We start from the raw sequence: 111476 nt of genomic DNA on the forward strand, positions 1-111476 counted from the left end.
GGCCCTCCACCGCCGGACTCTTGGCCGCCGTTTGTGGTTCCGGGGGGCGCCCCCCCCCCCCCCGGGGGGCGCCGGGGGGGGGCCCCCCCCCCCCCCCCCCCGGCACAGCTCCGCTTGGCCGCTGTTCACTGCCGTCACGTGGGAGAGGATGTGGATATGGCACTGGTCAAAAAGGGATCGCGGCTCATCAAGGTGGACGGCACCACCTACCGGTGGCGACTGCGCGGCCGACCGACCTATGACCAGGGCCTGGTCATGTCACCGCTTGCCTACGCGGTCGAGCACGCCGATTCACCCGGCACCACGCTGGTGGTCACCACCAACCAGCCGCACCCGAGCAACTGGTTGGGAACACCCGGCAGCCCGGTCCTGCCGGCCCAGGTGGCTGACGGCATCCGCACCGCTCTCTCCGACGGGTGGACGCCCGAGACCCCTGGCTCACCGTTCCACCTCGACCAGTCAACGGGCTTCGCCTCGTCCCACTGACCTGCTCATGCTCAAGGACTCACAGGATTCACCGCGTCAGGCGTCGGTCAGTCCTTTTGCTTACGGCTTCCCACATTCCCCCTGCTGCTCGGCACCTCCCGTGTAGGTGGTACGGCGGGCCGCTGCCGGCTAGCGGAGGGGGAGGGTGGGGTAGGAGGCAAGGGCCTTGGGGGGTTCGTCGGCTCCTTGGGTGAGGGTTCCCCAGGCGAAGCCCACGATGCCGGCCTGGAGGCGTGACTCCACGTCCAGCTTGGCGAGGATCTGTGCCACGTGGGCCTTGGCCGTGCGTTCGGTGATGGCCAGGCGGAGCGCTATGGTCCGGTTCGATGCCCCCTTGGCCAGGAGCCGGAAGACGTCGAGCTCGCGCTCCGACAGCCGCGGCACCCGGGCCAGCACTGCGTCCCAGGCACCGTCGTGAGGTGCGGAGCTCCGGTCGGTGACGAGGTAGGAGCCCCAGGCGTGCGGGCTCCGGGTCTGTGCGATGTTCATGGTGTTGACGGACTCCTGAGTTCTGGACCGGGGGGTGGGCCGTCGGTGGTGCCGACGGGTCGCCGCAGGCCGTGCGGGGCCTGGGCGTGGTCGTGTGACGCTCATTCAGGGAGTGGGGGCGTGTCGCCGACGGGCACGGCGCATAAGTGGTGGCACGTGCGGGACGCGTGGAGTTCCGGTCCGGGGACGGGCTGGGGCATCCGGGCCCGGACGTGATGGGGCATGCACTGCGGGCGCGCAGGGGGCGGCTGGCCGGGCCGGAGGCAGGCGGGCGGGCGGGCAGAGCGCTGGACGCCGGTTCGAGGGGGATGCCGGCGGGTTCCGCGCAGAGGGGACCGGCCCGTCAGCGCCGTGCGAGCGGCGGGGGGTTCTGGGAGGCGGCGCGGGCGTTTGCCCGTTCCCGTCGTCCGAACATGCCGGGGGGCGGTACACCGCAGGGGGTGGTGCGCGGGCGGCCGGTGTGAGTGCGGTGTCGCCGCCTGGGCGCCCTGGGGAATCGGGTTTCTTCGGGTATGGCGGCGAGCTGATGCCGGATATCGGCGGTGATCGACGCGGCTAACTCATACGCCTGGGCTCCGGTCTTCCCTTTGGCTTTATCAGCCATCAGGCAGGCTACTATTAGCCACCAAATTTCCAGCCATGAGTGGATATAATTCAAGCCTCTGTCGAGAAATGGCGATAAGCGAGCCGCAGAGACGTATCCGCAGGCACGAAGGGGCGGTGTCGCCACGGCACCATCATGCTGAAGGCCCGTCAGGGTACAGGGTGCATACCCCTCGCCCATGAAAACTCCCTCGGCTGTCTTGAAGGAATGGGTGGCCCGGACGCAAGTGGTCGGCGCGCTCGCAGCAGCCAAAGTGGTTACTCGCTGGTCACCGCGCATGCCACGCTACTTGACGCATTCCTGTGCAGGCAACGAGTGATCCAATATCTGAGACACCATCCGGCTGAAATGTACCCTGCACCGGTCCGGATTTCTCTCTTCTTGTCTCGTTGAGAAATCAACCAGGAATAGGGGCGGTACGCCGATGCGCCCGCCGGGGTGTCGGCGGGCGCATCGGGTCCGTGCGAGGGGAGGGGTGTGGGGGCGGGTGTTTACGGGACTCCGGCCAGGCGTAGGAGTGCCGCCGTGCCCGCAGCGGCGAGGACCACCAGGAGGAACGGCGCCTTGCGCCAGGCCAGGACGCCGCCGACGAGGACGCCGGCAGGTCGGGCCACGCCGGCGAAGTCGGCGCCCTCGGTGAGTGCCGACGTGGCGGCGAGGGCGGCGAGCAGGACGACCGCGGAGACCTCCAGCAGCTTCTCGGCACGCTGCGGGAAGGTGACCCTGGCGCGCAGCGCCGGGCCGGAGAGGCGGAGCAGGAAGGTGCCGCCCGCGAGGGCGAGCATCGCGGCCAGGGCCGGCGCCACGGGTACGGAGTTGCTCATCGGGCGGCCTCCTTCGATGACTTCGATGACTTCGATGACGCTGATGGCTCCGGGCCCTGGTTCGGGTCGGGTTCGGTGGGCGCGGGCGAAGCGTCCTGCCGCTTCGAGATGAGGACGAACAGCGGCAGGGCGGCGAGGGCGGCCAGGACGGGGAGGCCTGCGGGGAGGAAGGCGACTGCCGACAGGGCCAGGGCGCAGCCCGTCAGTGCGGTTCGGCGCAGGGCGCGTTCCTTGAGGGCGGGGAGGACCAGTGCCACGATCACCGCGGGGAACATGGCGTCCAGGCCCAGGGCTCCCGTGTCCTCGACCACGCTTCCGAGCAGGGCCCCGAGGGCGGCGCCGATCGGCCAGCAGACCAGGATGCCGAGGCCGCAGGCCCAGTAGGCGGCGCGTTTGCGCGGGAGGCCGTCCTGGGCGAGGGCGAAGACGACCGTCTCGTCGTTCATCAGGTGGGTGCCGAGCAGGCGGCGCCAGCCGCGGCCGAGCACGTCGGGGACCGCCAGGCCGAACGGCAGGTGGCGGGCGTTGACCAGGAGGGCGGCCAGCAGGGCGGCGATCGGGCTGCCGCCGGCCGCGATGATCCCGACGAACAGGAACTCCGACGAGGCGGCGAGGACGAGCGCGCCCATCAGCACGGGGAACCACCAGGCGAAGCCGGCGGTGACCGAGGCGGCGCCGTACGAGACGCCGATGACGCCGACGGCCAGACAGACGAGGGCGATGTCGCGTAAGGGCCCGCGGTCCAATGTTCTCCATATCGAACGCATGGCGTTTATAGTGAACATCTCAGCCTTGTTCGTCAAGGCGAACAGTCGACCACTGGAGCGAACGCCATGTCCGATGCCGATCCCGCCCTCAAGCCCCCGCTCGAAGTGATCGCCGCCTCCCTGCGGACGGAGCGCGTACGGGCGGGGCTCTCCCTCACCGAGGTGGCCCGCCGGGCCGGCCTCGCCAAGTCCACGCTCTCGCAGCTGGAATCCGGCGCGGGAAATCCCAGCCTGGAGACGCTGTGGGCCCTGTGCACGGCCCTGGACATCCCGTTCTCCCGGCTGCTCGCCGTCCCCCGGCCGCAGGTCCAGCTGATCCGGGCGGGCGAGGGGCCGGCGGTGCACTCCGCGCAGAGCGCCTACGGTGCGACCCTGCTCTCCGCCAGCCCGCCGGGTGCCCGGCGCGACGTGTACAGCATCACGGCCGAGCCCGGGCCCCAGCGGTCCTCCGCCGCGCACCTGCCCGGCGTGATGGAGCACGTGATCATCAGCTACGGGCGGGCCCTGGTGGGCACCGCCGACGAACCGGTGGAACTCAACCCCGGCGACTACATCTGCTACCCGGCCGACGTGCCGCACCTCTTCCAGGCACTGGAGCCCGGCACCCGGGCCGTGCTCATCTCCGAGCACCCGTGAACGCCGGGCCGGACCCGCGGTGGGCCGGCCCGGCGTGGGTGGAGCGGTGGGGGTTCAGTGGCCCATGCCCAGGCCGCCGTCGATCGGCAGGACGGCTCCGGTGACGTACGCGGCGCCCTCGGAGGCCAGGAAGTGGACGGCCGCGGCCACCTCGTCCGCGTGGGCCGCGCGGGCCAGCGGCACCCGGTCCAGCATGGCGGCGCGCTGCTTCTCGGTCAGGGCGCGGGTCATGTCGGTCTCGACGAAGCCCGGTGCCACCACGTTGCAGGTGACGCCTCGCGAGCCGAGCTCGCGCGCCACGGACCGGGCGAAGCCGACCAGGCCGGCCTTGGACGCCGCGTAGTTGGCCTGCCCGGCCGCGCCGAGGAGGCCCACCACCGAGGAGACCAGCACGATCCGGCCCCTGCGGGCGAGCAGCATCTGCCTCGCGGCCTGCCGCACCACCCGGAAGACACCGGTCAGGTTGGTGTCGAGGACTGCGGTGAAGTCCTCCTCGGACATCCGCATCAGCAGTTGGTCGCGTGTGATGCCGGCGTTCGCTACCAGGACCTCCACCGGTCCGTGGGCCTCCTCGACTTCCCCGAACGCCCGCTCCACCGCGGCCGCGTCCGTGACGTCGCACCTGACCGCGAGGCAGCCCGGTTCCTTCAGCTCCGCGGGCGGTTCACCCGTGCGGTAGGTCACCGCGACCCTGTCGCCCGCCTCGGCGAAGGTGCGTGCCACCGCGAGGCCGATGCCCCTGTTCCCGCCGGTGACCAGGACCGAACGGCTCATGCCTTTCCCACTTCCTTTTTGCTGCGTGCTGCTGTGGCGTTTCGTGGGCCGCGGGCGCGGCCCCGGCTCATGCGATCTTGTGGACCCAGCCGAACGGGTCCGGGCGCAGGCCGGTCTGGATGCCCGTCAGTTCGGTGTGCAGGCGGGTGGTGACGGGGCCGGGCGTTCCGCCGCCGATCGTCCAGTCGCCGTCTGTGCTGCGTACGAAGCCGACGGGGGTGACCATGGAGGACGTTCCGCAGGAGAACACCTCGGTCAGTGCCCCGGACTCGGCGTCGGTCCGCCACTGCTCCACGCTGATCCGGCCTTCCTCGGCCTCGTAGCCGAGTTCGGCCGCCAGGGCGAGCACCGAGTCCCGTGTGACACCCGCGAGCAGTGTTCCCGACAGCTCGGGGGTGACCAGGCGCTCGCCGTAGACGAAGAAGAGGTTGCTGGTGCCCATCTCGTCCACCCAGCGGCGCTCCGCCGAGTCAAGCCAGACGACCTGGTCGCAGCCCTGTTCGCGGGCCTGGGCCTGGGCGACGAGCGTGCCGGCGTAGTTGCCGCCGCACTTGGCCTCGCCGGTCCCGCCGGGTGCGGCGCGCGTGTAGTCCTGGGACAGCCAGACGGTCAGCGGCTTGGCTCCGGCCGTGAAGTACGAGGCCGCAGGCGAGGCGATCACCATGAAGCGGTAGGCGGCGGAGGGCCCGTAGAAGCCGATGGTGTGCTGCGTCGCGATCATGAAGGGGCGCAGGTAGAGGCTGTGCCCCTGCTGTTCGGGGACCCAGTCGCGGTCGGTGGCCACCAGCAGTTCCAGCGCCTCCACGAAGGTGTCTTCCGGGAGGGCGGGCATCGCCATGCGTGCGCAGGAGCGGTTGAACCGTGCGGCGTTGGCGTAGGGGCGGAAGGTGGCCACGGTGCCGTCGGGGCGCCGGTAGGCCTTCATGCCCTCGAAGACCTCCTGGCCGTAGTGGAAGACCTGGGCGGAGGGGTCGAGCACGAGCGGGCCGTAGGGGTGCAGGCGGGCGTCGTGCCAGCCGTGCTCCCCGTCCCAGTCGATGCTGATCATGTGGTCGGTGAACACCTCGCCGAAGGCGGGTGCCCGAAGGAGCTCGGCCCGTTCGGCCGCGGGCAGCGGGGTGGCCGGCTCGGTGGTGAAGGTGATGGTCATGGCTCGCTCCGAGGCGTCGCAGGGTTGGCCGTTGGGGTGTGTCGGGTCACAGCGGGGTGTTGGCGTGCTTGCGGTCGGGCTGCTCCGCGTGCTTGGTCCGCAGCATCCGGAAGGCGCTGATCAGTACCGACCGGGTCTCGGCGGGGTCGATCACGTCGTCGACGAGGCCGCGCTCGGCCGCGTAGTAGGGGTGCATCAGCTCGGTGCGGTAGTCCTTGACCATCTGCTCCCGCATCGCCTGCGGGTCGTCGGCGGCGGCGATCTCCTTGCGGAAGATGACGTTGGCGGCGCCTTCGGCGCCCATCACCGCGATCTCGTTCGTCGGCCAGGCGTAGGCGAGGTCGGCGCCGATGGAACGGGAGTCCATCACGATGTACGCGCCGCCGTACGCCTTGCGCAGCACCAGGGAGATGCGCGGGACGGTGGCCTCGCAGTACGCGTACAGCAGCTTCGCGCCGTGGCGGATGACCCCGCCGTGCTCCTGGTCGACGCCGGGCAGGAAGCCGGGGACGTCGACGAGGGAAAGCAGCGGGATGTTGAAGGCGTCGCACATCCGCACGAAGCGGGCGGCCTTCTCGCTGGCGCGGATGTCCAGGACTCCCGCCAGTGCCACCGGCTGGTTGGCGACGATGCCGACGGTTTCGCCGCCGAGCCGGGCCAGCCCGCACAGGATGTTGGGGGCCCAGCGCTCGTGGACCTCCATGAAGTCGCCGTGGTCGACGATCTCCTCGATGACCTTGCGCATGTCGTACGGGAGCTTGCCTTCGGCCGGCACCAGGCCGAGCAGGGCGTCGCAGTAGCGGTCGTCCGGGTCGGTGGCGGCGGGGGCGGGCGGGGCCTGCCGGTTGTTCGACGGCAGCAGGGACAGCAGGTAGCGCACCTCGGCGAGGCAGGTCCACTCGTCCTCGTAGGCGAAGTGGCACACCCCGGACTGCTCCGCGTGCACGTCGGCGCCGCCGAGCCGTTCCTGGGTGACGTCCTCGCCGGTCACGGCCCGGACCACGTCGGGGCCGGTGATGAACATCTGCGAGGTGCCGCGCACCATGAACACGAAGTCGGTCAGGGCGGGAGAGTAGGCGGACCCGCCGGCGCACGGTCCGAGGATCACGGAGATCTGCGGGATCACTCCGGAGGCCCGTACGTTGCGGCGGAAGATGCCTCCGTATCCGGCGAGGGCGGAGACGCCCTCCTGGATGCGGGCGCCGGCCCCGTCGTTGAGGGAGACGAGCGGGGCGCCAGCCGCGATGGCCATGTCCATGATCTTGTGGATCTTCTCCGCGTGCGCCTCGCCGAGGGCGCCGCCGAAGATCCGGAAGTCGTGGGCGTAGACGAACACGGTCCGGCCCTCGACCGTGCCCCAGCCGGTGACCACACCGTCGGTGTGGGGCCGTCGCCCCTCGATGCCGAATCCGACGGCCCGGTGCCGGCGCAGCTGCTCGACCTCGCGGAACGATCCGGGGTCCAGGAGCAGTTCGATGCGTTCGCGGGCGGTCAGCTTGCCCTTGGCGTGCTGGGCTTCGGTCGCCCGGTCGCTCGGGCCGCGCAGGGCCGCCTCCCGGGTGGCGTGCAGCTCGGCCACCCGCGCGCGGGTGTCGGTGCGCGGCTGCGGCGTCCGGCCGGGGGTTTCCTGCTGGACGGTCATCTACTCTCGCTCTCCTTCCGGGGACGCCGGCGCGGCGGGTGCGGCGGCGGGGGTGGTCTCGGCTTCGGTGGGCTGCACGGCGACGGCGGTGACGACTACCCCGTCCGAGACCTGCCAGCGGCCGGTGAGCCGGGTGGGCAGCGGCGTGCCGCCGGGGGGCCGCGCGCCGGCCCGTACGGCGCCGGGCACGTCGGCGCGGAACGTCCCCGCCGACGGGTCGAAGCGGACACGGGCCTGGAGGAAGCCCAGGAAGAGCCCGGTGGCGGGGAACCAGGCCTTGTAGACGCTCTCCTTCGCGCTGAACAGCAGCCGGTCCCAGCGCACTGCGGGCCGACGGGCGAGCAGCTCCGCGACGAGCGTGCGCTCTTCGGGGCCGGCGACGAACTCCAGGACGTCGGCGTCCAGCGGCAGGTGCGGCTCGGCGTCGATGCCGAGCGCGAGGACCTCGCCGCGCCGGGCCACCGCGGCGGCGGTGTAGCCGCGGCAGTGCGTGATGCTGCCGACCACCGAAGGGGGCCAGCCGGGCGCGCCGCGCTCCCCCGCCGGTATCGGGGCGGCGGGCGTGCCGAGGCGCTGCAGGGCGCGGTGCGCGCAGTACCGGCCGTTGGCGAACTGCCGGCGCCGCCCGGGAGCGGAGCTGCGCAGGGAGAGGGCCTCGGCCGGGTGGGGCACGAACTCCGGGTGGTCCCGGAAGGACTCCCAGGCGGCCACCGGCGGGGGCAGCAGGTCTGCGATCAGCATCGTGCCCCCGCCGGTATGACCGCCGCGGCCGGCACCTCGGCGGGGCGGCAGCGCTGGCGGTGTGCGCCCAGGCCCGCGACCTCTGCCTCGACCAGGTCCCCGGGCCGCAGGTACGGCCGGTCCGGCCGGCCGAGGGCGACGCCGCCGGGCGTGCCGGTCAGGATCACGTCGCCGGGGTGCAGCACCATGAAGCGGCTCAGGTACCAGACGAGGTGGGCCACGTCGAAGACCATGTCCTCGGTGGAGCCGTCCTGCATGAGACGGCCGTTGACCTTGCAGGTCAGCCGCAGCGCCTGGGGGTCACCGGCCTCGTCGGGGGTCACCAGGTACGGCCCGAGCGGGCCGAAGGTCTCGAAGGACTTGCCCTTCACCCACTGCCCGCCGCGCTCCAGCAGCCAGCTGCGCTCGGAGAGGTCGTTGGCGGTGGCGAATCCCGCGATGTGCGCGGCGGCGGCCGCGGGCTCCGGCAGGTAGCGGGCGACCCGCCCGATCACCACCGCGAGTTCGACCTCCCAGTCGGTCTTCTCGCCGCCCGGGGGCAGCAGCAGGTCGTCGTGGGGGCCGACCACGGCGGAGGGTGCCTTGCTGGCGACGATCGGCTCGTCGGGCAGGGGCAGTCCTGCCTCGGCGGCGTGCGCCCGGTAGTTGAGCCCGATCGACAGCAGGTGCCCTCCGGGCCGCACGGGCGGCCCGATGCGCTCGGCGGCCGGATCGACCTCCGGCAGCCTCCCGCCCTCCTGCTCCAGCCGGGCCGCCAGGTCGCGCAGCACGTCCGGGTCCAGGTGGGCGCCCGTCCAGTCCGGCACCCACGAGGACAGGTCCCGGACGGCGCCGCCCGGGCCGACGGCGCAGGGCCGCTCCTGCCCCGGCGGGCCGATCCGCAGCAGCCGCATGTCAGCGGGCCGCCGGGCTCTGCTCGAGGTACTTCTCGAAGAAGGCGGTCTCCTCGTCGGTCAGCCGCCGGGGGCGTCCGGCCCGGTAGTCGAACGGCGCCATCACCGTCGAGGCGGTGGCGTAGACGGTGTCCCCGTCCCGGACCACGTAGTCGATGGCGACGGTCGCCGACTGGAGGTCGGAGACCCACATCTCGATCTCCACCGGGGCGTGCCGGTGGACCAGCTGCCTGCGGTAGCGGATGGAGTGCTCCACCACCACCGAGCCGTCCCGGAAGAAGGCGTCGCCGTCGGTCGGTGCCATCCGGAAGACGAAGTCGACCCGGGCCTCCTCCAGGTAGCGCAGGTAGGAGACGTTGTTGACGATGCCGTAGACGTCCATGTCCGACCAGCGGATCGGGCAGGGGTAGGTGTGCCGTGCCATCAGGACCGGTCTCCTTCCGCGGCGGTGCGGGCGGCGGCGGCCGGGCCGTGTGCGCCGGTGCGGGCCTGGAAGGCCGTCACGTAGTCGTCGGCGGCGATCGGCGCCCGCAGCAGCTGCGGGGTCAGGCCGAACCCGTCGGTGAGGACCTGCACGTACGGCAGGAGCTCCGCGCACAGCGCGTCCTGCTGCTCGGCGAGCTCCTCGGCCTGGGCGGCGGTGAGCACGCCGCGCGCCAGGTACCAGCCCGCGTCCCGGCCGAGCTCGGTCAGCCCGTACAGCGCGGTCAGCAGGCCCAGTGCGGTCCGGGACTCCTCGGTCTGCGCGGCGGCGGCCGCCTCGGCCATGGACTCCAGCGCGGTGCGCACGCCGCGCGCCCGGGCCATCTCCAGGGCGGTGTTGATGGTGGCGTTCCACGCCTCGAAGTAGCTGCGGTCCGCGGAGTCGTCGGCCATGGCGGTGCGGGCGCGGCGCAGGAGTTCCTGCTCGCGGTGGCGGACGGCTGCGACCAGGAAGCCCGGGTCGCGCAGGTCGCGGCCCTGCGGGTCGGGCGCGTCGGACGGTACGTCGTCCGCGTCGCCGGCGGCGATGATCTGTCCGGCGGTGGTGGCCAGCAGCACCTGGTTGTCGCCCTCGGCGGTGACCAGGCCCTGGAGCAGGGAGCCGTAGTCCGCGATCCGGTTGACGCTGAAGATGCCCTGGGCGCCGCAGCGTTCCCGGCAGACGGCGATGACGTCGGTCATCTCCCAGGTGGACAGGGCCTTGGTGATCGACACCAGGTGGTTGAGCTCGGCCGGCACGGCGCTCTGGGGGGCCGCGGTGAACTCCCGCTTGGCGTGGTTGAGCAGCAGCGTCATCGCGTACGTCCGGGCCAGCGCGGTGAACAGCGCCAGCTGGTGGCTGCGGTACTCGATGACGGGCAGGTCGTTGCGGCCGGGGGCGTTGGTGAGCCGCTGCACCGCGTAGCGCAGGGCGATGTAGACGCTCGCGCGGCCGGCGCCGGTCGCCGCGCTGGAGACGCACAGCCGTCCGGGCAGGATGCGGCTCATGGCCCGCAGGAAGCGCTTGCGCTGGTTGCCGGAGGCGGGGCGGAAGACGCCGTCCTCGCCGAAGGCGCCCATGTCGCCGTGGAGCAGGTTGCGGCGGGGGACGCGTACGTGGTCGAACCAGGTGAGGCCGTTGTCCAGGCCCTGGACCGGCTTCTCCGGGCAGGGGGCCGCGTGCACGCCCTCGCACAGCTTCGTCCCGTCGCTGATGCGCACCAGGAACGGGAACACGCCGTGGTCCTTGCCGTCCGCCTTCAGGCGCGCCATCACCACGGCCAGCTTGGGGACGTCCCGGAACCCGCTGTAGGACATGTACTTCTGCGCGAGCGCGTCCGGGGTGTTCAGGACGAACGTCTCGGTGGCGGGGTCGTAGACGGCCTCGGTGCGCAGCGCGGCCACGTTGTTGCCGTAGCCGAGCTCGGTGGCCATGTACGGGCTGAAGGAGTCCAGCCGGTCCAGCTCGTCGAGCAGGTCCTTCAGGTCCTCGCGATCGCCGTGCTCCAGGGCGGTGCCGAAGGCCAGGTTGTAGTGGACCATCAGCAGGGAGAACGTGGAGACGTCCACCAGGGAGGGCCACTCGGCCAGGGCGAAGAGCCGCCACGGGTCCGCCAGGATCTCCCGGGGGCTCTCCAGGGCGGCGTGCACGGCGCGCGAGCGCTCGTAGGCCAGCTTGCCGGCCCCGGTCATGTCCAGACCTTCGCGCGGGTCGAACACGGGGTCGAGCAGGAGGTCGTGGAGGTCCTTGTGGGTCTGCTCGTACCTGCCGTCGAAGAGCAGCCGGGTGAGGTCGGCGGAGGCCGACGAGGTCATGGGAGGTCCTTTCCAGCGGTTCGGATCGTGCGGCCGGCCGGCCGTCGGCGAGGTCGGGGCGGGGCGGGGGCGGGCGGGGGGCCGGGGCGGGGGGGTGCGCCGGCCCACCGCCCCCGCGCCGCCTGCCGGTCGGGCGGTGCCGTCGGCGTGGGCGGGGCCGTCGGCGTGGGCGGGGCCGTCAGGCGGACGCGATCAGCAGGGCGGCGTTCTGGCCGCCGAAGCCGAAGGAGTTGCTGAGGGCCACGTCCACCCGGCGGTGGCGGGCGGCGCCGTGGACGACGTCCACCTCCACCCTCGGGTCGATCTCGGTGGTTCCCGCCGACGGCGGGATGACGCCGTGGTGCACCGTGAGCGCCGCGAACGCGGCCTCGATGGAGCCTGCGGCGCCCAGCGGGTGCCCGGTGACCCCCTTGGTGGAGCTGACCTGGACGTCCGCCCCGGCCATCCGGCGGATGACGCCCGCCTCGATCACGTCGCCCACGGGGGTGGAGGTGCCGTGGGCGTTGACGTAGCCGATGTCGCTCCCGCTCAGCCCGGCGTCGGCGAGGGCCGCCCGGACCGCCAGTTCGGCCCCCTTGCCCTCGGGGTGCGGGGACGTGACGTGATGCGCGTCCGCGGAAGCCCCGTACCCGATCACCCGGGCCACGGGCTGCACGCCGCGCGCCCGCGCGTGTTCCTCGGACTCCAGTACGACCACGCCGGCGCCCTCGCCGAGGACGAAGCCGTCGCGGCCCGCGTCGAAGGGGCGCGACGCGGTCCGGGGGTCGTCCAGGCGCCTGGACAGGGCCCGCATCCGGGCGAAGGAGGAGACGTACAGCGGGGTGATGGGGGCTTCGGCGCCGCCCGCCACCACGATGTCGGCGAGTCCGGAGCGGATCAGCTCGCGGCCGAGGCCGATCGCGCTGGCGCCCGCGGCGCAGGCCGTGCACGGGGCCATGCAGGGGCCGTTGGCGCCGATGTCGATGGCGACCTGCCCTGCGGCCATGTTCAGCAGGCCCATGGGCAGGGTCAGGGGGGAGACCTCGCAGGGGCCCTCCTCGATCAGCACCCGGTGCTGTTCCTCCAGCGTCGCGGTGCCGCCGGCCCCGGAACCGATGATGACGGCCACGCGGGAGCTGTCCGCCCACTCGCCGGGCGTGAGCCCGGCCTGTGCCAGGGCCTCGCGAACGGCGACCACGGCGAACTGCGAGTAGCGGTCCCACTGCCAGGCACCGCGCAGGCCCTGCGCGGCCGGGTCGAAGTCGGGCACCCGGCACGCCATCGTCACCGGCAGGCCGGCCAGGTCGGCGTGGTGCGCGGCCGTCGGCCGGCCGTCGACGACGCGGTCCCAGCTCTCCTTGACGCCGACGCCGGCGGGCGTGACGAGCCCGATGCCGGTGATGGCGGCGGCGAAACCGGTCATCAGACCGCGGCGCCCTTCTGCTCGACGAGGGCGACGATGTCGGCGACGACGGACACCTCGGACAGCTCCTCGTCGGTGATGGCGACGCCGAGGCGCTTCTTCAGGGCGGTGGCCAGCTCGATCTGGGAGAGCGAGTCGAGGTCGAGGTCGTCGAAGGTCGCGTCGGGGACGACCTTCTCGCGGTCGAGGTCGAAGCGGGAGACGAAGACCTCGACGACGGCGTCGTGAACGGAGCTCATGGTGTTTCCTCCTGGAAGGGGATGGGATGCCCGGCCGGCGGGTCGGCCGGGAGTCGGTTGGGAGTCGGTTGGGGCGAGGGGTCAGGCGACCGGCTCGGCGTGGACGTCGGGCCAGACCAGGACGGTCGAGCCCCACGAGAGGCCGGCGCCGAAGGCGGAGAGCAGCACGCGCTGGCCCGCCTTGAGTTCGCCGCGGGCGGCGTAGTCGTTGAGGAGGAGCGGCACGGACGCCGCCAGGGTGTTGCCGACCCGGTCGATGTTGACGGCGACCCGCTCGTCGGGGAGCTCCAGCTCCTCCGCGACCGCTGCCACGATGCGGATGTTGGCCTGGTGGCCGACGAACCAGTCGACGTCGTCGACGGACCAGTCGGCCCGCTTGAGGGCGCTGCGCGCGGACTGCGTCATCCGTTCGACGGCCTGGGTGTAGAGCGCCCGGCCCTCCATCCGCAGGTACCAGTCCTCCGTGGGGACGGAGGCGTGGCCGAGGCCGCCGTCGGCGGAGCGCTGGCGGGAGCCGCCGGCCGGGATGGCCAGCAGGTCCGCGAGGGCGCCGTCGCTGCCGAGGTCGAACGGGCCGAGCGCGCCGGGCTCGTCGGGTTCCCCGCGGCGCAGGACGACCGCGCCCGCCCCGTCGCCGAAGATCGGCGCGGTGGCCCGGTCGGCGGGGTTCACCAGGGTGGTGAACGCCTCGGATCCGATGAACAGCACGGTGTCGGCGGTGCCCGACTCGATCAGGCCGGCCGCGGTGGCGAGCCCGTAGAGGAATCCGCTGCACGCCGACGTCAGGTCGAACGCGGCGATCGTGCCGAGTCCGAGCCGGGAGGCGACCTCCGGCGCGACCGCCGGGCAGAGCCGCTCGGGCGAGGTGGTCGCCACGACGAGCGCGTCGACGCCGCTCAGCCCGGCCGAGCTCAGGGCCCGGGCACCGGCCCGTACCGCGAGTTCGCCCGTCGACAGGCCTTCGGAGACGACCCGGCGCTGCCGGATGCCGGTCCTGGTGCGGATCCACTCGTCCGTCGTGTCGAGCGTCCGCGAAAGGTCGTCGTTCGTGACCGTCCTGGGCGGGAGGTACCCCCCGATCCCGGTGACCACTGCCGCCATTGACCCACCCCTCGTAGAGCCCCGTCGTAGAGGCCGCAACCCGCGGCCTGACCTGGCGTCAACAGACTTGCCGACAGGGCTGTGACCAGGCAATTGGCCCTTGGTACACGTGCTTTCGGGCGTGTACCAAGGGCCAATTGACCCTTCCGTCGGGCCGGTGCGAGCCTCCCGGCTATGAGCACGACAACCACGACAGCCTGTGATCTCGCCGGGCTCCTCCCCGCCGGACGGGTGGTCACCGACGCCGTGCGGCTGGCGTCGTTCGCACACGACGAGGCCGCCGGCGCCCCGTACGTCCTGCCCGCGGCGGCAGTGGAGCCGCGCAGCACCGCGGAGGTCGCCACCGTGGTCGCGTACTGCGCCGAGCGCGGCGTGCCCGTTGTCGCCCGCGGCGCCGGGACCGGGCTGTCCGGCGGGGCCAACGCGGTGGAGGGCTGCGTCGTGGTCTCCTTCGCGGCCATGGACCGGATCCTGCGGATCGACGCGGACGAGCGGCTGGCGGTCGTGCAGCCGGGTGTCGTCAACGACGACCTGCGGGCCGCCTGCGCCGCCGAGGGGCTGTGGTACCCGCCGGACCCGGCGAGCGCGCCCTGGTCGACCATCGGCGGGAACGTCGCCACCAACGCGGGCGGGCTGTGCTGCGTGAAATACGGCGTGACCCGGGACTACGTGCTCGGGCTGGAGGCGGTCACCGGCCGCGGCGAGGTGGTACGGCTCGGCCGTCGGACGGCGAAGAGCAGTGCGGGCTTCGAACTGGCCGGCCTGCTGGTCGGTTCGGAGGGCACGCTCGGCCTGGTCACCGAGGTCACCGTGCGGCTGCGCGGAGAGCGGGCGCCCGAGCAGACGGTGGTCGGCTCCTTCGAGGACCTGCCCGCCGCGGGCCGGGCGGTGGCCCGGGTGGTGGCCTCCGGGGTCGTCCCCAGTGCGCTGGAGCTCGTCGACCGGTACTGCCTGCGCGCCGTGGACGAGTGGAAGAACACCGGCCTCGGCGATACCGGCAACGTGCTGCTGCTGGCGCGCTGTGATGCGCCCGGGGAGGCCGGGGCTCAGGAGGCCGACACGGTGCTGGCCTGCTTCCGGGCCGCAGGCGCCACCTGGAGCGCCCGCTCGGAGGACGAGACCGAGGCCGACGCCCTGTTCGCGGCACGGCGCCTGGTCTATCCGGCGCTGGAACGCCAGGGCATGGTGCTCAGCGAGGACATCTGCGTCCCGCGCACCCTCGTCCCCGAGATGCTGGCCCGGCTGGAGGCCACGGGACGCGAGCAGGGTGTACGGATCGCGAGCCTGGCGCACGCCGGCGACGGCAACCTGCACCCGATGATCGTGGTGCCGCGCGGCGACGACCGTGAGCTGGCGCGGGGGCGGGAGGTCTTCGAGCAGATCGTCGAGGAGGCGGTCGCGCTCGGCGGCACGGTCACCGGCGAGCACGGGGTGGGGCTGCTGAAGATGCGCGGGCTGGTGTCCGAGCTCGGCCCGGCCGTGCTGGACCTGCACCGCGGCATCAAGCGCGTCTGGGACCCGGCGGGGATCCTCAATCCGGGGAAGGTGTTCACCGCCGTTCCGTGACGGGGGCGGCGAGGGCCTCGACCTCGAACAGCACATCGGGCGTGGCCAGGCTCGCTGCACCGGTGAGGGTTTGTGTGGGCGGTTTCGTACCCCGGCGCTCCTGCTCGGCCGCGGTGATCGGCGCGAGCGCGGCCGGCGCCGCCGACGACGTCGGCAAGGGTTCTTCAACGCTTGCTCGACCTATCGAAACTCGATAGATTCCCATCGTAACTCGATGGAGGATGGGTCATGGGGAATCTGGCAGTGCGTGCGTTGCGCGCCGTGCTCGGGGTGGTGCTCGTCGGCACCGTGTTCGTACAGGTCATGATGGTGTGGGCGTTCTTCACCGACCCGGAGGACGGGTCGCTCCCGCTGACCCCGATGCGCGTGATCGTGTTCCTGGGCATGGCGGCGGCCCAGGTCGCCCTGGTCTGCGTAGGGCGGCTGGTGGCGATGGTGCGGCGGGGAACCGTGTTCTCCCATGCCGCCTTCCGGTACGTGAACGGCGTGATCCGGGCGATCGTGGCGGCCGCCCTGCTGTGGTTCGCGGTCACGGCCGTCAATGCGCCGGGCCAGCGGGACGACCCGGGCGTCACCGTCATCATGGGCGGTATCGGGCTGGCCATCCTGGGGGTCGCGCTCATCGTGCTCGTGCTGCGGATGCTGCTCGCCCAGGCCGTGGCACGCGACGCCGAAGCGACGCAGATGCAGGCCGAGTTGGACGAGGTGATCTGATGCCGATCGCCGTCGACATCGACGTGATGCTGGCCCGGCGGAAGATGTCCGTGGGCGAGCTCGCGGACCGCGTGGGCATCACGCCCGCCAACCTGGCGGTGCTGAAGAACGGCCGCGCCAAGGCGGTGCGCTTCGCGACGCTCGCCGCGCTCTGCGAGGTGCTCGACTGCCAGCCGGGGGACCTGCTGCGCTGGGAGGCCGAGCACGCCGAGGAGGCCGTGGACGCCGTGGACGCCGTGGGCGGGTGACATGACGTCCTGTCGGCCCTTCAGCCGGTCGGCCCGTCGGCGTCCTGCTGCCCCCGCGCGCGTTTGGCAACGACCACGGCTGCCGCGACCGCGCTCGCGGTGAAGGCCAGGGCGAGCATCCACCGCTGGTCGAAGGTGTGGCCGGTGGCGTGGTCGAGGGAGTAGCGGCCCGCGCCGGCGAGGCCGATAGTGGCCGCGGTGAACCCGAGGAACGCCGGGTACTCGAACCCGCCGGCCTGGGCGAAGAAACCGGCCGGAGCATGGACGGACACCGCGCCCGCCATGGCACCCGCCGCAGCGGCGCCCGCGGCCGGGGTGGCCAGACCCAGGACGAGCAACGCCCCGCCGCCGGTCTCGCCCAGACCGGCGGCCAGGGCGCTGCGCCGGCCCGGGGTGAAGCCCATGTGCTCCATCGCCGCCGCGGTCCCGTCCAGGCCGCCGCCCCCGAACCAGCCGAACAGCTTCTGCGTACCGTGCGCCATGAGCACGGCTCCCGTTCCGGCGCGCAGGGCCAGCAGGGCGAGGTCGCGTCGGCTGATGCAGGTCATCGGAGTCTCCCGGGACGACGAGGGGGCGGGTGCGGAACATCTGTATCCGCTCCGGGCGGCGACTCCCCGCGCCCCGGGTTATGTCCGCCGAACGGGCGAGCCGCCGGGGCCGGAGCAGATTCGGGCGAGGGCGGCCGGCCGAGGCCGATGCTGATGCCGATGCCGATGCCGATGCCGATGCCTGAAATCACCAAAGCCCGGGTGATTGCATGGCAATCACCCGGGCAGGTGGGAAGTGCAGCAGAAATCCGTCGGCCACGCCGGTTTCAGAGAACCGGAGTCACGGATATTCCGCGCGTTTCCCGACTGCCGGCTCCGCCTTCGACAGTACGGGATATTCGGATTACTCGTCCTTCAGGTAACCGCCCACGAAGCCGCGGTAGTCACCCCAGACGCGCTCCCTCTTGTCCCACGAGCTGCCCCAGCACGATGCCGTCCAGGTGGTCTCGCTCTGGGCGTTGTCGGCCGGCGGCGAGGAGATCCATTCCTTCACCGGGCTGTGGGAGAAGTCGCATCCCGGCACGTAGAGGTAGTGGTACGCGCTACCCGGGTACACCTTCGTGGTGTCCTTGCCCTTGACCTGGTAGTTGGTCCTCACCGAGACCCGCGCGACCTTGACGCCCAGGAACTTGTCGGTGACCGCGTACGAGGCCCACATGTCGTGGTAGCCGGCGGCCCGCAGCGCCGAGGTGCTGTTGGGGGAAGCGTCGTCGACGGCGCCGGCGGACTCGCGCTCCACCACGACGTCGCCGCCCGCCATCACCGCCAGCGTGGTGCCCGCGACGGCCGGGGCGGACTCGGCCGTCTCGAAGAACTTGGTCATCAGGGAGCGGTCTTCGAGGAGGTCGAGGAAACGGGACTTCTGAGTGGTCGAAAGGGCCGAGAACCCCTCGGCGGTCTCCTTGGCCTGCTCGTCCCCCTGCGCCGACTTCATTGCGAGGTAGGCCTGGTACTTGGCGATCCGGGAAGCCTGCGAGACCAGGGAGTCGTCGGCCTGGGCCGATCCGGGCAGCATTGCAAGAGCGATTCCGGCAAGAGCGACGCCGGCGGTGGTGCTGATACCTCTTCTGATTGCAGAGCGCATGCTGACTTTTCTCTCCCCTTGGCTTTCCATGACTCGCTCGTGTATTACGCGCCCACCTCTTCGAACCCCGCGGGCCGCGCTCCAGAAGAGTGCACGAGATCGCCACAACGCGTCAATCGATCTTCGATTATTTGAGGTTCATCTGAGTTAAGGGGAACGGCCTCACAATATGCGGAATTACTGAATCCGCGCGAGGGCGATCTCCGGAGGAATTGCCGCGTAATCACGCATGTCCGGGGTGATTGCCGGAATCGCTCATCCATGATCGTTCTTGCCGAATCAGGCAAGAACGATCACGAACCTCACGAGAAGGCCATCCATGCGCGGATCAGGCGCTCCATGCGGTCCCGGGGGTACCGGGTGCCCGGGGGCCGTCATCAGCAGGTGGTGCAGAGTGGCGACCAGGGCCGGGGCGACCGGGTCGGGGTCGAGGATCCCCTCCGACGCGGTCCAGGCGCTGTTCGGCGCGCAGGTAGGCCTCGATCGAGGCCTGGATCGCGTCGAAGCCGGGCGCTCCCGCGGCCCATGGCCTCGCGCACGCGCAGCGCTGCCGCCGGGCGGGTCACCAACGACCCCGGGATCCAGGCTGAGCACCGCCGAGGCCGGCAGGTTGCCGGTGACGGTGTCGGTGCCGGCCTCGCGGGGAGGGTGGCGGCCCGGGCGGCGGTGCGGGTGACGCGGTCCAGCACCAGTTCGGCGACGAACTCGTCCAGCCCGGCGAAGTGCGCGAGCAGCACTCCCTTGGCGCAGCCGGCTTCCGCCGTGACCGCCCGGCTGGGTCAGGGCAGCGGCCCCGTCGCGGGCCAGGACCCGCTCGGCCGCGTCGAAGAGCCGTTCGCGCAGATCGGGGATGGCCACTCCGCGTGGTGACACCAAGTCCTCCTGGGGGGAAGGGGAGCACCCCATCGCCAACACCGCGCAGGCGGGGGCCTGGAACGGCTACAAGGGCGCCCACTGGGCGGAGCTCGAGGCCCGGTGGGATGCCGTCAACGCCGGCTTCGACCGGCCTCTGGTGGACGCCGTCGGCATCGGGGCGGGCGAGCGCGTCCTCGACGTCGGCTGCGGTGCGGGGGCGACGCCCAGGTGCACCCGTTCCCCCGCGGCTCCTTCGATCTGGCCATCAGCCGCTTCGGCATCATGTTCTTCGCCGATCCCGCCGCCGCGTTCGCCCATATCGCCGCTGCGCTGCGCCCGGGCGGCCGCGTCGCCCTGCCGGCTGCCGCCGAGCCACAGGGCAACCAGTGGCTGACCGCCCCGGCCGCCCTCGGCGACCTGCTGCCGCTGGAGGGCTTCGGCAAGGCCGGCGGGCCCGGCATGTTCTCCCTCGCGGGCCCCGGGGCGGCGGCCTCGCTGCTGAGGCGGGCCGGGTTGCACGAGGTGCGCGCCGGGCGCGTGGCGGCGTACGGGACCTGGGGGCGCGATGCGGAGCAGGCGGGCGGCTGCCTCCTGGACTGCGGACCCGGCCGCCATCTCCTCGCCGGTGCCCACGCCGGCACCGCCCCGGGCGTGCGCCGCTGAGCCGGGATCAATTGTCAGTGGTGGGTGAGAAGGTGGATCCATCGCTTCGGAAATGAGGGGGAGCCGATATGGCCGGGAAGCAGAATTACATCAATCACGTCGCCCTGGTGCTGGATGCCAGTTCTTCCATGTCGCACCTGAGCGGCAAGGTCGTCGATGTCGCCGATGAGCAGATCGCTTATCTCGCCCGCCGGTCCAGGGAACTGGACCAGGAGACCCGTGTCACGGTGTACGTCTTCTCCAATACCGTGGAATGCGTCATCTACGACAAGGACGTGCTGCGGATGCCGTCCCTGAAGCAGCTCTACCGGACCGGCGGGATGACGGCCCTGCTGGCGGCCGCGCTGAAGTCGCAGCGGGAGCTGGCGCAGACGGCCCAGCTGTACGGCGACCACAGCTTTCTGACGTTCGTGCTGACCGACGGCCAGGAGAACGCGAGCCACCACTGCCCCGACGCCCCGTCCCGCAAGCCCCGCGAGCTGGTACAGGCCGTGGCCACGATGATCGAGACGCAGGCGGACAACTGGACGCTGGCCGTGCTCGTGCCGGACCAGATGGGCAAGCGGGAGGCCATGCAGTACGGATTCCCGAAGGACAACATCGCCGTCTGGGACGCCACGAGCACGCAGGGGCTGCAGGAGGCCGGAGAGGTCATCAAGCAGGCCACCGAGAAATTCATGGTGGGCCGCAGCAAGGGAATCCGGGGAACGCGGGCGATGTTCTCCACGGGCGCGGAGACCGTCAACAAGGACACGATCGAGGCAGCCGGTCTCCGGCCCGCGGATCCGTCGGGATATCAGCTGCTTTCCGTGGACCGTGCAGCGGCGATCCGGGACTGGATCGTGGAAAGCGGGCACACCTACCGTACGGGCGGTGCCTTCTACCAGCTGAGCAAGTCGGAGAAGATCCAGGCGCGCAAGCAGATCGCGGTGCTGGAGAAGAAGACGGACCGGGTGTACACGGGGCCCGAGGCCCGGGCGCTGCTCGGCCTGCCGGATGCCGAGGTCCGCGTCAAGCCGGACCACAACGACGAGTTCACGATCTTCGTGCAGAGCACCAGCGTGAACCGGAAGCTCGTTCCGCAGACGCGGCTGCTGCTGATGGGCTGATCCGGCGGGCCGGTCGGCCGCGGACCGCGACGCCCGCTCTGCTACGTGGGGAGGCGGAAGCCGTTGAAGAGGTCGTCGAGGCCGCGCAGGGCCAGGGGGGTGGGGGTGGCCTGGACCGCTGCGTTGCGGGCGGCTGCCGCCACCGGGTTGCGCAGGGCTCCCAGGCGGCCGGCCCTGCGGGCGCGCAGGCGGATCGCGTCGGTGCGTGCGCGGCGGGCCGCGGTGTAGGCGGCCAGGGCTGCCGGGACGGCGTCCTGGGCGTCCGGGGCGTCGCCGGGCGGGAGGAGGTGGGCCAGGACCGCCGCGTCCTCGATGGCCTGGCAGCCGCCCTGGCCGAGGTTGGGGGCCATGGCGTGGGCGGCGTCGCCGAGCCAGGCGATGCGGCCGTGGTGGAGGGCGGGCAGCGGGGCGGCGAGGTCGTGCAGGTCGTTCTGGAGGACGGCGGCGGGGTCCAGGCGGCCCACGCGGTCCAGCAGGTCCGGGATCGGGTCGTGCCAGGCGCCGAAGCGGCGCACGAGTTCGGCCCGGGGATCGGACGGGCGGGTGCCGGCCGGGAGGACCGCGGTGGCGTAGAGGTACAGGCGGCCGTCCGAGAGCGGGGTGATCCCGAACCGCTCGCCCCGGCCCCAGGTCTCGCTCATCGCCGGTACCCGCAGGTCCGGGGCGTCCAGGAGGGTGCGCCACGCGGTTTCACCGGTGTAGTGCAGGCCCGGGTGGGACGGGAAGAACCCGCGGCGCAGGGGGCTGTGGATGCCGTCCGCGGCCACCACCAGCTCCGCGGGGAGGGCCGTGCCCTGCTCCGTACGGACCAAGGGGCCGGTGGTGGCGTGGTCGACGGTGGTCACCGTGGTGGCGAAACGGATGGTGTCGGGCGGCAGAGCGGCTGCCAGGGCTGCGGTGAAGGCCGGTCGGGCGACGGCGATCGGGGGGATCCCGTAGCGGGAGGCCAGGTCGGCGGTGGCGGTGTGCAGCAGCCAGCGGCCGTCCGGGCGGCGCACGCCCATGGCGGCGGGGACGGCGGTTCCGGCGGCTCGGGCCGCGTCGGTGCCGATGGCGGCCAGGGCGCGCAGGGCGTTGGGGGCGAGGCCGATTCCGGCGCCGGTGGTGGGGGCTTCGGGGGCGCGTTCGCAGAGCGTGACGTGCCAGCCCCGGCGGTGCAGGGCCAGGGCTGCGGTGAGGCCGCCAATTCCTGCCCCGACCACCACCGCGCGCATGCCGTTCTGCATGGAACACCTCTTCGATCGGCGCTGGCTTAGGTTAGCAACGGCGTTCGGGGAGGGGTGTTGTGGTGGGTGTGGGGGACGGTCTCGTGCTGCGGCGTACGCATTTCCTGCTCGGGCGGTGGCGGGTTCCGGGTGTGGGGATCGGGGTCGTGGCGGGGTGGGAAGGGGAGGGCCCGGGTGCGGTGCATCCGCTGGAGCGGGAGGCGGCCGAGGGGCTGACGCCCGAGCGGCGGGCCGATTTCCTGTTGGGGCGGCGGGCCGCGCGGCGGGCGGTGCAGGAGGCGGGGGTGCCGTTGCCGACCGGGCCGGTCGTGGTCGGGGCGGACGGCCGGCCGGTCTTTCCGGAGGGGGTGGTCGGGAGTCTCACCCATTCCTCGGGGCTGGCCGTTGCGCTCGCCGCGCCCGCCTCGCGGTACGTGGCGCTGGGGGTGGACCTGGAGTTCGGGGCGCTGGCGCCGGGGGCCGCCCGGCATGTGCTCGACGAGGAGGAGCGGCGCCTGCTCGGCTCCGGGGACGGGCGGTTGCTCGCGGCGTTCTCCGGCAAGGAGGCCGCGTTCAAGGCGCTCGTCCCGCTGACTTCTCTGACCAGGTTGCGGGACGTCGTTCTCGCTCCGTGCGGCTCCGGGTTCCTGGCCCGGGTACGGGGGTGCCCCGGGCCGGTGGTGCGGGTGGAGGTGCTGCCCGTGGAGGGCGGGGTCCTCACCTGGGTCGTGGAGCCGCGGGGTGGAGCGCCGGAATCCCGCGCTGCGGCCAGCCGTGCCTGACCTGGGCGGCCGTGCCTGACCCGGCCGGCTGTGCCGGACTAGCGCAACGGCCCCGCGTCCCCCTGCCGTTGACGGGCAAGGGGCGGCGCGGGGCCGGGTGGGCAGGGGCCGCAGGGGTGTTGGTTACGCCGCGGGCCGGCGGGAGCGGGCCGCCTGGACGCGGCCCTCGATGCGGCGCACCACCAGCTTGGCGAAGGCGTGGCCCGGGCGGTGCAGGGCGGGGCTGAGCGTCTTGATGCCGGGGAAGCGGAAGCCGCCGAGGAAGCCGAGACGGGTACCGCCGTCCTCGGCGACGGCCGCGAAGCCGCCGAGCAGGAAGCGGCTCTGCATCCAGCAGTAGCCCGGCTCCATGAGCACGTCGAAGCGGGCGCGCTGGCCCAGGTAGCCGGTCGCGAGCGCCTCGAAGCGCGGATCGATGATGCTGCCGCGGACCACGCGCATGGTGCGGACGTCCGGAAGGATGTGCGGGAGCTCTCCCTCGAGGTCGCCGACGACGCCCCAGACGGTCTCCGGCGGTGCGGACAGATGGGTCTCGATATGGGTCGTCCCCGCGACGGATGCCGCCATGACGCGAAGTCGACGCACCGGGTCGAGTTCGGCAACGGGCCAGGCTTGGTTGTTCAACCTCATGCCTCCGGGGAATGGGTGCGGCGTCCGATGCAGCCCGCGATCGTATCGTACCCATGGGTAGTACACCCGTGTCCCCCGACGACACTCGGCCTTCATCGCTGTCACAGGAGAAGAGAAGCCGCCACGCCGAATCGTTCCCGCGAAGGTTCAATCAACGGACCGGCCGGGCCAGGGCGGCCAGGCGGGCGTTCCAGGCGGCGAAGCGGTGCGCGGGGGCCGGGACGGCGGCCGCGCCGATCCGGCCGGTGACCGGGCGGATCCCGTGCAGCGCGCTGGTGATCCAGACCTCCGCGCCGTCCAGGTCGCCGAGGCGGGCGGGGGCCAGGCGGACCGTGCGGCCCTCGGCCCGCGCGAGGTCCAGCAGCAGCTGCCGGGTCACGCCCGGGAGCACCTGCGCCTCGGCCGGCGGCGCGCACAGCACACCGCCGTGCCACCACAGGACACTGCTGTACGCACCCTCGCGGAGCTCCCCGTCCGGGCCCAGCAGCAGCGCCTCGTCGCAGCCGGCCCGGACGGCCCCCTCGCGTACGGCGGCGAGCAGTTGCAGGTCCGGGCCCTTGATCCGCGGGTGGGCCCGCGGATCAGGGCCCTCGTACACCCACAGCCGGGCGGGGCCGCCGGGCGGCGGGGCGGGCCTCAGCCGCAGCGCGAGCTGCAGCTGCGCCCCGGCCCCGCCGGTGAGTTCGATCCGGGGGAACCACCGGCCGCGGGCCGGCAGGGCCTCGCGGACGGCGGTGAGGAACGCGGCCACCTCGGCCGGTGCGGCGCCCGCGTGCTGCGTGCAGGAGCGGGAGAACCGGTCGAAGTGGAGGTCGAGCGCGCGCACCCGGCCGTCCTCGACCAGCCACGAATCAGCGACGGCGAGTTCGGCGGCGGGCGCGGTGTCCTCGTGCGGGTGCAGGACGCGCTGCCTGCTGTTCCAGGCCAGCAGCCCGTGCGGGTTCGTCATGTCGTCAGATCGCCTGGGGCTGGCGCTGCGGGGCCTGCTCCAGGGCCCGCAGCGGAACGGAGGCCTTGAGGAGCATCTCGTCGAGCTCCGCGTGCGGGTCGGAGTCCAGGACGATGGCGCCGCCCGCTCCCACCGTCATCCGGTCGGGCAGGATCGTCGCCGTGCGGATCACGATGCTCAGGTCGGCGGCGCCGCCGAGGCCGAGGTAGCCGAGGGCGCCGGAGTACACGCCGCGGGCGGCGTCCTCGAGGCTGTCGATGATCTCCATCGTGCGCAGTTTAGGGGCTCCGGTCATCGAACCGCCGGGGAAGCAGGCGCGGACGCAGCCGATCGTGCCGGTGTCCTCGCGCAGCCGCCCGCGGATCGTGGAGACCAGCTGGTGCACGGTCGCGTACGACTCGGTCGCCATGAAGCGCGGCACGCTGACGCTGCCCACCTCGCACACGGTGCCGAGGTCGTTGCGGAGCAGGTCCACGATCATCAGGTTCTCGGCGCGGGTCTTGGGGCTGGCGGCGAGTTCGTCGCGCAGCTGCTCGTCCAGGACGGGGTCGCTGCTGCGCGGGGCCGTGCCCTTGATGGGCTTGCTCTCCACCCAGCCGTCGGCGTCGATGCGCAGGAAGCGCTCCGGTGAGGCGCTGGCGACGGTGAGGCCGGGGTGGCGCAGGAGGGCCGCGTACGGGGCGGGGTTGATGCGGCGCAGGCGCAGGTAGTAGGCGAGGTCGTCGGCGGGCGGGGAGATCTCGAGGGTGTCGGTGAGGCAGATCTCGTAGCTCTCGCCGGCCCGCAGCTGTTCCTGGCAGGTCTCGATGTCGCGTACGTACTGCACGGGGCCGCGGCCGAGGAAGTCCGCCGGGGAGGCCGCGACGGGCACGGCGGCGGCGGGCCGGTCGGGGGCGGCGGATGCGGTCGGGGCGCGGAGGGCGGCGTGGGTGTGCTGCAGCCAGGCCTCGGCCTCCTGCGCGTCCTCGGGGGTGTCCGGGGCGAGCGCGATGAGGTAGGTGCGGTCCTCCTGGTGGTCGACGACGATCAGCCGGTCGGCGAACTGCCAGACCGCGTCGGGGGTGGCGGCGGTGTGGCGGTTCGGCGCGCCGCAGTCGGCCTTCAGCTCGTACCCGAAGTAGCCGACGTAGCCGCCCGGGAGGTCGAACGGCAGGTCCGGGGCCTCCACCCGGCGGGCGGCGAGGCGGGCGTCCAGTACGTCGAAGACGGTGCCCGGCTCGCGGTACGGGGCGCCCTGCGCGGGCTCGACCAGGACCGAGCCGTCGCCGACGCGGTAGGTGAGGACCTCGCTGTGCGGGCCGGCGGCGTCGCCGAGGAAGGAGAAGCGGGACAGGCCGGGGGCGGTCATGCTGCTGTCGAGCCAGAAGGCGTGCGCGGAGTCCGCGTACAGGGCGGTGAAGGTCCGCTCGGTGTCCACGGCCGCCGGCAGGGTGCGTACGTGCACCCGCCAGCCGGTGTCGGCGCGGGCCGCGGACGGCGCGGCCGGGGACTGCGGCTGGGGCTGCGGCTGCGGCTGCGGCTGCGCTGGGGGGATGCGGCGGGAGCTGCGGTGGGCCCGGGCGAGGTCGCGGAAGTTGGCGAGGAGGGTGCGGCCGTGCTCGCTGGCGATGGACTCCGGGTGGAACTGGACGCCCCAGTGCGGCCGTTCGGTGGAGCGGATGGCCATCACGACCCCGTCCTCGGCCCAGGCGGTCGCCTCCAGCCCGGCCGGGAGCGGCTCGCTCAGGCGCAGCGAGTGGTAGCGCACGGCCGTGAAGTCCTGGGGCACGCCCGCGAACAGGCCGGTGCCGTCGTGCCGGATCCGGGCGAGGTGGCCGTGGCGGGGCTCGGGTGCGGGGGTGACGGGGGCGCCGGTGTGCAGGCCGATGCCCTGGTGGCCGAGGCAGACCCCGAGGACCGGGAGGTCGGGGTGGTACAGCGGCAGCACCGAGTGGCCGAAGTCGCGGCGGCGTCCGGGGTGTCCGGGGCCCGGGGAGACGACGGCGTTGTCGAAGGCGCCGAGGTCGAGGTCCTCCCAGCGCGGGTCGTCGTTGCGCAGCACCAGCGGTTCCCGGCCGTTGACCTCGGCGATCAGCTGGAACAGGTTGTAGGTGTAGGAGTCGTGGTTGTCGACCAACAGGGTGTACGTCACCGAGCGTCTCCGGCTGTGGTGGCGGCCTCGGCGAGCTCGCGCAGCACGCGCTTGAGCACCTTGCCGGAGGCCGTGGTGGGCAGTGTGTCGATGAAGCGGATGCCGCGGGGGCGCTTGTACGGGGCGAGTTCGGCCACCAGGAGCTCCAGCAGCTCCTGCTCGGTGCAGTCGGCGCCGGGCTGCCTGACCACGTAGGCCAGGGGGAGCTGGCCCCAGTCCGCGTCGGGGACGGCCACCACGGCCGCGTCGGCGACGGCCGGGTGTCCGCGCAGGACGCGCTCCAGTTCGGCGGGGTAGATGTTCTGGCCGCCGCGGATGATGACGTCCTTGATCCGGTCGGTGAGCCAGAGGTAGCCGCGGGCGTCGACGAGGCCGAGGTCGCCGGTGTGCAGCCAGCCGCCGCGGATCACCTTGGCGGTGCCGCCCGGGTCGGCCCAGTAGCCGCGCATCAGGTCGTCCCCGCGCACGCACACCTCGCCGATCTCGCCGGCCGGCAGCTCCCGCCCCGCGCGGTCCACGATCCGTACGGACATCCCGGGCACGGGCCGGCCGGTGGGCAGCGTCTCGACGGTGTCGTCCTGCGGGGAGGGGTGCTCGCCCGGCGCCAGCGTGGCCAGGCTGCCGCCGACCTCGGTCATGCCGTACACCTGGCGGAATCCGCAGCCGAGGGTGCGGGCGGCGTCCCGGTACAGCGGTACGGGCATGGGCGCCGCGCCGTACATGATCTCGCGCAGGCTGGAGAGGTCGGTGCGGGCGGTGGCGGCGGTGCGCAGCAGGAAGCCGAGCATCTCCGGGACGAGCCAGGCGTGGGTGGCCCGGTGCGTCTCGACGGCCCGCAGGAAGCGCTGTGGGGTGAAGCCGGGCATGAGCACGACGGTGGCGCCGGCCGCGAGGTAGGTCACCGACATGCCGAAGCTGCCGTGGAACAGCGGGCAGGCGTTGACCATCACCATGTCGTCGGTGGGTTCGGCGACGGCGAGCCAGCCCAGCGAGACGTTCATCAGGGAGCGGTGGCTGAGCACCACGGCCTTGGGGTGGCCGGTGGTGGCCGAGGTGTGGAAGAGGGCCAGGATGTCGTCGGGGTGGACGTCGGGCAGCGGCCCGTCGTACGCCGTCCGGGCGAGCGCGGCGTAGTGGTCGCTCTCGTAGGGCAGGGACAGCGGCAGGCCGAGCGCCTCGGCGCGGGCGATGAGTTCGGCCTCGCCGATGATCGCGCCGACCCGGGCCCGGTCGAGGATGCCGGTGAGCTCCCCGCGGGTGAGGCCGTGGTTGAGGGGGACGAAGGCGGCGCCGATCCGGGCCAGGGCGAAGTAGGTCTCCAGGACCTCGATGCGGTCCTTGGACAGGACCGCGACCCGGTCGCCGGGGCGGACGCCGAGGCCGAGCAGGCCGCCGGCCAGGTTCTCGACCCGGTTCTCGAGCTCGGCCCAGGTCACCGAGCGGCGTTCGTCGGCCAGGGCCGTCCTGTCCGGATGGAAGCTCCGGTTGCGTTCCAGGATGTGCGTCATCCACATGTCTGTCTCCAGGGCTGTGCCGCCCGTGCCGGGCGGTTCATGGCTCAGGGCCGGTGGGCGAGCGCGGCGACGTGCCGCGCGACCTCGCGGGTCTGGTCGCCGTTGAGCCGTGGGTCGCAGGCGGTCGCGTAGTGGTGCGGCAGGTCCTCCTCGGTGATCCCGCACGCGCCGCCCACGCATTCGGTGACGGCTTCCGCGGTGGACTCCAGGTGGATGCCGCCGGGCCAGCCGCCGGCGCCGCGCACCGCGGTGAAGAAGCCCTCCAGTTCGGCGAGGACGGCGGCCATGTGGCGGGTCTTGTGCCCGGTGGGCGCCTGCACCGTGTTGCCGTGCATCGGATCGCACATCCAGAGCACCGGGTGGCCGGCCCGGGCCACGGCCGCCACCAGCCCGGGCAGCCTGCGGGCCACCTCGTCGGCGCCCATCCGGGCGATCAGGGTCAGGCGGCCGGGCTGCCGGCCGGGGTCCAGGGCCGCGCACACCGCGAGCAGGTCCTCGGGCGTGGTGGCGGGGCCGACCTTGCAGCCGACCGGATTGACGATGCCGGACAGGAAGCGGACGTGGGCGCCGTCCGGCCGGCGGGTACGCTCCCCGATCCACGGCAGGTGGGTGGAGGTGAGCACCCAGTCGTCGCTGTCGCAGTCCCGGCGCACCAGGGGCTCCTCGTAGTCGAGCAGCAGGGCCTCGTGGCTGGTCCACACCGCGGGGGTGCCCGTGCCCCAGTGGCCGCGCATGGTGTTGCCGTACGCGGAGGAGGAGCGCAGCAGGCCGAGGGTGGCGGCCGCGTGCTCGTAGCCCCGGCGCATCCGGTCGGGGTCGGGTGCGCGCAGGGCGGCGACCGGTTCGGGGTCGTTGACCAAGTGGCCGCGGAAGGAGGGGAGTTCGACGCCGTCCACGAGCTCCACGGGTGAGGAGCGCGGCTTGGCGTACTGTCCGGCGATCCGGCCGACGGGGACGACGGGCATGCCGAGGGCGTCGCCGATGGTGCGGCAGACCGTCCGGAACAGGTCGATCCGCGCCTCCAGGCGGGCCGGGTCGGGGCCGTCGAAGGTCTCGGCGCAGTCGCCGGCCTGCACCACGAAGGCGCGGGCCTGCGCAGCCCTCGCGAGCTCCCGGCGCAGGGTGTACGTCTCGGATGCGGTGACCAGCCCGGGCAGCGCGGCCAGTTCCCGGCGGACGGCGGCGACGGCGGGCTCGTACGGCCAGGCGGGCTGCTGGGCGGCGGGAGCCCGGCGCCAGTCGCCGGGTGTCCAGGCGGGTGCGGCCGGGGTGGGGCGCGTGTGCAGGGAGGTGCTCACGCCGTGGCCTCCCCGTACGCCGCGGCCGCGCCGCCGGTGTGCAGCAGCCGCTCGAAGGCCGCGATGGTGGTGAGGCCGTCGAGTTCCTCGGCGGAGATCTCCGCTCCCCGCTCTTCCTCCAGGCGGACGACCAGGCGGATCAGGTCTCCGGAGTCGACCCCGGAGGTGATGAGGTCGGCCTCGGCGTCGAGCCGGTCGACGAGCGCGGTGAGCCCGGTGATCTCCCGCAGCAGTGCGCGCACGCTGCTCATACCGGCCTCCGGTCGGGCCGCGGTCGTATCAGCACAGGGGTGTTCCTTTTCTCACGGTCGGGTGGGGAGGGATACCAACAAGAGGCGGCCCGCCGCCGATTCGTTCCCACCCGATTTCCGGATGGATGAGTTCCAGGCAACTGCGGGGCGCAGGGAACGTGGCCGCTGTGCAGCCGCTCTTGATGGGACGGATCACTCAGCAGGGAACGGGGGCCGAGTTGCCCGTATCGCGATGCGTGCGCGGGCGGGAGGAGAATTGGACGGATACCGGCCCGAGGGCGCAGGGGTCTCCGCGGCGGCAGCCGGGAGCAATACGTGGGTGGCTGCGGCCGCCCGCCTCGCGCAGGAGGCTCAGCACGGTGACGGACGGGCGATGGAAGAGCTGCTGGACCTTCTCGCGCCGTACGTCGACAGGATTTGCGCTTCGGCGGCACCGGCGTGCCTGCCTGATGCCGCGCAGGAGGCGATGATCGCGATATTCCGCGGAATCGGGCAGCTCAGGGACCCGGGACTCGTCGTGGCCTGGGTGCGGACGGTGACGGTTCGGGAGGCCGTCCGGATGGTGCGGCGGACGGGGCGGGAGGTCGTTTCGGTGGTGGACGACTTTCCCATGGTGGAGCGCTATGAAATCAGGTGCGACGTCCACGACGTGTTGTCCAGGCTGTCACCCGAACATCGTGCCGTACTCGTATTACGGGATCTGGAGGATCTTGATGAACGGCAGGTGGCCGATCTGCTGGGCATATCGGTGGGGACCGTGAAATCCCGTCTGCACCGGGCCCGTTGCAGTTTTCGAAAAGAATGGCAGCTTATCTGACGGGGCATCCTACGGCATCCTACTGCCAGGCATGTCGGAATTTCCTTCTGGCGCGGTGCAGCCGCGATTTCACGGTGCCGACGGAGATGTGGAGCGTCGCGGCGACCGAGCGCTCGTCGAGGTCTTCGAGGTCGCGCAGGACGAGGACGGCCCGGTGCTCCGGCGAGAGCCGGGCCAGGACGTCCTGGACGTCGCAGACCAGCTCCGGTTCGTGCCGGGAGGGCACTTCGGTGAGCTCCGCGGTCCCGGGCCGCGAGGCCCGGGTGGCTATCTTGACCGCCTCGCGCACGGCGATGGCGCGGACCCAGCCGAACACCGCCGCCGGCTCCTTGAGCTGGTCGATGCGCCGGAACACGGCGATCATGGTTTCCTGCACGGCGTCCGGCCCGTCCTGGAGTGCGATGGGGCCGCACCACCGGCCCACGTACGGGGACAGGAACTCGAGCAGCTCGTGCATCGCGACGGAGTCCCCGCGCTGCACGCGGCGCACCAGCTCCGTCGCGATGTCCTTGCTGGTCGGGGCGGTCTCGAGGAGGTCTTCCACTGACGCATGTCCATTTCCGGGAAGGCCGGCGCGGCGCGGGGCGGGCCGGACGTGATCGTGACGAGGGGAAGGCCCGAAGGCCCCGGGGGCGGGGGCTTCCTGCGGGGCGGTCGGGGCTTCAGGGGGTGCGGGCGAAGAGTTCCCGGGCCGCGTCGGCCACCAGGGCCGGCTGCTCGTGGGGCAGGAAGTGGCCGGCCCCCGGAACGATGTGCAGCCGGAGGTCGTCGGCGTACCGCTCGCCGCCCGCCAGCAGGGACGGCGGGATGACCGGATCGGCCCGGCCGCCCAGCAGGACGGTGGGGACGGTCAGCCGCTCGCCGCGCTGGGCGCCGCGGAGCAGGGCCGGGATCTCCCGCAGCACGTACTGCCAGAAGAGCTGCTGGCCCGCGCGGTCCGAGGCCCGGGTGGCGGCCACGTACTCGGCGAGCTCGGCCTCGTCCCAGGCGGCGGCGTCGCGGCCGAGGCCGCGGCGCAGCAGGAAGCGGGTGAAGCCGGGCCGGTTGCGCAGCACCCAGGGGCCGATGACCGGGTACTCCAGGAAGGCGGTGAACCACATCCGCAGCATCGCGGGGACCACGGCGCGGTGCGGGGGCCAGGGGTGCGGGGCGTTGAGCCCGAGGAATCCGGCGACCCGCTGCGGTGCGCGCAGACAGAGCCGGAAGGCCACCTGGCCGCCCCAATCGTGGCCGATCAGGTGGACCCGGTCCAGGCCCAGTGCGTCCAGCAGGGCCAGGACGTCGGCAGTCAGGTTCTCCGCGTCGTAGCCGCGGCGGGTCTGCTCGGACCAGCCGAAGCCGCGCAGGTCCGCGCAGATCACCCGGTGGTCGGCCGCGAGGAGCCCGGCGACCTCGCGCCAGGCGTACCAGTGCTGCGGGAAGCCGTGCAGCAGGAGCACCGGATCGCCGGAGCCCCACTCGGCCACGTGCAGCAGCACCGCGCGGTCGGTGTCCTGCCGGACCGGTACGAGGCGGTGCTCCGCGCCCTCGACCTGCGGCATCGGCCGCTGGGGGGCGGGCTTCACGGGGTGGGGCGGACGCGACACCATCACTGTCTCCTTCGTCGGGACGGCGGCGCGGCGGCGCGGCCATCACTCGACAAGGAGGAGCGGGATCCCCGGCACACTCCCGGGACTTGAGGACATCTTGCGGAGCGGACGGGCGGGGGTCGCGGCGCGGACGGGCGGGGGTCACAGCGCGGACGAGCCGGGGTCACGGCGCCGACGAGCCGGGGTCACGGCGCCGACGGGCCGGGGTCGAGGCGCGGTCGGGCCGTGGCGGAAAGTCGGCGGGGAAATCTTCGGACCCGTGGGAACGTCCCGGCGCCGGGCGGTCTCTTGTGAGTGTGCCGACGGTGCTGCCCCCTGGGCGGACCCGGCCCCCTCCACCGGCGCTGGCAGCGCGTTCCGCCTGCCCACATCCCCGACGCCGCGACCCCCGTTCTGATCGTCCGTCCCTTCCTGCCGGTTCTGCTGCGAAAGGAATCGCGCCATGTCCACGCTCCCCGCCGAACTCCTCGGAGAGCTGCCCAAGCTCACCGCGCCCCTGGGTGTGCTGCCCGAACTCGCGGCCGAGCGCCACGGGAACACCCCGTTCCTCTCCGACACCCCGTGGGCGTCCTACGGCCGGGAGGTCAGCACGGTCGCGGAGTTCGCCGTCGCGGTGTTCGACTACGCCGACCGCTTCTGGGCCGCCGGCATCCGCCGCGACGAGACGGTGGTGGTGATCCAGCGCAACCACGTGGAGCTGCAGGCCGTCCTGTGCGGGCTGGGGCGCATCGGCGCCGTACCGGTCCTGCTCTCCCCGGGCATGGACGTCGGCGACCTCCTCGAATCCCTGGCCAAGCTCGGTCGGCCGACGGTCGTCCTCGACCGTGCGGGCCTGGCCCGGATCGGCCGGGCGCAGGGCGCCCTGCGGGCGCTCGCCGCCAAGGTGGTCGCCCTCGACGAGGCGGACGAGCCGTGGCTCGTGCCGACCGTCGAGCGCGCCGCGCACCAGGCCAACCCGCGCGCCGCGGAGGACTGGGTCGTCGTGACCCACTCGTCGGGCACGACGGGTGTGCCGAAGCTGGCGGCACACTCCTCGCTGTCGCTCTTCGGCCAGGTGGCCCCGCAGATCAGCGTCTGCCGGCTGTACGGCACCGACGGGATCGCGGCCAAGCACCTGTCCAACTTCCACGTGCGCACCTGCTCGGGCGTGCTGGCCTTCCTCGAGGTGGCCATGCCCAGCCTGTCGATCTCCGACCCGCGGCCGCACAAGGTCAAGCCGCTGCTCCTCGAGCACCGCCCGACCTCGCTGGAGACCCACCCCAACGTCTACATCCACTGGGAGCGCCTGGCCGCGGACCCGGACCGGCCGCTGTCCTCGGTCTCCCGCTTCATCAGCACCTTCGACGCGATCCACCCGCGGACGGTCCGTGCGCTGCTCGCCGGCTCCGACCGCCCGGACGTCCACTACCTCCAGGGCTACGGGCAGACCGAGTCCGGGCCGATCAGCCTGCACATCGTGACCCCGCAGACGGCTGCCGACTACCACGTGCGCAACGTGGGCTTCCCCGGCGGCGACACCGAGGTCCGCATCGTGGACGAGGACGGGAACCCGGTGGAGACCGGCGTCTCCGGTCACATCGAGACCCGTTCGCCGGGCCGGATGCGCGGCTACATCGGCGCCGGTCCCATGATCGCCGAGGACGACTGGTGGCCGATGGGCGACGTCGGCCGGCAGCTGGCCGACGGCTCCATCGAGCTCCTCGACCGCATCTTCGACCAGAACGCGGACACGGTCAGCCTGCTGGAGCAGGAGGACCAGCTCCTGGACGAGTTCCCCGAGCTCAACGAGGCGGTGCTCGTCAAGACCGACCCGGGCGACCGGGTGGTGGCCGTGGTCAGCCCGCGGGAGGGCCGGGAGTTCGACATCGACGCCTTCCGGCAGGCGGCGAAGCGGATCGGCCTGGAGGACCTGCCCGTCCACGTCTGGCCGTGGGAGGCGCTCCCGCTGACGGCGACGTACAAGGTGCGGCGCGCCGAGCTGCGGGCCCGGCTCGCCAACGACCTGGCCCGGATCGTCCCCGTCGAGGAGGAGGGAGCGCGATGACCCACCTGTGGAACGTCCTGACGGACGCGGCCCGCGAGGAGACCCGCCTCAACCTGCCCCTGGAGGGCACCGGGTTCCCCTTCCGCGAGCTGCTGGCCTCGGCGGAGCGGACCGCCGGGCAGATCGGCGCCGAGCTGGCGGCCCGGGGCCGCACCCCGCGCCGGATCGGCATCCTGATGAACAACGGCGAGCCGTGGGTGCGCGGGCTGCTGGCGGCCCTCCGGCTGGACGCGGCCGCCGTACCGCTGCCGCTTCCGGTCGCGTTCGCCGGCGCCAAGGCGTACGCGGACCACCTGCGCCGGATCGCCGAGAAGGCGGAGCTGGACGCGGTCCTGGTGGACGGGAGCCTCGGCCGGCTGGAGGGCGCGGTGGCCGCCGAGATCGGGGCGGTCGCCCTGATCGACATCGCCCGGGTGCCCGAGACGGGGGGCCCGGCCGCCCCGGTCGGGCCCGGCGGGGACGCGCTCGCGGTCATCCAGTTCACCTCGGGCAGCACCTCCGCGCCCAAGGGCGTCACCCTGACCCACTCCAATGTCCTGGCCGGGCTGGAGGCGATCCTCTCCGCCACCGACTGGCAGCGGGAGGACGCGCTGGGCCTGTGGCTGCCGCTCTTCCACGACATGGGCCTGTTCTCGATGCTGGCCAGTCTGTCGGTGGGCAGTACGGTGCACCTCTGGAAGCCGTCGGACTTCATCCGGCGGCCGCTGAAGTGGCTGCAGAGCTTCTCCGACGCGCGGGCCACCTCGCTGCCCGCGCCGAACTTCTTCTACGAGCTGCTGGCGAAGACCGCCGCCGAGCAGGGCGTGCCCGAGGGCATCGACCTGTCGTACTGGCGCACCGCCGGCAACGGCGCCGAGCCCGTACAGGCCCGCACGCTGGAGGAGTTCACCGCGACGTTCGCACCGTACGGCTTCCCCTCCTGGGCGCTGCTGCCCCTGTACGGGATGGCCGAGGCGACCCTGATCGTCACCGGAACCCCGCACGGCGGGCGCCGCTCGCTGACCGTGGACCGCGACCGGCTCGGCTCGGGCAACGGGGTCAGGTTCACGGACGCGGCGGACGCCCGGGCCCGTACGGTCGTCTCCTGCGGCACGCCGGTGGCCAACATCCGGCTGCGGATCGGCGACGGGACCGGTGCGGCCCTGCCCGACGGCACCGTCGGCGAGATCCAGATCACCGGACCCGCCGTGACCGGCGGCTACCTCGATCTGCCGGTGCGCGACCAGCCCTTCACCCCCGACGGCTGGCTGCGCACCGGCGACCTCGCCTTCCTCCACGAGGGAGAGGTCTACGTCATCGGCCGCGCGAAGGACCTGATCATCGTGCACGGCCAGAACTTCTACGCCGAGGACGTGGAGGAGATCGTCCGGACCGCGCCCGGCCTGGACAAGCAGCGCTGCGCGGCCTTCGCCTGGAACGGCGACGGTGCGGGCGGCGGCGAAGGCCCGGAGAGGATGGTCGTGCTGTACGAGACCTCGTACCCGTCCGAGCGCCTGGAGGCGCTTTCGGCGTCGATCCGCGAGCGCCTGGTGGACCACCTGGGCCTGGACCGCGTCGAGGTCCGCCCCGTCTCCCCGAGCAGCATCCCGTTCACCACCTCAGGCAAGGTCAAGCGCCACGACGCGCGCCGGCTGCTTGCCGCACCCACGTCGGACGAAGGGAATCCCTGATGGCCACCTCCACCCACGCCTCCCACGCCCTGAGCGCGGTGACCGGGGCGCTCGCCCTGCACACCGGTGCCGAGGAGCACCAGATCAAGACGGAGGAGCGGCTCGCGCTGATCCCCGGCATCGAGTCGGTGAAGCTGCTGCGCGCGGTCGCGGACATCGAGGACGGCTGCGGGGTCCTCATCCCGGACGACTTCGCCTTCGAGACCGCCACCGTGCAGGAGCTCGCCGACTGCGTGGCGCACCTGCTGGCGGGTGCCGGCTCATGAGCGAGGCGGCGATACGCGAGGGAGTGCTGGGCGCGGCGGTGGGCGCCTTCGTCACCGTGCCCGCCGCGGTGGCCCGGTACACCACGGGCGCGGACGCCGCCGCCCGGCTGCTGCGGATGACCGGGGCCCAGCTGGAGGAGCTCGCGGCGGCCGGCCTGCCGCACGTCGCGGGCAGCGGCGGTCCGCTGTTCGACTACGTGGACCTGGTCAACGCCAACACCTTCAGCGGCAGCGGACTCAGCGTTCCCGAGCTCGCCATGCGGTTCCTGATCCGCTTCGCGCGGGGCGCCGGGCCCAGCTGGTACGAGCCCAGGGACTGGCTGGTCACCGTGACCGAGCCGGCGCCCCCGGACGGCGACGGCGCTGCGGTGCGCTTCACCGTCCGGCGGCCGGACCTGACGGCGCCGGGGGTCGAGCGGCTGGACGCCCCTGGAACGGAGCCGTCCGGGGCCGGGGCGGGTGACGGCGGCGGCTACCGGCTGGCCGTGCGGCTGACCGGTGCCGCGCAGACCGTACGGGACCCGCGGGCCGTGAAGCACTGGGACGGGCTGCTGCACGAGCTGTACCGCGGGACCGTCACGTACCAGACCGTCCCCGAAGAGCTGCGGAGCGACCACGAGCGCGGCTGGAACCTCGGGATGGCCGACTGCATCGTGGCCTCCAAGGTGCTGGCCGACCGGCTGCGCGGCGAGGGCCTGCAGGCCCGGGCCCGGCGCGGCTACCTGCTGGGGCTGCTGGGCAGCGACCACGCCTGGTGCGAACTGTACGAGGACGGGGTCTGGAAGACCCTCGACCCGGTCTTCGCCTTCGGCGCCGGGGGCGGGCGCGGCGAGGAGCGCTTCGTCGACATCCCGGCGTTCGCAGCGGCCTGCCTGGGCAGCCGGTTCAACCGGCTGCTGCCCTGCGACACCGAGGACGCGGGCCCCTTGGTCCATGTGGACGACAGGCCGGCGCCCCCGTGGGCGATGGCCGGGGTCAGCGCCCGCCCGTACACGGCACCACCCATATCAGCGGTACAGAACGGGGGAGAACGATGAGGCAGGTCGACTACACCAGACCCGAGGCGCTGGCCGAGGCGGCCGGGGCGTGGTCGATGCCGGTGGGGGGCGAGGCCCTCTTCCACTGGGACTACGACCGGCAGGACGCGCAGATGCTGCGCCTGTACAACCAGGGCAAGCAGCGCCAGTGGGACGCCGACGACCGGCTGGACTGGGACCACGAGGCGGATCCCGGCAATCCGCTGGGCATGCCGGACGAGTTCGTCTCCATCGCGGGCTCGCCGCTGTGGGACCGGATCCCGGAGTCCGAGCGCGCCGTCATCCGCCGGCACACGGCGGGCTGGCTGTATTCGCAGTTCCTGCACTCGGAGCAGTTCGCGCTGCTCGGCGTCGGGAAGATCGCCGCTGCGACGCCCTCGCTCGAGGCCAAGATGTACGCCGCGACGCAGGTGATGGACGAGGCGCGGCACGCCGACGCGTTCAACCGGTACATCAAGACCAAGATCGGCGTCCGGTACCCGCTCTCCCCCACCCTGAGCGCCCTGTTCGAGCAGGTGCTCGCGGAGCCCCGGTGGGACCTGGGCGTGCTCTGCGCGCACGTACTCGTGGAGAACATGGGGCTGGCCGCGTTCAGCATGCACAAGGAGCGGATGGCCGATCCGCTCGCCAAGGCGTTCATGGGGTACGTGCTGCGCGACGAGGCCCGGCACGTGGCGTTCGGCCGGACGCTGCTGCGCCGTGAGTACCCGCACCTGAGCAGCAAGGAGATCGCGGAGCGCGAGGAGTTCGCCCTGGAGGGGTGCTGGGCGCTGCGCGACCGCTACGTCGACGACGACATGTGGCACCGGCTCGGCTACGGCGAGGAGGCCGTGAAGCTGTCGCGGACCTCGCCCTCGAAGCGGGAGTTCCGGCGGCAGGTGTTCATGCGGATCGTGCCCGCGCTGAAGGACATCGGGCTGTTCGGGCCCCGGGTCAAGGAGGGCCTGGCCAAGATGGGCGTGCTCGGCTTCGCCGACATCGACCGCATCGCGGGAGCCCGGTACGACGAGGCGGAGGCGGAGGCCACGGCGCAGGCGGAGCTGAACGCCCGGGCGGAGGAGGTCATCGGGATCGCGCGCCTGGGTGCGGCCGGGACCGACGAGGCGGACGACGTCCCGCCGCGGTCGCCGGTCGGGAGGGCCTGATGGTGCCCGCCGGTACGGCCGTGGCCGCCCCCGGGGCACCTGCGGCCGGGACCGGCTCCGCCATGGCGGGCGCCGTGCCGGCCGGGGTGCGGACCCGGGGGCGTGCGTACCTGGACGCGCTGCTGGACGGGACGGCGGACGAGCCGCGCTGCGTCGGCCGGCTGCACCTGGTCGGGCCCACGTCGTGGTGCCCGGGGCAGGTGGTGGCCGCCACCTCCTTCGGGCCGGAGGTGCTGCTCAACTTCGGTGCGGTGTTCGGCGGTTACATCGCGTCGCTGGTCGACCACTTCGCCGGGCTGGCCATGCTGACCGTGATCCCGGACGGGGCGGTCTTCGTCACGGCGGGGCTGTCGGTGGGCTACCGGGCGCCGCTGTTGGAGGGCCCGGCGACGATCGAGGCGGTGGTGCGCAGCATGGGCAACCGCCGCGCGGTGGTGGAGGTCTCCTTCCTCCAGGACGGCCGGGTCACGAGCTCCGGCACCGTCGAACAGATCATCAAGAACGGCGCGCCGCAAGTGGACTGGACCCCCGCACGGCGGGTGGAGGATCTCGTTTCCTGAGCCGTGCGTACGCGCGTTGAATTGCCTATGCGAATTATTGTTTGAGGGATGGTGAAGTTGCCGGGGCCGCAATGGAGCGGCCCCGGCAACCGTCGTTCCCCCGGTTACGCGGGGAGGGTGAAGCCGGGCAGCCAGCGGGCGGCTTCCGCCCGGAAGGGCACCGTGCAGTCCAGCTGGCACAGCACCGCGCTGCCGGCCATCACCACCCGGTTCACCAGGACGTAGGACGGCGGCAGGTTGAGCTGCCGCACCAGCCCCTTGCTGCGCGGGGACGCGGAGCGGGCGACCTCCTCGCGCAGCCAGCCCCGGTGGAAGTGGAAGGTCGGCTCCGCGGACGGCGCGGCGATCGGCGCGAGGAAGTCCTCGATCGCGGCGGGGTCCACCGGCGGGCCGGGCCGCAGGAACCCCTCGGCCCGCAGCAGGGCCGCGGCGGCGGTGTAGTCCCGGGCGTGGGCGTGCCGTTGCAGGGCGCCCAGCAGGGGCGGGAAGCCGTCGGGGAGGTGCTGGACCGCGCCGAAGTCGAGGACGCCGAGGCGGCCGTCGGCCAGGATGCGGTAGTTGCCGGGGTGCGGGTCCGCGTGGAGCATGCCCGCGCGGGCCGGGCCGGAGAGCAGGAAGCGCGCGTACCGCAGGCCGGCGGCGTCACGTTCCTCCTGCGTGCCCGCCGCGATCACCTCGGCGAGCGGCCGGCCGTCCGTCCACGCGGTGACCAGGACCCGGTCGGTGCCGGCGAGGACGTCCGGTACGTGGATGAGCTCGTCGCCGCGGAAGGCGTCGGCGAACTCCTGCTGGGCCGCGGCCTCGGCCCGGTAGTCCAGCTCCTCCGAGACGCGCAGGCGCAGTTCGTCGACCATCGGGCCGACCTCCAGGCCGGGCGCGAGGACCGAGAACATCCGGATGACCCGGCCGAACCGGGCGTAGTCGCCGAGCAGGGCCTCCCGGGCGTGCGGGTACTGGATCTTGACGGCGACGGTCCGCCCGTCGTGCCAGGTGGCCCGGTGCACCTGCCCGATCGAGGCCGCGGCCGCGGGGACCTCGTCGAACTCGGGCAGCTGCTTCCTCCAGTCCGCGCCGAGCCCGTCCTCCAGCACCCGGCGTACCGCTGCGGTGGGCAGCGGGGGCGCGGCCGCCTGGAGGCGGGTCAGGGCGGCCCGGTAGGGCTCCACGACGTGCGGCGGGAAGGCCGCCTCGAACACCGACAGCAGCTGTCCGATCTTCATCGCGCCGCCCTTGAGCCCGCCGAGGACGGAGAACAGGTGCTCGGCGGTGCGGCGTTCGAACTCCTCGGTCAGGACGTCGGCGGACTGCCCCAGCAGCCGCTTGCCCGCCTGGACGGCCGACCGTCCGGCGTACCCGGCCGGGAGTGCGGCCAGGCGGGCCGCGCGCGCGGCGGCGCTGCGCGGGATCGAGCCGTGGCTGCGGCGCCGTTCGTACCAGTCCCTCATGGATACCGTCCTCTGCGTGTGCGTGCTCGTTCCCGTGCTCGTACTCGTACTCGTACTCGCATTCGGGAAATGGCCTTCTCCGGGATGAGAGGCGCTGGACGGCGGTTGCAATCCCTCGGGTTACGGATCCGGCGCGAAAAACGAACGCAAATTATTTGTGCGGGGTCGGGGATTGCATCGGGGCCGGTGCTCCTCTCTTACGCCGAAGGACACCCCCGTCCTCCCCGATGCAGGAGGGTTCTGTGCATCCCCGTAAGAACATCGCCGCCACCGTGGGCCGGTGGAGTGCGCGGCACCGCTGGTCAGCAGTGCTGCTGTGGCTGCTCTTCACCGCCCTGGCCGTCACGGCCGGCAGCTCCACCGAACTCGTCGGCCTGTCCGCGGCCGAGCAGGTCAACGGCGAGGCCCAGCGCGCCCAGCAGATCCTCCAGCGGGCCGGGCTGGAGCTGCCCGCCCAGGAGTCCGTCTACGTCCACAGCGACACGCTGACCGCGGACTCCCCCGCCTTCGCCGCCGTCGTGGGCGAGGTGGCGCAGGCGCTCGGCGGGGCCGCCGACGTCAGCGGCGTCGCCCCGCCGCTCGGCCCGCAGGGCACCGGCGCGGTCTCCGCCGACCGGCACTCGGCGCTGGTCACCTTCCGGATCGGTGGCGATCCCACCACCGCCAAGGAGCGCGTACAGCCCTCCCTGGAGGCCACCGCCAAGGTGGCCGGGGCCCATCGCGACCTGACCGTGGAGCAGTTCGGCGAGGCCTCGTTCGCCAAGGCCTACACCGAGAAGCTGGAGAAGGACTACTCCTCGGCCGAGACCCTCTCCTTCCCGGTCACCCTGGCCATCCTCTTCGTCGCCTTCGGCGCGCTCGTGGCCGCCACCCTGCCGGTCCTGCTGGCGCTGACGGCGCTGGTCGCGGCGGGCGGCGCGGCGGCCCTGGCCAGCCACGTCGTGCACATCGACGCCAACGGCACGTCGGTCATGGGCCTGGTCGGCATCGCGGTCGGCGTCGACTACTCCCTCTTCTACGTGCGCCGGGTGCGCGAGGAGCGGGCGCGCGGCGTGGCGGCCCTGGACGCGGTCGAGATCGCCGCGGCCACCTCGGGCCGGGCGGTCGTGGTCTCGGGGCTCGCGGTCATCGCCTCGCTGGCGGGCATGTTCCTGACGAACAACGGCATCCAGTCGGGCATGGCGATGGCCACGATCATCGTCGTGTCGATCGCGGTGCTCGGCTCGGTCACCGTGCTGCCGGCCGTGCTGTCGCTGCTCGGCGACCGCGTCAACAAGGGCCGGATCCCGTTCCTTCAACGGCGCAAGGGCGGCGCCGGTGTCGGCGCCGGCGCCGGGGAGTCCGGCCGCGGGGTGGCCCGGGTCCTGAAGGCGGTCCTCGCCCGCCCGCTGGTGTCGGTGCTGGTCGTCGGCGGCGCGCTGGCGGCGCTGTGCGCGCCGGCGTTCGCCATCCGGCTGCTCGACCCGGGCCTGGCGGACCTGCCCGCGCAGAAGCTCCCGGTGCTGCGCACCTACGAGCGGATCCAGGCCTCGTTCCCCGGTGCGTCGGCTCCGGCCGGTGTCGTCGTCAAGGCGGCCGACGTGACCGACCCGAAGGTCACCGCGGCGATCGAGGAGCTGCGTACGGCGGCCTCCGCGGCCGGTGCCCCGCTGCGTGGGCCGGTCAGCGTGGAGAACAGCGCCGACCGCACGGTGGCCCGGGTCACCGTGGGCCTGCTCGGCAACGGCACCGACGAGGCGTCCGTCGACTCCCTGCGGGCCCTGCGTACGGAGGTGCTGCCGAGGACGCTCGGCACGGTGGCGGGCGTGGAGACGGCGGTCGGCGGAGCCACCGCGGCGTCGGTGGACACCGGGAACCACCTGTCGGATTCCACGCCGGGAGTCGTCGCGTTCGTCCTGGCGCTGACCTTCGTGCTGATGCTCGTCAGCTTCCGGTCGGTGACCATCGCCGCGCTGACCCTCGTACTGAACCTGCTGTCGGTGGGGGCGGCGTACGGGCTGGTCGTGGCGGTGTTCCAGTGGGGCTTCGCCAGTGACCTGCTGGACTTCACGAGCACGGACGGAATCACCTCGTGGGTGCCGCTGTTCCTCTTCGTGATCCTCTTCGGGCTGTCCATGGACTACCACGTGCTCGTCGTCAGCCGGATCCGCGAGCTGCGGGACGGCGGGGCGGCCACGGACCGGGCGATCTCGGACGGGGTGCGGCAGACGGCGGGCGCCGTGACCAGCGCGGCCGTTGTCATGGTCGCGGTGGCGGCGGTCTTCACGACCATGCCGGAGGTCTCGATGAAGGAGGCCGGGCTCGGCCTGTCCGCGGCCGTCCTGATCGACGCACTCGTCATCCGGACCGTCCTGCTGCCGGCCTCGCTGCGGCTGCTGGGCGACCGCAGCTGGTACCTGCCGGGTTGGCTGGGGTGGCTGCCGCAGCCCCGGCCGCACGGGGAGGCGGGCTCGTACGGGCCGCCGTCCGGCGCGGAGAGCGGCGGCGGCGATGACGGCGCCGTTGACGGGCGCGAGCGGGCCCCGCTGAGCGCGGTGTGACGCCTACGGCCCCTGCGCGAGCGGCGTACGGGGCCTGAGGGCGCCCCGGTCCGGCCCGGGAGGCCGGACCCAGGGCGCCCCTCACGCCTCCTGATGCCTCCTCACGTCCTCACGGCCTCATGTCCTCATGTCCTCATGTCCAGGCCCGGCGGAACATGGACCTGGCCCGGTAGAGCCGGGAGCGGACCGTGCCGACCGGCATGTCGAGCAGGCCGGCGACGGTCTGCTCGTCCAGCCCCTCGATGTGGCGCATCACCAGGACGGCCCGGTGCTCCGGGCTCAGTTTCGCGAGGGTGTCCTCGATGTCGGCCGCCAGCTCCGCGTCACGCGGATCGGGCTCCTCCACGAGCTCGGAGGGGACCGTGCGCTGGTTCTTCCTCGCCATCCGTACGGCCTCGCGGGCGGCGATCGCCCGGGCCCAGCCGAACAGCGCCTCGGGTGTCTTGAGCTGGTGTATCCCCTTGAAGATGGCGATCATGGCCTCCTGGGCCGCGTCCGCCCCGTCCTGCAGTGCGATCGGTCCGCACACGCGCCCCACGTACGGTGCGAGGATCTCCATCAGCTCCGACACGGCCATCGTGTCGCCCTTCTGGGCTCGCCGGACCAGCGAGCCGAGCTCCTCCGGCGTCCGTCTGACGGGACCTGATGCAGGCCCAACCTCCGTCACAGATTCCTCCCCCGTCGGCAATGGGTTCCGAGATCGCTCCTGCGGCCCATGGCCGTCGAAGCCTCCGCCGGCGCCCCCCTCGACCGCCTGCGGAGCCGTCTCATGACCTTGCGTGATCAGGGGCGAGATTACCCGAAGCCGCCGCGGCCCAGAGGGCCCGACTGCCTGGTGGGACGGGCCCGGACACGGCATCAGACGCCTTGTCGACACCGCGCGCCGAAGCGGGCGGTTGGGGCGGATTTGCGGCTACGCCCGAGCGCCGACGCCGGTAGGTTCGGACTCCGGACGGAAGGAACACCCTGTGGCCCCGGCACCTCAGCACGACACCGCGGACGAACTGATCCCTCGCCCGGAACGCACTGCGGGCGCGCTGCGCGCCGCCCTGGCCAAGGTCGCCCCGGCGCGGCCGGAGGAGATGCAGCGCACGACGGACGAAGCCTTCTCCCAGGCCATGGACGAGAAGTCGCTCACCCCGATCCAGACGTGGCTGCTGCTCTGGGCCCGGGACATCGAGATCGCCCGGCGCCTGGACCTGCGTACGCGCTACCAGCCGGCCCAGGACGTCCTGGCCCTGTACGACCGGCACGAGCACGACGACGAAGCCGCCGTGAACGAGGCCCTGGCCGAGATCAGCGCCGTACTCGACGAAGCCCTTCAGGCGGTGCAGGGTTGAGCTGGAGGTGGGAGCACCTTCGCGGGACGTCTGCACACTCGGGAACGCGCCGGGTGCGACGACGATCACGGCCCCGGGACCCGTATCACCCGGTCGCCACGGGCTGCAGGTCCGGCAGGGCTACCAGGTGCGGGCCGCCTGGAGGAGGTGGGTGCGGACGCGGGCCACGTGGGGGTTGGAGGCGGAGCCGGGGCGTTGGACCAGGTAACCGGTGTTGATCGGGGGGTCCTCGGGGGCGTGGAGGGCGATCAGGGCGCCGGAGGCGAGTTCCTGCTCGCACAGGTAGCGGGGCAGCACGCTGTAGCCGGCGCCCGCCGCGACGGCGGCCAGGACGGCGCGCAGGTCCGGGACGGTGACCGCGGCCCGGCCGGTCAGACGGCGGCCGAAGACGTGGCGCCAGTAGCGGCGGGCGATGGGCAGGTCCTCGGCGTAGCTGATCAGCGGGACGCCGTGCAGGGCGGCCGGGCCCTCCGCGGCGATCCGGGCCGGGCCGCCGATCCGGTCGGCCCAGGCCGGGGCGGCGACCAGGACGAACTCCTCGTCGGCCAGCGGTACGGCCGTCAGGGCGCGGCCGCGCGGGCGGTGGGTGGAGATCACCAGGTCGTGGCGGCCCGCGCGCAGCTCCTCCAGGAGCGGGTCGGTCAGGCCCGTGGCCACGCGCAGGCGCACCCCGGCCTCGATCAGGGGGGCGAGGGCGGGGAGGACCCGGGTGGAGAGGAGCTCCGTGGGGCCGGCGAGGTGGACCGGGTCGGGCTGGGTGTCGTGCTCGCCCCCGGCCGGTGCGGTGGCGACGGCCAGTTCGTCGAGGGGGGCGCCGACGCGGGCGGCGAGCTCGTCGGCGTACGGGGCGGGGGCGACCCCGCGGGGCAGCCGCTCGAACAGCTCGCGGCCCAGCTGCCGTTCCAGGGCGCGGATCTGGGTGGTGACGGTGGGCTGGGACAGGCCCAGCAGGCGTGCGGCGGCGGTGAAGGATCCCGAGCGGTGCACGGCGAGGAAGGTGCGCAGGAGGTTGAGGTCCGGCAGGCCCGGGGGTATGGCCGGGGCGGGGGACGCCGGGGCGGGCCCCGAGACCTCCTCTCCCCCATTGGAATTCCTATTCCTCATAGAGGTGAGCCTATTGGATGCCGATGGGTTGTCAGGCGTACGTTCGAGGTGATCGACGGCATCGAGCGTGAACGGAGATGTGGGGCATGGCGAAGATCCTTTTTGTGGTGACCGGTGTCGACCACTGGACCCTGGCCGACGGCAGCAAGCACCCGACGGGCTTCTGGGCCGAGGAGGCCGTGGCCCCGTACGAAGTGCTCACCGGCGCGGGCCACGAGGTCGTGGTGGCCACCCCGGGCGGCGTCGTGCCGACGGTGGACCGGGCCAGCCTGGCCCCCGAGTTCAACGGCGGCCAGGAGGGCGCGGACCGGATCGCCGCCGCCCTGGGCTCGATCGCCCCGCTGCAGCAGCCGGTGAAGCTGGAGGAGGTCGACCTCGGCGACTACGACGCGGTCTTCTACCCCGGCGGGCACGGCCCGATGGAGGACCTGGCCGTCGACGCCGTCTCGGGCCGGCTGCTGGCTGCGGCGCTCGCCTCCGGCAAGCCGCTCGGCGTGGTCTGCCACGCCCCGGCCGCGCTGCTGGCCGCGCGGAACGCCGACGGCAGCTCGCCGTTCGCCGGGCGCCGGCTGACCGGCTTCACCAACGCCGAGGAGACCCAGGCGGGCCTGGCCGACCGGGCGAAGTGGCTGCTGCAGGACCGGCTGGTGGAGCTCGGGGCGGACTTCCAGGAGGGCGAGCCGTGGGCGCCGCACGTGGTGGTCGACGGCAACCTGGTCACCGGCCAGAACCCGGCCTCCTCGGCCCCGCTCGCCCAGGAGCTCCTCACGAAGCTGGCCTGAGTCTGCTCGCACGGCGGACGTGCGTGCCCGCTCGGTGAAAACGTCCTTCCCCCGCCCCCCGTGACCTCTGGTCACGCGGGCGGGGGAAGCTGTGCGCGTACCCATGCGGGATCAGGGTTGGTGTGTGGCCGGCCGGCCACGATGACAGTGGGTACGGTCTCGTTGCCGTTGTTGGCTTCCCTTGCTGCGGAGGCTCCTGCCGGGTCGCGCCAGATGTTGACCCAGTGCAGTCGGTGGGCGCTGCGGCCCAGGCGGATGCGCAGCCGTATGCAGTACTTGCAGCCCGGCCGCCACAGGACGACCGGCCGGCCGTCGGCCGCGCTGCGGCGCTGTGCCTCCAGCACACCGATCGACTTCGGGAAGATCAAGGGCGAGTTCACGCCCGCGAGTGCCAGGAACATCAAGAGGAGCACTGCGGCTTTGCCGGGGCTTCCCTTGAAGGTCAGCCCTGCCAAGGCTGAGCCGCAGAGCACGAACAGCACGGACGGGATCCAGGCACGCGTCATGGTGACGCAGGCTATCGATGGGCCGCGTTGCTCCTCGCACCGGGTACGCGCTGAACTGCGGCCGTATCGACGGGCCGGGCTGCCACCGGCGGGCCCCGGGTGCGGCGGTGGTGTGCCGCGTGTCCCGGGGCCGGTCTTCGCTTCGTCAGTGGAGGGTCATCGGCGGCCCTCGGGTTCGGGCGGGTGGGCGGGCGGCTCCGGTGGCAGGGGGGCCGCCGGGGGGTAGCTCCACGGCAGGCCCGGGGGTGGGGGCTGGCTGGACGGGCCCGCAGTCAGCGGGGGGTCGAGGAAGTCGAGGTATCCGAGGGGCATGGCGTCCTTCCTGCGAGGTGGATGGTCAGGGCGCCGAGCAGGCCGGCCGCGGCGAAGGTGGCGAAGGCCCACTGGTGGGCGCCCCGGGCGACGACGGCGCCGCCCAGGGCCGGGCCCACGACCGCGCCGAGGCGGCCGATCCCGGTGGCCCAGCCCAGCCCCGCGGCGCGCTGCGGCGCCGGGTAGAGGGCGGGGACGGTGGCGTACACCATGACCTGGGCGCTGAAGAGCCAGACGCCGGTGATGGCGACGACCACGTACGTGACGGGGAGCGGCAACGGTACGGCGAGCAGTAGGGCGCCGGCTGCGGTCAGCAGGAACCAGACGGCCGAGACGCGGGCGGCGCCGAACCGGGTGGCGACCCGGCCCGCGAGGAGCATGCCGGCGATCCCGCCCGCGTTGATGACCAGCAGGAAGCTCACCGAGGACGCGGGGCCGTAGCCGGCGGCCCGCATCAGCTGGGGCAGCCAGGTGCTCACGCCGTAGACGAGCAGAAGTCCGCAGAAGGAGGCGGCCCACAGGAGCGGGGTGCTGCGGCGGCCCGGTCCGCGGAGCAGGGACACGGCGGTCTCCCAGCGGGCCCGGGCCCCGGCCGCCGGCGCGGTGGTGGCGTGCGGCGGGCGCAGTCCGTAGGCGCGGGCGAGCGCCTCGGCCTCGGCCGTACGGCCCTTCGCGAGCAGGACGGCCGGGGACTCGGGCAGCAGCCGCAGCAGCAGCGGTACGGCCACCAGCGCGGGCAGGGCCCCGGCCCAGAACACCAGGCGCCAGCCGCTGTCGGGGGCCAGGGTGAGGCCGAGGACCGTGGCGAGCATGCCGCCGACGTGGTACGAGGTCATCAGCGCGCCGGCGGTCAGTGCGGCGCGGGCGCCCGGCGCGAACTCCATGACCGTGCTCAGGCAGGTGGGCATGACCCCGCCGAGGCCGAGGCCGGCGATGAACCGGCCGAGGCCGAACGCCTCGATGCCCGGTGCGGCGGCGCACAGCGCCGAGCCGGCCGAGAACAGCAGGGTGCAGCCGGTGATCACCGGCCGGCGGCCGGTCCAGTCGGTGAGGTTGCCCGCGGCGAGGGCCCCGATGAGCATGCCGAAGGTGGTCCAGCTGCCGACGGTCCCGGCCGTGGCGGGGGTGAGGCCGAGGCCGGGGTCGGCGAGCATCCGGGGCATGACCGCGCCGTAGACGTTGACGTCCATGCCGTCGAAGAGGACGACGAGCCAGCACAGGGCGAGCACGACGAGCGGGTTGCGGCGGCGGGCAGGGCCGGGGGCCGCTGCCGGGGTGGCGGCGGCCCCCGGCCCGCTCAGGGCCGGGGCGGTGGTCATGCGGCGCCGGCCAGTTCCAGGACGTAGCGCCCGTAGCTGGTGGAGGAGGACAGTCCCTTGCCGAGGACGGCCAGCTGCTCGGCGTCGATGTAGCCCATGTGGTAGGCGACTTCCTCCACGCAGGAGATGCGGATGCCCTGGCGCTTCTCCAGCAGCTGCACGAAGAGGGAGGCCTCCAGCAGGCTGTCGTGGGTGCCGGTGTCGAACCAGGCGGAGCCGCGGCCGAGGTTGACCAGGCGGGCGCGGCCCTGCTCGACGTAGCGGTTGTTGAGGTCGGTGATCTCCAGTTCCCCGCGGGCGGAGGGGGCGAGGCGGGCGGCCTGGTCGAGGGCGTCGTTGTCGTAGAGGTAGAGGCCGGTGACGGCCATGTTGGAGCGGGGGGCCGCGGGCTTCTCCTCGAGGGTGAGGATGCTGCCGTCCTCGTCGACGGTGGCGACGCCGTAGCGCTCGGGGTCGCTGACGGGGTAGCCGAAGAGGGTGCAGCCGTCGAGGCGGGCGGCCTCGGCGCGCAGCATGTCGGGCAGCCGGTGCCCGTAGAAGATGTTGTCGCCGAGGATCAGGCAGACCTGCTCGTCGCCGACGAACTCCCGGCCGATCAGGAGGGCTTCGGCGAGGCCGCCCGGCCGGTCCTGGACGGCGTACTCCAGGCGGATGCCGAGCTGGCTGCCGTCGCCGAGGAGGGAGCGGTAGACGTCGAGGTGCTCGGGGGTGGAGATGATCAGGATCTCGCGGATGCCGGTCTGCATCAGCACCGAGAGCGGGTAGTAGATCATCGGCTTGTCGTAGACCGGCAGCAGCTGCTTGGAGTGCACGCTGGTCAGCGGGCGGAGCCGGGTGCCGGAGCCTCCGGCGAGGATGATGCCGCGCATGGGCGGGCGCCTTTCTGCGTGGGGGTGGAGGGTCAGACGGCCGCGGCCGCGGCGGTGAGCGGCTGCCACCACGCGGTGTTCTCGCGGTACCAGGCCACCGTCTGCGCCAGGCCCTCCTCGAAGGTGACCTGCGGCCGGTAGCCGAGGGCGCGGAGCTTGGAGTCGTCGAGGGAGTAGCGCCGGTCGTGGCCCTTGCGGTCGGCGACGTGGCGTACGGAGGACCAGTCGGCGCCGCAGCTGTCCAGCAGCAGTCCGGTGAGCTCGCGGTTGGTCAGCTCCCGGCCGCCGCCGATGTTGTAGACCTCGCCGGGGGCGCCCTGCTCCAGGACGAGCTGGATGCCGCGGCAGTGGTCGTCGACGTGCAGCCAGTCGCGGACGTTGAGGCCGTCGCCGTAGAGGGGGACGGTGCCGCCCTGGAGGAGGGTGGTGACGAACAGCGGGATGACCTTCTCGGGGAACTGGTAGGGCCCGTAGTTGTTGCTGCAGCGGGTGATGCTGACGTTCATGCCGTGGGTGCGGGCGTACGCGCGGACCAGCAGGTCGGCGCCGGCCTTGGCGGCGGCGTACGGGGAGTTGGGCTCCAGCGGCCACTCCTCGGTCCACGAGCCCGTCTCGATCGATCCGTACACCTCGTCGGTGGAGACGTGGACGAAGCGCGGGACGGAGGCGTCGAGGGCGGCCTGGAGCATGATCTGCGTACCGGCCACGTTGGTGGTGACGAACTCGGCCGCGCTGCCGATGGAGCGGTCGACGTGGCTCTCGGCGGCGAAGTTGACGACCGCGTCGACGCCGGGCAGGAGCGTGGCGAGCAGCCGGGCGTCGCCGATGTCGCCGTGGACGAAGCGCAGGCGCGGGTCGTCGGCGACCGGGTCGAGGTTGGCGAGGTTGCCGGCGTACGTGAGCTTGTCGAGCACCGTCACGGTGACGTCACCGGTGCCGTAGTGGCCTTGGAGGGTGCGGCGGACGTAGTTGCTGCCGATGAATCCGGCGCCACCGGTCACCAGGACATGCATGAAGGGTCTCCTGCTCGGTCGTTGTCGAAAGGGAGGGGCGGGCGGGGGTGGGCGCCGGTTCGGCCGCTCGGCCGGAGATGACTGAGGGTGAGGAACGGCGCGCGCGGGGGGACTCCCGGCCCGCGAAGGCTTGTGGGCCCAACGTAGAACTTCGACGGTGGCCGAACAACCGCGGTCACAGCGCCCGTACGAAGGGCGGGCCTTGGGGTGGCACCCGGCCAACTCCAGCCGCTGCATGCACAAAACAGCAGGTCACAGGGTTGCGGGTGGCGAATTCCGGAGGGGCGGGGAAAGGCTGCTCCGGTCCGCGGGGCCCCGGAGATGAGTCCGTCAAGTAGGCCGCCGAGCGCTTGCACGGCCCCTCGGACCTCGCCTACGGTCACCAACATTCGTAGAAGTTCGAAATACCGCTCCGTAGCGATCGGACTTCATTCGCTCCGCATCGCCAAGACCTTTGGGGGGAGTATGTCCGCAGCGCTGATCGAAGCCGGCGCGAAGACGGACCGGGACTCCGTGGTCGGGCCGGGCAGCTGGATCCGCACCGGCACCAGCGTCACGGCTTCCGTCCTGGGAGAGGGAACCTTCGCCGGCTTCCGGTGCCGGCTGCACGAGACCGACATCGGACCCGGCACGCTGATCGCCTCGGAGGCGCAGGTCGGCGGGGGCGGCGCGGCCCGCACCCGGATCGGCTCCGGTGCCTGGATCGGAGCGCGGGCCGTGGTCGAGCCGGGTGTCCGGGTCGGCGCGGGCGCCGTGGTCGCCGCCGGGGCCCGGGTCACGCAGGACGTGCCCGACGACGCCGTCGTGGTCGGCCGGCCCGCCCGGGTACTGCGCACCCGCACCCCGGTGGACGACGGGCTGCCGGACATCGCCCGCATCGTCGCGGCCGTACTGGCCCGCCCGGCCGCGCCCGGGCCGCGCCTGCCCGACGGGTGGAGCGCGGGTGCCGACTGCGTCCTGGAGGCCGATCTGGCCGGCGGGACGGACGTCGTCCTCGGCGACGGGGTCATCACCATGGGCCGGGCGGACGGGCCGTCACCCCGGGGCGGGGTCCGCCTCGGCGACCGGGTGTCCGTCGGCGACGCGTGCGTCCTCGAGGGATCCAGCGGCATCGACATCGGCGCCGGCACCGAGCTGGGCCGCGGCGTGCTGGTGGTCTCCAGCGGGCACGACATGGGCCGCCGCTCCCTGCCCTGGCAGGCGGGACCCGTATCGATCGGAGCGGACTGCAGCATCGGGAGCGGGGCGACGGTCGTCGGGCCCTGCACCATCGGCGACGGGGCGGTCATCGCCCCCGGCGCCCTGGTCGTGGGCGACGTGCCCGCCGGCCACACCACGTTCGGAGTCCTGGAAAGGGGCACGCGTTGAAGGTCGTCCTGGCACCCAACCCCACCGGTTCGGGACACAACATGCGGATGCTGTCCTTGGCCCGGCAGCTGCGCACGCAGCTTCCCGAGGCCGAACTCACCGTCCTGCTGGGCTCGCTGCAGCCCACGTTCACCCCCCTGTTCGAGTCGGCGGGGGTGCACGTGATCGACGTGGCCGGGACGCTCGTGGACACCTCCACCTCCAGCCACCTCACCACGCAGATGGACTGGTCCACGTACATCGGCGGCTACGTGGCGCCCGCGTTCGTCAACGGCGACCGGGTCCTCGGCCACCTGGCCCACTACCGGGACCTCGACCCGGACCTGGTGGTGAGCGACTACAACATCTCGGCCAGCATGGCCGCGGCGATCCTGGGCGTCCCGCACGCCCTGGTCACCGAGCGGTACGACTTCACCCTGCACCAGCTCGACGACGCCACCCTGGAGGCCGGCGGGTTCGAGGTGGACCGTGAGGACATGCGCCGCGGCCGGGAGGCCCTGCACGCGCTGTTCTCCTGGATCGTGGACACCGCCGAGGTGGTCCTGACCGACAAGCCGCCGGTGCCGGAGATGGACCGCGGCACGGCGGTGGCCCGCGCCCTGGACGAGGGCCGTGCGGTGTTCACCGGCCCCATGATCCGCGACTTCCCCGCCCCCGGGGACGGTCAGGAGCTGCGCCGCTCGCTCGGTCTCGGCGACGGGCCGGTGATCGTCGGTTCGGTCGGCGGCACCACCATGTTCCTGGAGAACAAGCAGCGGGTCATCGACAACTACCTCGCCGCGCACCGCGAGCTCCGGCGCACCCACCCGGACCTGCAACTGGTCCTGCTGGGCCGGGAGAAGATCGAGGCGCCCGAGGGCGTGGTGAGCCTGACGTACCTGCCCGACTGGATGCCGCTGCTCCAGGAGGCCGACCTGCTGCTGTCGGCGCCGGGCTGGATCACCGTCACCGAGGTGGCGGCCATGAACATCCCCACCCTGTTCGTCCTGGGCGGGCTGGGCGAGTACCACGAGGTGGAGGCGGCCCGCCGGCTCGACCTGCTGGGCTACCCGACACTGATCGAACCGGACGCCGAACAGCTGGCGCAGACCATCGCCCCGCTGCTCGCGGGCAGCGGCGCCGAGCGCATGGAGCGGGCCGCGCGCGCCGTGGCCCCCGAGGGCTCCGGCACGGCCAAGGCCGCCGGACTGCTGGCCGAGGCGGTCCGCAGGTCCGCCACCCGGCGCCAGGCCCCCGCCGCCCCGCGTTCCGCCCGACACCGCGACGCCGCATGACCGTGATGCGAGGAGAGCAGACCGTGCACAACACCCTTCCGACCGCCGGGGCCACCCGGATGCTGCTGTCCAGCGACGGCTCCACCACCACCCTGCTCGAAGCCCTGCTGGACGAGCGGCTGGCGGTCCGCGTGGACACGCAGGGGCCCGTACCAGCCGGGCAGTTGTATCCCCGGGCCGCGCAGGCACTGGGGCTCAAGCGGGGCGAGGAGGCCATCGAGCGGCGCTCGGCGCTGCTGGCCCCGGACGGCAGCGTGGTCAGCGTCAACGTCGTCGTCTTCGCCGCGCCCCCGGACGGCTGGTCCGGCTCCGCGGACGACGACGCACCCCTGGGGCGGCGGCTGCGCGAGGCCGGCACCCGCCAGCACCGCAGGATCCTGTCCTCGGGGCTGGCCGAGTGGCCGGGCGAGGTGGCCCATCAGACGTGCGCGTACAAGGAGTACGTCATCTCCTGCGGTGACGAGTCCCAGCTGTACGTCCACGAGAAGTTCAACCCGGCCTTCGTGGCTGCCCGGGCGCCCCTGCCGGCCGCCGCCGGCCTCGCGGCCTAGCCGTACCCGGGGCCCGTCCCACCCCCTCCCGCTCGCCCAACGGCTTGCGCAGCACCGCTCGTTGCTGTAGACAACACGAGTGAAGTTCGAAGTTCGTAGAACATCGAACTCTCCCTCGGACTTCGGACCCGAACTCCGGTCTCGAACCTCGGTCTCGAACTTCGAACTTCGATCTCGTCCGGGCCCCTCGGCTCGACCCCCACCCACCCCCTCTGGAGCAGTCCATGTCTGTTCAGACATCCGCCGCGGCCGCCGCTCCCGCCGTGGAGAACCGCCTGACGGCGAAGGACGTACTGGCCATCGCCGGCATGTTCCTCGGCGTCTTCAGCATCGGCGCCGACTCGTTCATCATTTCCCCGATCCTGCGGCCCATCAGCGAGGCGCTGGACTCCTCGCTGGCCACCGCCGGCCTCGGCGTCACGGCCTACGCGATCTGCTACGCGGTCGGCGCCCCGCTGCTCGGCCCGCTCGCGGACCGCATCTCCCGCAAGCGGATGCTGCTCACCGGCATGGCGCTGTTCGTCGTGGCGACGGTGCTCAGCGCCTTCGTCTGGGACGTCCTGACGTTCTGCATCACCCGCGGCCTGGCCGGTATCGGCGCCGCCATGGTCACCCCGAACGTGATGGCGCTGATCGCCACCACCTACCGGCCCCCGCTGCTGCCCAAGATCATCGGTATCGTGATGTCGGCGCTGTCGCTGGCCATCGTGGTCGGCGTCCCGATCGGCTCCTACCTCGCCGAGGCGGCCGGCTGGCGGTCCAGCTTCTACTTCATCGCCGGACTGGGTCTGCTCTCCGGGCTGGTGCTCTCCTCCGTCCTCGCCGACAACCCGCCCGCGGCCGGCGGCGCCAAGAAGTCCTACCTGGGCGCGTACGCCGAGGTGCTGCGCTCCCGGACCGCCGTCTTCGCCCTGCTGACCACGCTCACCTGGATGACCGGCTTCTACGGCGTCTACACCTACCTCGGCACCTACCTGGGCGACTCCCTCGCCATCTCCACCGCCACCGTCGGCTCCCTGCTGCTGGCCTACGGCGCCGGCAACTTCGCCGCCAGCTTCATGGCCGGCTGGGTGGTCGCCAAGCTCGGCCCGCGCAGCACCGTGATGGTCAACGGCCTGGTCTCGTCGGTCGTCGTGATCGCCCTGGCCTCCGCCGACCTCGACACCTGGGCCGTGCTGCTCCTGCTCATCGGCTGGGCCTTCACCCAGGGCTTCGCGATCACCGCGATGACCGCCGTCACCGCCGGCTCGGTCCCCGAGGCCCGCGCCACGGTCATGTCGATGAACAGCTCCTGCATCTACCTCGGCCTGACGCTCGGCTCCGCGATCTTCGGCGCCCTGTTCACCCGCACCTCCTTCACGTGGGTGGGTGTCGCGGCGGCCGCGGCCACGCTCCTCGCGATAGTCGCCAACGTCGTCGCCACCAAGCCCGCGAAGGCCGCGGCCGGGGCCTGACCCCCGACCGCCCCTTCCTTCCACTTCGTACGCAGTTCCTTCTTCTTTCCTACTTCCCGCCCAGCACCCTGGAGACAGCCTTGTCCACGAACGCCCGCTCGACCGCCACCTCCCCGCAGGCCCTCTGGGAGGCGTACGTCACCACCTTCGCCAACACCGAGTACGGCGGCTTCGTCTCCGCCATCGACTACGACGGCACCCGGGCCATCACCGCCGACCGCACGGTCGAGTCCTACGCCCTGGCCCGCTGGGCCGCGGCCGAGACCGGCTTCACCGCCGGGCAGGAGGAGTTCACCAGCGGTCTCGCCTCCTTCCAGGACGCCGCGCACGGCGGCTACCTGGAGTTCCTCGAGGTCTCGGGGATCCCGCACGAGCTCTCCAGCGTCAAGACCGCGCACCGCCAGTTCCTCGTCGCCGCCGCCCTGCTGGAGGCCGCCGTCCACGGCGCCGCCGACATCGCCGCCGGCCGCACGCAGCTCGAGTACGCCACCGGACTGTTCCTGCGCGAAGGCCGCCTCCTCGGCTCGGTCGCCCGCGACGCCAGCTCGGTCCTCGACGACCGCTCCCCCGCCGCCGGCGCCGCCGCCCGGGTGCTGGCGCTGGGCCGCCTGGCCCGCCTCACCGGCGACCCGGCCGACCGTGAGGCCGCGGCCGGCGCCGCGAAGGCCCTGGTCGCTCAGTTCGTCGAGGCCGACGGCTCGGTCCCGGACTGGCGCGGCCTGGACGGCGCCCCCGTCCCGACGGCCAAGGTGGACCTCACCGCGTCCTCGCTGACCGCGCTGGCCCTGCTGGAGACCGGCCGGGTGCTCGACGACGCCGAGCTCGTCGCGCAGGCCGTCGCGATCACCGAATACCACCACGACCACCTGTGGGACGGGCGCTTCGGCGGCCACTGGAACCACTGCGACCTCGACGGGCAGATCACCATCCACCGCGAGTTCATCACCCTGCTGAACTCCGCCATCCCGATCAAGACGGCGGCCGCCAACGCCTGGGCACTGCTGGCCTCCGGCCGGGTCCTGGCCGCGCTCGCCGAGACCGGCGGCGAGAACGACAAGATCGCCGCGTCCGTCGCCCGCACCCGCGGCTACCTGGAGTCCCTGGTGGACACCGTCCACGGCGGCGTCTTCATCGGCGAGGGCTACTTCTGGACCCCGCCGGGCACCCCGGTCGGCCCCTTCGTCCGCCAGATGCTGCCCCCGCGCGACACCCCGGGCGTCTTCCACTTCGGCTCCAGCAACTTCCTGCGCCTGTACAACAAGCAGGCCGTCCCGCAGATCCTGACCGCCCTCGCGCTGGCCGCCACCCAGGACAGCCCGACCGACGACCTGACCCAGACCGAGCCCACCAAGGCGGAGGCCGTGGCCGCCCTGTCGGCCTCGCTGCGGGGGGCGAGCGCCGAGATCGAGGACATCTACTCGATGGAGGGCGTCGACCTCTCCGGTGTGATGGACGTCGAGCGCCACCTCAACTACATCCGCTCCGCGTTCAACCCCGGCCAGGGCTACGGCTGGACCCCGCGGATCGCGCCGCTCGGATCCGGTGCCAACTCCGCCCCGTCCGTCTTCGGCACCCACCACTCGGTGGCCAACCTCCGGGTGCTCGGCGAGGACCCGCAGGAGCTGGAGCAGGTCACCACCTGGCTGACGTACGCGCAGGCCGCCAACGGTGCCTTCGCCGAGTTCCCGGGCGGCCCGGCGGACGTCCTCAACAGCTACCTGGCCGTCAACGCCTTCCAGCTGCTCGGCCACGACGCCGGCCCGCGCGATCGCGAGGGCGCCATCCGCTTCCTGCAGAGCTGCCAGAACGAGGACGGCGGCTTCGGTGTGGTCCCGGGCTTCGTCAGCGACCTGTTCCACACCAACCTCGCGGTGGTGGCGCTGGACTCGCTCGGCTCGGCGCCGGCCGACCCGGAGGCCTGCATCCGCTACGTCCTGGCCTCGCGCAACGAGGACGGCGGCTACGGCGAGCGCGTCGGCACCCCCTCCGACACGTACTCGGTGTACCGCGCGGTCGGCACCCTCGCCCTGCTCGGCAAGGATCTGCCGTTCCGCGAGGAGGCGGTCCGCTTCCTGCAGGACTGCCAGGGCCCCGGCGGCGGCTTCAGCCACGACCTGGTCAGCCGCGAGAGCCTGATCGCCACGTACCACGCGGTGGCGGCACTCTTCCTGCTCGGCTCCGAGCCGCTGCGTCCGCTGGAGTGCCAGGAATGGCTGAGCGGCTGCCAGACCCCCGACGGCGGCTTCTCCAACATCCCCGGCGTCACCTCCGGCACGATCGACGAAGGCTTCGCGGCCGTGCAGTCGCTGGCCATCCTGGCCAAGGGCCTGACCCCGTACTTCGCCATCGCGGTCTCCTGACCCTGCGCCGGCGCTCTCCCCGCGCCACGCGCCCCCGTCACGGCGCCCGCGGCTTCGGCCGCGGGCGCCGTGCCTTACCCAGCCCCCCAGCCCAGCCCAGTACCGCCCAGCCCGCCTGCACCGGCACGGCCTTGGCCGGACCTCCGCGATGTTCTAGAGTCGTAGAACTTCGAACGAAGGGGCAGCCGGAGCGGCTCTCGTCCGCAGCCACGGTCCACGAGGAGAACCCATGTCCCACCCCGGCACCCACGCCCCTGTGATGCTCACCGACCCGCTGATGCTCGCCCGCGCCGACCGCCACGACGACGTGGAGCGGTGGAAGTACCTGCCCACGGCCCAGCAGCCCAACTGGAGCCGCCCCGCCGAGCGCGACCTCGCCTGCCGGACCCTCTCCGACGCCCCCGCCCTGGTCAGCCCCCGGGAACTCACTGCCCTGAAGGAGCAGTTGGCTCGCGTCGCCCGCGGCGAGGCCCGGATCCTGCAGGCCGGGGACTGCGCGGAGAGCTTCGCGGAGTACACCCCCGCCCACATCACCGCCAAGGCCGAGGCCGTCGGCGCCCTGGCCGAGCGGATGGGGCGGGGCAGCGGCCTCGGCGTGGTCGCGATCGGCCGGACCGCGGGCCAGTTCGCCAAGCCCCGCTCGGACGGCTTCGAGGAGGTCGCCGGCCTGCGCCTGCCCGTCTTCCGCGGGCACCTGGTCAACGGCGAGGGGGCCACACCGGCGGAGCGCCGCAACGCCCCCGAGCGGATGCTGCGCGCCTACGAGCTCTCGGCCGGGGCGGCGGCGCAGCTCGCGGCCGCGGCGGCGGCCGACGGGCGCCGGATCTGGACCAGCCACGAGGCCCTGGTGATGGACTACGAGGTGCCGCTGGTGCGCTACCACGACGCCGAGGGGCAGTGGTTCCTGGGCTCCACGCACTTCCCGTGGATCGGCGAGCGCACCCGCGACGTCCGCGGCGCGCACGTCCGGCTGCTGTCCAGCCTCGCCAACCCGCTCGCCTGCAAGGTCGGCCCGACCGCCTCGCCCGAGGAGGTGCTGGAGCTGTGCCGGCTGCTGGACCCGGAGCGGGAGCCGGGCAGGCTGACCCTGATCGCACGTATGGGCCACCGGGCGGTGGAGGACCGGCTGCCGGCCCTGGTGCGGGCGGTGAAGGACGCCGGGCACCCGGTGGTGTGGATCAGCGACCCGATGCACGGCAACACCGTGAAGACGGCGGCCGGGGTCAAGACCCGGTACGTCGCCCAGGTCGCCGCCGAGGCGCAGGCGTTCGTACGGGTCCTGCGCGGCCAGGGGGTCGCGCCGGGCGGCCTGCACCTGGAGGCGGCCGCGGACGCGGTCACCGAGTGCGTAGGGGTCGACGTCGCCGACGAGCACGGGCTCGGCCGCTGCTACACCACCCTGTGCGACCCGCGGCTGAACCCGGTGCAGGCGAAGGAGGTCGTGGACCTCTTCAACGCCGCCTGACCGGGGCGGGAGACGACGGTGCCGGGCAGCGCGGCTGCCCGGCACCGTCGGCCCGTACCCGGGCGGGAGGAGAAGGAGGAAGAAGAGGCGACGGACACGTCGAAGGGAGGAAGGAGGCAGGCACGTACGACGGGGCACGGCCCGTGACGAACCGACACCAGTTGACGAGGAGCTCCAACATGCGTGGTGAACTCTTCCACCCGGAGCGGGGAGAGATCTCCCTGGACAAGGTCCTGCATGCGCTCAGCGATCCGATCCGCCGGGACATCGCCCGTACGATGCACCGCGACGGTCCGTGCATCTGCGGCCAGCTCAGCTATCCCATCGCGAAGTCGACGCTCTCGCACCACCTGAAGGTGCTGCGGGAGTCCGGTCTGATGCGGACCGAGATCCGGGGCACCTCCCGGGTGATCTCGCTGCGGCGCGAGGACATCGAGGCCCGCTTCCCCATGCTGCTCGACGCCGTGCAGGTGACGGCGCCGGCGCCCGAGGAAGCCGCCGCGGTCGGCTGAGCCGACCGGTCGGCCCGGCCGACCGGCAAAGGCCGGGGTGCGGCGGTGGATCCGTGGTGGATCCACTGCCGCACCCCGGCTGTGTTTTCGAGGTGTCGAGGTCAGTGCGGGAGCCGGGAGGCGGTGTACGCGGCCGAGGCGAGGGTCATGTGCCGGTGCCAGCCGACGAAGGAGCGGCCCACGAAGTCCCGCAGCCCCACCTGGTCCCCGGTGCGGGCGAAGTCCCGGGCCACCCGGCGGGTCAGCTTGGTCAGCCGGAGCAGGGCACTGGTGCGCACGCGTACCAGGTCGGTGATCCAGACCTGGCTGGGCGTGCGGTGCGGGGACTTCCACTCGCCGAGCAGCAGGAGGGTGCGCCCACGGGACGGGGAGCTCCCTGGCACGCGGACCCGGACCGCGGCGGCCAGCGAGGTGTTCGGCCGCGGGTCGCCGCCCGGGTCGGCCCATTCCACTTGCTGGCGCAGGGCCTTGGCCGATTCGAGGATCCCGGCGGCGGTGCGCTCCGCGGCTCCGAGCCCGACGAGGGCCGGGTCGGCGATGGTGAGGCGGGTGTCGGCGCTGATCCGGGCGAGGACGGGCAGTCCGGCGGCGGAGAGGCGGTCCATCACGCCCCAGTCGCGGGTGTCGCGCAGGTCGGCGAGGACGGGCCGGGGCTGTGCGCCCCAGCGCCGTACGGGTTCCAGGACGGTCTCGGCGGCGCAGTCCTGCAGGCTCTGCACGGCCGCGGAGACGGGGATGTCGGCCCGGGTGCGGCGGTTCTCGTCGCGCAGCCAGGCCGCGGGGAGGAACAGCCGCCAGTTGACGGGGGCGCTCATGTGCTCGGACACGTACCAGGCGCCGAAGGCCTGCTGCCCGTGGACGGTCTGGCCGAGCCTGGGTTCGAACCAGCGGTCCACGCCGACGGTGTTGTCGCCGGCCTTGAGGATCGGCATGGACTGCAGGACCACCGCCCGCGGCGGGGCCGCGGCCTCGACGAAGCCGGCGAGGGCGGCGCGCATGGCTGCGAAGTCCCAGGTGGAGGAGGCGATGAAGTGGTGCAGGCCCTGTTCCTCGTCGGGGACGCCCAGGCAGGTGGCCATGTTGCGGACGGACTTGCGGCCGCGGGCGGTGAGCAGGCCGCGCAGGTACAGCTCGCCCTTCTCGCGCTGGTCGCGGCGGCGGAGGGAGGAGAACAGGGCGGTGCGCAGCTCGTCCTGCCCGTCCGCCGGCCGGTGTGCCGCCGCGGCGGCCACCGTCCCGTTCGCCGCCGCTGTCTGCCGAAGGCTGATGGTGCTCACAGTTCGTTCCCCCTGATCGACTGGACTGACCCCAGAAAAACATTCCTTCGCAAAGGTTTCAATTGGCCATCGGAAGTTCCGATAACGGGGACGGGGTCGGGGCGGCGGATCAGGGGGCCTTCGGGCGTCCGGTCAGGCCCGATGCGTCACGGTCGCCGTCACGGTCACCGCCCCAGCACCGCGCGGGCGTATGCATCGGCCGCGGCAGCCGGCTGGAGGGCGGCGTGGGCGGCGACGGCGTGGACGTCGCGCCAGAAGCGCTGGAGTTCCCCGTCCTCGCCGAGCGCCTGGGCCCCTCCCTGGCGCAGCAGCCGCTCCACGGCCGTCACCAGCAGGTCGGCGGCGGTCGTGCAGTCGCGCAGGTTGGCCGCCACCAGGAGTTCGGTGACCGGCTCGGCGTCTGCGCGGCGGGCCGCCTGCGCCAGCAGCAGCCGGGCCGCCTCGATCTCGGCGGAACTGCGCGCGAGCACCTGCCGGACGGCCGGGTCCTCGGCCGCCGGCCGTCCTGCGGGGGTACGGCGGCGGCCGGTCAGCTCCGTCCAGGAGCGCAGCGCCCCCTGGGCCGCGCCCAGGGCGGGCGCACAGAAGATGAGGGCGGCCACCAGGGCGTAGGGGACCCGGTGGCAGCGCGCCGGGTCGGAATCGCCGTTGTCGCCGGTCAGGGCGTCGCGCAGGAACGAGCGGTGCCCGGGCACGAACAGGCCTTCGGTGGTGACGGAGTTGCTGCCGGTCGCGCGCAGCCCGGCACTGTTCCAGGTGTCCTCGATGCGCAGCTCCCGGCGCGGCACGGCGAAGATGCGGTAGCGCGGGCCCTCCATGGAGGCCAGCAGCACCCAGTCTGCGTGGTCCACGCCGCTGGCGTAGTTCCAGCGGCCGGAGAGCCGCCAGCCGTCGCCCTCCGCGGCGACCTCGCCGGCGGGCGGGACCACGGCTGCGGCGATCAGCGCGTCGGGGCCGGGCCCGTCCGACGCCCACAGCTCGTCCCGCCCCGCGGGCGGCAGGTAGGAGGCGAGCCGGCCGTGGGCTGCCGCCAGCGCCGCGCACCAGGCCGCGGAGGTGCAGTGGGCCCCCACGGCGGCGACCGCGTCGAGCAGTTCGGCGAAGGTTCCGGCGGCGCCGCCCCAGTGCTGCGGGACGAAGTGCCGGGCGAATCCGGCGTGCCGGATCGCCTCCGCCACCTCCGGTTGCAGGTTCCGCTTGCGCTCGGAGGCGGCGGCGTGGCGGGCCGCGGCCGCGGCCGCGCCGGCCGCGGCGGCGGAGAGGGAGGAGGTGGGGAGGGTGGCTGCGGTGCTCGTGGCGCTCATCGGGTGGCTCGGCTTTCGGAGTCGACGACTTGTCAGGACAGGGACGGAATGGAAAGAATTCATACAGGAATGTTTCTTACGAAAGGGGAGATGCCAATGGCGCAACAGGAACGGGCGTTGCGTACGTACGAGTCCGTACTGGACTCGGCTGCAGGGGAGTTCGCCCGGCGCGGTTACGCCGGCGCCAACCTGGACCGCATCGCAGCCGGCACCGGACTGACCAAAGGGGCCCTGTACGGGCACTTCTCCTCGAAGGGGGAACTGGCCACCGAGCTGTCACGGCAGTTCGAACACGGCTGGCACCGACTGCTGTCGGCGGCCGAGGACAGCCCGCAGTCCCCGCTGTGCACCCTGGACGCCCTGATGCTGCGCCTCGCCCAGCGCACGGAGCACGACGTCCGGTTCCGGGCCGGCATGCGGCTGGCCGTCGAGGAGGCGTGCGTCCGCGACGACCTGCCCGCCGCGCACCACCGGCTCGCGACGCTCGTGAGCCGCCTGGTGCGGGACGCCCAGCAGGCGGGCGAGCTCTGCCGGCAGCACTCCCCCGAGACCCTGAGCAGGCTGACCCTCGCCCTGCTCCACGGCCTGCACACGGGGACGGGCCGCAAGTCCGTGCCGCCCGACCACAGCCGCGCCCTGTGGGAGGCCTTGAGCGCGCCCTGGCGCACCCGCCCCGGCGTCCGGCGCTGCTCGGCGCAGCCCGTGGCTCACCGGGCCGTCGCCGGCGCCCCCGGCTGACGTTCCCGCACCCCGGGCAGCAGCTGCCAGCCCGCACGCCGGGCGTGCTCGTGCAGTACCGGGTCGTCGCCGACCACCACGGGCCGGCCCACCGCGCGCAGCAGCGGCAGATCGCTGGCGTGGTCCCCGTACGCATGGCAGTCCTGCGGGTCGGCGGCCAGCGACCGCATCAGCGCCCGGGCCCGTACGGCCTTCTCCTCACCGATCACCGGGGTGGACACCTCGCCGGTGAGGACGCCGTCCACCACCTCGGGGACCGTGCAGAGCACGCGGTCGACCGAGAGCGCGGCGGCCACCGGGCCCGCGCAGGGGGCGAAGGAGCCGGACACCAGCACGGTGGTGTCGCCGGCCAGGCGGTGCCGCCGCAGGGCGGCCACGGCCGGGGGGTGGAACAGCCCCCCGCGCGCCAGCTCCCGCCGGAACCAGGCCCGACCGGTCTCCTCCAGCCTCTGCGGCGAACAGCCCCGGAAGTGGCGGTAGTAGGCGCGGTTGAGCTCCTCCCTGGGCACTCCGGCCGCGGCGCGGCCCAGCAGTTCCTGCCGGGCCCGCCGGAAGCGCTCCGGCGGGGCCCCTTCCGCCGCCCAGTGGAAGTCCAGATAGCCGAGCATGCTCTTGGTGCGGATGAGCGTCTCGTCCAGGTCGAAGAAGGCCGCGGCCGCCGCCGGACGGCCCGCCCCGGCCCCGCCCGTCCCGCCCGTCACCCTGCCCGTCATCCCGCCTTCCTCGTCAGGGCCCGGGGGCGGGACGGCTCGGGCGCGGATGCGGACACGGGCGCCGACCTGGGCGTGCACGCGTGGCGCACCTCGTTGCGCACCGACTCCACCATGTGCAGGATGTGCTCCCCGCGGCGCTGGAGCAGCAGGCCGGCCTGGGTCAGCTCCAGGGGGTAGCGGCCCCGCCGGCGCAGGAGCACCACCCCCAACGAGGCCTCCAGGCTGCGGACCTGCTCGGTCACGGTCGACTGTGCGCAGTGCAGGACCGCCGCGGCCCGGGTGATGCTGCGCTCGCGGGCGACGACGCGGAAGGTGCGCAGGTGCTGGAGGTCCATTCAGGCCGCCGCACCTTCGCGGAGGGCGGCTCCGTGGAGGCCGGCCTCGCGGGCCTGGGCGCCGGTGCGGGCCGCCGGGCGGTGCCCCACCCTGGCCCGGGCGAGGGTGCGGCCGTCCTGGACGGCCGCGAGGAGCACCTCGGTCACACCGGCCGGGTACGGGGACTGCGGCTCCGCTTGCGGCTCTGCCTGCGGTTCCGCTTGCAGCTGCGGCCGACCCGTCGCGGTGATCCGGACCGGTGCGTGCAGCTCGCCGAACACGTCGAAGGTGACTTCGCAGGTGACCAGTCCGCCGGCCGGCCGGCGGCCGAGCAGCGCGTGCCCCGCCTGCCGGAACGCCTCGACGAGCAGCATGCCGGGAACGTGGTCGGAGGGGTGCTCGAAGAAGCCGACGTGGCCGGTGTCGACGTGCAGCCGCCAGGAGTCGCTCCCGGCGCCGTCGGCGTCCTCGGCCAGCACCACGTTCTCGGCGCCCCCGGACCGGCCCACGGCGTGCTGCGGAAGCCTCGGGCCGGGCGTCGGGGTGAGCTGCCGGGCCCCGGGCCCGGCCTCGGACGGTGCGCCGCCGCGGTGGCGGAGCTTGAGGTACAGCGCGTCGTCCACCGCCATGAACCCCAGGGAGGCACGGGCACAGCGGCGGCCCTCCACCTCGACCACGACGTCGAGGGTCCCGCCGAACCTCGTCTGCGTGCGCCGGCTGTGCTCGGTGAAGGCGATGTCCAGGACGACCCGCGGGGGCGCCGGACGCGTGACCAGCGCTTCCGGGTCCTCGATGCGGAACGCCAGGTCGCGGATGACGAAACGGTGGTCGAGCGGGACCCCGTAGTACGTGTGGCTCAGGTAGATGCCGGCCTGACGGATCGTCTCGGCGACCAGCACCGGGTCCTGGAGGCCCTCCGCGGTCGGCTGGTAGAGGCCGTGGCCGCGGGGCCACTGGGCGGCGACCCGGAAGACTCCGGGGCTCACGCGGCGGGCGTCGGTGAGGAACACCTCCGCCACCGAGGCCCGGTGGACCAGGCTGCGCGGCACCGTCTGGTCGAACCTGAGCCCCTCCTCCGTTCGCACCCCCCGTCCGGACATGTCCGAAACGACACCCTCGCGGCCCATCGACTTTGGGGCCGCCTCCCGTTCGAGCAGCGACGTCGACTGCATGATCATCCCCCGTCCATACGGCCTCCGACATGCGGAAACCATGATCGATCACTCGGCGCTGTAATATACCTTTCCGAAGGTTTCTATCAAGGGAACGACGGGAAACGAGGGTGAGGGGGCTCCCGTGGGGAGCGCACTGGCGGCCGAGAGCGATCGGTGCCGATGTCAGGAGCACGACGAGGGAACGCATGTGAAAGAGCTTCAGTACGAGGACGGTCTGCTGGAGGGCGTCGGCGGCAGGCCGGAGGGCAGCAGGCAGGAACCCAGGCAGGAGCCCAAGCAGGAGCGCGCCCGCCGCACCCGGGACCGGATCCTCCAGGCCGCCGCGGAGATCTTCGCCGTGCGCAGCTACCCCACCGTGACGCTCCAGGACGTCGCCGACCGGATGGGGATGACCAAGGGGGCGGTGTACTTCCACTACAAGAACAAGGAGGCCCTGGCGGTCGCGGTCGTCGAGGCCCACTACGTCCACTGGGGAGCCCTGGTCACCGAGACCGTCGCGGAGACCACCGCCCGCGAGCTCTCCCCGCTCCAGCGGATCCTCGCCGTCCTCGACCGCGTGGTGGACGCCTTCCGGCACGACGTGCTGATCCAGGCGGGCGCCCGGCTCCAGCTGGAACGCGCCCTGATCCAGGCCGAGCTGCCGCGCCCGTACCGGGGCTGGATCGCCATGCTGACGGAGCTGGCGACCGAGGCGGACGCGGCCGGCGAGCTGCGCGAGGGCGTCACGCCGACCGCGCTGGCCCATGTGATCGTCTCGTCCGTCTTCGGCATGCAGCACATCTCCGACACGCTCACCGGCCGGACCGACCTGATGACCCGCTACAAGGAACTGCGACCCTTCCTGCTGGCGGGAGCGGCGGCCACCGCCGCCGCCGGCCGCCCTTGAGCACTCCGGCGGGACCCGGGGTGAGCGGGTCGGGTGGGGCCCTGTACGAAGGGGGCGTGAACGAACGGAACCAGCACGCGACCGTACGCGTGTTCATCGCCCTCGCCCCGCCCGACGAGGCGAAGCAGGAGCTGGAGCGGGAACTGCGGCCCGCCTACGAGGCGTACCGGCGCATGCGGTGGAACCGCATCGAGGACTGGCACATCACCCTGGCGTTCCTGGGCGAGCTCCCGGTCGCCGCCGTCCCGCGGCTGCGGCCGCCGCTCGCGGAGCTCGCTGCGGCCCGCCGGCCGGTACGGCTGGCGCTGCGCGGGGGCGGGCACTTCGACGAGCGGGTGCTGTGGAGCGGGATCGAGGGCGACCTCGACGGGCTGCACCGGCTCGCCACCGACGTCCGCGCCCTGGTCAGGGAGTGCGGTGTCTCCTTCGTGGAGCGGCCCCTGCGGCCCCATCTGACGCTGGCCCGCTCCCGCCGCGACGATTCCACCAGCGTGGTGGAGGCCGCCGCCTCGCTCGCCGGCTTCGCCGGCCGCGGATGGGAGGCGGAGCGGCTGCACCTGGTCGGCAGCAACTTCGGGCGCGGGCCCGGGCCGATCCGCTACCGCGACATCGAGGCGTGGGAGTTCGGCGCCGGGCCGGGGACCGGCGCGCCGGGGACCGACGGGGCGAGCCCGTCCGTCTCGTCGGCGCGGGGGTCGGAAGCCGGCGCCGGGTAGGGTCGCGATCATGGACACGACGATGACGACCCGGGACCGGCAGCCGGTCGTCCTGGGCGTGGCGGACCTGGCCGCCGATCCGGGCCTCGCGGCCGAGCTCGACGCCGAGGCTCCCCGGATCCTGGGCGATCTGGTCCGCGCGGGCGCCGCACTCGGCTGGATCGATCCCCCCTCGCACGACGAGGTGGCAGCCCTCGTCGGCCGGGTCACGAGCGCCGTACGGGACGGGGACGGGGCCCTGCGCGCCGCCTTCCTCGACCGCCGGCTCGTCGGGCTGGGCTACTGGCTGCGCCATGCCAGGCCGACGCACCGGCCGCACGCCGATCTGGAGAAGCTCGCCGTGGCCGGCGCCGCCCAGGGGCACGGCATCGGCCGCGCGCTCACCGGCGCCCTGATCGCCGATGCCCGGAGCGCGGGCATCGAGGTCCTCACCCTGGACGCCCGCGGGGACAACGAGCGCGCCCTGGGCCTCTACCGCTCCCTGGGCTTCACCGAGTACGGCCGCCTGCCCGCCTACGTCGCCGTGGGCGAACTCCGCTACGACAAGGTCTTCTACATGCTGGACCTGCGTCACCACGGCTGAGAACGCCGGTCCTCCGGCCGACTGCGGTGTCAGTGCGGAGCGTTAGCTTCCGAGCATGTTCATGTCGATCACGGCACAGCTGCGCGCCTCCGTCCCCCTGCCGGGCGGGGAGGCGCTGATCAACGGATTCGCCTTCGAGAGCCGCGGGAGCGGGTCGCAGCGCGCCCTGCTCCGCAACGGGGCGGAGCTGGAGGTCTACGACTTGTCCGAGGTGTTCGCCGGGGAGCGGGCGCCGACCGCGGTCTTCCCGGCGCCCTGGGTCTGGGACCGCTGGGTGCCCTCCGTCAGCCCGGACGGGTCCTTCGCCGTGTTCTCGGGCCAGCGTGCGGTACGGGCCGTGGGCGCGGACGGCGTGGCGCTGTGGGAGTACCGGCACGGCTGCTGGGGGCCGGAGCTGGGGCACGCGCACACGGGGGACGAGCAGGAGGTCTGCCGCGGTCTCGAGCACGGCTCCTGCCGGGTCTCCGACGACGGGCGGCTCGTCTGGGCCCACGTGGTGATCGAGGAGGACGAGTACTGGGTCGTCCTGGACGCCCGGGACGGGCGGGAACTGGCCCGGCTGCCGCTGGACGGCGCGGCCTCCGGATCGAACCACCTCTCCCACCCGGACGGGACGCACATGGCCCTGTGCATCGGCATGGGCCAGGACGGCATCCTGCTGTACTGGGCGCGCTGGGACGGCGCGGAGCTGACCGCCTGGGACCCGGACGGGACGACGGACCGCATCCTGATCGACGTGCACGCGGGCCATGCCGGGTTCCTCACCGTCCAGCACTACGGGGCGGACCTGGAACTGCACGCCCTGGACGGCTCCGTGCTCGCGCAGGGCAGACCGGGCGAGGACGGGTCCTGCTGGGACTACTGGTGCGGCTTCGTCGATGCCGACACCGTGATCGCCGCGGCGGAGGACGGCCCGCACCGGCTGCTCGACGCCCGCACCCTTCAGGTGCGCGGGGCCGTGGCCTATCCCGCGGAGCCGGTCGAGGGCGGCGTACGCCCGCTCGGCGACGGGACCTGGCTCACGTACGACACCGCGAGCGGGACGCTCAACCGCTGGACGTGCGCAGCCTGACCTCGTCCCACGGGGCGCTGCGGGTGAAGTACGTGTCGTACAGCTCCTGGACGTCCAGGAGGGATTCCGGCGGGACCTTGCCGTAGGCGATCCGCTCCAGGTGGCGGAAGTACTCGAAGCGCTCCACGCCGGGGGTGATGACGATGAGGATGTCGGCGTTCTCGCCCGGGGCCGCGGCGAACGCGTGGTCCAGGCCCGGCGGGACGACGACCAGGTCGCCGCGTTCGGCGGTGACCACCTGGTCGCCCGAGAGGAGTTGGGCGGTGCCGTCGAGCAGGTAGAACAGCTCGGCGGAGCGGGAGTGGTGGTGGGGCGCGGCGCCGTTCGCGCCGTCGAGCAGGGTCACGCGCTGCGTGGACAGGTGGCCGCCGGTGGAGCTGCTGTCGGCGAGGAGGCGGAGGGTGGTGGGGCCGGCGCCGAGGGTTTCGGCGTCCACCGAGCGCACGACCACCGAGGAGTCGAAGATCAGGGACATGGCTGGGGACTCCTGTTCAGTGGGTGGGGGCCGGGGTCGTGGCCGGGGCTGTGTGGTGCTTCGTCGAGCGGCGGTGCTCGCGCAGGAGGAGGGCCGCGGTCAGGGCCACGGCCGCGGCGGTCGCCCCGTGGATGCCGTACGCGGCGCCGGCGGGGCCGCCGCTGGCCAGCACGATCGCCATGTCGCCGGCCGGTACGCAGACGATGGCGGCCATCGCCCAGCCGAGCGCGCGGCGCTGTCCGGTCAGGAGCAGGGCCAGGATCACCAGGCCCGTCGCGATGTCGCGGACCCCCTTGACCGCGAGGAAGGCGGTGCCTTCGTCCCGGGGCCAGGTCGGTACGCCGAAGTCGGGTGCGTTGGCCTGGGGTGCGAGCAGGTAGGCGAGGCCGACGTACAGGATGAAGGCCCCGCCGACGGCGGCGAGGGCGGTGGTGAGGTGCTTCAGGGTCATGTCGTCTCGTTTCCGGGGAGTCGTCGGGGTGGGGCGGTGTGGAATGGTCGTCAGGGGGATGTGCGCAGGGTTCGGGTCGTCCGGGCGTACGCGGGGCGGCCGATCGTGTGCCAGAGGAGGCGTACGGGGGGCGGCAGGGCGGCCAGCAGGGCCCTGCGCTCCGTGCGGTCGGCATCCTCCAGGGCCATGCCGAGGTAGTGGAGGAGCTTGGGCTTCGGGACGTGCGCGGCGAAGTCCTCGCCCATGCGGTTCCATTCGGCCGCCGTGAGGTACCGGGCGGCGAGCGGCAGGAGGGCGGCCTCCTCCTCGTCCAGGTGCTCCAGCAGGACGGCGCGGTGGTCGGCCAGCAGCGCTGTGAGCGTGTCCCGCGCCGCCTCGCCGGCCGCGGCCTCCCAGGCCGGCAGGGCGGCGTCGGCCGCGGCGAGGGTGGCGGCCACCCGGTCGTGCTGGGCCTCCATGCGCAGGACGACGTCGGCCTCGAGGTCGACGCGGGCCAGCAGGGGCGGCCACAGGTGGGCGTCCTCGGCGGTGTGGTGGTGGTGCAGGCCGAGCCGGTAGGTGCGGAAGTGGTCGGCGAGGAGGCGGGCCCGGGCGGTGTCCCCCGGGGCGACCGCGGCGACCAGCTCGACCAGCAGGCGCGCCTCGCGGCGCAGACCGCGGTGGACGACCACCATCTCGTGGGTGCGGGGGCCGGCCGCGGCCGGTGCGTTCGGGCTCATGGAAGAACCGTCGCCGGCGGCTCATGGAGGCCTCGTGGCGTCCACTTGGAAACCGCTTGGAAGCAGCTCGAGCCCCGGGCCGGAACCTGTTCCCCCGCCGCTCTTGCCTTCTACGGTGGCAGATCATGGTCTCCCTGCGCGTACTCGGGTCCTTCACGGCCGAACGGGACGGCGAGTGGCTCCCGCTCGGCGGCCACCGGCAGCGGTCGGTGCTGGCCCTGCTGGTCGCGGCCCGCGGCCGGACCGTCTCGGCCGAGCGGATGATCGAGGACCTGTGGCAGGGAGCCGCGCCCGCCCGGGCCATGGCCTCGCTCCAGGCGTACGTGTCGAACCTGCGGCGGCTGCTCGAGCCGGGGCGTGCCCCGCGTACGGCGGCGCGGCTGCTGGTGACCTCGCCGCCCGGGTACGCGGTGCGGCTGCCCGAGGACGCGGTCGACGCATGGCGCTTCGAGCGGCTCGTCGGCGAGGCGCGGCAGCAGTACGCGGACGAGCCGGGGGCGGCCGGGGAGCTGCTGCGGGAGGCGCTGGCGCTGTGGCAGGGAGCGGCGTACGCGGAGGTGGCCGACGAGCCGTGGAGCCACGGGGAGATCCTGCGGCTGAACGAACTTCGCGCTTCCGCACGGGAGTTGGAGCTGTCGGCCGGGCTGCGGGGCGGGGACCGCGCCCGGGTCGTCGCGCAGGCGGCGCTGCTGACCCGTGAGGAGCCGCTGCGGGAGGAGGGCTGGCGGCTCCACGCACTGGCCCTGTGGGCCGAGGGCCGCCAGGCCGACGCCTTGGCGGCCCTCCGCCGCGCCCGGGAGGTCCTGGCCCAGGAGACGGGCCTGGACCCGGGCACGCCCCTGGTCACCCTGGAACGGGCGGTCCTGGCCCAGGACCTGCAGTTCCTGGAACGGGCCACGGACCCCGCCCCGGCCCTCGCCGCCGGGCGCCCGGGCGCGGGTGCGGGCATGGGGGCAGACGCAGGCACGGGCACCACCACGGGCGCGATGACGCCGGCGCGCTCCGGGGTGTTCGTGGGACGGGATGCGGAGCTTGCGGCGTTGGAGGCGGCGGCCCGGCGGGTGCGTGGCGGCGGGCCGGGCGTCGTGCTGGTCACCGGGGAGGCGGGGGTCGGGAAGACCGCGCTGCTGGGGCGGTTCCGGGAGCGGCTGCAGGACGAGGGGTGGCTCGTCGCCGTCGGGCGGAACACCGACACGGAGGGCGCGCCGCCCGCGTGGGCCTGGGCGGAGGCGCTACGGGAGGTCGCCGCCGTCACCCCGCCCGGCACGGGAGCGGCCGCCGTGCTCGCGCCGTTGCTCCACGACGGCCTGCCCGAGCAGGACGCGGCGGCCGCGCCGGGCCCTCCCCGGGACGGCGCACCGGTCCCGCCCGGGGACGGCGTACCGGCCGCACCGGGCCGGGCCGGACACGGTGCAGCGGGTGCCGTCGGGGGCGGCGGGACGACCGCGGCCGGGTGGGGGGATGCGGGCCCGGCCCGGGATGCGGGTGCCGCTCGGGATGTGGCTGCCGCTCGGGATGTGGCTGCAGGTCGGTTTCTCCTGCGGCGGACCGTGTGGGGGTGGGTCGGGACGGTGGGTGTCTCACGGCCGCTCTGCATCGTGCTCGACGATCTGCACTGGGCCGATGCCGAAAGCCTGGCGCTGCTCGCCGGGGCGGCCGAACTGCCGGCCGACAGCCGTGTCCTGGTGGTGTGCGCGCACCGGTCCGACGAGGTCTCGGGGGCGCTCGCCGACACGCTGGCCGTGCTGGCCCGCCGTTCGCCGCTGCGGCTGCCGCTGCCCGGTCTGGCCGCACCGGCCGTCGCCGAGGTGGTCCGCTCGCTGGGCGTGCCCGAGGCCGATCCCGAGACGGTGGCCGCGCTCACCGAGCGGACCGGCGGCAACCCCTTCTACGTGCGGGAGAGCGCCCGGCTGCTGGCGGGCGAGGGCGCCCTCGTCGCGCTGTCGGAGGTGCCCGAGGGCGTACGGGACGTACTGCGGCGGAGGCTGCGGCGGCTGCCCGAGGAGGCGGTGGCGGTGCTGCGCCTGGCCGCGGTCGCCGGACGGGAGGCAGAGGTCGAGGTGCTCGTCGGGGCCGCGGATGCCGGGGAGGACGCGGTGCTCGGCGCGCTGGAGGCCGGCCTGGTCGCCGGGCTGCTCCTTGAACCGTCGCCCGGGCGCGTCCGGTTCGCCCACGCCCTGGTCCGCGACACCCTGCTGGCCGACCTGAGCGCCCTGCGCGCCGCCCGCATGCACGGGCGGATCGCGGCCGCGCTGGAAGGCGCCGGCTCGCACGACGTGTCGGGCCTCGCCCACCACTTCGTGCGGGCCGCCTCCTCCGCGACCGCGGCGAAGGCGGTGGAGTACTGCGTACGGGCCGCCGGCCTGGCCGAGGCGCGCCACGCCCACGAGGCGGCCGCCGCCCTCCTGGCTGACGCGGTCGACGCCTTCGGGCGCGTACCGGCGGGAGCGGGCGGGGACCGGGACGGGGAATGCAGCGTCCTGCTGGGCCGGCTGACGCGCGCGCAGGTGCGGGCCGGGGCGGTCATGGCCGCCCGCGCGACGCGCCGCACGGCGATCGACCGTGCGGTCGCCGCCTCCCGCGACGACCTGCTGGTCCGCGCGTTCACGTCCTGGCCGGAGCCGGTGCCGTGGCAGTCCCGCCCGTACGGGATGGTCGACCGGCCGGTGGTGGAGCTGCTGGAGCGCCTGCTGCAGCGGCCCGGCCTCGCCCCGGACCTGCGGTGCCGGCTGCTGCTCGCGTACACCGTCGAGCTGTCCGACGAGCGGCTGCCCGCCGTCCTCGCGGCGGCGCGCGAGGCCGTCGCCCTGGCGGCCGGGCAGGCCGACCCGGTGCTGCGGGCCTCGGCTCTCGCCGCGCTCGCCCGGGAGCTCGACGCGGACCTCCAGTGGCGCGAACGGGAGGAGCTGGGGCGGGAGCTGGAGGAGCTCGCCGCCGCGCACGACCTGCCGGTCCACCGCTGGTACGGCCTGTTCGTCCGGTCCACGGCCGCGGCGGCCCGCGGCGACGTCCGCGGTGTCCGGCGGCTCGTCGACGCGTACGCGGAGCTCGCCCGTACGTACGCCCTGCCGGGGCCCGCTGCGGTCTGTGCCTGCGTGGAGGCCACGCTCGCGCACGTCGCCGGCCGCACCGGGGAGGCCGAGCAGGGATACCGCCGGGCCGCCGCCCTGATGGCCCGCCAGGGCTCGCCCCACGCCGAGGGGTACCTCGCGATCGCCCTCACCACGCTGCGGGCGGGCGAGGGAAGGCTCGCGGAGTGCGTACCCGCGGCCCGGGAGGCCTTCACGCGGTACGGGCCGTTCGCCGCGGACCTGCTCGCGGCGGCGCTGGCCGCGGCGGGCGAGCGGGAGGAGGCGCGCGCGGTCCTGGACCGGGCCGGGCCGCTGCCGGCCAACTACTTCTTCAGGGTGTTCGGGAGCCTGCGGGCGGCGACGCTGGTGGCGCTGGGTGAGCGGGAGGGCGCCGCGCAGCTGTACGCGCAGCTGCTGCCGTACCGGGACGCCCCGCCGCCGTCCTCGGGGTTCACGGTGGCGACCCGGCCGGTGGCGTACGCGCTCGGGGAGCTGGCACTGCTGCTCGGGCGTCCGGCCGAGGCCGCCGCGCACGCCGAGCGGGCGGCCGCCATCACCCGCCGGTGGAAGGACGTCGCGCCCCCGACTGCCCGCCTCTGACCTGTCCACTGCTCGAATGTCGGGCCGCTTATCGAACGTTCAAGCCTTTCTGGTACCACTTCAAGCCATGAAGAAGATCACCAGAAGACAGGCCCTGGGCTTCGCCGTCGGCGCGGCCGCCGTGGTCGGCCTGTCCGCCTGCTCGTCCTCCAAGGCCCCCGCCACCGCGGCCATAGGGGCCGAGGCCTCGGCCTCCCCCTCGGTCCCCCCGTTCACCCTGCCTTCCGGCGGCATAGACGAGGTGTACGAGGGGCACCGGATCCAGATCACCCTCGGCGAGGGCGGCCAGCACGGCGGCCACCACCTGCCCGCCATGCCCGTCGTCAAGATCGACGGCAACGAGCTGCACATCATGCGCAACGCCGACGGCAGTTGGGTCAGCGTCGTCAACCACTACGAGACGTTCCCCGACCCCATCGCGGCCGCCAAGGCGGCCATCCGCGACCTCCAGGGCACCCAGCTCGCCCCGTTCGGCCCCCACGAGGGTGGTAGCACGTCGTGACCGTCCGCAAGAACCAGGCCACCCTGACCCCCGCGGAGAAGCGCGCCTTCACCAACGCGGTGCTCGAGCTCAAGCGCAACGGCACGTACGACAAGTTCGTCTACGCCCACAACAACTTCCTGCTGAGCGACTCCGACTTCGGCGAGCGCGTCGGCCACCGCAGCCCCTCGTTCCTGCCGTGGCACCGCCGCTTCCTGCTGGACTTCGAGGCGGCGCTGCAGCGGGTGGACCGCAACGTCACGCTTCCCTACTGGGACTGGACCGTGGACCGCAGCCCCACCTCCTCCCTCTGGGCCGCGGACTTCCTCGGCGGCACCAGCCTGGCCCGCGACGGCCAGGTCCTGGACGGGCCCTTCGCGTTCTCCGGAGGCAAGTGGGCCATCACGGTCGGCGTGGACCGGCGTACGTACCTGAGGCGCACGCTCGGCGCGGGCGGCACCCAGCTGCCGACCAAGGCCGACGTGGACGCCGTGCTGGCCATGCCCGTGTACGACGCGGCGCCCTGGAACAGCTCCTCCAACAGCTTCCGCAACCACCTCGAGGGCTGGCGCGGCGTCAACGTGCACAACCGGGTGCACGTGTGGATCGGCGGGCAGATGGCCTCCGCGGCCTCCCCCAACGACCCGGCCTTCTGGCTGCACCACGCCTTCATCGACAAGCTGTGGGCGGAGTGGCAGCGCCGGAACCCCAAGTCCACGTACCTGCCGGCCGGGCGGACGGCGAACGTGGTCGACCTGCACGGCACGATGCGCCCGTGGAACAACGTGACTCCGGCCGATCTGCTGGACCACCGGAAGTTCTACACCTTCGACACCGAGGGGGCCGCGGGTGCCCCCGCGGCCCCGCAGGCGTCGGCGCCCCCGGCGGGCCAGGCCCCGTCGGCGCGCCCGCAGGCCCCGCAGGCCCCGGCGCCGAGCGCCCCCGGGGGCTACTAGCCGCGTCACCCGTGCCGCGTCACCCGTGCGCGAAGGCCGGTGTCCCTCCCGGGACACCGGCCTTCGGGCTGTGCGGGACCGCGGGCTGCGCGGCCGCGGGGTCAGGCGGCGAGCTGGGGCTCCGGGGCCTTGGCGCCGGGCTTCCCGGTGTCCCGCATGACCAGGGTGGCCAGCAGGGCGGCGGCCAGGACGCCGGCGGCGCTGATGGTGAAGGTGGTCGCCATCGAGGAGGTGAAGGCCTCGCGGGCGGCCTGGATCAGGCCGGGCTCACCGTGGGCCGCGGCCAAGGCCCCGGCGATGGACTGCTTGGCCTGCTCGGGGGCGCCGACCGGCATCTCGTCGGCGTAGCTGCTGGTGAGCAGCGAGCCGAGGATCGCGATGCCGAGGGCGCTGCCGGCCTGCTGGATGGTGTCGTTGAGGGCGGAGCCGACGCCGGCCTGCTCCTCGGGGATGGTGCCCATCAGGGCGCCGACCGCGGCGGGCATGGCGAGGCCGGCACCGAGGCCGAGGAGGCCGAGGGCGACCGCGGGGACGGTGAAGCCGGTGTCGGCCGAGACGGTGGTCAGCAGGGCGAAGGAGGAGGCCATCACGAGCATGCCGGCCAGGATCAGGGGGCGGTTGCCGGCCTTGGCGGCGAGCGCGGCGCCGGCGCCGTTGCCGACGAGGGCGGCCACGGCCAGCGGGACGAAGGCGAGGCCGGCCTTGAGGGGCGAGTAGCCGAGGACGAACTGCAGGTACTGGGTGAGGACCAGGAGCAGGCCGCCGTTGCCGATCTGGACCAGGGTCAGGGAGAGCGAACCGCCGCTGAAGTTGCGGTTCTTGAAGAGGACCAGCGGGACCATCGGGGAGTCGGTGGTGTTCTCCCACACCACGAAGCCGATGAGCGCGGCGGCGGCGACGGCCAGGGTGAGGGCGGAGCGGCCGCCGAAGGCGCCGTGCTGCGGGATCTCGATGATCCACCAGACCAGGGCGGTCATGCCGGCGGCGGACAGGACGGCGCCCAGCGGGTCGGGCTTCTGCCAGGGACCCTTGGACTCCGGCATGAGGGTGAGGGCCGCGAGGACGGCGAGGGCGACGACGGGGACGTTGATCAGGAAGATCGAGTGCCAGGAGAAGCGGTCGATCAGGACGCCGCCGAGGACCGGGCTGCCGACGAGGCCGAGCATCGAGACCGAGCCCCAGGCGGCCATGGCCTTGGGCCGCTCCTCCTCGTCGAAGACGGTGATGAGGATGGAGAGGGTGGAGGGCATGATCAGCGCTCCGCCGACGCCCATCGCGATGCGGACGGCGATGACCTCGCCGGGGTCGGTGCAGAAGGTCGCCGCGAGGGATGCCGCGCCGAAGAGCAGCAGGCCGATCAGCATGATCCGGCGGCGCCCGAAGCGGTCGCCGAGGCTTCCGGAGGTGAGGAGGAGGCCGGCGAACACCAGGATGTAGGAGTCGAGGATCCACTGGGTGTCCTGGGCGCTCGCACCGAGGTCGGCGGTCATGGACGGGACCGCGACGGTCAGGGCCATGGAGTCGACGACGAGGACCAGGGAGCTCAGACACAGCACGACGAGGATCCACCAGCGGCGTGGGTTGCGGGTTTCCATGGGTGGTTCCCTTTCGGCTTCTCGGTGTGCACCGGCACCCTTCGCGTTGCGGCGGCGGGCGGGCGGTGCGTACGGCGTTCCTTCGTTGCGAACACTGTACGCATGATGGAACGGTGTACGCAAGACTGCTTTGGCGTACGCCGGACGCGTACGCTGTACGCAGCACAACCGGACGCCGGTCCACCGCATCCGATCCAGAAGGAGCAGCACCATGGCAGCCAAGGCGAACCCGCCGAACCCGCCGATCCCGTCCGTATGGGCCCGCCGGACGCGCGAGGCCGATCAGCCGGCGCTCAGCCGGGCCGCGATCGTGCGCGAGGCGGTCGCCATGCTCGACGCGGAGGGGGTCGAGGCGCTGAGCATGCGCAAGCTCGGGGCGCGGCTGGGGGCGGGGGCGACCTCGCTGTACCGGCACGTCGCCACCAAGGACGAGCTGATGGAGCTCGCGGTGGACGAGGTGTTCGGCGAGATGCCGGCGCCGGAGGCCGAGGGCCCGGACTGGCGGGCGGCCGCCGCCCGGGCGGCGGAGTCGTTCCGCGCGACGGTGCTGCGGCACCCGTGGCTGGCGTCGGTGCTGGGCCAGGCGGGGCTCGCCTACCTGGGCCCGAACCTCATGTCGTACTCGGAGCGGCTGGCGACGCTGGTCACGCGGGCCGGGTTCCCCGAGCCCAGCCGGGCCATCGACGCGCTGATGGCGTACGTCGTCGGGATGAGCACCACGGAGGCGGCCTGGCTGTCCACGGTGGCCCGGTCCGGTCAGAGCGAGGCGGAGTTCATCGGGCGGCTGCTGCCGGCGGCGCAGCAGGCGGCCGCCGGGCACGAGCACCTGGTGGAGGGGTACGCGGCCGCGGCGGCGGCCGATCCGGTGGAGACCCGGAACTCGAAGTTCGCGTACGGCCTGGAGGTCGTGCTCGACGGACTGGCGCTGCGGCTGGGGCGGTAGGGGCGGGGGTTCACGGGTTCACAGGCCGGCGAGGAACTCGCGGACCGCGGAGGCGAACCCCTCCGGGTCGGCCCGGTCGATGAAGTGGTCGGCGTCCAGGGGCCGGTACACCGTGCCGGGGCGGCGGGCGCACATGTCCCGGGCCTGCTCGGCGGGGAGGACCTGGCTGCGCAGGCCGTGGATCAGGAGCGCGGGGCAGTCGGAGCCGAGCCACTGCTTCCAGTGGTCGCCGTGGACGAGGTTCTCGGAGTCGACGGTGTCCTGCGGGTGGAACGGCAGCCGCCAGCCGGCGCCGTCGGGCAGCGGGCGCAGCACCGGCCCGAGGACGGCGGCGAGGGGGCCGCAGGAGGCGGCCAGTTCCTCGCGGGTGGGGGCGGTGTAGGGGAAGTCCAGCACGAAGGCGAGCGGGCTCGCGCCGTGGTCGGGGAGGTCCGCGGCGGTGTCGACGTTGATCAGCGCCTCGACCAGCTCCGGCCGTTCGGCGGCCAGGTGGTAGGCGTTGATCGCGCCGAGGGAGTGGCCGAGGAAGACCGCCCGGTCGATGCCGAGGTGGTCGAGGAGGGCGAGGAGGTCGGCGAGGTAGCCGGCGCGCGTGAACTCGGCGGCCCGGTCGGAGTCGCCGTGGCCGCGCTGGTCGGGGGCGATCACCCGCCACTCGGGGCCGAGCGCGGCCGCCAGGGCGCCGAAGGAGGCGCCTTCGGAGAGGTGGCCGTGCAGGGCGACGAGGGGGCGGCCGGTGCCGCCGAAGTCCAGGTAGGACAGGGTGCGGCCGTCGATGGCCAGGGTGGCGCGGGTGACGCGGGTGGGGTGGGCGGGGTGGGCGGGGTGGGCGGCGGTCATGAAGGTGCTCCTTCGATCCTGCGGGGGCTGTACGCCCCTGCGACGAGATCGACTATACGCATGTATATGACGGTTGTTCAATACGGTTGTATGGACAGGGAGTTCGCGGGTTGGCCGGTTCCTGTCGGGCAGTGATTACGGAGCGTCAGAGATCTCTTACGGTGGCGGGCGCCGTCAGACGACCGTCGAAGGAGATCCCGCATGGAGCGCATCCGTACCGACCTGAGGATCCGCGCCGTCCTCGCCGCCCTGGGTGTCACCGCCGTCCTCGGGGCGGCGCCCGCCGCCGCGGCCGAGCCCGTCGGGCAGGGGCAGGAGGCGCAGGCGGCCTCCGCTGCACGGCCGGCCGTGTGCAGCGGGGAGTTCGAGGGCGACAAGCGGCTCGGGGCGAAGTACCTGCCGAAGCACCGGCAGGAGCCGGTCGGGCCGCTGCTCGCGCACTACAAGCGCACCGGGAAGCTGTCCCCGGCCGACTTCCTGAAGAAGTACTGGGAGGGGCCGGCCGACACCGGCAGTTGGAAGTACCCGCCGAACGACGGGTTCGCCGAGGTCAACGGAGCCGTGGACAAGGCCCCCGAGGAACTGGAGCCGGGCGAGCGGCTGGACCGCTTCGGCTCCGAGTACGGCTCCTACCTGGCCCCGGCCGGGGACCCGTACGCCAAGCGCGCCCTTCCCCCGCAGAACCTGAACACCCGGGAGCCGGCCTTCCCGTGCGACTACCACGTGTATGAGGTGGTACGGCCGTTCACGGTGTGGGAGGGCTCGATAGCCCCGTGGTTCGAGCAGCCGGGCGGCGGCCGGCAGATCAAGCTGGATCCGGCCTTCCTGAACCCGGGTGAGGGGCAACGGCTGAACGTCAAGTGGCTGCTCGACCACGGGTACCTGGTCCGGGCGGTGTGAGCGGGCGGCAGGCGCTGGAGCGGGCCCTGCGGGCGGCCGGGGTGCCCGCCGGGCACTACCGGATCGAGGGCGTGCACGAACCGGCCCCGCCGCCGCCCGACTTCGTCTACCTGCGGGCGCGGGCCGGGGGCGGCTGGGAGACGGGCGTGTACGAGCGCGGGGTGTACGAGCCGATCGCCGCGCACGCCACGGAGGCGGAGGCCTGCGCCCACCTGCGCCTGCTGCTCGGCGCCGGCTGAGGCCGCAGGGGGCGGGGGCCGCGCCAACGGCCCCCGCCGGTGCGCGGGTCCGGACCGTCGGCTCCCCCGCGGGCGGCGGTGAATCTTCACGGTTGCGCCCTGTCGGCAGTATGCGCCGCGCGGACGTTGTTCAGGGCCGCGGGTTCTTCGTGAACGCCGGCGACTGGGCGGGGCGCGTGTGAGCTGCGGGGATCCTCCGGCGGAGACATTGTTCACGGCCGCGGGTCCCGGGCCGGGAATTGTTCAGGAGAGCGGATATTCGGCTGATGTCCGGAATACCGGCGTATGAGGGGCCGGTGTTGCCCGGGGTCCGGCTCGGGCATGGTGGAGGGGCGTCCGCAGGCCGTACCCGGCCGGCGAGCGGGCCCGTAGCGCCAACTGCGGGATCGCGCAGACGCGTTGCACCACCCTCCGGACCGTCGCTTTCCAAGGAGTCGTCGTCATGGTGGTTTCTGCATTTCCCCTTGTCCGCCCCCTGGGCCGGCCCTCCCCCGTCCTCGTGAAGATCCTCGTGGTCGTGGTGGTGGCCGTGGTGACCGCGGTGCTGGCCTGCCTCGGCCAGGACCCGGGTACCTCTCTCGCGGTGATCGTCATGGTCACCTCCACCGGGCTGGAGCTGGCCCGGCGGATCAGCGCCGACGTCCCCGACGCCGAGGACGCCGGCCACTCCGGGCGCGGCGGCCGGGCCGGTGTCGGGGCCGGGGTCCGGGCCGGGGTCCGGGCAGAGGTCCAGGCCGAGCGGCCCGGCCGGTAGCGGCATGGCCACGGGACGGCGGGGGCGGCCGCAACGCCCCCTCGACACCACCGTCCCGGCCCTGGCGGAGCTCGCGCAGCACCTGCGCGAGCTCCGTGCCGCGGCCGGGCTCACCCTGGACGACCTCTCCGCGACGACGCACTGGAGCAAGGGCGCCCTGAGCGCGGCCGCGAACGGGTGGCACCTGCCGCGCTGGGAGCTCGTCGAGGCCTGGGTCCTCGCCTGCGAGCCGGAGGCCAACGTGGACCTCTGGCGGGCCCGGCACGCGCGGGCCCGGGCGCAGCACCAGCGGATGCGCATCGCCCCGGCGGAGGCGGCCGGGGCTCCGGCCGGACCGGTGCCGGCGGCAGTGGCGGTGGCGGTGGCGGGCCCGGTGGACCCGGCCCCCGTACCCGCCCCGCGCGGGGCCGCCGAGCCGGCCGGCGGGCCGGGGCCCGGCTCGCTGGAACGGGACGCCTGGCGGACCCTCGCCGCGGACCGGCGGCCCTGGGGCGTCGTCGCCCATCCGGCGGCGATCCCCGTACGGTTCACCACCGTCGGACCGGATTTCACCGACACCGACACCGACACCGGGACCGGCTCGGCCGACCTCACCGGGCGCTACGACCAGATCGCGGAGGTCTTCGCCCTCACCGGCCGGCGGCGCCTGCTGATCCTCGGCGAGCGGGGCAGCGGCAAGACCCAGCTCGCCCGCCACCTGGGCACCCGGCTGCTCACCCAGGACGGCGCCGGCGCGGTCGCCGGCGGGGCCGTCCCGGTGCTGGTGTCGCTGCGCGGCTGGAACCCCGAGCGCGGGCCGGACAGCCTGTTCGCCTGGCTCGCCGACGCCCTCACCGGCTGCTCCCCCGAGGACGTGCGGACCCTGCTGGGCCGGCACCGCCTGCTGCCCCTCCTCGACGACTTCGACAGCCTGACGCTGCGGCAGCGGGCGCGGGCCCTGAGCATCTTCAACCAGCTGCCCGAGCAGGCGCCGTTCGTGCTCGTCAGCGGCTGGGCGGAGTTCACCCGGGCGGTGGAGCACACCGACACCGTCATCGCCGGCAGCAGCGGGGTGCGGCTGCGGCCCGTCGGCGTCGGCGACCTCGACGGCTGGATCCAGCGCAGCTCCCGGTCCCGTAGCAAGGAGCAGGACTGGGCTCCCGTACTGGCGGCTCTGGCCGCACGGCCCGAACTGCCGGCCGCCGGGGTCCTCGCCGATCCGACGCTCGCCGGGGCCGCCCGGCTGCTGTACACCGACGGGCGCGCCGATCCCGCCGAGCTCGTCGCCGAGGACGCGAGCGCCGAGGCCCTCGCATCGCGCCTGGTACAGCACCTGTTCGCCGTCTTCCCCCCGTACGCGGTCCGCGGCCGGGGCGGCGGCGGGCGCCGCGAGCGGCACCGGCACCTGGCGCTGCACCTGCTGGCCCGCAGGGAGCAGGAGGAGGGCGGGCCGGTCGGCGACCTGCGGGTGCTGTACCGGGGGCGGCGTACGGCGCGGCGCCGGGCGGCCGTGCAGGCGGCACTGCTGGGCCTGTTGGCCTGGCTGCTCATCGACATTGCCGGGTCGATCGACACTGCGGGCGGGTACGGCTCCGGTTCGTCCCTGACGGAGTTCGGGTTCTTCATGGGGCTGCTGCTCGGGGCGGGGTGGTACGTCTACCTGCGCCACCGCCTCGACGAACCGCGCGGGCGCACGGACCCCTTCGGCCGGGTGGGTCTGTGGGCGGTGCGGGCCGTTCCCCCGGCGGTGGCTGCGCTGCTCGTGCTGGCGGTCGAGCCCGACGTGGGGCAGCCTCTCGGCTTCTGCATGGTGGGGGCGGCGCTGGTGGGTGCGGTGGGGCTCGCGGAGCGGGCCGTCCGTGAGCGGGGGGCGGATGGAATACCGGGCGAGTTGGCGCTGCTGCTCGCCCTGCTGCTGCTGGTGGGGGCGGGGCCGCGCGCCTCCTTCGTCGCACTGGTCGCCCTGGTGCCCTTGTGGCTGGGGGTGGCGGTGACCGGTTACTGGCTGCGGGCGCTGTTCGCCTCGCGGTTCGCGCTGTGGCGCCTGTACCCGCCGGCCATCGCAGAACTGCTCGGCGATGCCACGGGCCCGGAGGTGCTGCGGGCGGGGCCGCACGGCTGGTCCTTCAACCACCCGGCCGTGGCACGTTGGTACCGCGACACCCCGAGCCTGCCGGAGGGGGACGCCGAGGGGGCGTGACCGGGCCCTCGGTGTCCGCGGCGACGGTTGCGACGAGCGGTGCCGTCAGCGCGTTGCGAAGCGCCACACAAGAAGACGGCCCCGCTTGAGGCGCCTGTTGTCCTGCCCGGTCGGTGCGCCGGACGTGCTCCCGAGAGCTTGGGGGTGCGCTCCGCCGGTGGAGTGAAGGCAGTCCATGTGCAGGGGGTGTCCATGAGCGAATCGGATCAAGGGGTCTCGTCATGCACGGACGAGTCCCGCCGAAAGGAGTGCTCGTGGCCCAATCGATGGTTTTCGGCGAGCTGGAGCTTGCCTTCACCGATCAGTACAGCTGGCGGTGGGATGACGAGAGCACGGGGGGCAAGTACTGGGTGAGCTTCTGGCACCCGAAGCCGCCGGAGGGCTTCCACGCGCTGGGGTCGGTCGTGCTGCCCGCGTGGGGGTCGGAGAACCTGAACCCCAAGACCTCCAGCAAGGTCAAGGAACACGTGGTCTCGCTGTGCGTGAAGAGCGGTCCGGCCGAGACAAGCGAGGGCAAGAAGCCTCCGCTGGCGCATCCCGAGGACTACACCGTCGTGTGGAAGGACGTGGGCAGCGGCGGCAAGCACTACGGCGCGTGCTGGCGGCCCATCGCGCCCGGCGGCTACGTGGCGATGGGCTGCGTCATGTCGGAGAACACCTACGACAAGCCCGCGCTGACGGACGTGATGTGCGTGCGGGAGGACCTCACGCACATGGCGGACCTGAAGTGGGTCTACGAGGACAAGGGCACCGGCGCGAAGGACTACTTCAGCGTGTGGGCGAATCAGGTGCCGCCCGCCTACCAGGACGGACGAGACGGCGGCCACCGGGCGCTGGTCGCACCGAACACCTTCACCGCGGCATCGAGCTGGGACGAGCCCTCCCGGGGAGCGCCGGAGCGTCGGGTCCTGTGCATCGAGATGCCGGTGGAGGAGAAGCCGCATCCGGACGGGTTCCCGAAGCTGACGGGCAGGACCCGGCCGGCCGACCGCACGCCGGAGACGACGGTCAACGCGGTGTGGGTGCCGTTCATGGCCGTGAAGGACGACGACAAGTCGGCGTCGTGGAAGCTCGCGAACTCCCCGTTCTACCGGATCGAGCGCCGGGCCTCGTGGTACATGCACCGTTTCGTCAACAACACCACCAGCAGCCCGCAGTCCGTCTCGGAAACGGTGACGGTCGGCGTGGAGAAGGAAAAGAGCGACACCTTCAGCGCTGAAGTGGGCATCTCCCTCAGCGCACAGGTAGGCGTCAGCTCCGGCATCGCCAGCGCCTCGGTCACCACCACCTACAGCCTGGCACTGGGCTACTCACGCAGCACCGCCACCAAGAACCTCGAACACAAGGCGGTGACCCACACCCTGACCGCGCCCCCGAACAAGGCCGCCGCCATGTGGGTCGGCGACCACACCATCCGGGTCACTCGCAAGGACGGCACGGTAGTGGGCACACCCCTCACCTTCCACGGAGACAGCACCCACTTCGACGAGTTCCCCGACTAGCCGGCACGGCAGGACCAGGGAGGGGCCCCCGCTGCAGTGCGGGGGCCCCTCCCTGCAGCGGGCCGCCGCAAAGGGGCGGTCAGCCGGCGGGGGCCGGGAGTTCGGCGGCGAGGCCGCGCAGGAGGGCGTGCAGGCCGTGCTCGAAGGTCTGCTCGGGCGCCGCGTTGTACTCCGCCGCCGGGGTGCCGAGGCGGGCGCGCAGGCGCGGGAAGACCTGGGCGACCTCGGTCGCCTTGGCGAGGGTCTCCTCGATCAGCTCCTCGGGGTCGCCGCCGTCGCGGTCCGGCCGCCGGGTCGGCGAGGCGGTGGCCGAGGCTCCGAGGGCGCTGACCGAGCACGTACGTGAAGACGGCGGCCCCCGCCCGGTCCGCGGCCGGGCCCGGGAAGCCGGCCTTCTCGTAGAGGGAGAGGCTGTGGTCGTCGTGGTGCGACTTGGTCGGGGAGGCCGATCTCGTCCCAGACGCGGTCGCCGGCCAGGAGGACGAGCTCGTCCTTGTTCTTGACGTGCCAGTGGAGGGCGGTTGCGACGGTGCCGAGCCGCTTGCCGAGGCTGTGCATGTTCAGGCCTTCCAGGCCCTCTTCGTCGAGCAGTTCCACGGCGGTGGTGACGATCTGCCGCTACGGGGCCGCCGCGACCCGTCGGGCCGAGGCCGAGCTGCGGCGCCAGGGGGTGCCGACCACGGTGCTGGGGGGCAACGGGATGCGGTTCGACGCCGGAGGCCACGAGACCCGGGCCCCGTCAGCCTCGCGGCGGCGGCCGCCGGCTCGGCCGGCCTGCTGCCGGCCGGCGTCTCCTGGGCCGGGAGCGCGGCCTGGATCGTGGGGGCGGTGCTGCTGCTCGTCAACGCCGTCATCCTGTGGAGCAACCTGACCGCCGCGGCGTCGGTGACCGCCGCGTTCCGGCGCAAGGGCGACCCGGACCTGGCCGGGATGACGTGGCCGCCCTGCTCGCCGCCGCGGAGGCCGGGTTCCCGGCGTGGGTGTGGGTGCTGCAGAAGGCGCGGCACGTGGTGGTCTTCGCCGGCGCGGCCGCGGCCCTCGCCACGCTGGTCCTCTGAACCCGGTGCCGCGGCCCCGCGCCGACACCTACGCCACCCGCGCGGCGAGCGTACGGTTCTGCCCATGAGCGACACTCTGCCGATCACCGAGGCACGGGCGAGGTTCGGGGCGCTGGTGCGGCGCGCCTCCCAGGCCCGCGAGCGCATCACGATCACCCACCGCGGCCGCCCGGCAGCCGTGCTCATCAGCCCCCATGAGCTCGCCGACCTCGAGGACGCCCTGGCCCTGGCCAGGTACCGCGAGCGCCGGGCGGCGGCCGCGGCCGCGCCGGCTGTCCCGCACGGGGACGTCCGCGCCCGGCTCGGCCTGGCGCGCGGGTGACGTACGAGATCGTCTGGGACGAGGCCGCCATCGACGCGGCCGCCCGGTTCCTCGGGCACGACCCCGACGGCCTGCGCCAGTTGATGGACGCCGTTGACCTCCTCGCCGATCAGCCCCGCCCCGATGGCAGCACGCCGTACGCTTCCCCGGACCTGCGCCGGACGCACGTGGGGCGCTACCGGGTGATGTACGAGATCACCGAGACCGCCGAGGCCACGGGCACCATCGTGGTCCTCCACGTCGGCCGGCTCGGCTGACGGCGCAGCCCGTGCGCCGGGTCAGACCCTAGGGGCGCGGCCGGCCGGCGGGGGCGGGGACGGCTGCGGCGACCAGGTGCACCAGCTCCTCCTCGCGGCCCTGGAGCCAGAAGTGGCCCCCGGGGAACACCCGGGAGGTGAAGGCGCCCGTGGTGAGCCCCGCCCACGTGGACAGGGATCCGGGCGGGCAGCCGGCGTCGCGGTCGCCGCCGAACGCGGTGAGCGGGACGTCCAGCCGTACGGGCTGCGGTGCCGGCCGGTAGTCGGTCAGCAGCCGGACGTCGGCCCGCAGGGACGGCAGCAGCAGCTCCCGCAGCTCGGGGATTTCGAACACCTCGGGATCGGTCCCGCCCTGGCGGCGGGTGAAGGCGACCAGCGACTCGTCGTCCAGCGCGGGCAGGCTCCTGCGTTCGGCGCTCGGCGCGGGTGCGGCGGTCGCGGAGACGAACAGGTGGACCGGCGGGGCCCCGGGGGCGTTGCGCGCCAGCCGGACGACGGTCTCGTACGCGACCAGCGCGCCCATGCTGTGCCCGAAGACGGCGGTGGGCAGTTCGGGGAGCCCGGCGAGCACGGCGGCGACGGCGTCGGCCAGTTCCGCCATCGACTCGATGCACGGCTCGGCCAGCCGGTCCTGGCGGCCGGGGTATTGGACGGCCAGCAGCTCGGTGCCCGCGGGGAGGTGGCGGGCCCAGCCCTGGTAGGCGCTCGCGGCGCCGCCGGCGTGCGGGAGGCAGACGATGCGGGAGGTGGCGGCGCCGGCGGCGGCCCCGCCGTCAGCGGCAGTGAATCGTTTCAGCCAGCGTGCTGCGTCCGTCACCCGAGCTCACCGCGCTCCACGCAGAACTCGTTGCCCTCCGGGTCGGCGAGGACGACCCAGCCGGTGCCGTCCGGGCGGGTGCGGTCCGCGACCGGGCGCGCCCCGAGGCCGACCAGCCGCTCCACCTCCTCGTCCCGGGTCCGTCCGGCGGGCTTGAGGTCGAGGTGGACGCGGTTCTTGGCCGTCTTGCCCTCCAGGACCTGCACGAAGAGCAGCGCGGGACCGCCCTCGGGGTCCCGGATCCACGCCTCGGGGTCGCCCGGCTTGTCGTCGTCGGCCAGCGGGCGGCCCAGCAGCCGGCTCCAGAACAGGCCTAGCTCGTACGGGTCGCCGGTGCAGTCGAAGGTGATGGTGCGGATGCTCGGATACATGGCTCTCCGTGTGGGGAAGGGAGTTCGGGACGGCCCGCCGGCCGGCGGCGGCCGCTCCCAGGATGCCGTGCCGGCCGTCCGGAAGCCCGACCTTTTCCCGGAGATCCCGATCAGCGTCGCCGTGGAGCGGCCCGGGGTCAGGAGCAGTCCGAATGGTAGGCGTACGGACGGTCGGGGCAGCGGCGGCAGTCGAAGAGGTAGATGCCGCCCATGTCGCCGAGCATGAGCCCCGGCGGGCACTGGATCCGGGTCCGCTCCTCGTAGGGCAGGTCCCAGACGGTGCCCGTGGCGGGGGTGTCCTCGACGGGCAGCCAGGTGCGCCAGCTCTCGCCGTCGAACTCGCAGCTGTTGACGGTGAGCAGGTGCTCCATGCGGTGTCCGCAGCCCGGGCAGTCGGGCCAGTACGGGTCCTGCGTCCAGGTCGGGTATCCGCCGGCCTTGATGCCCTCGGACACCGAGAGGTGGGACCAGTACGACCAGCCGGTCTCCTCCTCCAGCTGCTCGAACCGTTCCTCCAGGGCCTCGGAGACCTCCTCGGGCAGGTCCCGGTTCGGGTAGTCGACGACCCGCTCCGGGTGCAGGGCGCACGGGTCCGGGAGGTAGTCGTCGGCGGCGCCGGCCGGGCGGGGCGGCTCGGCCGTGCGCGGGTCGGCGCAGTCGGAGGCGGACCTCCAGCGCAGCTCGGGGCGCGGGACGTAGCCGGCCTCGTGGTCGAAGGGGCACCACAGCACCTGGAGGAGGTCCGTGCCGGGCGGGAACGGCAGTTCGGGGACGTCGGCGGCGAAGAGCTGGAGCACCGGCACGAGGGGAAGCGGCTCCGGCGCCGGCGGCGGGGAGAACGCGGTCCGCGGGTGGTCGTCCTCGCAGTGCGGCCACGGCTCCGCGCGCGGCCACAGCAGGGGCCCGCCCATCGAGCTGTCCCGCACCCCGGGGGCGCCGGGCCGGGGGTGCAGGCGCACGGCGTCCCGGCGGTGGGCGGCGACCTCCGGGAACAGCGCCTCCACGTCGAGGGGCCGCGGCGGGGTGGTACGGGGCATCGGGCGGGCTCCTCGGGGCACGGGGCGGCGGCGCAGCGGACGGCGGGACCTGCTCGGCGGGCGGGCCCGGCCGCGGGCGCGCACCGCCGGCGCAGCCCGCAGCGTATCCGCCCCCACTGACGGCGCCGCGCCGCCCCCGCCCGCGTGCCGTGCTGCGGGCAACTACGCCCCCGCGCCCGGGGCGTGCGTCCCACTGTGTGGGGGACGCGGCGGGCGGCGTCGGGGTGAACTCCGGGCGGGGGGCGGGTGTCGGGCGTGCGGGGGTTGCCGCCGCCCCGGCATGTGGGGGGCATGCCCGGACGCCCCCTGCTGCTGCTCTGCAGCGCGCTCGCCGTCGCCTCCTGCCTCCTCGCCTCCGCCCCCGGCGGGGCCGGCGCCCGCCCCCGCGCCGAGCCGGTCCCGGTCGACGAGGTGCGCCGCCGGACCATCACCGTCGACCGCGCCGAGTACGCCGACCTGTGCGCGGGCCCGCGCGAGGGCCGGCCGCTGGAACACACCGTCAGCTTCTTCCCGGACGTGTCCGTACGGGCCGTCGCCGAACGCATCGAGCCCAGGGACGCGGCCGGCACCGTCAGCTTCGCCGGCCACGACGCGGACCGCCCCGAGCGCACCGTCTACCTCAACGTCACCGGGGCCTGCGACGCCGACGGCGAGCCGGTCGCGGTCGACGCCCTGTACGACCGCGGCGACCGGGTGTTCCGGATCGCGCCGCTGCGCGACGAACCCGGCAAGGCCCTGGTCACGGAGGAGGATCCGGCGCTGCGCGAGCGCCCGGCCGCCGACGACGCGGACGAACAGTACGCCCCGCCGGGCGGCGGTGCGCCGCGGGCGCGGGCGCCGCGGACGCGCGCCGCCTCCGACAAGCCGGTCGTCATCGACATGGTGGTCGGGTGGACGCCGAAGGCCGAGTGGGCCATGGGCGGCGCCGACGGCATGCTCAACCGGGTCGCGTACGCCGAGTCGACCATCAACCAGGCGTTCGCGGACAGCGGGGTGCGGGCGAGCGTGGACATCGTCGCCACCTACCGGGCGGACTACTACGGGGACGAGACGGCCTCCGTGGTCCACGGCAAGCTGTCCGATCCGCGCGACCCGGAGCTCGGGGCGTACGCCTCGCAGGTGCGCGAGGCGTACGGCGCCGATCTCGTCGGCCTGATCGTGCAGGTCCCGGCCGGCACCAGCACCGGGCAGGGCAGCCTGCCGATGCCGCCGAGCGAGAGGAGCGACGCCCAGGCCCACTCGGTCACCGATGTCCACTCGATCGTCGACTGGTACAACTTCGGGCACGAGGTGGGCCACAACCTCGGCCTGTGGCACGACCGGACCACCCTCGACCAGCAGGCGGGCGGCGCCGACTACCGGCCGTACCTGACCACCCCGTACAGCACCGGCTACGTCACCCCGGACCGGCGCTGGCACACGCTGATGGCGTACTCCAGCGCCTGCGGGCAGCCGTGCTCGGCGGTCAACCAGTACTCCAACACCGCCAACACCTGGTGGGGGCAGCCGCTGGGCGACGCGTACGACGACAACGCCGCGGTCGCCCGGCTCACCGCGCCGATCGTCGCGGGCTACCGGACGCCGACCCGGGCGCGCGTGCGGTACGGGCTGGAGGCGGCGGCGCGGCCGGCGGAGGGCGGCACGGTCCGGCCGACCACGTGGGGGCCGTACCGGCCGGGTACGGGCGTCACGGTGACGGCGGTGCCGAGCCCGGGCTACCGGTTCTCGGGGTGGGTGGTGGACGGCGTCCCACAACCGAATCCACTCACGTCGCATTTCCTGACGATGAATCAGAAGCGTACGGTGACCGCAGAGTTCGTTCGGCTGTGAGCCCGGGCCGCGGCCGCGGCCCCGGCCCGGGGCCGAGGCGGTCCAGCGCCGCGGCCAGCTCCGGGGCGTGGGCGGCGAAGGGGCCGAGGTCGGTGGCCCGGGCGAAGGCCGGGGCGTGCCGGTGGTCCGCGAGGCGGGCGAGGGTGCGCAGGCCGTGGTACGCGGACGGGCGGGGCGGCGGGGCGGGTGAGGTGGGTGAGGTGGGTGGGACGGTCGGGGCGAGGCCCGCTGCGACGGCGGGCAGGGTCTCCTCGAAGAGGCTCTGGCAGGCGCGGACGCCGCGCAGCATCACCTGGTGGAAGCGGTCCTCGGGCCCGAGGGGGAAGCGGTGCTCGGCGAGCACCGGCCCGGTGTCGATGCCCGCGTCGACCTCGTGGACGGTGGCACCGTACGCGGTGTCCCCGTTCAGCAGCGCGAACAGGACGGCAACGGACGGCAGTCCGCGGTGCTGCGGCAGCAGCCCGTTGTGGACGTTGACGATGCGCAGGCCCAGGGAGAGCAGCGGCTCCCGGAAGATCTGCCGGTTGTTGACGGACCAGACGATCCCGTCGGTGCAGGCGGTCGACAGCTCGGCGGCGCGGGTGTTGACGTCGGGCGCGGCCAGGTGCGGGGTGCCGGGGCCGGCGGCCGCGGCGTCGAGCGGGTCGGCGGAGCAGACGAGGTCGACGCGGTGGCCGCGGGCGGCGGCGTGGGCCACGGCCCGGCGCAGCAGGGCGCCCTCTCCGACGAAGATCATGCGGGTGCCTCCTCGCGGGCGGCGGTGAGCCGGGCGCAGACCTGGCCGAGGGTCAGGTCGCGGACCAGGCAGGCGAGGTCCTCGGTGAAGCGGCGGGCCTGGTCGGGGGTGAGCAGGTCGGCACTGACCGCGCTGAGCATCTCGACGAGGGCGAGGGAGTCGCCGCCGAGGGCCTGGAAGTCGGAGTCGGCGCGCAGGCCGGCGGCGTCCACGCCGAGGACGGCCGCCCAATGGCCGGCGACGCGGGCGCGCAGGGCGGCGGGGGTCGGGGGCGGCCCTGCGGCATGGGGGGCGTGAGGGTCGTGAGGGTCGTGGGAGGCGGCCGGTGCGGCGGAGAAGGGGTCGGGGAGGGCGTCGAAGTCGGTCTTGCCGCTGAGGGTGGTGGGCAGGGCCTCGACGGTGACGACATGGGCCGGGACCAGGTGGCCGGGCAGGCGGCGGGCGAGCTCGGCCCGCAGGGCGTCGGCGGTGACGGCGGGGGCGGTGGCGGCGTCGGTGTCGGTGTCGGTGTCGGTGTCGGTGTCGTTCGTGGCGGCGGTGGCGGTGGCGGTGGCGGTGGGGACCGCGTACGCGACGAGCACCGCTGCCGTCGGGGCCGGCGCCGAGGCCGTGGAACGGGTGCCGGACGGCGGTCGGCGGCGCACGGTCACCGCGGCGCGGGCCACGCCCGGGAGGGCCTCCAGGGCGGCGGCCACTTCGGCGGGCTCGATCCGGTACCCGGCGATCTTCACTTGCCCGTCGGCGCGTCCGGCGAACGCGACGGCCCCGCCGGGCAGGCGGCGGCCGAGGTCGCCGGTGCGGTACGCGCGCACGCCGTCGGGCCCGGTCGCAAAGGGCGAGGAGGCGTCGGCCTCCCGGGCGGTGTGGCCGAGGTATCCGCGGGCGACCTGTACGCCCCGTACGACGATCTCTCCGATGCGGCCGGTGTCGCCCGGGCCGGTGCCGAGGGTCTCGCCGTCCTCGGTGACGAGGTCGACGCGGGTCCCGGGGCCGGGGGTGCCGAGCGGCAGGGAGGGGCCGGTCTCGGTGTCGTCCACGACGTGGGCGAGGCAGGCGACGGTGGCCTCGGTGGGCCCGTAGCCGTTGATCACCCGGCAGTCGGTGCCGAAGGCTGTGTACGCGGAGCGGACGGCTGCCGGGGTGAGCTCCTCGCCGCCGAGCAGCAGGGTGCGCAGCCGGCCGCCGCCGTCGCCGCCGAGGAGGGCGAGGTGGGACGGCGTCAGCGCGAGGGTGTCGGCGCGGTGCTCGCCGACGAGGGCGCGCAGGACGGCCGGGGACGGGGCGTCGGGGGCGAGGACGGCCGTGCCTCCGGCGAGGAGCGGGAGGAAGAGGGGGAAGCAGGAGATGTCGAAGGCGTAGGAGGAGGCGAAGCCGAAGCGGGTGCCTTCGCCGACCCGGCACAGCTCGGTCATCCAGCGTACGAAGGCGACGAGGCCGCGGTGCTCGACGAGGACGCCCTTGGGGCGGCCGGTCGAGCCGGAGGTGTGCATGACGTACGCGAGGTCGCCGGCATCGGGGGCGGTGGCGGCGGCCGGGGCGGTGCGGGCGGGGTGCGAGGGCATGGCCGGGATGTCGTCGACGGCGAGCAGCCCGCCGGGGACGAACGGGGCGAGCCCGGCGGCCAGGTGGCGGCGGGTCAGGGTGAGGGGGGCGGCACAGCCGTGCAGGACGTCCCGGATCCGGGCGCCGGGGTGGGCCGGGTCGAGGGGTACGTAGGCGGCGCCGGCCTTCAGCACCCCCCACAGGGCGCAGACCCCGGCCGGCGTCCGGTCGACGACCAGCCCGACCGGGTCCCCGCGCCGTACCCCGCGGCGCACGAGCTCGGCGGCCACCTCGTCGGACCGCCGGTCGAGCGCGGCGTACGTGACCGCCCCGCCGGGCCCGTCGAGCGCCACGGCCCCGGGGGTCCGGGCCACCTGCGCCCGGAACAGGTCCACGACGGTGACGCCGTCCGGGGGCGGGACCGCCTCCGGGCCGGCGACGGCTGCGGGCCCCACCGAGGTTGCGCCCGCGCGGGGTTCGCCTGCCGCGGCTCCCGGTCCCGCAGAACCCGCACGGAGCTGCCGCTCCTGCGGCGCCTGCGGGCGCGGGGCTGCGGTCGCCTCCGGCCGGCGCGGCGGCGCGGTGGTAGTGGCGGTGGTGGTGTCGGTGGTCAGGCGGGCGAGGACCGCGTCGAAGAGGGCGTCCGCGTGGGGGCGCAGGAGGGGGTCCCGGGCGCGGAGGCCGAGCGTGATCTCGGTCCCGGTGCCGGTTTCCGCGGCGGCGAACGACAGCGGGACCAGCGGTGCGTGCACGGGCAGCGCGTACGCGGTGGCCGCGGTGAAGCCGCCGCCGGACAGCTCGGCGGGGTCCAGCCGGCCGAGGTGGGAGACCACCGCCGAGGCCAGGTGGCGGTCGGTGCGTACGGCGGCGGCCTGGGCGGTGCGCAGCAGGGCGGCCACCGCCGGCAACGGGAGCCGGGCCAGGCCCGCTTCGAAGCCGGCGGCGAGTTCGCCGCCGTCGGCGAGCGCGGCCAGGAGCCGGCTGTGGGCCGCGGCCCAGTCCCGGCCGGGGCGCAGGTCCAGGAAGAGCGGGAGGGTCAGGTTGCCGGTCGCGGCGAGCTGCGGGCGGTGCCGGCGCAGGTCCACCGGGACCATGACACGGGTGTCGAGCCGCGTGGTGTCGGCGAGGGCCTGGGCGAGGCGCGCGGTGAGCGCGGGGTGCCGGCCGGGCAGGGTGCGGCGCAGCCACAGGGTCTGCGGGGCGGCCCCGGCCGTACCGCGGCCGAGCGGCGAGGGCCGGCCGGGGAAGGGGGCCGGGCGGCGGGGGCCGCGGGTATTAACGGCGTTAACGCCCCCGCGCGCCCCTGTGCCCGCGCCGGCTCCGGCTCCGGCTCCGGCTCCGGCTCCGGCTCCGGCTCCGGCTCCGATGGACGCGCCGGAAGCAGTGCCCGTGCCGGTGCCCGCTCCCGATTTCGCTCCCACGCCTGCCTCGACGCCGGTGCCGGGACCTGGGACGGCGCCGGTGCCCGCGCCGGGGCCGCTGGCCGTACCGGGACCAGTGCCCGTGCCGGTGCCCGCGTCGGGGTCGGCGCCGATGCCGAGGCCGGTGGCCGTGCCCGCAGACGCGCCTGCGCCGGGGCCGGCGCCCGTGTCGGAGAGGGCGGGGAAACCGCCCTCGGCTGCCGGGGAGTCGGGGGCTGCGCGGTGGGCGCGGTTGCCCCGGAAGGCGGCGCGCACTGCCTCGAGCGGGGCGGGGCCCGGGCCGCGGCGGGTGCGGGCGCCGCGCAGGGCGTGCAGGAGGGCGTGGTCCGTGTCGGGGGCGGTTGCCGGGCGGGCGGGTTCGTCGCGCAGGGCGCGGTAGACCTCGCGGACCCAGGTCAGGGCGCCGTGGCCGTCCATCACGGCGTGCGAGGCGCTGAAGACCACCGTGGTCCGGGTCCCGCCCGCGTCGGGTACGACCAGCACTTCGCAGCCGGGTGCGGCGTCCGGGTGCGCACGGCCGGTCAGCAGCCGGGCGGTCTGCGGGTCCGAGGGGTCGAAGCCGCCGGCCGCCTCGGGCGCGTACGCGATCCGCGGGAGCGGGCCGTCGGCCACCCACAGGGCGCCGCGGCGGCGCAGCCGCGATCCGGGGCAGGCCTCTGCAGCCCGCGCCACGGCGGCCCGGAGCCGATCCGGGTCGGGTACGCCGTCGCCCTCGACGACGATCCGCAGGGCCATGGCGCCGCGGGCCTGGCCTGCGGCGAGGTACAGGCGTTCCGTCGGGGACACCGGCCTGCTGTGCAAGGGGGCAACCTCGGGGTGAGGGTTCTGGTTCTTCATCGGGGGCTGGTTCCTCGGGTGGCCGGGGTGCGGGTGCGGGCGGTCCAGGCGGGGACGCCGCCCTGCGAGGCCACCCAGCGCGCCAGCTCCCGCAGCCCGTCGGCGCGGGTGCGGGTCGGCTCGTAGCCGAGGTCGCGGCGGGCCGCCCCGATGTCGTACGTCGTCGAGCGGGTCAGCAGGGCCAGCATGTAGCGGCTGAGCGGCGGCCCCGCGGGCGCGTCGGGCCGCAGCCGCCAGGCGGCCTCCACCGCCGCGGCCAGCGCGCGCCCGACCGGCAGGGGGATCCGGCGGCCCGGGGGCGGGCAGCCGAGCAGCCCGGCGACCTCGGCGAGGAACGGCCACAGGTCGGTGGCCTCGCGGTCGGCGACGAAGTAGGCGCGTCCGCCGATGCGTTCGGGGTCGGCCGAGACGGCGGCCCGCAGGCAGGCGTCGACGGCGTGGTCGACGTGGCAGAGCGAGACCAGCACCCGCTTGCCGCCCGACAGGTCGGGGAGCCGTCCGGCGTGCATGGCGGCGACGAGCTTCGGCAGGAACCCGGCGTGGTCGCGCGGCCCCCAGATGCCCCGCGGGCGCACCGCGCAGGTGGTGAACCCCGGGGCGTCCGCGGCCCGTACGTGCTGCTCGGCGACGGCCTTGGTGGCGCAGTAGTCGTTGAACCAGCGCGACGGGTACGGGGTGCTCTCGTCGATGCCGAGCCGATCCCCTTCGCGTACGCGCATGAGCGCGCTCGGGCTCGACACGAACACGAAGCGCTTCGCCCCGGCGGTACGGGCTGCCGCCATGAGGCGCAGCGTGCCGGTGACGTTCGCGGCCGTGAATGCCGCGCGGCTGCCGTGGTCCACGACGCGGGCCGCGCTGTGCACGACGGCGTCGCAGCCCTCGGCGGCGCGCACCAGGGAGTCGGGGCGGGTCAGGTCCCCGGTGGCCAGTTCGACTCCGGGCAGGGCGCGCAGCCGGGCCGTGTCGCTGCCGGGGCGGACCAGAGCCCGTACGCGGTGGCCCTCGCGCAGGCAGCCGTCGACGAGGTGGCCGCCGAGGAAGCCGGTGGCGCCGGTGATCAGGATCTGCTTCACAGGGCCCGCCACCAGGTCGCGCCGTAGAGCATGGTCAGGGCGGCCGCGGCCGGGCGGGGGACGCCCGCGGCGCGGGCCCGGGGCAGGGCGAGCGGTAGCTGGGCGGCGTGCCCGGCGATGCTCAGGACGGCGTCGGTCCACCACAGGCCGCGCAGCAGGCGGGAGTCGGGGGCGCCGGCCGTGGCGGCCAGGGCGGCCCCGCCGAGGAGGTACGCCCAGCCGGCGAGCGGCACGAGCCGGGGCGCGCCGGCGCGGGAGAGCAGCGGTGCGGGCGGGGTGAGGCGGCGCTCGGCCCAGCGGGCCAGCTCCTCGCGGCCGATCTTGGCGTTGTGCCGGATGTCGACGGGGAAGCCGGGGTGCCGGAGGAACTCCTCCAGGCCGGTCGTGGGGGCGTGGGCCCCGGCCAGGTCGCGCAGTTCGGCGACGAGGCGCTGCCAGGCGGCCGGGTCGAGCTCGGCGCCGCCCTCGGTCTCCACGCAGACGACCGGACGCTGGGCGCGGGGCCGGTCACGGCCGCCCTGACCGCCCCGGCCGCCGCCGGCGGCGCTGGCGCCCCGGCCGCGGCCCCAGCCGCTGTCGGTCCGGGGGCGGGAGTCGGGCCCGGCGGCGGGTCCGGTGCTTCCCACGCCGACGAGAGCGGTACGGCGTACCAGCGGGTGGGCGTTGAAGACGCCCTCGCAGCGCACGGTGTGCAGGTCCCGGTGCTCGGCGCGGACGCGCTGGGCCGCGCGGCCGCAGAACCAGAGCCGGCCGTCCTCGTCGAGGTAGCCGAGGTCGCCGGTGCGGTGCCAGGTGCGGGGCGCGTCCGTGGCCGGGGCGGCCGCGGCGTGGTCGTGCTGCGGCGCCTCGGCGACCTTGTGCAGCCGGTCCGCATCCGGGGCGCGGTGGTAGCGGGGGCTGACGGAGTCGCCGTGGACGGCGATCTCGCCGACCTGCCCCGCGGGCAGGGGCGTTCCCGGCCCGAGCGGCGGCATCGGCCCGTCGGTGACGGGCAGGATCACCACCCGTGTCCCGGGCACGGGCCGCCCGACGCAGGTCCCGGCTCCTTCTGCGGCCCGCGCGGCGGTCCCGCCGTCGGTTGCGGCCGTACCCCCCGGGGTGGCGGGGTCGGCCGGCCGGGTGGCCCGGCCGGGCTCCGGACCGCTGTCCGCAACGCGGGCGGCCGGGTCCGGGCCCAGTATCTCCGCCGCCTCGATCGAGGTGATCGGGAGGACCTCCGTGGCGCCGTAGGTGACGTGGATGCGCGCGCGGTCGTCCAGGACGCGGCGCAGGGCGGCCACCGTGGCGTCGGGGACCGGGGCGCCGCCGCCGACGACGCAGCGCAGGGCGGGCAGCGGGTGGCGGCCCGGCCCGGCGGCCGTGAGGTGGGCCGCGAGGGTGCGCAGCAGGGCGGGCGAGGCGAACATCGTGGTGACGGCGAACCGTTCCAGCGCGTCGACCACGAGCTCGGGATCGGCCTGGGCCACCCGGGAGGGTGCCAGCGGGGCGAGGACGAGGGTGGATCCGTAGACGAGGTCCAGGACGCCGTAGAACGGGAGGGTGACCAGCGAGGTGTCCTCGCGGGTGCGGCCGTGGACGGCCTCGATCTGGCGGGCGATGGACAGCGCCATGCGGTGGGTGTACTCGACTCCCTTGGCGGGGCCGGTGCTTCCGGTGGTGAAGCCGATCATCAGCAGGTCGTCGCGGCCGGCCGCCGCGGGTGCGGCCCCGCCGCTGCGGCGCGGGCCGGCGGCGCCGAGGGCGCGTACCGCGGTCAGGGTGCGGGCGCGGCCGAGCCGGTGCCGGCCCAGGGTGACGGGCACGCGCACCTCGGCGAAGGTGCGCCGGCCCAGCACCCGGGCCAGGTGGGCGAGCGGCGGGCCGATGAACGCCTCGGCGCCGACGGTGCGGTAGCAGTGCAGCATGCGGCGCACGCCCATGCCGGGGTCGACGACCACCGGTACGGCGCCGACCCGGAACAGGGCGAAGGCGAGGGCGAACAGCTCCGGTCCGGGCGGGGCCATCAGGACGGTCCGGGTGCCCTTGGTGATGCCGGCCCGGGTGAAGCCGACGGCCAGTTCCTCGACGGCCTGCTGGAGGGCGCCGTAGGTGAGGGTGCGGTAGCGGGGCCGCGGGCGGGGGCGGTCGCCGCGCCGGTGAGGGCGGTACGGGCCCTCGGGGTGCACGACGGCCGGCTTGTCTGGGAAGGCCCGGGCGTTGCGCTCCAGGAACGCGGCCAGGCTCTGCGGGTCGGCATCGGGACGGGTGTCGGGACGGGCGTCGGGACGCGCGTCCGCCTGGGCGCCCGTCAGGGATGCGGTGCGGGTCGCCGTCGTACGGGGGGTGGTGGCTGCCATGGCGGTCACCACCCCTGCGGCCGGTAGGAGGCGCAGGCGGCGGATCCGGCGCCCGCGGTCACGAAGAGCAGGCCGTCGCAGTCCTCGGGCCGTACGCCGTCCAGGGCGCGCCGGTAGCCGAGGACCGGGGCTGCGGTGTGCGGCTCGCCCGTGAGCCCCTGTGGCCCGTCGGCGGCTGTAGTGCGCGGTCCGACGACCAGGGTCCGGTCGAGGTCGAGTCCGAACTCCTCGGCGTACGAGGCCACTGCGGCGGCGGCGAGTTCGCCGGCCCGGGTCTCGTGGCCGGGCGTACGGCGCACGGTGATGCGGGAGCGGCCGGCGGTGCCCATGGTGTCGAGGTCGAGGTAGCCCTCGGTGTCGAAGGCCCCGTCGGCGCCGTCGGCGCCGTAGTGGCGGACGGGCCCGAAGCCGGTGCCGGGGTCGGCGGCGCGTTCGAGGAGCAGGGCGCCGGCCAGGTCGGCGTACGGGTAGTCGGGGTCGGCGGCGGCGTTGCCGCCGGGGTGGACGTCGGCGGCGGTGATGAGCAGCCGCTCGGTGGTTCCCGTCGCGAGGAGGGCCTGCCCGGCCTGGACGGCGCTGAGCACGCCGCAGGCACCGTTCATCAGGTCGAAGGAGAAGCCCGGGGAGGGCTGGGGGTCGGCGAGGTAGTCGAGGTTGATGCCGACCTGCTTCTGGACCAGGGCGGAGAGGGCCGGTTCGAAGGTGTTGTGCTCGCGGTAGACGCCGACGTTGATGAGGACGCCGACCCCGGACGCGGAGACGCGGGCGCTGTCGAGGCAGCTGCGGGCGGCGCGGCCGGCGAGGTCCACGGCCGAGGCGGGGGTGCCCGGGTCGGTGTGGGTGGCGGTGGCGGCGGCGGTGATGACGATGCCCATGCGGCTCACACCCCCGCGCTGGTGATCGTGGCGGACAGGGCGCCGGTGACGACGCCGGAGGCGGCGGGCACCAGCAGGTACTTCGCCCCGGTGGCGGCTCCGGGGGCGGCTCCGGAAGCGGCCCCGCTGCCGGAGGCGCCGGCGCGGAGGTGCTCGCGCAGCGTCAGGAAGTGGGAGGTGGTCGCGGTGTTGCCGTACCGCTCCACGACGCGCGGCGACGGCGGCATGGGGGCGCCGAACTCGGCCTCGGCCGTCTGGTTCACGTAGTCGATGAAACGCGCGCCGACCTGGTGCTGGATAACGTAGTCGAATTCCTCGTCGGCGAAACCGCGGCCGTCCTTGGCGAGGAAATCCGCATGGAATCGAGGCCAGAGTTTCAGCCGTTCGCGGTCGTGCATCTTCTTGTTGTCGGTGTAGAGGGCGATTCCCTGGGTGCGGTCGCTCGGCATTCCCATGCACAGGTGGGAGTATTCCGAGCAGGTCATGAGCTCGATGTAGTGGATCCGGTCGGCGGCGTCCACCGATGCGTCGAGGATGACGGCGGCCGCGGAGTCGCCGACCGAGAGGGAGGCGAACTGCGGGTCGTAGGAGTCGCCGACCTCGGCGGCGGCGGTGCTCGCGACGCGGGTGGCCTGCTCCCCGCTGACGACCATGCCGGTGCGCACCGCGCCGGAGCGGATCATGCGGTCCAGGAGCCAGACGCCGGTCATCATGCCGGCGCAGGCGTTGGAGACGTCGAAGCCGATGGCGGCGCGGGCGCCCAGCTCCTTGGCCAGCATCCCGGCGAAGGAGGGCTCGAAGTGGAAGCGGCTGCCGTCCTTCACGCGGGTGATGGAGGCGCTGATGACGACGTCGAGGTCGACCGCCCGGTGGCGGGAGACGGCCAGGCAGTCGCGGGCGGCGGCCAGGGCCATCCCGAAGGAGTCCTCCCCGGCGGCCGGGTCGGGGTCGTGGACGCGGCGCTCGGCGACGCCGGTGATCCGCTCGACGTCCGCACCGCCCAGGCCGGGCGCCAGCGCGGCCAGTTCGGGGGTGGTGAGGACTCCGGCGGGAAGAAAGGCGCCGAGGGCCTCTATTCGGCTGCGGCGCTCGGTGGTACGCATATTCGCCCTCCATGGCGATCCGCCGGGCGCGCCCTCGGAATGGGCGTGGGGCGGGAAATGGCAGAGGGTTGTCTGTTACTGACGGACAGTGAAGTTACCGTAGCGTACGGATTTACTGGGGCCGGGCCGGGAGCGGTCGGAACGCCGACTTCCGATCGATATCAGCCAATCCCTTGGAGGTCGAATTCACGTCGGGGGCGGGGGTGCGGGCCCCCCGGCCGGGCGCTCCGGGCTCGGGGCCGGGAGTTCCGGCCCGCTCCTGCGCGCCGCCCCGGCCGCGCCTGCGCCGTGCTCGGCCGACGCAAAAGATGTCCGGAATCGCCCGGTCCGTCTTGACCGTGCGCTCGGGATCCGGTTGGGAACGGTTCGGGAACGGATGCGGGCAGGATCGGCGGGACGTCGCTTGCAGGAGGAGGTTGCGGGGATGCGGTCCACTGAGATCGGCCCGTCGGTCGTGCCGTTGTAGGGCTGGAGCCCGGCTTGCGGGGCGGGGGCGGCCCGTGCCGGTGCCGCTGCGCGGAGCCTTCTCCCCGCCCCGCCCTTTCTCCGTATCCCGGGGCTCCGCCCCGGACCCCGTTCGCCTCAAACGCCGGCGGGGCTGGGAGGGTGGCCAGCGGGGTGGGTGGTGAATCCTTTAGCCGGTACGACTGTTCCACCCGGGTGGGTGGATGGGTCCGGGCGGGGGCGGGTGGGGGAGGGAGCCGACCCTATAAAGGGGCCGTCATGTTGATCAACTGATGGGCTCTCACCGTGTTGCAGGCAGCTTTCCGGGTCCTCGCCGCCGTCTCCCTCGTTTCCGCCGCCGCCATCGCACCGGCCACCGCGGCCCCCGTCGCGGCCGACGACGAACTGACCCGGCCCTGCGGGCCGACCGTCGACTACCGCCCCTGGGACTGGTACCGCACGACCACCGACAAGTCGATCCACCGTGACGTCGCGGCCGGTGCGGCCGACGAGCGCTGGCAGTGGCGCAGCGACACCAACACCCTGTGGCGCGGCGACACCAGGGAGACCGTCGAGGAGATCTTCCAGACCGGCTTCACCCCGCGCGGCAGCGCGCTGACCCCGCTCGCCGAGTACATCGTCAAGGGCGGCGGGCAGAACAGCGCCCACCTGAGCACCAGCTGCGAGAAGTGGGTGGCCCAGAAGTTCGCCACCTACGGAACGGCCAAGACGGGCTGGGTGTACGAGATCTACGCACCCGGCGGCATCGACGTCAACGCCACCGCGCACCTGAACGGCTACAACTCGCCGTACCTCTGGAACAAGGAGATCGACTTCCCCGGCGGCGTCAAGGGCCAGTACATCAAGGGCGCCTGCAAGTACCACCTGACCCGCACCGACCCCGTGACCAAGGTCAACACCTACGAGGAGCTCGGCTGCAAGGACAACGCCGGCTTCGACCCGTCCAAGGTCGACGTGGGCGCCCTCACCGCCGCGCGCTGAGAGCGGGGCGGGTGAGGGATTCCTGGATGGCTGTGGCCCGTGCGCGGTGGGAGCGGGCGCTGTCCGCTTCGCCCATGGCGTCCAGGGCCAGGGCCATTCCGTGCAGGGCGCGGGCCGCCTCGATGCGGTAGGTGATGGCCTCCGCGTTGCGGTACGCGCTCTCGTGCAGCTCGCGGGCCCGTTCGTGGGCGCCGCGCAGGTGGTGGACCCGGCCGAGGACGTTCTCCACGGCCGCCTGCCGCATCGCCGTCCCCTTCGAGCGGATCAGGGTGAGGGAGCGCTCGGCGTACTCGGCCGCGCGGTCGGGGGCGCCCGTGCGCTGGAACGCCTCGGCGGCCAGGGCGAGGGCGAGGGCGAGGTTCTCCGGCATGCGGCAGTCGTCGGCCAGCTCCATGGCCCGTTCCACGGTGGCGAGGGCCTCCCGCTCCTCGCCGAGGGCCAGTTGGGCGATGGCCAGGTCGTTGAGGGCCGATATCTCCTCGGCACCGCTGCCGGCGCGCCGGCTGAGCAGGACGGCCCGCCCGGCGGCCTCGGCGGCCTCGCGGTGCCGGCCCGTCCAGGTGTACACCGAGCTGAGGTTGCACAGGGTGTACGCCTCCTGGCGGGCGTCGGCCAGTTCGCGGTGCAGCGCGGCGCCGCGTTCGAGGTGGCGGCGGGCGCCGTCGAGGTCGCCGAGGAAGCTCTGCAGCAGGCCGAGCAGGGTCAGGCACACCGCCTCGCCGCCCCGGTCGGCGAGGCCCGCGGCGAGGTCGAGGGCCTCGGCGGCGGCGGTGATGCCGTCCTGGAAGCGGCCGAGCTTGCAGCGGGCGACGGCCTGGTTGGACAGGCTCACCCGCAGCAGCCGGGGGTCGGCGAGCCGGCGGGCCGCGGCCACGGAGACGTCCGCGACCCGCTGGAACTCCTCCAGCTGGCTGCGCGAGTTGAGGTGGAAGATCAGGTTGCGGGCGAGCTGGGCGGCGTGCCGGGTGAAGCCCAGCTGCTCGGCGCGCTCCACGGCGTTCAGCAGGGCGCCCTGTTCACGTTCGAACCAGGCCTCCGCCTCGGCGCTGTCCGCGAGGGCGGGGAGTTCGGTCGGGCCCGCGCCGTACCGGCTGCCGCCACCGCCGGACGGGGCCCGGCCCGGGAAGAGGATGCGGCAGGCCTCGTCCGCGGTGGCCAGGTAGTGGTCGAGCACCCGCTCGAAGGCGGCCAGCTCCTCCTGGCGGGTCCGCCCTCCGTGCAGGCCGTGGGTGAAACTGCGGACCAGGTCGTGCAGGACGTAGCGGCCGATCTCGCACTGGCCGACCAGGTTCATGTCGAGGAGGTGCTCCAGCGCCTCCTCGGCCGCGCGCAGCCCGGTGCCCAGCAGCGCCGCGGCCGAGTGGATGCCGATCTCGCGGCCCGGGTGCAGCCCGATCAGCCGCAGCGCGTCGCGGTGGGCGGTGTCCATGGCCTCGTAGCTCAGCTGGAGGGTGGCCTTGACGCTCTGGTCGCCGGAGCTGAGCTCGTCCATGCGGCGGGTCTCGTCGCCCAGCCGGTCCACGAGATGGCTCAGGGTCCAGCGGGGGCGGCTGCGCAGCCGGGCCGCGGCGATCCGCAGGGCCAGCGGCAGGTGCCCGCACAGCGTGCCGAGTTCGGCGGCCGCCGCGGACTCGCTGCGCACCCGCTGCGCGCCCAGCACCCGGTGGAGCAGGGCGAGGCTGTCGGGCGGCGGCATCGTCCCGATGCTGATCCAGTCCGCGCCGTCGAGGCCGGTCAGCCGGCTGCGGCTGGTGACCAGCACCAGGCAGCCGGAGGAGGCCGGCAGCAGCGGCCGGACCTGGGCGGCGTCGGCCGCGTTGTCCAGCAGCAGGAGCACCCTGCGCCCGGCCAGCGTGGCCCGCCACAGGGCGGTACGGCCGTCGAGGTCCTCGGGTACGCGCTCCCCCGGCGTGCCGAGGGTGCGCAGGAGGGAGCCGATGACGGTGCCCGGCCGGCGCGGGCTCTCGCCCGGGGAGAAGCCGCGCAGGTCGGCGTAGAGCTGCCCGTCGGGGTAGTCGGCGGCCAGCCGGTGCGCGGCGTGCAGGGCGAGGGCGGTCTTGCCGCTGCCGCCCATGCCGTCGATCCCGAAGACGTGGGCGGCGGCGTCCGGCAGTTCGGGGCGGGCCAGCAACCGCCGGACCTCGCGCTCGCGGCCGGTGAAGTCGGGCAGGTCCGGCGGCAGGGTACAGGGCGCGCCGGCCCGGAGCGCGGACAGGGCCGGGGACAGGGGCCGGGCCGGGGACAGGGGTGGGGCCGGGGACAGGGCCGGGGCCGGTTCGGCCGGCGCGGGGGCGCGGCTGTCCGGCGGTGCGGGCGGGGCCAGTTCGGGGCTGTCGCGCAGGATCGCCTCGTACAGCCGGGTCAGCCGGGGGCCCGGGTCGATGCCGAGGTCCTCCACCAGCAGCTCGCGGACCCGGCCGAACTCGGCGAGGGCCTCGGCCTGGCGGCCCGAGCGGTACAGGGCGAGCATGAGGTGGCCGCGCAGGGTCTCCCGCAGCGGGTGTTCGGTGATCAGCTCGCGCAGGTCGCCGATGAGTTCGCCGCTCTCGCCGAGCGCCAGGCGCAGTTCGACGAGCTGCTCCACCGCGGTGATCCGGCGCTCCTCCAGGACGGCGGAGGCCGCGGCGATCACCGGTCCGCAGTCCGCGTGCATGACCGGGCCGCGCCACAGGGCGAGCGCGCTGCGCAGGTGGTCGGCGGCCTCGGCGGGCCTGGCGGCGTCGAGGGCGCCGCGGGCCTGCTTCAGACGGAGCGAGAAGAGGGTCAGGTCGAGCCGGCCCGGTTCGACGTCCACCCGGTATCCGGGCCCCTCGGTGACGATCACGGAGGCGCCGCCCGGGATGCGCCGGCGCAGGTCGGCGACGGCTTTGCGGACCTGGTGGGCGGCGGTGGTCGGCGGCTCGTCGTCCCAGGCGGCGGCGACCAGGCGGGACACCGGGACCATCCGGCCCGGTTCGAGCAGCAGGGTGGCGAGCACCCGCGCCGGGATGGGGCCGCCCGGGCGCAGCCGTGCGCCGCCGACCCTGACCTCCAACGGTCCCAGCACCGCGAAGCTGACGTCGCCGCTCACCCGGTCCCCCCGATCCGCCGAGAACTGCCGAGATTCGGATGCTAGGGGAGACGCGGCCGGAGGGAACCAGGGCGCCGGAGCGGGCGGGCGCCGCTCTCCAGCGCTCTTCCAGGGGGGTTCCAGACGGCCTCCGGCAGCGGGTCGCCCGGCGCCTCAGGCCGCGGGTCGCCCGGCGCCTCAGGCCGCGGGTCGCCCGGCGCCTCAGGCCGCGCAGGCGGGCCGGCGGCCGTGGTGGGCGGCCATCTCCTCGAACAGGGCGCCGACGTCGAGCGGTGAGCCCTCGGGCAGCCCCTGCTGCTCGGCGTACGCGCGGTGCAGGTTGGGCAGCAGCCGCTCGGAGTCGAGGAGTTCGGCGTACGGACCGAGGTCGGCGGCCCGGGCGGCCTCCCGGGGGCTCGCTCCGGCGGCGGCGCCCTGCGCGGCGAGGTCCTGGAGCCAGCGCAGGTAGGCCTCGTTGGCGTCGAGGAGTCCGGGGCCGCCGACCGGGCCGTGGCCGGGGACGAGGGTGGTGGCGCCGAGGGCGCGCAGCCGCTGCAGCGCCGCCAGGGAGCCGGACACCGACCCCATCACGCAGAAGGGCGTGACGCCGTTCATCACGAGGTCGCCGGTGAACAGCACGCCCTGGTCGGGCAGCCAGACGACGGTGTCGTCGGTGGTGTGGGCGGCCGGGCCGATGTGGATCAGCTCGGCGCGGAGTTCGCCCACGTGGAGGGTGGTGCGGTCGGTGAAGGTGAGGTCGGGCGGGGAGATCTCGATGTCGCCCCAGCAGACCTCCGGCCACAGCCCGGCCATGTGCAGTCCGGCGGCCAGGACCATGGTGCGGGTGCGGGCGTGGCCGATGGTCAGGGCCTCGGGGAAGACGAAGTTGCCGTAGGTGTGGTCGCCGTGGAAGTGCGTGTTGACCACGGCGCGGGGCGGCCGTCCGGCCAGGCCGAGTGCGGCCTCGCGCAGCCGGCGGGCGCGCCGCTCGGTGGCGGCGGTGTCGACGAGGGCCGAGGAGCCGCCGCCGGTGAGGATGCCCGCGTTGTTCAGGCACCAGCCGCCGGGCGGCTGGACGTACGCGTGGACGCCGTCGGCCACCTCGGTGAGGGTGGCGGCGGCCTGATCCTGCGCGCTGGTCCCGGGCACGGTCCACGCACCTCACTTCTCGCTCGTACGGGCCGGGCCCGGTGGTACGGGGCCGGTCGGGGAGCGGCAACAGCACGCGCCCGGATGCCCCGAGCCTGGCCCGGTCGCCTGGACCTGCGCTCGAAGGGGCCTGGCGTCCGGCTGTACGGGGCTGCCCGGTGCGTCGCGAGCCGTCCCGTACGGGTCCCCGGCCGGAATTCGAGCCGGGCTGTAGCGGCCGCGCCCAAGCTGGCGATGCGAAACCGGCCGTACCCCGGTGCCTCCGTGTCGAAAGGGCCCGCATGAGCATCGTCGAGGAAAGACCACTGGAGAGCGTGCGAGAAGAGTTCCGCTTCGCCTCGCTCCGTGAGCGCACCGCCGAACTGAGTGCCGTACGGGCGCTGGCCGAGGCCGGCCCCAGCGAGCGCGCCACCGCCGCCCAGCACGCCAAGGGCAAGCTGACGGCCCGCGAGCGCATCGACATCCTTTTCGACGAGGGGACGTTCAACGAGGTCGAGGGGCTGCGCAAGCACCGCGCCACCGGCTTCGGCCTGGAGGACAAGAAGCCGCACACCGACGGCGTCGTGACGGGCTGGGGCAAGGTCCACGGCCGCACCGTGTTCGCGTACGCCCATGACTTCCGGATCTTCGGTGGTGCGCTGGGCGAGGCCCACGCCGAGAAGATCCACAAGCTGATGGACCTCGCCGAGGCCGCCGGAGCCCCCATCGTGGGCCTCTGTGACGGCGCCGGCGCCCGTATCCAGGAGGGCGTCACCGCGCTCGCCGGCTACGGCGGCATCTTCCAGCGCAACGTCCGCAACTCCGGCGTCATCCCGCAGATCTCCGTCATCCTCGGGCCGTGCGCCGGCGGCGCCGCGTACTCCCCCGCGTTGACCGACTTCGTGTTCATGGTCCGCGGCACCTCGCAGATGTTCATCACCGGCCCGGACGTCGTCCAGGCCGTGACCGGCGAGGCCGTCACCATGGAACACCTCGGCGGGGCCGACAGCCACGCCGGCTCCTCCGGCGTCGCCACCTTCGCCTACGACGACGAACAGAGCTGCCTCGAGGACGTACGCCACCTCCTCTCCCTCCTGCCCTCCAACAACCGCGAACTCGCCCCCACAGGCGACCAGGAGGACCCCGCGGACCGCCGCTGCGAGAGCCTGCTGGACCTGGTTCCGGCGCGGCCGACGCACGGCTACGACATCCGCGACCTCATCGAGGAGGTCGTCGACCACGGGGACTACTTCGAGGTCCACAGCCAGTGGGCGCAGAACGTCGTCTGTGCGCTGGCGCGCCTCGGCGGGCAGGTGGTCGGGATCGTGGCCAACCAGCCGGCGCACCTGGCGGGCGTGCTCGACATCCAGGCCTCCGAGAAGGCGGCCCGGTTCGTGCAGTTCTGCGACGCGTTCAGCATCCCGCTGGTCACGCTGATCGACGTGCCCGGCTTCCTGCCGGGCGTCGACCAGGAGCACAACGGCATCATCCGGCACGGCGCGAAGCTGCTGTACGCCTACTGCAACGCCACCGTTCCGCGGATCAGCCTGATCCTGCGCAAGGCCTACGGCGGCGCGTACATCGTCATGGACTCGCGGTCCATCGGCGCCGACATCGCGCTGGCCTGGCCGTCGAACGAGATCGCCGTGATGGGCGCGGAGGGCGCGGCCAACGTCATCTTCCGGCGCGAGATCGCGGCCTCCGACAACCCGGAGGAGACCCGCGCGCAGAAGATCAAGGAGTACCAGACCGAGCTGATGCACCCGTACTACGCGGCCGAGCGCGGCCTCGTCGACGACGTCATCGACCCGGCGGACACCCGCACCCGGCTCATCGCCACGCTCGACATGCTGCGTGCCAAGCACGCCCAGCAGCCGAGCCGCAAGCACGGGAACCTCCCGCTGTGAGCGCGCCCGACGAGCGGACCGCCCTGGCGCTGGCCGCCATCCGGATCACCCGGGGCAACCCGACCGCCGAGGAGGTCGCGGCGCTCGCCGTGCTGCTCACCGCCCGGCTGCGGGTGCAGCACGAGGCGGAGGCCGCGCAAGAGCAGGAGCAGGCGACGGTGCACAAGCTCCCGCTGCGGCCCCGGCCCGCGTTCGCGGCGCCGGGCGCCTGGGCCTCGTAAGGCCTCGCACCCCCTCACCGCACCCGACGTACGCGATACGAGATACGAGCTCAATGGAGGCCTCGTGCGAAAGTGGTGGCCGCTCGCAGCGGTCAGCCTGGGCGTGTTCATGCTCCTGGTCGACGTCACCATCGTGATCGTCGCCCTGCCGGGCATCGGCGCCGACCTGGGGACGTCCCTGTCCGACCTGCAGTGGGTGATGGACGGCTACGCCCTCACCCTGGCGGCGCTGCTGCTCGGCGCCGGCTCGCTGGCGGACAAGTCCGGCCGGCGCCGGGTCTACACGGGCGGGCTCGCCCTCTTCGCGGCGGCCTCGCTGGTCTGCGGCCTCGCCGGGGACCCGGCGGTGCTGGTCGCGGCCCGGGCCGTGCAGGGCGTCGGCGCCGCGGCGATGCTCGCCACCGCGATGGCCCTGCTGAACGTCACCTACCAGGGCAAGGACCGCGGCATCGCCTTCGGCGTGTGGGGCGCCGTCAGCGGTGCGGCCGCAGCGGTCGGGCCGGTGCTCGGCGGGCTGCTGACCGAGTACCTGGGCTGGCGGTGGATCTTCCTGGTCAACCTGCCGGTCAGCGCGGCGGCGATCGCCCTGTCGCTGAAGGTGCTGCCCGAGTCCCGCAACCCGCGGGCGGGCCGGACCGACTGGGCGGGCATGGCCTCCTTCACGGTGGCCGTCGGCTCGGTGGTGTACGTCCTGATCCGCGGCGGCTCGCAGGGCTGGACCTCGGGCACCTCGCTCGGGTTCGCCGCCCTGGCCGTCGTCGCGCTCGCCGCCTTCCTGCTGGCCGAGGCGCGCGGCAGCCACCCCATGCTGGACCTCTCGCTCTTCCGCCGGGCCCCGTTCGTCGGGGTGATGCTGTGCGGGCTGCTGTTCTCCGCGGTGGCCTTCGCCTACCTGCCGTACACCTCGCTGTGGGTGCAGTCCGTGCTCGGCCTGAGCCCGGTCTCCGGCGGCCTGGTGGTGCTCCCGATGAGCGCGGTGGCCTTCGTGGTCTCCGCGGCCGCCGGCAAGCGGCTGCCCAAGGTTCCCGCCTGGCTGGCGCTCGGCGGCGGCCTGGCGCTGATCGCCGCGGGCAGCCTGCTGCAGGCCCGGCTCGACGCCGATGCGGGCTGGACCGTGCTGGTGCCCGGCCTCGTCCTGACGGGGCTCGGCGTCGGCGTCGTCTCCCCGGTGCTGGCCGCCACCGCCATGGCGGCCGTACCGCCGGAGCGCGGCGGCATGGCCAGCGGCGCCATGAACACCTTCCGCCAACTCGGGCAGGCGCTGGGCATCGCCGTCTTCGGCGTGGTGCTCCAGCAGGGCCTGACCCGGGCCCTGGACTCCGCCGGGGGCGCCGACGCGCTCGGCGACTCGGCCGCCACGGCGCTCGGCAGCGGGCAGGCCCACGAGGTCATCGCACAGGCGCCCGCAGGACAGTTGGACAGCGTCGTCCACCTCGTCCGGCAGACGTTCGCCGAGGCCCTGGACGACGTCATGCTCGCCTCCGGCATCACCGGCCTGGCCGGTGCCGTCCTGGTGGCCCTGCTCATCCGCACGGCGGCCCCGGCTCCGGCCCGGCCCGCCGGCTCCCCGGCACCCGCGGCCGAGGGCAGCGGCGTCAACGGCGACGCCGCAGCACCGCTCCAGACCGCGGGGAGGTGAAGCGCCGGCGCCGGGGCGCCCCCCCTGGGGGGGCGGCCCGCGCCCGGCCGGGCCCGCCGCACACCGCCCGGGCCGGGGCCCGGGCGGGTGCCGCCCCCCCCGCGCGCCGCCCCCCGCCGCCCCCCGCCCCCCCCCGGGGGGTCGTCTACCCCCCGCGGCCGGGCCCCCCGCCCGTGCGGCGCCGCCCGGCGCCGGCCCGTCCCTGCCGCACACCGCCGGATCCGGCGCCCTGCCGGATCCCGCACCGCCCGCTCCAGACGCACAGGGGGAATACGAACGTGTCTGCGTACTACGTCGAAACCAGAATCGAGCTGGCGCAGGACCAGCTCGCCACGGCCGCCGCGCTCGCCGACTCCGGCCTGCACGACGACTACGTGGTCTACGAGGGCCCGCAGGGCTGGTCCTACGCCGGCGGAACCCTCGCCCAGCTCACCCTGGACCGCTCCGGCGCCCGCCTCTCCCACGAGGGGGAGACGTTCCTGCCCTGGGACGGCAAGCCGCTGCAGCAGGTGCAGAGCCTGCTCGACACCCTCCCCGTCGACGGCTGGCGCGCCTACGGCTGGGCCGCGTTCGAGCTGTCGTACGCCAAGGACGGCGCGGTGGACCACGTCGGCGACGAGCGGCTGCTCCACCTGGTCGTGCCGCGCACCGAGGTCCGCCTCGGCGAGGGCACGGCCCTGGTCCGCTCCGCCGACCCGGCCGGCCTGGTCGCCGCGCTCGACGTGCTGCGCTCCCCGGCCCGCCCGGCCGGCGGCAAGGTCGCGCAGATCGACGTCCGCGGCTTCGACAAGACCGACTACCGCAGCTCCGTCGAGTCGGCCGTGGCCGAGATCAACGAGGACAGGCTCCAGAAGGTGATCCTCTCGCGGGTCGTCGAGGTCGAGAACGACATCGACCTGGTGGAGACCTACGTCCAGGGCCGGCGCGGCAACACCCCCGCGCGCTCCTTCCTGCTGCACCTCGGCGGCGTCGAGGCGGCCGGGTTCAGCCCCGAGACGGTCGTCGAGGTCGAGGCCGGCGGCCGCGTGTACAGCCAGCCGCTCGCCGGCACCCGAGCCCTGACGAAGGACCCGCAGCGCAACCGCGAGCTGCGCGAGAACCTGCTGTCCGACCCGAAGGAGATCTACGAGCACGCCATCTCGGTCAAGGTCGGCACCGACGAGCTGACCGACGTCTCCGAGGAGGGCTCCGTCGAGGTGCCGGAGTTCATGGCCGTCAAGGAGCGCGGCAGCGTCCAGCACCTGGCCTCCCGGGTCACCGGGCGGCTCGCCGACGGCTTCGGCACCTGGGACGCCTTCGGCGCGGTCTTCCCGGCCGTCACCGCCTCCGGCGTCCCGAAGGCCGCCGCGTACGACGTCATCCGGCAGTACGAGCCCGAGCGGCGCGGCCTGTACAGCGGCGCGGTGCTGACCACCGACCAGAACGGCGAGATGGACGCGGCGCTGGTGCTGCGCTCGGTCTACCGCCAGGGCGGCCGTACGTGGCTGCGCGCGGGCGCCGGGATCGTCGGACAGTCCACCGCGGCCCGGGAGTTCGAGGAGACCTCCGAGAAGCTGGAGAGCGTCTCGCGGTTCCTGGTCGCCACCGCGCAGGACCCGGGCCGGGAGCAGGTCCAGGAGCTGGGCCAAGGCCAGGGCCAGGGCCGGGAGCAGGACCGGGGCGGCCGCCGTGCGGCTTGAGCACCTGTACCTCGCGGGGGTCGCCGCCGTGCTGCCCGAGGTCGTGGAGACCGAGCGGGCGGTCAAGGAAGGCCTGCTGGACCCGGCGGTGCGCGAGGCGTCCGGCATCGTCTCGGTCGCCGTGGCCGGGGAGGTCCCCGCGCCCGACCTGGCCGCCGAGGCGGCGGCCGCCGCGGTCCGCCGCTCGGGCCGCCGGCCGGAGGAGTTCGCGGCCCTGCTGCACAGCGGGGCGCACTTCCAGGGCCCCGACGGCTGGTCCCCGCAGCACTACGTGCTGCGCAAGGCGCTGGACGTGCCGATCCCGGCGCTGGAGGTCCGCCAGGGCTGCCTGGGGATGCTCGCCTCGCTGGAGCTGGCCGCGTACCGGCTGGCGGCCGACCCGGCGCGGCCGGCGGTGCTGCTGACCGCGGCCGACAACTTCGGCACGCCGATGGTCGACCGGTGGCGTGCCTCCGGGCTGTTCCTGCTGGCCGACGGGGCGGCAGCGGCGGTGGTGACACGTGACGGCGGCTTCGCCCGGGTGCTGGCCGTCGGCTCGCTGTCGAACCCGGAGATGGAGGAGTTCAACCGGGGCGGCGAGGTGCTGTTCCCGCCGCCGGTGACGGTGGGCCGGCCGCTGAACCTGGAGGCCCGCCGCCAGTACTGGCGCGACCAGTGGGCCCAGGGCGTACTGCCCCCGATGGGCAACCTCGGCGAGCTGGTGGCCGACGTCGCCGCGCGGACCCTGGCCGAGGCCGGCGTGGCCATGGAGCAGGTCCGGCGGGTCGTGCACATCGGGTTCTCGAAGGGCCCGCTCACCGACACCTTCCTGGACCCGCTGGGGATCGACGCCGATCGCGGGGTGTGGGAGTTCACCCGCCGCACCGGCCACGCCGGAGCCGTCGACCCGTTCTCCGGGCTCCAGTACCTGCTGGAGACCGGCCAGGTGGAGGCCGGCGACCACGTGATGCTCATCGGCGCCGCGCCCGGCGCCGAGGTCACCTGCGCCGTCCTCGAGATCACCGGCGACCAGGGCACGTCGTGACCGCCGCCCGTCCGGGCCCGGTCCGCCCCCGAAGCGAAGAACCGAGGAGACCTGACGACCATGCTTGATGGCTGCACCCCTCCCGGCGAGGAGCTCGCCGCCGCGTACCGGGCGAACGGCTACTGGCGCGGGGAGAACCTGTCGGCCCTGCTGCGCTCCTGGGCCCGGACGTACGACGGGAAGACCGCGCTCGTCCACGGCACGACCCGTCTGACCTACCGTGCGCTCGACGCATGGGTGGACCGGCTCGCGGCCGGCTTCCGCGCGCACGGCGTGGCGCCGGGCGACCGGGTCGTCGTCCAGCTGCCCAACGCCCCCGAGTTCCCGGCGGTCTGCTTCGCGCTGTTCCGCCTCGGGGCCGTGCCCGTCT

General features: G+C 73.9%; 104 protein-coding genes and 1 pseudogene (1 of these 105 only partly in view). 51 read left to right on the plus strand and 54 right to left on the minus strand.

The genetic code is table 11. The features are described from left to right. Positions 1-156 precede the first annotated feature (156 nt). Positions 157-486, plus strand: coding sequence for a hypothetical protein (locus tag ABZ924_RS02845; protein ID WP_361903040.1), 330 nt, complete (start codon positions 157-159; stop codon positions 484-486). Positions 487-615: 129 nt separating this feature from the next. Here the strand turns inward: ABZ924_RS02845 and ABZ924_RS02850 are convergent, their stop codons facing one another. The 3 genes from ABZ924_RS02850 to ABZ924_RS02860 form a co-directional block, all read right to left on the minus strand. After that, on the minus strand, positions 616-975 hold the full coding sequence (locus ABZ924_RS02850) for a helix-turn-helix transcriptional regulator (RefSeq protein WP_361903043.1): 360 nt from the start codon (positions 973-975) through the stop codon (positions 616-618). Between the two features lie 1095 nt (positions 976-2070). Beyond that, the gene (locus tag ABZ924_RS02855) at positions 2071-2403 is read right to left on the minus strand and encodes an AzlD domain-containing protein (RefSeq protein WP_361903046.1); all 333 of its coding nucleotides are present in this window, start codon (positions 2401-2403) and stop codon (positions 2071-2073) included. Further along, positions 2400-3170 carry an AzlC family ABC transporter permease gene (locus tag ABZ924_RS02860; protein WP_361903049.1) on the minus strand — a complete coding sequence of 257 codons (771 nt, stop codon included), beginning with the start codon at positions 3168-3170 and terminating at the stop codon, positions 2400-2402. Before ABZ924_RS02860 ends, ABZ924_RS02855 begins: the two co-directional genes overlap by 4 nt. 66 nt (positions 3171-3236) lie before the next feature. Here ABZ924_RS02860 and ABZ924_RS02865 point away from each other — a divergent pair, with 66 nt between their 5' ends. Then, positions 3237-3806: an XRE family transcriptional regulator gene (locus ABZ924_RS02865; RefSeq protein WP_361903052.1), complete on the plus strand. Its 570-nt coding sequence runs from the start codon at positions 3237-3239 to the stop codon at positions 3804-3806. Between the two features lie 54 nt (positions 3807-3860). Here ABZ924_RS02865 and fabG read toward each other — a convergent pair whose 3' ends face one another. The 10 genes from fabG to ABZ924_RS02915 all read right to left on the minus strand — a co-directional run bounded on the left by fabG (position 3861) and on the right by ABZ924_RS02915 (position 14025). Next, a complete protein-coding gene (gene fabG / locus ABZ924_RS02870; RefSeq protein WP_361903055.1) occupies positions 3861-4580 on the minus strand; it encodes a 3-oxoacyl-[acyl-carrier-protein] reductase in 720 nt (239 codons plus the stop codon). A gap of 67 nt (positions 4581-4647) precedes the next feature. Next, positions 4648-5730, minus strand: coding sequence for a branched-chain amino acid aminotransferase (locus ABZ924_RS02875; protein ID WP_361903058.1), 1083 nt, complete (start codon positions 5728-5730; stop codon positions 4648-4650). A 46-nt stretch (positions 5731-5776) separates the two neighbouring features. Beyond that, positions 5777-7372 (minus strand): acyl-CoA carboxylase subunit beta, encoded by a 1596-nt coding sequence (locus tag ABZ924_RS02880; protein ID WP_361903061.1) that lies wholly within the window; start codon positions 7370-7372, stop codon positions 5777-5779. Then, positions 7373-8113: a 4'-phosphopantetheinyl transferase superfamily protein gene (locus ABZ924_RS02885; RefSeq protein ID WP_361903064.1), complete on the minus strand. Its 741-nt coding sequence runs from the start codon at positions 8111-8113 to the stop codon at positions 7373-7375. Beyond that, on the minus strand, positions 8107-9006 hold the full coding sequence (locus tag ABZ924_RS02890) for a fumarylacetoacetate hydrolase family protein (RefSeq protein WP_361903067.1): 900 nt from the start codon (positions 9004-9006) through the stop codon (positions 8107-8109). Before ABZ924_RS02890 ends, ABZ924_RS02885 begins: the two co-directional genes overlap by 7 nt. A 1-nt stretch (position 9007) precedes the next feature. After that, positions 9008-9430 carry a thioesterase family protein gene (locus tag ABZ924_RS02895; RefSeq protein WP_361903070.1) on the minus strand — a complete coding sequence of 141 codons (423 nt, stop codon included), beginning with the start codon at positions 9428-9430 and terminating at the stop codon, positions 9008-9010. Further along, positions 9430-11283: an acyl-CoA dehydrogenase gene (locus tag ABZ924_RS02900; protein ID WP_361903073.1), complete on the minus strand. Its 1854-nt coding sequence runs from the start codon at positions 11281-11283 to the stop codon at positions 9430-9432. The genes ABZ924_RS02895 and ABZ924_RS02900 overlap by 1 nt, the downstream gene beginning before the upstream one ends. Before the next feature lie 178 nt (positions 11284-11461). Then, positions 11462-12685 (minus strand): beta-ketoacyl-[acyl-carrier-protein] synthase family protein, encoded by a 1224-nt coding sequence (locus ABZ924_RS02905; RefSeq protein ID WP_361903076.1) that lies wholly within the window; start codon positions 12683-12685, stop codon positions 11462-11464. Further along, positions 12685-12924 carry a phosphopantetheine-binding protein gene (locus ABZ924_RS02910; RefSeq protein ID WP_361903079.1) on the minus strand — a complete coding sequence of 80 codons (240 nt, stop codon included), beginning with the start codon at positions 12922-12924 and terminating at the stop codon, positions 12685-12687. The genes ABZ924_RS02905 and ABZ924_RS02910 overlap by 1 nt, the downstream gene beginning before the upstream one ends. Positions 12925-13005: 81 nt before the next feature. Then, on the minus strand, positions 13006-14025 hold the full coding sequence (locus ABZ924_RS02915; RefSeq protein WP_361903083.1) for a beta-ketoacyl-ACP synthase III: 1020 nt from the start codon (positions 14023-14025) through the stop codon (positions 13006-13008). 174 nt (positions 14026-14199) lie between these two features. On the opposite strand from ABZ924_RS02915, the gene ABZ924_RS02920 reads away from it, so the two are divergent. Further along, positions 14200-15591, plus strand: coding sequence for an FAD-linked oxidase C-terminal domain-containing protein (locus ABZ924_RS02920; RefSeq protein ID WP_361903086.1), 1392 nt, complete (start codon positions 14200-14202; stop codon positions 15589-15591). On the opposite strand, the gene ABZ924_RS02925 is transcribed toward ABZ924_RS02920, so the two are convergent. Then, entirely contained in the window at positions 15575-15796 is a 222-nt protein-coding gene (locus ABZ924_RS02925) for a hypothetical protein (RefSeq protein WP_361903089.1), read from the minus strand. The two genes, ABZ924_RS02920 and ABZ924_RS02925, sit on opposite strands and share 17 nt — an antisense overlap. A gap of 23 nt (positions 15797-15819) precedes the next feature. Here ABZ924_RS02925 and ABZ924_RS02930 point away from each other — a divergent pair, with 23 nt between their 5' ends. Both ABZ924_RS02930 and ABZ924_RS02935 read left to right on the plus strand, forming a co-directional pair. After that, entirely contained in the window at positions 15820-16305 is a 486-nt protein-coding gene (locus ABZ924_RS02930) for a DUF2975 domain-containing protein (RefSeq protein ID WP_361903092.1), read from the plus strand. Then, positions 16305-16553, plus strand: a complete 249-nt coding sequence (locus ABZ924_RS02935; protein ID WP_361903095.1) for a helix-turn-helix transcriptional regulator — start codon at positions 16305-16307, stop codon at positions 16551-16553. Before ABZ924_RS02930 ends, ABZ924_RS02935 begins: the two co-directional genes overlap by 1 nt. Before the next feature lie 20 nt (positions 16554-16573). On the opposite strand, the gene ABZ924_RS02940 is transcribed toward ABZ924_RS02935, so the two are convergent. Together ABZ924_RS02940 and ABZ924_RS02945 are read right to left on the minus strand one after the other, a co-directional pair. Then, positions 16574-17101 (minus strand): DoxX family protein, encoded by a 528-nt coding sequence (locus tag ABZ924_RS02940; RefSeq protein ID WP_361903098.1) that lies wholly within the window; start codon positions 17099-17101, stop codon positions 16574-16576. Between the two features lie 343 nt (positions 17102-17444). Further along, entirely contained in the window at positions 17445-18116 is a 672-nt protein-coding gene (locus ABZ924_RS02945; RefSeq protein WP_361903101.1) for a hypothetical protein, read from the minus strand. 1152 nt (positions 18117-19268) lie between these two features. Here ABZ924_RS02945 and ABZ924_RS02950 point away from each other — a divergent pair. Both ABZ924_RS02950 and ABZ924_RS02955 read left to right on the plus strand, forming a co-directional pair. After that, positions 19269-19703 (plus strand): methyltransferase domain-containing protein, encoded by a 435-nt coding sequence (locus ABZ924_RS02950; RefSeq protein ID WP_361903104.1) that lies wholly within the window; start codon positions 19269-19271, stop codon positions 19701-19703. 68 nt (positions 19704-19771) lie between these two features. After that, the gene (locus ABZ924_RS02955; protein WP_361903107.1) at positions 19772-20812 is read left to right on the plus strand and encodes a vWA domain-containing protein; all 1041 of its coding nucleotides are present in this window, start codon (positions 19772-19774) and stop codon (positions 20810-20812) included. A 41-nt stretch (positions 20813-20853) separates the two neighbouring features. Here the strand turns inward: ABZ924_RS02955 and ABZ924_RS02960 are convergent, their stop codons facing one another. After that, positions 20854-22038 carry an FAD-dependent oxidoreductase gene (locus tag ABZ924_RS02960; protein ID WP_361903110.1) on the minus strand — a complete coding sequence of 395 codons (1185 nt, stop codon included), beginning with the start codon at positions 22036-22038 and terminating at the stop codon, positions 20854-20856. Positions 22039-22184: 146 nt separating this feature from the next. Here ABZ924_RS02960 and ABZ924_RS02965 point away from each other — a divergent pair, with 146 nt between their 5' ends. Beyond that, a complete protein-coding gene (locus ABZ924_RS02965) occupies positions 22185-22799 on the plus strand; it encodes a hypothetical protein (protein WP_361903113.1) in 615 nt (204 codons plus the stop codon). A 123-nt stretch (positions 22800-22922) separates the two neighbouring features. Here the strand turns inward: ABZ924_RS02965 and ABZ924_RS02970 are convergent, their stop codons facing one another. The 6 genes from ABZ924_RS02970 to ABZ924_RS02995 form a co-directional block, all read right to left on the minus strand. Next, positions 22923-23366: an SRPBCC family protein gene (locus ABZ924_RS02970; protein WP_361903116.1), complete on the minus strand. Its 444-nt coding sequence runs from the start codon at positions 23364-23366 to the stop codon at positions 22923-22925. 214 nt (positions 23367-23580) lie between these two features. Continuing rightward, the gene (locus ABZ924_RS02975) at positions 23581-24378 is read right to left on the minus strand and encodes an aminotransferase class IV (RefSeq protein ID WP_361903119.1); all 798 of its coding nucleotides are present in this window, start codon (positions 24376-24378) and stop codon (positions 23581-23583) included. 4 nt (positions 24379-24382) lie between these two features. Further along, on the minus strand, positions 24383-26509 hold the full coding sequence (pabB, locus tag ABZ924_RS02980; protein ID WP_361903121.1) for an aminodeoxychorismate synthase component I: 2127 nt from the start codon (positions 26507-26509) through the stop codon (positions 24383-24385). After that, the gene (locus tag ABZ924_RS02985; protein ID WP_361903124.1) at positions 26506-28023 is read right to left on the minus strand and encodes an AMP-binding protein; all 1518 of its coding nucleotides are present in this window, start codon (positions 28021-28023) and stop codon (positions 26506-26508) included. Before ABZ924_RS02985 ends, pabB begins: the two co-directional genes overlap by 4 nt. A 44-nt stretch (positions 28024-28067) precedes the next feature. Then, complete coding sequence (locus ABZ924_RS02990) at positions 28068-29321, minus strand: 3-deoxy-7-phosphoheptulonate synthase (RefSeq protein WP_361903127.1); 1254 nt, start codon at positions 29319-29321, stop codon at positions 28068-28070. Continuing rightward, complete coding sequence (locus ABZ924_RS02995) at positions 29318-29572, minus strand: acyl carrier protein (RefSeq protein WP_361903130.1); 255 nt, start codon at positions 29570-29572, stop codon at positions 29318-29320. Before ABZ924_RS02995 ends, ABZ924_RS02990 begins: the two co-directional genes overlap by 4 nt. A 319-nt stretch (positions 29573-29891) precedes the next feature. Between ABZ924_RS02995 and ABZ924_RS03000 the strand changes: the two genes are divergently transcribed. Continuing rightward, the gene (locus ABZ924_RS03000) at positions 29892-30389 is read left to right on the plus strand and encodes an RNA polymerase sigma factor (RefSeq protein ID WP_361903133.1); all 498 of its coding nucleotides are present in this window, start codon (positions 29892-29894) and stop codon (positions 30387-30389) included. A 19-nt stretch (positions 30390-30408) separates the two neighbouring features. Here the strand turns inward: ABZ924_RS03000 and ABZ924_RS03005 are convergent, their stop codons facing one another. Both ABZ924_RS03005 and ABZ924_RS03010 read right to left on the minus strand, forming a co-directional pair. Next, positions 30409-30933, minus strand: coding sequence for a sigma-70 family RNA polymerase sigma factor (locus tag ABZ924_RS03005; RefSeq protein ID WP_361903136.1), 525 nt, complete (start codon positions 30931-30933; stop codon positions 30409-30411). Positions 30934-31051: 118 nt separating this feature from the next. Beyond that, positions 31052-31978: an alpha/beta hydrolase gene (locus ABZ924_RS03010; RefSeq protein WP_361903139.1), complete on the minus strand. Its 927-nt coding sequence runs from the start codon at positions 31976-31978 to the stop codon at positions 31052-31054. A 442-nt stretch (positions 31979-32420) separates the two neighbouring features. Here ABZ924_RS03010 and ABZ924_RS03015 point away from each other — a divergent pair, with 442 nt between their 5' ends. Genes ABZ924_RS03015 through ABZ924_RS03040 form a run of 6 tightly spaced genes read left to right on the plus strand, consistent with a single transcriptional unit; the run spans position 32421 to position 38700 of the window. Then, the gene (locus tag ABZ924_RS03015) at positions 32421-34022 is read left to right on the plus strand and encodes a class I adenylate-forming enzyme family protein (RefSeq protein ID WP_361903142.1); all 1602 of its coding nucleotides are present in this window, start codon (positions 32421-32423) and stop codon (positions 34020-34022) included. After that, positions 34019-35692, plus strand: a complete 1674-nt coding sequence (locus ABZ924_RS03020) for an AMP-binding protein (protein WP_361903145.1) — start codon at positions 34019-34021, stop codon at positions 35690-35692. The genes ABZ924_RS03015 and ABZ924_RS03020 overlap by 4 nt, the downstream gene beginning before the upstream one ends. Further along, positions 35692-35958: a phosphopantetheine-binding protein gene (locus ABZ924_RS03025; RefSeq protein WP_361903148.1), complete on the plus strand. Its 267-nt coding sequence runs from the start codon at positions 35692-35694 to the stop codon at positions 35956-35958. The genes ABZ924_RS03020 and ABZ924_RS03025 overlap by 1 nt, the downstream gene beginning before the upstream one ends. Next, complete coding sequence (locus ABZ924_RS03030) at positions 35955-36995, plus strand: hypothetical protein (RefSeq protein WP_361903151.1); 1041 nt, start codon at positions 35955-35957, stop codon at positions 36993-36995. Before ABZ924_RS03025 ends, ABZ924_RS03030 begins: the two co-directional genes overlap by 4 nt. Continuing rightward, positions 36992-38140 carry a ferritin-like domain-containing protein gene (locus tag ABZ924_RS03035; protein WP_361903153.1) on the plus strand — a complete coding sequence of 383 codons (1149 nt, stop codon included), beginning with the start codon at positions 36992-36994 and terminating at the stop codon, positions 38138-38140. Before ABZ924_RS03030 ends, ABZ924_RS03035 begins: the two co-directional genes overlap by 4 nt. Then, positions 38140-38700 (plus strand): PaaI family thioesterase, encoded by a 561-nt coding sequence (locus ABZ924_RS03040; RefSeq protein ID WP_361903156.1) that lies wholly within the window; start codon positions 38140-38142, stop codon positions 38698-38700. The genes ABZ924_RS03035 and ABZ924_RS03040 overlap by 1 nt, the downstream gene beginning before the upstream one ends. Before the next feature lie 104 nt (positions 38701-38804). Here ABZ924_RS03040 and ABZ924_RS03045 read toward each other — a convergent pair whose 3' ends face one another. Further along, a complete protein-coding gene (locus tag ABZ924_RS03045) occupies positions 38805-40145 on the minus strand; it encodes an AarF/ABC1/UbiB kinase family protein (RefSeq protein WP_361903159.1) in 1341 nt (446 codons plus the stop codon). Between the two features lie 242 nt (positions 40146-40387). Here ABZ924_RS03045 and ABZ924_RS03050 point away from each other — a divergent pair, with 242 nt between their 5' ends. Beyond that, positions 40388-42685: an MMPL family transporter gene (locus tag ABZ924_RS03050; RefSeq protein WP_361903162.1), complete on the plus strand. Its 2298-nt coding sequence runs from the start codon at positions 40388-40390 to the stop codon at positions 42683-42685. A gap of 133 nt (positions 42686-42818) precedes the next feature. Here ABZ924_RS03050 and ABZ924_RS03055 read toward each other — a convergent pair whose 3' ends face one another. Beyond that, entirely contained in the window at positions 42819-43352 is a 534-nt protein-coding gene (locus ABZ924_RS03055) for an RNA polymerase sigma factor (RefSeq protein ID WP_361903165.1), read from the minus strand. A 301-nt stretch (positions 43353-43653) separates the two neighbouring features. Between ABZ924_RS03055 and ABZ924_RS03060 the strand changes: the two genes are divergently transcribed. Then, positions 43654-44025, plus strand: a complete 372-nt coding sequence (locus ABZ924_RS03060) for a hypothetical protein (protein ID WP_361903168.1) — start codon at positions 43654-43656, stop codon at positions 44023-44025. Between the two features lie 120 nt (positions 44026-44145). On the opposite strand, the gene ABZ924_RS03065 is transcribed toward ABZ924_RS03060, so the two are convergent. Next, on the minus strand, positions 44146-45129 hold the full coding sequence (locus ABZ924_RS03065) for a LysR family transcriptional regulator (RefSeq protein ID WP_361903171.1): 984 nt from the start codon (positions 45127-45129) through the stop codon (positions 44146-44148). A gap of 86 nt (positions 45130-45215) precedes the next feature. Here ABZ924_RS03065 and ABZ924_RS03070 point away from each other — a divergent pair, with 86 nt between their 5' ends. Continuing rightward, positions 45216-45911, plus strand: coding sequence for a type 1 glutamine amidotransferase domain-containing protein (locus ABZ924_RS03070; protein ID WP_361903174.1), 696 nt, complete (start codon positions 45216-45218; stop codon positions 45909-45911). 71 nt (positions 45912-45982) lie between these two features. Here ABZ924_RS03070 and ABZ924_RS03075 read toward each other — a convergent pair whose 3' ends face one another. The 4 genes from ABZ924_RS03075 to rfbB all read right to left on the minus strand — a co-directional run bounded on the left by ABZ924_RS03075 (position 45983) and on the right by rfbB (position 49930). After that, a complete protein-coding gene (locus ABZ924_RS03075) occupies positions 45983-46417 on the minus strand; it encodes a glutaredoxin domain-containing protein (protein WP_361903177.1) in 435 nt (144 codons plus the stop codon). A gap of 272 nt (positions 46418-46689) precedes the next feature. Next, positions 46690-48048, minus strand: coding sequence for an aromatic acid/H+ symport family MFS transporter (locus ABZ924_RS03080; protein WP_361903180.1), 1359 nt, complete (start codon positions 48046-48048; stop codon positions 46690-46692). Beyond that, complete coding sequence (gene rfbA / locus ABZ924_RS03085; RefSeq protein ID WP_361903183.1) at positions 48045-48917, minus strand: glucose-1-phosphate thymidylyltransferase RfbA; 873 nt, start codon at positions 48915-48917, stop codon at positions 48045-48047. Before rfbA ends, ABZ924_RS03080 begins: the two co-directional genes overlap by 4 nt. 32 nt (positions 48918-48949) lie before the next feature. After that, on the minus strand, positions 48950-49930 hold the full coding sequence (gene rfbB / locus ABZ924_RS03090; protein WP_361903186.1) for a dTDP-glucose 4,6-dehydratase: 981 nt from the start codon (positions 49928-49930) through the stop codon (positions 48950-48952). A 684-nt stretch (positions 49931-50614) separates the two neighbouring features. Here rfbB and ABZ924_RS03095 point away from each other — a divergent pair. The 8 genes and pseudogenes from ABZ924_RS03095 to ABZ924_RS03130 all read left to right on the plus strand — a co-directional run. Beyond that, a pseudogene (locus ABZ924_RS03095) lies at positions 50615-50770 on the plus strand (DapH/DapD/GlmU-related protein); the annotation flags it as partial. Positions 50771-51103: 333 nt separating this feature from the next. Beyond that, positions 51104-51298: a hypothetical protein gene (locus ABZ924_RS03100; RefSeq protein ID WP_361903519.1), complete on the plus strand. Its 195-nt coding sequence runs from the start codon at positions 51104-51106 to the stop codon at positions 51296-51298. Beyond that, positions 51295-52572 (plus strand): hypothetical protein, encoded by a 1278-nt coding sequence (locus ABZ924_RS03105; protein ID WP_361903189.1) that lies wholly within the window; start codon positions 51295-51297, stop codon positions 52570-52572. The genes ABZ924_RS03100 and ABZ924_RS03105 overlap by 4 nt, the downstream gene beginning before the upstream one ends. Before the next feature lie 23 nt (positions 52573-52595). Next, positions 52596-53123 carry a hypothetical protein gene (locus ABZ924_RS03110; protein WP_361903192.1) on the plus strand — a complete coding sequence of 176 codons (528 nt, stop codon included), beginning with the start codon at positions 52596-52598 and terminating at the stop codon, positions 53121-53123. A 224-nt stretch (positions 53124-53347) separates the two neighbouring features. Beyond that, entirely contained in the window at positions 53348-54577 is a 1230-nt protein-coding gene (locus ABZ924_RS03115) for an MFS transporter (protein WP_361903195.1), read from the plus strand. Between the two features lie 80 nt (positions 54578-54657). Beyond that, on the plus strand, positions 54658-56937 hold the full coding sequence (locus ABZ924_RS03120; protein ID WP_361903198.1) for a prenyltransferase/squalene oxidase repeat-containing protein: 2280 nt from the start codon (positions 54658-54660) through the stop codon (positions 56935-56937). A 229-nt stretch (positions 56938-57166) separates the two neighbouring features. Beyond that, positions 57167-58402: a 3-deoxy-7-phosphoheptulonate synthase gene (locus ABZ924_RS03125; protein WP_361903201.1), complete on the plus strand. Its 1236-nt coding sequence runs from the start codon at positions 57167-57169 to the stop codon at positions 58400-58402. Between the two features lie 179 nt (positions 58403-58581). Continuing rightward, complete coding sequence (locus tag ABZ924_RS03130; RefSeq protein ID WP_361903204.1) at positions 58582-58914, plus strand: helix-turn-helix domain-containing protein; 333 nt, start codon at positions 58582-58584, stop codon at positions 58912-58914. Positions 58915-59015: 101 nt separating this feature from the next. On the opposite strand, the gene ABZ924_RS03135 is transcribed toward ABZ924_RS03130, so the two are convergent. Together ABZ924_RS03135 and ABZ924_RS03140 are read right to left on the minus strand one after the other, a co-directional pair. Continuing rightward, positions 59016-60191 carry a transposase gene (locus tag ABZ924_RS03135; protein WP_361903206.1) on the minus strand — a complete coding sequence of 392 codons (1176 nt, stop codon included), beginning with the start codon at positions 60189-60191 and terminating at the stop codon, positions 59016-59018. A gap of 164 nt (positions 60192-60355) precedes the next feature. After that, positions 60356-61495 (minus strand): acyl-CoA dehydrogenase family protein, encoded by a 1140-nt coding sequence (locus tag ABZ924_RS03140; protein WP_361903209.1) that lies wholly within the window; start codon positions 61493-61495, stop codon positions 60356-60358. 96 nt (positions 61496-61591) lie between these two features. Between ABZ924_RS03140 and ABZ924_RS03145 the strand changes: the two genes are divergently transcribed. Next, complete coding sequence (locus ABZ924_RS03145) at positions 61592-62233, plus strand: TetR family transcriptional regulator (protein WP_361903212.1); 642 nt, start codon at positions 61592-61594, stop codon at positions 62231-62233. Here ABZ924_RS03145 and ABZ924_RS03150 read toward each other — a convergent pair. The 3 genes from ABZ924_RS03150 to ABZ924_RS03160 are packed head-to-tail and all read right to left on the minus strand — an operon-like array spanning position 62203 to position 64439. Continuing rightward, a complete protein-coding gene (locus ABZ924_RS03150) occupies positions 62203-62946 on the minus strand; it encodes an HAD family hydrolase (protein WP_361903215.1) in 744 nt (247 codons plus the stop codon). The two genes, ABZ924_RS03145 and ABZ924_RS03150, sit on opposite strands and share 31 nt — an antisense overlap. Next, the gene (locus tag ABZ924_RS03155) at positions 62943-63281 is read right to left on the minus strand and encodes a LysR family transcriptional regulator (RefSeq protein ID WP_361903218.1); all 339 of its coding nucleotides are present in this window, start codon (positions 63279-63281) and stop codon (positions 62943-62945) included. Before ABZ924_RS03155 ends, ABZ924_RS03150 begins: the two co-directional genes overlap by 4 nt. Continuing rightward, positions 63282-64439: a ScbA/BarX family gamma-butyrolactone biosynthesis protein gene (locus ABZ924_RS03160; protein ID WP_361903220.1), complete on the minus strand. Its 1158-nt coding sequence runs from the start codon at positions 64437-64439 to the stop codon at positions 63282-63284. A gap of 184 nt (positions 64440-64623) precedes the next feature. On the opposite strand from ABZ924_RS03160, the gene ABZ924_RS03165 reads away from it, so the two are divergent. The 4 genes from ABZ924_RS03165 to ABZ924_RS03180 are packed head-to-tail and all read left to right on the plus strand — an operon-like array spanning position 64624 to position 67693. After that, positions 64624-65322 carry a ScbR family autoregulator-binding transcription factor gene (locus tag ABZ924_RS03165; protein ID WP_361903223.1) on the plus strand — a complete coding sequence of 233 codons (699 nt, stop codon included), beginning with the start codon at positions 64624-64626 and terminating at the stop codon, positions 65320-65322. 56 nt (positions 65323-65378) lie between these two features. Then, a complete protein-coding gene (gene thpR / locus ABZ924_RS03170) occupies positions 65379-66038 on the plus strand; it encodes an RNA 2',3'-cyclic phosphodiesterase (protein WP_361903226.1) in 660 nt (219 codons plus the stop codon). A gap of 10 nt (positions 66039-66048) precedes the next feature. Continuing rightward, the gene (locus tag ABZ924_RS03175) at positions 66049-66621 is read left to right on the plus strand and encodes an N-acetyltransferase (RefSeq protein WP_361903229.1); all 573 of its coding nucleotides are present in this window, start codon (positions 66049-66051) and stop codon (positions 66619-66621) included. A 55-nt stretch (positions 66622-66676) separates the two neighbouring features. Further along, positions 66677-67693: a hypothetical protein gene (locus ABZ924_RS03180; protein ID WP_361903231.1), complete on the plus strand. Its 1017-nt coding sequence runs from the start codon at positions 66677-66679 to the stop codon at positions 67691-67693. Here the strand turns inward: ABZ924_RS03180 and ABZ924_RS03185 are convergent. The 3 genes from ABZ924_RS03185 to ABZ924_RS03195 are packed head-to-tail and all read right to left on the minus strand — an operon-like array spanning position 67668 to position 69338. Next, on the minus strand, positions 67668-68168 hold the full coding sequence (locus ABZ924_RS03185) for a cupin domain-containing protein (protein WP_361903234.1): 501 nt from the start codon (positions 68166-68168) through the stop codon (positions 67668-67670). The two genes, ABZ924_RS03180 and ABZ924_RS03185, sit on opposite strands and share 26 nt — an antisense overlap. 16 nt (positions 68169-68184) lie before the next feature. After that, complete coding sequence (locus tag ABZ924_RS03190) at positions 68185-68619, minus strand: DUF4267 domain-containing protein (RefSeq protein ID WP_361903237.1); 435 nt, start codon at positions 68617-68619, stop codon at positions 68185-68187. Between the two features lie 50 nt (positions 68620-68669). Next, positions 68670-69338, minus strand: a complete 669-nt coding sequence (locus ABZ924_RS03195) for a hemerythrin domain-containing protein (protein ID WP_361903240.1) — start codon at positions 69336-69338, stop codon at positions 68670-68672. A gap of 125 nt (positions 69339-69463) precedes the next feature. Here ABZ924_RS03195 and ABZ924_RS03200 point away from each other — a divergent pair, with 125 nt between their 5' ends. From ABZ924_RS03200 to ABZ924_RS03210, 3 genes are all read left to right on the plus strand, one after another. Next, positions 69464-73009, plus strand: coding sequence for a BTAD domain-containing putative transcriptional regulator (locus tag ABZ924_RS03200; protein WP_361903242.1), 3546 nt, complete (start codon positions 69464-69466; stop codon positions 73007-73009). 67 nt (positions 73010-73076) lie between these two features. Continuing rightward, positions 73077-73511 (plus strand): tyrosinase family oxidase copper chaperone, encoded by a 435-nt coding sequence (locus ABZ924_RS03205; RefSeq protein ID WP_361903244.1) that lies wholly within the window; start codon positions 73077-73079, stop codon positions 73509-73511. Beyond that, a complete protein-coding gene (locus ABZ924_RS03210) occupies positions 73508-74446 on the plus strand; it encodes a tyrosinase family protein (protein ID WP_361903247.1) in 939 nt (312 codons plus the stop codon). Before ABZ924_RS03205 ends, ABZ924_RS03210 begins: the two co-directional genes overlap by 4 nt. 101 nt (positions 74447-74547) lie before the next feature. Here the strand turns inward: ABZ924_RS03210 and ABZ924_RS03215 are convergent, their stop codons facing one another. Next, positions 74548-76041 (minus strand): MFS transporter, encoded by a 1494-nt coding sequence (locus ABZ924_RS03215; RefSeq protein WP_361903250.1) that lies wholly within the window; start codon positions 76039-76041, stop codon positions 74548-74550. Positions 76042-76252: 211 nt separating this feature from the next. Here ABZ924_RS03215 and ABZ924_RS03220 point away from each other — a divergent pair, with 211 nt between their 5' ends. Beyond that, a complete protein-coding gene (locus tag ABZ924_RS03220) occupies positions 76253-76984 on the plus strand; it encodes a TetR/AcrR family transcriptional regulator C-terminal domain-containing protein (protein ID WP_361903252.1) in 732 nt (243 codons plus the stop codon). An 18-nt stretch (positions 76985-77002) separates the two neighbouring features. On the opposite strand, the gene ABZ924_RS03225 is transcribed toward ABZ924_RS03220, so the two are convergent. Further along, complete coding sequence (locus tag ABZ924_RS03225; RefSeq protein WP_361903255.1) at positions 77003-77824, minus strand: alpha/beta hydrolase; 822 nt, start codon at positions 77822-77824, stop codon at positions 77003-77005. Between the two features lie 201 nt (positions 77825-78025). Between ABZ924_RS03225 and ABZ924_RS03230 the strand changes: the two genes are divergently transcribed. The 5 genes from ABZ924_RS03230 (at position 78026) to ABZ924_RS03250 (ending at position 83398) form a co-directional block, all read left to right on the plus strand. After that, entirely contained in the window at positions 78026-78724 is a 699-nt protein-coding gene (locus tag ABZ924_RS03230; protein WP_361903258.1) for a TNT domain-containing protein, read from the plus strand. Beyond that, a complete protein-coding gene (locus tag ABZ924_RS03235) occupies positions 78721-78963 on the plus strand; it encodes a hypothetical protein (protein WP_361903261.1) in 243 nt (80 codons plus the stop codon). The genes ABZ924_RS03230 and ABZ924_RS03235 overlap by 4 nt, the downstream gene beginning before the upstream one ends. Positions 78964-79405: 442 nt before the next feature. Then, positions 79406-79717: a hypothetical protein gene (locus ABZ924_RS03240; protein ID WP_361903263.1), complete on the plus strand. Its 312-nt coding sequence runs from the start codon at positions 79406-79408 to the stop codon at positions 79715-79717. Between the two features lie 4 nt (positions 79718-79721). After that, complete coding sequence (locus ABZ924_RS03245) at positions 79722-81896, plus strand: helix-turn-helix domain-containing protein (protein WP_361903266.1); 2175 nt, start codon at positions 79722-79724, stop codon at positions 81894-81896. Positions 81897-82150: 254 nt separating this feature from the next. Continuing rightward, the gene (locus tag ABZ924_RS03250; RefSeq protein ID WP_361903269.1) at positions 82151-83398 is read left to right on the plus strand and encodes a Vps62-related protein; all 1248 of its coding nucleotides are present in this window, start codon (positions 82151-82153) and stop codon (positions 83396-83398) included. Between the two features lie 252 nt (positions 83399-83650). On the opposite strand, the gene ABZ924_RS03255 is transcribed toward ABZ924_RS03250, so the two are convergent. Then, positions 83651-83956 (minus strand): hypothetical protein, encoded by a 306-nt coding sequence (locus ABZ924_RS03255; protein ID WP_361903522.1) that lies wholly within the window; start codon positions 83954-83956, stop codon positions 83651-83653. Between the two features lie 377 nt (positions 83957-84333). Between ABZ924_RS03255 and ABZ924_RS03260 the strand changes: the two genes are divergently transcribed. From ABZ924_RS03260 to ABZ924_RS03270, 3 genes are all read left to right on the plus strand, one after another. Beyond that, positions 84334-84456, plus strand: a complete 123-nt coding sequence (locus ABZ924_RS03260) for a hypothetical protein (protein WP_361903272.1) — start codon at positions 84334-84336, stop codon at positions 84454-84456. Between the two features lie 64 nt (positions 84457-84520). Continuing rightward, positions 84521-84778, plus strand: coding sequence for a type II toxin-antitoxin system Phd/YefM family antitoxin (locus ABZ924_RS03265; protein WP_361903275.1), 258 nt, complete (start codon positions 84521-84523; stop codon positions 84776-84778). Beyond that, a complete protein-coding gene (locus ABZ924_RS03270) occupies positions 84775-85035 on the plus strand; it encodes a type II toxin-antitoxin system RelE/ParE family toxin (RefSeq protein WP_361903278.1) in 261 nt (86 codons plus the stop codon). The genes ABZ924_RS03265 and ABZ924_RS03270 overlap by 4 nt, the downstream gene beginning before the upstream one ends. 28 nt (positions 85036-85063) lie before the next feature. Here the strand turns inward: ABZ924_RS03270 and ABZ924_RS03275 are convergent, their stop codons facing one another. From ABZ924_RS03275 to ABZ924_RS03285, 3 genes are all read right to left on the minus strand, one after another. Further along, a complete protein-coding gene (locus ABZ924_RS03275; RefSeq protein ID WP_361903281.1) occupies positions 85064-85852 on the minus strand; it encodes a thioesterase domain-containing protein in 789 nt (262 codons plus the stop codon). Next, the gene (locus tag ABZ924_RS03280; protein ID WP_361903284.1) at positions 85849-86223 is read right to left on the minus strand and encodes a VOC family protein; all 375 of its coding nucleotides are present in this window, start codon (positions 86221-86223) and stop codon (positions 85849-85851) included. Before ABZ924_RS03280 ends, ABZ924_RS03275 begins: the two co-directional genes overlap by 4 nt. A 137-nt stretch (positions 86224-86360) precedes the next feature. Next, complete coding sequence (locus tag ABZ924_RS03285; RefSeq protein ID WP_361903286.1) at positions 86361-87260, minus strand: DUF1963 domain-containing protein; 900 nt, start codon at positions 87258-87260, stop codon at positions 86361-86363. A 291-nt stretch (positions 87261-87551) separates the two neighbouring features. On the opposite strand from ABZ924_RS03285, the gene ABZ924_RS03290 reads away from it, so the two are divergent. Continuing rightward, positions 87552-89090 (plus strand): reprolysin-like metallopeptidase, encoded by a 1539-nt coding sequence (locus ABZ924_RS03290; RefSeq protein WP_361903289.1) that lies wholly within the window; start codon positions 87552-87554, stop codon positions 89088-89090. Here the strand turns inward: ABZ924_RS03290 and ABZ924_RS03295 are convergent. Genes ABZ924_RS03295 through ABZ924_RS03320 form a run of 6 tightly spaced genes read right to left on the minus strand, consistent with a single transcriptional unit; the run spans position 89026 to position 99013 of the window. Then, complete coding sequence (locus ABZ924_RS03295) at positions 89026-89826, minus strand: formyltransferase family protein (protein ID WP_361903292.1); 801 nt, start codon at positions 89824-89826, stop codon at positions 89026-89028. The genes ABZ924_RS03290 and ABZ924_RS03295 overlap by 65 nt on opposite strands. Continuing rightward, a complete protein-coding gene (locus ABZ924_RS03300; RefSeq protein WP_361903295.1) occupies positions 89823-93575 on the minus strand; it encodes a non-ribosomal peptide synthetase in 3753 nt (1250 codons plus the stop codon). The genes ABZ924_RS03295 and ABZ924_RS03300 overlap by 4 nt, the downstream gene beginning before the upstream one ends. A 47-nt stretch (positions 93576-93622) precedes the next feature. Beyond that, the gene (locus ABZ924_RS03305) at positions 93623-94699 is read right to left on the minus strand and encodes an NAD-dependent epimerase/dehydratase family protein (protein WP_361903297.1); all 1077 of its coding nucleotides are present in this window, start codon (positions 94697-94699) and stop codon (positions 93623-93625) included. Continuing rightward, positions 94696-97035: an AMP-binding protein gene (locus tag ABZ924_RS03310; protein ID WP_361903300.1), complete on the minus strand. Its 2340-nt coding sequence runs from the start codon at positions 97033-97035 to the stop codon at positions 94696-94698. The genes ABZ924_RS03305 and ABZ924_RS03310 overlap by 4 nt, the downstream gene beginning before the upstream one ends. A gap of 5 nt (positions 97036-97040) precedes the next feature. Continuing rightward, positions 97041-97910 carry a hypothetical protein gene (locus ABZ924_RS03315; protein WP_361903303.1) on the minus strand — a complete coding sequence of 290 codons (870 nt, stop codon included), beginning with the start codon at positions 97908-97910 and terminating at the stop codon, positions 97041-97043. Between the two features lie 5 nt (positions 97911-97915). Further along, the gene (locus ABZ924_RS03320; protein ID WP_361903306.1) at positions 97916-99013 is read right to left on the minus strand and encodes a 3-oxoacyl-[acyl-carrier-protein] synthase III C-terminal domain-containing protein; all 1098 of its coding nucleotides are present in this window, start codon (positions 99011-99013) and stop codon (positions 97916-97918) included. Between the two features lie 750 nt (positions 99014-99763). Here ABZ924_RS03320 and ABZ924_RS03325 point away from each other — a divergent pair. Beyond that, positions 99764-100459, plus strand: a complete 696-nt coding sequence (locus tag ABZ924_RS03325) for a hypothetical protein (protein ID WP_361903309.1) — start codon at positions 99764-99766, stop codon at positions 100457-100459. On the opposite strand, the gene ABZ924_RS03330 is transcribed toward ABZ924_RS03325, so the two are convergent. Both ABZ924_RS03330 and ABZ924_RS03335 read right to left on the minus strand, forming a co-directional pair. Then, a complete protein-coding gene (locus ABZ924_RS03330) occupies positions 100443-103529 on the minus strand; it encodes a BTAD domain-containing putative transcriptional regulator (protein WP_361903312.1) in 3087 nt (1028 codons plus the stop codon). The two genes, ABZ924_RS03325 and ABZ924_RS03330, sit on opposite strands and share 17 nt — an antisense overlap. Positions 103530-103730: 201 nt before the next feature. Beyond that, complete coding sequence (locus ABZ924_RS03335) at positions 103731-104657, minus strand: MBL fold metallo-hydrolase (protein WP_361903314.1); 927 nt, start codon at positions 104655-104657, stop codon at positions 103731-103733. A gap of 281 nt (positions 104658-104938) precedes the next feature. Between ABZ924_RS03335 and ABZ924_RS03340 the strand changes: the two genes are divergently transcribed. From ABZ924_RS03340 to ABZ924_RS03365, 6 genes are all read left to right on the plus strand, one after another. Next, positions 104939-106543, plus strand: coding sequence for an acyl-CoA carboxylase subunit beta (locus tag ABZ924_RS03340; RefSeq protein WP_361903317.1), 1605 nt, complete (start codon positions 104939-104941; stop codon positions 106541-106543). Beyond that, on the plus strand, positions 106540-106764 hold the full coding sequence (locus tag ABZ924_RS03345) for an acyl-CoA carboxylase epsilon subunit (RefSeq protein ID WP_361903320.1): 225 nt from the start codon (positions 106540-106542) through the stop codon (positions 106762-106764). The genes ABZ924_RS03340 and ABZ924_RS03345 overlap by 4 nt, the downstream gene beginning before the upstream one ends. Before the next feature lie 64 nt (positions 106765-106828). Further along, entirely contained in the window at positions 106829-108403 is a 1575-nt protein-coding gene (locus tag ABZ924_RS03350; RefSeq protein WP_361903323.1) for an MFS transporter, read from the plus strand. A gap of 278 nt (positions 108404-108681) precedes the next feature. After that, complete coding sequence (locus tag ABZ924_RS03355) at positions 108682-110082, plus strand: salicylate synthase (RefSeq protein ID WP_361903325.1); 1401 nt, start codon at positions 108682-108684, stop codon at positions 110080-110082. Continuing rightward, entirely contained in the window at positions 110072-111106 is a 1035-nt protein-coding gene (locus ABZ924_RS03360) for a ketoacyl-ACP synthase III family protein (RefSeq protein WP_361903328.1), read from the plus strand. The genes ABZ924_RS03355 and ABZ924_RS03360 overlap by 11 nt, the downstream gene beginning before the upstream one ends. Positions 111107-111166: 60 nt before the next feature. Next, a protein-coding gene (locus ABZ924_RS03365) for an AMP-binding protein (RefSeq protein WP_361903330.1) crosses the window boundary here: on the plus strand, positions 111167-111476 show its 5' portion. 1304 nt of this gene lie beyond the right edge of the window; the window shows 310 of its 1614 coding nt (coding positions 1-310); its start codon is at positions 111167-111169; its stop codon lies beyond the right edge, outside the window.

It is taken from the genome of Streptomyces sp. NPDC046876 (assembly GCF_040645035.1).
In the GTDB taxonomy this organism is placed as follows: Bacteria; Actinomycetota; Actinomycetes; order Streptomycetales; family Streptomycetaceae; genus Streptomyces.

Coding starts and splice junctions, on each gene's coding strand:
- ABZ924_RS03340 (WP_361903317.1), top strand. CDS start 104,939: ATGAGCATCGTCGAGGAAAGACCACTGGAGAGCGTGCGAGAAGAGTTC.
- ABZ924_RS03020 (WP_361903145.1), top strand. CDS start 34,019: ATGACCCACCTGTGGAACGTCCTGACGGACGCGGCCCGCGAGGAGACC.
- ABZ924_RS02945 (WP_361903101.1), bottom strand. CDS start 18,116: ATGCTGCCCGGATCGGCCCAGGCCGACGACTCCCTGGTCTCGCAGGCT.
- ABZ924_RS02845 (WP_361903040.1), top strand. CDS start 157: ATGGCACTGGTCAAAAAGGGATCGCGGCTCATCAAGGTGGACGGCACC.
- ABZ924_RS03230 (WP_361903258.1), top strand. CDS start 78,026: ATGGAGCGCATCCGTACCGACCTGAGGATCCGCGCCGTCCTCGCCGCC.
- ABZ924_RS03070 (WP_361903174.1), top strand. CDS start 45,216: ATGGCGAAGATCCTTTTTGTGGTGACCGGTGTCGACCACTGGACCCTG.
- ABZ924_RS03320 (WP_361903306.1), bottom strand. CDS start 99,013: ATGCGTACCACCGAGCGCCGCAGCCGAATAGAGGCCCTCGGCGCCTTT.
- ABZ924_RS02865 (WP_361903052.1), top strand. CDS start 3,237: ATGTCCGATGCCGATCCCGCCCTCAAGCCCCCGCTCGAAGTGATCGCC.
- ABZ924_RS02905 (WP_361903076.1), bottom strand. CDS start 12,685: ATGACCGGTTTCGCCGCCGCCATCACCGGCATCGGGCTCGTCACGCCC.
- ABZ924_RS03145 (WP_361903212.1), top strand. CDS start 61,592: ATGGCGCAACAGGAACGGGCGTTGCGTACGTACGAGTCCGTACTGGAC.
- ABZ924_RS02855 (WP_361903046.1), bottom strand. CDS start 2,403: ATGAGCAACTCCGTACCCGTGGCGCCGGCCCTGGCCGCGATGCTCGCC.
- ABZ924_RS02895 (WP_361903070.1), bottom strand. CDS start 9,430: ATGGCACGGCACACCTACCCCTGCCCGATCCGCTGGTCGGACATGGAC.
- ABZ924_RS03215 (WP_361903250.1), bottom strand. CDS start 76,041: ATGGAAACCCGCAACCCACGCCGCTGGTGGATCCTCGTCGTGCTGTGT.
- ABZ924_RS02910 (WP_361903079.1), bottom strand. CDS start 12,924: ATGAGCTCCGTTCACGACGCCGTCGTCGAGGTCTTCGTCTCCCGCTTC.
- ABZ924_RS03065 (WP_361903171.1), bottom strand. CDS start 45,129: ATGAGGAATAGGAATTCCAATGGGGGAGAGGAGGTCTCGGGGCCCGCC.
- ABZ924_RS02970 (WP_361903116.1), bottom strand. CDS start 23,366: ATGGCGGCATCCGTCGCGGGGACGACCCATATCGAGACCCATCTGTCC.
- ABZ924_RS03075 (WP_361903177.1), bottom strand. CDS start 46,417: ATGACGCGTGCCTGGATCCCGTCCGTGCTGTTCGTGCTCTGCGGCTCA.
- ABZ924_RS02930 (WP_361903092.1), top strand. CDS start 15,820: ATGGGGAATCTGGCAGTGCGTGCGTTGCGCGCCGTGCTCGGGGTGGTG.
- ABZ924_RS02860 (WP_361903049.1), bottom strand. CDS start 3,170: ATGCGTTCGATATGGAGAACATTGGACCGCGGGCCCTTACGCGACATC.
- ABZ924_RS02900 (WP_361903073.1), bottom strand. CDS start 11,283: ATGACCTCGTCGGCCTCCGCCGACCTCACCCGGCTGCTCTTCGACGGC.
- ABZ924_RS02940 (WP_361903098.1), bottom strand. CDS start 17,101: ATGACCTGCATCAGCCGACGCGACCTCGCCCTGCTGGCCCTGCGCGCC.
- fabG (WP_361903055.1), bottom strand. CDS start 4,580: ATGAGCCGTTCGGTCCTGGTCACCGGCGGGAACAGGGGCATCGGCCTC.
- ABZ924_RS03140 (WP_361903209.1), bottom strand. CDS start 61,495: ATGAGCGCCACGAGCACCGCAGCCACCCTCCCCACCTCCTCCCTCTCC.
- ABZ924_RS02880 (WP_361903061.1), bottom strand. CDS start 7,372: ATGACCGTCCAGCAGGAAACCCCCGGCCGGACGCCGCAGCCGCGCACC.
- ABZ924_RS03180 (WP_361903231.1), top strand. CDS start 66,677: ATGTTCATGTCGATCACGGCACAGCTGCGCGCCTCCGTCCCCCTGCCG.
- ABZ924_RS03130 (WP_361903204.1), top strand. CDS start 58,582: ATGCGTGGTGAACTCTTCCACCCGGAGCGGGGAGAGATCTCCCTGGAC.
- ABZ924_RS02935 (WP_361903095.1), top strand. CDS start 16,305: ATGCCGATCGCCGTCGACATCGACGTGATGCTGGCCCGGCGGAAGATG.
- ABZ924_RS03045 (WP_361903159.1), bottom strand. CDS start 40,145: ATGAGGGACTGGTACGAACGGCGCCGCAGCCACGGCTCGATCCCGCGC.
- ABZ924_RS03080 (WP_361903180.1), bottom strand. CDS start 48,048: ATGACCACCGCCCCGGCCCTGAGCGGGCCGGGGGCCGCCGCCACCCCG.
- ABZ924_RS03025 (WP_361903148.1), top strand. CDS start 35,692: ATGGCCACCTCCACCCACGCCTCCCACGCCCTGAGCGCGGTGACCGGG.
- ABZ924_RS03035 (WP_361903153.1), top strand. CDS start 36,992: ATGAGGCAGGTCGACTACACCAGACCCGAGGCGCTGGCCGAGGCGGCC.
- ABZ924_RS03030 (WP_361903151.1), top strand. CDS start 35,955: ATGAGCGAGGCGGCGATACGCGAGGGAGTGCTGGGCGCGGCGGTGGGC.
- ABZ924_RS02975 (WP_361903119.1), bottom strand. CDS start 24,378: ATGACGAACCCGCACGGGCTGCTGGCCTGGAACAGCAGGCAGCGCGTC.
- ABZ924_RS03185 (WP_361903234.1), bottom strand. CDS start 68,168: ATGTCCCTGATCTTCGACTCCTCGGTGGTCGTGCGCTCGGTGGACGCC.
- ABZ924_RS02875 (WP_361903058.1), bottom strand. CDS start 5,730: ATGACCATCACCTTCACCACCGAGCCGGCCACCCCGCTGCCCGCGGCC.
- ABZ924_RS03150 (WP_361903215.1), bottom strand. CDS start 62,946: ATGACGGGCAGGGTGACGGGCGGGACGGGCGGGGCCGGGGCGGGCCGT.
- ABZ924_RS03290 (WP_361903289.1), top strand. CDS start 87,552: ATGCCCGGACGCCCCCTGCTGCTGCTCTGCAGCGCGCTCGCCGTCGCC.
- ABZ924_RS02925 (WP_361903089.1), bottom strand. CDS start 15,796: ATGGGAATCTATCGAGTTTCGATAGGTCGAGCAAGCGTTGAAGAACCC.
- ABZ924_RS03015 (WP_361903142.1), top strand. CDS start 32,421: ATGTCCACGCTCCCCGCCGAACTCCTCGGAGAGCTGCCCAAGCTCACC.
- ABZ924_RS03205 (WP_361903244.1), top strand. CDS start 73,077: ATGAAGAAGATCACCAGAAGACAGGCCCTGGGCTTCGCCGTCGGCGCG.
- ABZ924_RS02960 (WP_361903110.1), bottom strand. CDS start 22,038: ATGCAGAACGGCATGCGCGCGGTGGTGGTCGGGGCAGGAATTGGCGGC.
- ABZ924_RS03310 (WP_361903300.1), bottom strand. CDS start 97,035: ATGGCAGCCACCACCCCCCGTACGACGGCGACCCGCACCGCATCCCTG.
- ABZ924_RS03280 (WP_361903284.1), bottom strand. CDS start 86,223: ATGTATCCGAGCATCCGCACCATCACCTTCGACTGCACCGGCGACCCG.
- ABZ924_RS03220 (WP_361903252.1), top strand. CDS start 76,253: ATGGCAGCCAAGGCGAACCCGCCGAACCCGCCGATCCCGTCCGTATGG.
- ABZ924_RS03010 (WP_361903139.1), bottom strand. CDS start 31,978: ATGGTGTCGCGTCCGCCCCACCCCGTGAAGCCCGCCCCCCAGCGGCCG.
- ABZ924_RS02890 (WP_361903067.1), bottom strand. CDS start 9,006: ATGCGGCTGCTGCGGATCGGCCCGCCGGGGCAGGAGCGGCCCTGCGCC.
- rfbA (WP_361903183.1), bottom strand. CDS start 48,917: ATGCGCGGCATCATCCTCGCCGGAGGCTCCGGCACCCGGCTCCGCCCG.
- ABZ924_RS02915 (WP_361903083.1), bottom strand. CDS start 14,025: ATGGCGGCAGTGGTCACCGGGATCGGGGGGTACCTCCCGCCCAGGACG.
- ABZ924_RS03285 (WP_361903286.1), bottom strand. CDS start 87,260: ATGCCCCGTACCACCCCGCCGCGGCCCCTCGACGTGGAGGCGCTGTTC.
- ABZ924_RS03160 (WP_361903220.1), bottom strand. CDS start 64,439: ATGATCATGCAGTCGACGTCGCTGCTCGAACGGGAGGCGGCCCCAAAG.
- ABZ924_RS03225 (WP_361903255.1), bottom strand. CDS start 77,824: ATGACCGCCGCCCACCCCGCCCACCCCGCCCACCCCACCCGCGTCACC.
- ABZ924_RS03115 (WP_361903195.1), top strand. CDS start 53,348: ATGTCTGTTCAGACATCCGCCGCGGCCGCCGCTCCCGCCGTGGAGAAC.
- ABZ924_RS03155 (WP_361903218.1), bottom strand. CDS start 63,281: ATGGACCTCCAGCACCTGCGCACCTTCCGCGTCGTCGCCCGCGAGCGC.
- ABZ924_RS02985 (WP_361903124.1), bottom strand. CDS start 28,023: ATGTGGATGACGCACATCCTGGAACGCAACCGGAGCTTCCATCCGGAC.
- ABZ924_RS03295 (WP_361903292.1), bottom strand. CDS start 89,826: ATGATCTTCGTCGGAGAGGGCGCCCTGCTGCGCCGGGCCGTGGCCCAC.
- ABZ924_RS03240 (WP_361903263.1), top strand. CDS start 79,406: ATGGTGGTTTCTGCATTTCCCCTTGTCCGCCCCCTGGGCCGGCCCTCC.
- ABZ924_RS03265 (WP_361903275.1), top strand. CDS start 84,521: ATGAGCGACACTCTGCCGATCACCGAGGCACGGGCGAGGTTCGGGGCG.
- ABZ924_RS03040 (WP_361903156.1), top strand. CDS start 38,140: ATGGTGCCCGCCGGTACGGCCGTGGCCGCCCCCGGGGCACCTGCGGCC.
- ABZ924_RS03245 (WP_361903266.1), top strand. CDS start 79,722: ATGGCCACGGGACGGCGGGGGCGGCCGCAACGCCCCCTCGACACCACC.
- ABZ924_RS03100 (WP_361903519.1), top strand. CDS start 51,104: ATGGGCCGCCGCTCCCTGCCCTGGCAGGCGGGACCCGTATCGATCGGA.
- ABZ924_RS03315 (WP_361903303.1), bottom strand. CDS start 97,910: ATGGGCATCGTCATCACCGCCGCCGCCACCGCCACCCACACCGACCCG.
- ABZ924_RS03195 (WP_361903240.1), bottom strand. CDS start 69,338: ATGAGCCCGAACGCACCGGCCGCGGCCGGCCCCCGCACCCACGAGATG.
- ABZ924_RS03190 (WP_361903237.1), bottom strand. CDS start 68,619: ATGACCCTGAAGCACCTCACCACCGCCCTCGCCGCCGTCGGCGGGGCC.
- ABZ924_RS02995 (WP_361903130.1), bottom strand. CDS start 29,572: ATGAGCAGCGTGCGCGCACTGCTGCGGGAGATCACCGGGCTCACCGCG.
- ABZ924_RS03125 (WP_361903201.1), top strand. CDS start 57,167: ATGTCCCACCCCGGCACCCACGCCCCTGTGATGCTCACCGACCCGCTG.
- ABZ924_RS02920 (WP_361903086.1), top strand. CDS start 14,200: ATGAGCACGACAACCACGACAGCCTGTGATCTCGCCGGGCTCCTCCCC.
- ABZ924_RS03255 (WP_361903522.1), bottom strand. CDS start 83,956: ATGCACAGCCTCGGCAAGCGGCTCGGCACCGTCGCAACCGCCCTCCAC.
- ABZ924_RS02850 (WP_361903043.1), bottom strand. CDS start 975: ATGAACATCGCACAGACCCGGAGCCCGCACGCCTGGGGCTCCTACCTC.
- ABZ924_RS02955 (WP_361903107.1), top strand. CDS start 19,772: ATGGCCGGGAAGCAGAATTACATCAATCACGTCGCCCTGGTGCTGGAT.
- rfbB (WP_361903186.1), bottom strand. CDS start 49,930: ATGCATGTCCTGGTGACCGGTGGCGCCGGATTCATCGGCAGCAACTAC.
- ABZ924_RS03200 (WP_361903242.1), top strand. CDS start 69,464: ATGGTCTCCCTGCGCGTACTCGGGTCCTTCACGGCCGAACGGGACGGC.
- ABZ924_RS02885 (WP_361903064.1), bottom strand. CDS start 8,113: ATGCTGATCGCAGACCTGCTGCCCCCGCCGGTGGCCGCCTGGGAGTCC.
- ABZ924_RS03175 (WP_361903229.1), top strand. CDS start 66,049: ATGGACACGACGATGACGACCCGGGACCGGCAGCCGGTCGTCCTGGGC.